Source organism: Shewanella piezotolerans WP3, from assembly GCF_000014885.1.
Classification (GTDB): domain Bacteria; phylum Pseudomonadota; class Gammaproteobacteria; order Enterobacterales; family Shewanellaceae; genus Shewanella; species Shewanella piezotolerans.
In genome coordinates this window covers 403701-519043 of the sequence record NC_011566.1, presented here as the reverse complement: position 1 = coordinate 519043, position 115343 = coordinate 403701, and the positions used below count along the sequence as shown (strand labels likewise).

Here is a 115343-nt window from a genome sequence, read left to right as displayed (position 1 = left end):
TTGAGGTGAACCATGGAATTATTTTGCAACGTTCCTGGCGTGTACGCCATTGGGTTGTTGGTAGCGATGGTATTCACAATGTTCTCAGCCATCAATACCGCGGGTCCCATGTTTGCTGGCGCTGGTTGGTTTATTGGGTTATTAAATCCGTAACCAGTGTAGCGATTAAGCTGTGCCAACTCATCAGTGACCTTCTCAAAACAGTAACTCACAGCACCTGTTACCCCAAAATAACGCTGCCGCGGCGACATCTCACTAAACTGTACTGTTTTATCAAACTCCACATTAGTGGCATTAGTTAAGGCACTATTGGTAACCTCTTTTATGCTAAATAACTTACCTGTGGTGCCATTGGCTGAGGTATAAACATCAGCAGGTCTTAACGGATAGATGAGTAACTGCTGATCTTTCGTTAACGGTGCGCTATTACTCGCTTGCATCACAATAGCTGTATTAGCGGCGGGTAAAGGGCCTACTGGCGCAAGAATATAGGAAGCACTAGAGGCAATAGGCATCATCTCTATGCACTGCCAATCATTACCGCTACTTCGAACACGAATGCTATTGGGCACTGCATTACGAATATCACGAGTCATACGCTCTATCGCAAAGCGGCTCTGGCTCATCACTTGCTCAACCGAAGTTGAGTCGATAAAAATACGACTACCAAAAATGAGAAAACTGCTGACACCTAGCACCAATATGCCAAGGATGATTACCACGGTAACCATTTCAACTAAAGTGAAGCCACGGCTCTTACAAGCCATTTTTCTATTACGACGCAGAGCAAATGTTAATGCCTTAGACATTAATAATTCCTCCTTATTGCGTTATAGGTAATCACTTCACCGGTAGGAGTCGTTACATTAACAGTTACCAGTTTACTATTTAAATCTGGGTGTTGATTATACGTAACCGCTACCGACAGCTGATAGTTGATATAACGACTGGCATAGGTTTCGTTACTATTAAGCATTTCACTGTCAATGGTGAGGCCTATGTAATCATCAACATCGTTAAAGTCATTACGGCCTTCTGTGGCATCAGGACCTAAATCATCCTCAGCAGTACAAACTACCCCAGCAGGCAGACCCAACAGCGGTTTTGCAACTGCACCACAAGCAGGCACACCGCCATTAGCATTAGTGTTTTGATCGTAACGCTTGCCCCAAATCTCGTTCAGTATCGAGTGTGCAAGTTCTGCAGAACGGACTCGATGCAAGGTATCCGCTGCTCTTTCAGCTTGGGGAAATAACATGGTACTGAGCATCACAAAAGCGATACTGATAACCACCATACCTACCACTAGCTCAACTAAGGTAAAACCCTTATGAGATACCTTGCAAGGATTTATCGCACAACTAGCCCGCATGGATATAACCCTCCGACTCAATTGCAATAAACTGAGTTTCATCAGCGTGAACGGTAATGCAGCGGCCACTGCAAAGGCTGCCATTCACTATAGGTACGCCTTGGGCATTAAACTCGACGCTGAAATTGGTGGTTGTGGTATTGGTTAACATAAGCGAGGCGCCACCTTGAAAGGTTTGCGCTGCATCTGTACGCGCTGGCGTACCACTACAAGCACCATTGTAACGAGAAACTTGATACTGACTAGCTGTGACAGCCAAACGATAACAACGGTCTTGGTTATTCATCGCCATAATCTGCACTTTACGCAGTTCAGCAATGAACTCTTCGCGCAGGGTAAAGGCACTATAACTTGAAGTAGTAAAAAGACGCGGAATCACCACCACCGAAAGAATGGCTATAAGAATAATAGTGGTCACAAGCTCAACTAAGGTGAAGCCTGCGCGTCGATGCGCTGTAAGCATTGTCAGTCCTGATTGATGCTGCCAAGCAATGATAGTTGCTACACGGCTCGAATATTAGAGGCGCTAATACCAGAGACACTTATTGAACAGTGTCTAACAGTTTAATAAGTATGGCAAATAAAACGAGTAAGTTGTGGTATTAGATATAAAAAAGGCCTGCTTAGCAGGCCTCTCTATATAGCTCATCTATTTAGCAATGCATTTGCATCAGGAATATCACTAAATGTTGGGCTCGAAGTTCCGTTAACGGCCTCTGAATAAGTTAAAACACAAGTAGTAGGAGCGCCACTCTGTCGGACGGTAATCGTTCCTGGAGTCGCATCTGTAGGAGTAGCTGGAACACCAGCAACCCTTGCAGTAGTTGCATCGACAATCCAATCAGCTCCGGTTGCAGCAAATACAACGTCTAACGCATTTTCCAAGTCATCTTCGGTTGCTTGTAAGTACCCGTAAGAAACATTAGCTGCCGTTCCAGTTCCAATATTAACAGTCGTATCATCTTGACTCTCTACACCAGCTATTGCAGATTTTGAATAGACAAGCGAGTTGCTGCCCTTGGATAGCTGCCTTCATTCCCTGCAAAGTTGATACTCGAGCATCACCTTGCAAATTAATAAATTTAGGTGCTGCGGTTACCGCAAGAATACCCAAAATAATAATAACCACCACTAATTCAATTAGCGTAAAACCATTCTGTTTGTTCATTTATCAATATCCACTGATGATTAAAATTAGCAATCTGTCGCTTCTGGCATATCAGAGTAAGTTGGCAAAGCGCCTTCGGCCGCAGATTGAGTGTAGGTAAAACGACAAGTTGCAGGTGCATCAGCTTGCCAAATAGTGGCTACACCAGTATCGACGAAAATAGTCCAGTCAGCATTATTATCTGTAGTTAGTATATTGCTTGTCGCAGAAGTACCAATATTAAATGTTACATCCATAGCATTTTCAAGCTCAGCTTGAAGACCTTGAAGATATCCGAAGTTTGTAACAGCTGGAGTACCGGTTCCAATATCAACACCATCATCAGCATCTGCAGCCCAATCAGCTGTAGCCAAAGTCTCTTTACCATTAATAGCCGCTTTAGCGAACACCAATGAATTAGCACTTTGGATCGAACCTTTCATGCCTTGAAGCGTAGAAGCTCGCGCGTCACCTTGCAGGTTAATAAACTTAGGCGCGGCGGTAACTGCCAAAATACCAAGAATAATAATCACCACCACTAATTCAATTAGGGTAAAACCATTTTGCTTTTGAATATTCATGTTCATTCCTCAAAATACGAGTTACAGCTGATGGAAGCTCTTAATCTAAACCACGCATCAGCTACAAAAAATTAGTTGATAAAGCTTTGAACCTGACCGTTGCCAGGGTTATACGTAACGCCCTTTGCGCCATTAGTATCTTTATCTGGAGAACCAGTCGGTACACCTGTTGAATCGTCTAGCTGTAAAGATTCAACTAAATGATAAACACAAAGATCGACACCAGAAACATCATTACCGTCCAAATCGATAACAGTACCGCCTTCGCCATCTTCAACACTCACGGTATAGCGCATTCCTCTAGCATCTTGAGTCAGCTGCACATTACGAGGAGCGTTTTGCAATACGTTATTGAACACTTCGCTACAACGTGCAACATTCATGTTTGTCGCATTATTGTTACCAGCCGTTCCTGTAGGAAAACCGAAACTAGTGTCTAACTCAATACGAGCACCGTCGAGTACTACGCTATCATTACGACGTCCATCAACTTCCCACTGTGAACGCACAAAGCTCACTGCAGTCGCCAAACCACCTGACACGCCATCAACACTGGCATCTTCAGCTTCTTCAGTTACATTCAAAAAACGTGGGATTGCTGTTGCTGCCAGCAGACCCAAAATTACAATCACAATCACTAATTCGATAAGGGAGAAACCCTTCTGGTACTGTCTAATCATTTTAAATCCCCGTTTTGTTATATGCTTATTCTATCAGTTTGTTAAAAATAGAAAATAGATAATTTCACTATTCACTATCATCGCGTCAAAAATATGACTCGCCCAGAGCCCGTTTGATAGCTAATACTTCCGCCTGACTCGCCAATATAACGGCACACTCCTGAACTCGAATTGAATCGAGTGACAATTTGTTGCGAATAACCAGCTCCCAACAACTCGTCAATCAATTCTCGACAACCCGCAACACTTGCTTCATTAGGTATAGGCCAGCCGCCCTCAGTCATAGCCACGAAACCGGTTGCCTCAACTTCACCCTCAGGCTCACTGCGCCAGTCCAATTTAAGCGATGAGGGCTTACCTCTAATCAACCATTGCGAGCGAATAACACCTAAGGTATTTAGTAGTCGATTGTGAACAACCTGAATATTTTGTTGGCCTACTTGTTGTATGCTCACAAAATAACCAAACGCTAAATAAGATAATACTAACAATAGTATAATTAACGCAAAAATCTTGCCCAAAAGCGTTAATAGCTCATTATCAGCCTTTTGTTGACTAAGCACCTGTACTACTCGCAGTCTTCATTAGTTGCTGCCCTTTACAACATTGAGCATATCCCACATCGGCAGGTAAATGCCTAATGCAAGTACCAATACAATACAGGCTACGAAGCCAATCAGTATCGGCTCAAGCTTTGCAGTTAAATTCTTAAGGTCATAATCGACTTCACCTTCATAAAAATCTGCCGCGTCATTAAGTAACTGATCTATTTGACCTGTCTCTTCGCCTACCGCGACCATCTGTAGTACCAGCGGCGTGAATAATTGACTGCTATTATGAACCCGCAGCATTGAATCACCCGACTCGATGCCGCGCCTCATAGCGACTATGCTGTCATGCATATAGGCGTTATCAACCGCATCGGCCACTAGGCTAAGCGCTTGGGTCATAGGAACGCCGGCACTGAGCATCATAGAAAAACTGCGGCAATAACGAGATAAGGTCGAGCGCTCAATAATACTGCCGACAGCAGGAATATTCAGCTTCCAGCGATCCCATTGTCGCTCACCCTTTTCCGTACTGTGCCAATATCTAATACCAACAAAGGATGCAACTAGCACCACGATCATTACTGGCCAGTAATTAACGAACACGCTGGACGTGTTAATCAGTAATTTAGTTGCCCACGGCAGGTCAGCGCCAAAGCGTGAGAACATCTCGGCAAACTTAGGGATCACCATAATATTGAGGATCACCATGGCTATCGCGATGGCAATCAGTACAAATATGGGGTAACGCATGGCAGCTTTTATACGTCTGCGCGTCTCTTGTTCGCGCTCGATATAACCTGATAGCTGAATAAAGGCATCTTCTAACTTACCAGTGTTTTCGCCCACGTGGATCATAGATACAAAAAGTGCATCAAATACATCAGGATGCTGGTTCATCGCTGAGGACAATGGCCTACCCGATGTTAGCTGCTCAGAAATATCATTCAAAGCATCTTTCATCCGCTGCGAATGAGTGGTTTCAGAAAGACCTGCAATTGCTCTCAATATCGGAATACCCGAGCGAGTCAGTGAGTACATCTGCCGAGTAAAAATCTGTAACTCATCGAGTGCAACTTTGCCCTTAAACAGTGACTTGAGCGAAAACTGCTTTACCTCTTTGGCAAGCGACAACTCAAGCGGGATCACACCACGGGACATCAGTTGGTCAGCCGCGACGCTTTCTGAGCTAGCATCTAACTGGCCAGTCACCTGCTCTCCTTGTGCGCTGCGTCCACGATACTGATAACTTGGCATTATGCTCCCTCACCTATCACGAGCGTGTCATCACTAACATCTTCAACCAACTTGGCAACCTCTTCAATGGTTGTCATCCCTTGGGCAAGATAGTCTAGGGCAGAGTCTGCTAACGGGGTAAAATTAGGGCTATTATAAGCGGCGTTAGTAAACTCTTGCGGGTTGCCTGAACGCATCGCTTCAATCATCGGCTCGTCGAGCTCTAAGATCTCAAACACCCCGATTCGACCACGGTAACCACTGCCATTACAGCTTTGACAACCTGAGCCAGTCCTAAAGGTCGCGTTAGAGAAATCTAGCTTGCTAACGGTAGACAACCAGACTTTGTCTTGTGCGCTAAGTGTGTAGGGGTTGGCACAGTTTTGACATACCCGACGCACCAAGCGCTGAGCGATAATCACTCTAAGCGCACTGGCGACAAGATAAGCCGCAGCGCCCATATCTAATAGTCTTAATGCACTGGTTACCGCATCATTGGTATGCAGAGTTGACAGTACAAAGTGACCGGTTAATGCACCACGCAGACCAATCTCGACAGTCTCTTGATCTCGCATCTCACCCACCATGATAATATCGGGATCTTGACGCAAGGTAGTTCTCAGTACGTTAGAGAAATCTAGGCCTATTTTGTGATTAACTTGCACCTGATTAATGCGCGGTAGCTGATACTCGACTGGATCTTCTACGGTGATAATTTTTCTGTCAGCAGTGTTTAGCTCACTTAATACGCCATACAAGGTGGTGGTTTTACCACTACCTGTTGGTCCTGTAACCAGCAACATACCATGAGGACGCTTAATCTGCCTTCTGATCCGCGCCAACATCTCGGGTGGCATACCAGTCTCATTCAGCGTTAATAAGCCTGCTGATTGATCCAAAAGACGCATAACGACTGACTCACCATGATAAATTGGCATGGTAGACATACGCACATCAATCTTATGTCCTTTAATCTCCATATGAAAACGACCATCTTGCGGCAAACGTTTTTCAGAGATATCAAGCCCAGCCATCAGTTTCAAACGTAGCACTAATGCTGCAGCAATATTGACCTCAGGCAATACATTTTCGTGCAACTGCCCATCAATACGTTGGCGGATCCTTAAGGCGTTTTCACCAGGTTCGATATGGATATCCGAGGCACGCATCTGCACGGCATCTTCAAATATCGACTGCAATAACTTAACTACGGTTGTTTCGTTATCACTGTCGGCATCAGTTAGGTTGGCAAGGTCAAATAGCTCATCAGCGGCATATTCCTCTTCTAACTTACCCGCTATTTCTGCAATCTCTTCAGTACGGCGATAGAGGTTATCAAAAGCATCAAGCAACTGATTTTCTGTGACAACTGCAATGTTAATTCGCTTCGGAGCTAACAAACCTTCTAAGGTGTCCATCGCTTGTAGATCGGCTGGATCACTCATAGCGACTAGGGCTGACTCACCCTGATCTTCAACCACTAATGCACGATATCGACGTGCCTGTACCTCTGGCAACAATCCAACAACAGCGGGAGAGATAGAGCGCTTGCTGATATCTAAGAAAGGGATATTAAGTTGCTGTGACAAAAACTTCAGCAACTGCTCTTCAGTGATGCAAGAGAGATCGATTAGCGTACGCCCAAGCTTCTTACCCGAGTTTCGCTGTTCACTAAGCGCTTGACTGAGCTGATCGTCAGTAATGATGTGCTCTTGAACGAGCAGATCACCGAGCCGCATTTTTAACTTAGGTTTCACTAGTATGCTCCTAACTGCACCAATCGATTATCGACATAAGCTTGTGCTTGCGATGACAGGTTCCCTTGTGCCAAGGCTTGATTGTAGGCATTTTTAGCCTCGGTATAATTCTTTTGTGCATCAAGTGCATAACCGAGTCCCATCCACCAACGTCCTTGGCTAGGCTCATTTTTAGCAAGCTGCCTAAAACTCTGTTCTGCTACCGGAAAATTCTGCTCTTTTTGAGCCAAATCGCTCTGCTGATGCCACTTTTTAACCGCGAGCGGACTGGTATCAGGGATCTGCGCTAAACTGCTCAATGCCTGCTTATTCTGTCCTGCAGATTGCTGCACTCGAGCAAGCAGTAGTGAATATTCATACTCTTGTGGGAATAACAATTGTCCCTGTTTCAATAACTGAGCAGCCTCAGAGAGCTTATTTTGACCATAATATAGTGCTGCAGCTTGTCTCCTCGCCTGATGAAGTGCAGGGTTATAGGACAAAGCCGCTTTATAGTAAGTTAATGCATCGCCGTGTAAGCCTTGCTGCTGAGCGTCGTTAGCCAAAATCATCTGTTTTTGCGCTAGCTGCCGTGGGGTTAACTTCACCTCTTTAACCGCCATATTGCTGCCGGAGTACCTATCTTGATTTCCCTGTTTGGCAGGCGCAATACTCATTGAGCTAACGGGCTTTTTAGCTATCTGCTTTGTCTCTCTTTGGCTTGGTGTTTTTGCCGCGACAATATCGACTTTGCTATTAAGCACTTCTGCAGGCTGTTCAGCTGGAGCATCTACTTCCTCTACCGCCACTTTAGTTAACTCGATATTTGTAGAGGCAGGCTTACTCTTAGCTTCTTTCGCCACCTCGTTCTTTGGCACTTTTACAGTAAGAGTATCGACAACATCCGCAGGTGGTGCAACGCTAGCATTAGCCATACTGGCGCTATCAATACTCACCTCTTGACTAAGGGCAACATCTTGCTTTGGCTTAATTGGCTGCTGTTCGACATGACTCTTCTGCGCCACGCTATCGCGAATAGCGATTTCATTCGAAGCCGTTTCCATAATGAAATAAACAACTAAACCACCAAGTAACAATGATAATGAACAAGCAAACACCAATGGACGCTTTGACTGTTGCTGCGGCATGACTGCACTTTGTGGCTCAGCCATGCTTTCAATACCGTGAGGCTGTTGTCGTTTGTCTAAGTCTTTGAGCATTTTGTTGATGACACTCATGCAACGCCTCCTTTTAGCCAATAAATAACAGCGGATATCATGCAAATAATTGCGCCTATCGCTAACATCCAAACAAACAAAGAAACCTTGGATACTGTAGCATCTTCAGTATCAGCGATAGCGGCATCAACGTGCTGTTTCGAAATTTTAACCGCACCCTCTCCAAAGCAAACCAGTAATGCTTTATGGCACAGAATATTAATTAACCTTGGGATCCCTCGCGCAGCTTTCGCTAAACGTTTCGAATCCAAAGGGGTAAATAAAGCCTCACCTTCACTTCCCGCAACTTGCAGGCGATGCTGAATGTACGCCGATGATTCCTCTAAAGTGAGCGGGCGCAAACTGTAACTAAAGGTGATCCGCTGCCTTAATTGCCTAAATTTGTTCTGTGCCAATCTTTCATCTAGCTCTGGCTGAGCAAACAGCACCACTTGTAACAGCTTCCGGCTCTCTGTTTCTAAGTTAGTGAATAATCGTAGCGCTTCTAAACTGTCATCGGGCAATGCTTGTGCTTCATCTAACACCAAAATAATGGAATGCCCATGTGCACTGAGCGCCATTAACTGCTGCTGAATCAATCCGGTGAGTTGCTGTTGACCTATTTGAGCGGAATGTTTAAGTCCTAGCTCCATTGCCACCGCCCAGCGAAGCTCATCGGGCGTTAAATATGGATTAGGCAGATAAGCACAATGAAACCGCTCAGGTAGTTCGTTGATAAGCTTTCTACAAATTAACGTTTTACCGGTGCCGACTTCTCCCGTCACCTTGATAAACCCCTCTCCGGTTTGCAACGCTGTTTGCAGCACTTGTAAGGCTTCCACATGCGGTGCTAAACCGAAGAAAAATTCCGTATTCGGCGTCAATGAAAATGGCGTTTCAGTTAACCGAAAGTGCTGCAGATACAAGCCTATTCCTCCTCAGGATACCAACGGTCAAGCAGCTCTTGAGAGCGCTTAAGCTCAGTCTCCCAAGTGTCGGCACCAACAACCACAGGTTTAAGCAAGATAACTAGCTCTGTTTTAACGGTAGAATTGGCTCGGTTAGTAAATGCCTCACCTAAATATGGAATATCGCCCAACAGCGGCACCTTTGACACCAACTCAATATTTTCGCTCTTCATCAAGCCACCAATCACAACAACGTCGCCACTTGCAGCTTTAATCACAGTATCTGATTCGCGAATTTCGCTCTGTGCTAATGGCAGCTCTAAGGTGCTATCTGAGATTTTAATGGTTTTTGTCTGCTCTTTGATATCAATCACTGATGGGTGGATGTGCAACAACACATTACCTTCGGCATCAATTTGCGGGGTTACATCAAGTGCAATACCAGAGAAAAATGGGGTGAGCTCAACCTCAGGCGTAGTCACAGGCGTAGTGCCTGCAACTGTCGTTGAAGAGACATCAGTAACGAAATACTCATCAGTACCGACTTTAATTACGGCTTTTTGGTTATTCGAGGCTGTAACTCGTGGGCTAGACAGTACATCGACGTCACCCTGCGTATCAAGCAAGCTAATCATGGTACTAAAGTCTGAACCTTTAAGCTGGATAGAAGTTACGCCACCTAATACGCTAGTGATTTGGTCACTTAAGCCTGTGGTTGGACTGGTACCAAACGTAATGTCAGTGCTACCAGCATGACCTAATACGCTCTCCCAATGAATTCCTTGCTGATATCCGTCTGAAAGCGTGACTTCTAGTACTTTCGCTTCCAAAATAACTTGGCGCTGTAAATGACTCTCAGCGGTTTTTATGAAGTTACGCACCTGTCTTATCTCATTTGGATAAGCGCGAATAGTCACGAGCCCTGCTTGGGGAGTAACCACCACTTGACGACCACCACCGCTATCACCAACGATTGAGACAAGTGTTTCTTTTAGCTCGCCCCAAAAATCAGATTTAGTCTTAGAACGGATAAAGGTACCGTTAGTTTGCTCACTACTTTCACTGTTTGAACTTGAATCACTGTTAGAGTTGCTATTCGAGTTATTACTGTTACCGTTATTGTTGCTATTATTACTGCCACTTGAGCTATTGTTATTGTCTGAGATGCGTCCAGAATTAACTGACGTTAACGATAGGCCTTGGCGCTCCATATATAAGTAATTGAGAGAGAAGGTTTCAGTACGCATTCCCGCAGGATAGATCCGTAAAATGCGGTTTTCCCGGCTAACTTCGTAACCATAAATATCTTCAACGACTTGCAAAGCTTCGTTAAGTGTTACGCCTTTTAAAGAAAGCGATATTTGTCCAGACACATCGGGATGCACAGCAACACTTAGTGGCGTACCTTGCACTAAACTCGGGAAGAAAACCTTAGCCTCAACATCATGGGCCGACACATCAAATCGACGTTCAGTTCTTTTAGCCGGAGCAAAACCAGCCAGCAAGCTATTTGAAGCTAGCTCTCGTTGCACTTCGTCAGGCAATACCGCTGGAGGCGGTGCTAAGGCGGCACTTTCTGCGGTCGCCAAAGACTCTGCTATCGCCTGTTTTGACTCAACAGGGTTCGGTCGGTCAACAGTCTGACAGGCCACCAGCAGCAAAGTCATTAAAGGGGTTATGTAGTATATTGAGCGCATCTGGTTATTGTCCCTTAATCTCTGTAATCGCTTTAAATATTGTCAATTTACGGCCATCCGCTAACGACACAGTATCCTTGCCAATCTGCACAATTTTAACACCTTGTACTCGTTGGCCCTTCTTATATATTTCATTATTTATCACTGCAAAAGCGCCACTGTGCTTGATGACGACACTATTAAGCGTTAATGTTTTATCAACTTTCACTGTTGCAGAAGTTGTTGAAGTCGACCCAGCGCCAGGCAGCGTTGGGTCACGCAAACTAGCGGCGTTGAGACTAAAGCACATTCCACTCACAACAAGGAAAAGTAACGAGTGACTAATTGGTTTTAGCGACACTAATAAAGTCCTTATTTATGCTTAGGGTATAAAGCTCTAGTGTGATAGCTGCTTTCGGATAAGCATCAACTTTGTAGTCCATGCTACGCCAATAGAGTTTATTCGGCATGTTTTCTACAGCTTCAACAAAACGTAATACTGAAAAATAATCACCGGTAAATTCAAGTTTTATACCGTGACTATATAAATTCATCTTCTTCTCTTCACCCACCTCTAACAATGGCGTAGGTGCAATAGAGGTAAATGCTTTTAATTTAATGCCTTTAACATTGGAAAGAAGCCCTGCAAGCAAAGTCGGCATATGGTCAGCTGGCACCATATCAACCATCTCAAAAGACAACTGTTCATCAATTTGTTTGGTCTGTTGAATGATATTGGCTAACCGCTGGCGATATTCAGTGTCCGGATCGGTGGCTAAACTTTGCTGATAGAGAGCGATCTGCTGCTCTGAGATATTGTTCTCATTCTTAAGCGACGCTATCTGTTGCTTTAATTGGGTATGTTTGGTCAATAAAGATTCTAAAGGTAGATATAAAATCATTCCTACTACAATTAATACCGCAGCAGCGACTAATACTCTTTCACGTTGACTAAGCAGATCAAATTTGGCGGCTAGATCAGTCCAATACTGTTTCATTTTTTAACCTCCGACGTGATGGCTTCCATAGTATCGCTGGTTAATTTAAATGCTAACGGCTGATCTTCACCTAAGCTCATCGTCATCGAGGCAAATGCATGCCCTTTGAGGGTGGTGGTGGTTTTCAATCGTTCAATCCAGTTCGGGACACTTTGTGGATTCGAGGTATACCCTTCAAAAATGTAACGATTTTCTTTTACTTGTATACGGTTAAGCCAAATACTGCGATCTGCCACGCTGGCCAAATCAGTCATTAATGGCGAATAGCCATAACTGGTTAGCTCCTCTTGCTGGCTCAGCTTGCCGATTAACATCTGTTTAAGCTCAAGCTGTTGCGCTTTTAATTCGACTTCAGCAACTAAAGTAGCACTTGGCTTCCTTTTGGCAATTTCATCTTCAAGCTCAACTTTTTGCTCATCCAATAACGCTTTAGCATGTTGTAACTCATTCTTTTCAGACTCAAGACTAGAAACAACTCCGTAAGCAATAGCACTACCTAGCAGTAGCGCTATAACCAGACCAGCTAGCACTTGGTTTAACCGCAAAAAAGATAAGCGTAACTCTGTTGGAAATAATGACTCTGAGTAGAGGTTAACTCTTAATTTCATTATGATTCGCCCCTAGAAAATTCAGCTAACGCCATCTGCGAAAAGACCGCATCGACGGATTCAGCTTGGTAAGGCGTTACGCTTTGATTGAAGTTTTCACTCACTAAAGCTGCAAGTTGGTCACGAGCCCCTATCATTAACAAATCAATAGAGGCCACAGGCGCTTCGCGCAACTGGCTTTCAAAGAAATCCATTGAGCGTTGGATCTCTAGGCTCAAATTATCAGCCAAGCCAAAGGCTAAATCTTCTGCCGCTATGGTATCAAGCTGCAAAAAGCCTCTCACTCTTCGTTGCATATATAGCTCACCATTTTTCACCACGGCAAGCAGAAGTTCTCTACCTGCGCGATGGCTCAACAGCAACCGAGCTTGGCTGTCATTAAACAGATTGGTTATCGCCATCTCTTCAATTGTTACGCCGCATGTTTGAATGCCACTGGCTTTCGCTGCCGTTAGAAGACTGGTTAATTTTGATTTTTCTGCAACGACAACACTGACTTTATTGGTGGTTTGTTTAGATGACTCAAAATAATCAAGATGGATATTGCTGACAGGTTGGCTAACGAGGTCTTTTACCGACCAAAGTAGTGCGGCACTCATCTCTTCTGGTTCAACATTCGGTTTATCGACTTGTATAAGCTGATAAAAATCGACGGATAACACCATTTGAACTTGTGCGGGTCCCAGAGCTTTGACTAGCTGTTCGAAAGCATCTTTCCAGTCAAATTCTTTAAAACTGAAACTAGAATATTGTTCGGGAGAAGTATCGGTACTACTTTGATATGCGTATATTTTGTCAACACAAACATACAACCCTAACTTTATGGTCGGAGCAGATTTCTTCCAAAACTGAAGTTTGCTTAGCAAGCTATCTTCCATTCATCCATGCCTTAAATACTGTCAATTTTTACCGAAAAAAAATTAAATTGTGTCGAATTCTGAGAACGACTTTATTATTAGTTTGTCAGGAGCACTTATTGAGGTTAGAACAATAGTCTTCTTATGTCATTAGTGTAACCACTAATAGCTGAATATTATAGAAAAACATCCATAATACCCGTAAAGCCAAACACCTGTATGAATTATATACAGCTAGACTTCTTCTACAGGCTCACTAAAAAAACTGCCTTGTCCGGCACTCACACCTAAAATCTGCAATGTTTGCCACTCTTCAAAAACTTCAACTCCTTCAGCACAAACTTGAACGTCAGTACGAAACAGACCCGCTATTAAGCTTCGAACAAACAATTGGTTTTCTGCACGTAAGTGTATTTGACTGACAATAGAGCGATGTAATTTAATCAATGATATAGGATAGTGCTGTAAATATTCAGTGCTTACAACTTGCTGCCCAACACGGTCAACACAGACTCCAGCGCCCATCTTGTTGATCATATCCAGGGGGTCAGTTAATACCTCTTGATTGTGCACCAAGATATCCTCATTGACTTCAAAAATAATCCGCGGAGCTAAGTGCCTGTATTCTAATAAAGTAGTTTTCAACCAACGTATAAATGCACGACTAGTCAATGTATCCAAACTTAGGTTAATGCTGTACTTCAGGCTGGTGTCATTTTGTTTAGGCAATAGATCAAACAACACAGTCTCAATAACTTGTCTCTCAATTTGAGGCGTTAAACCACACTTTATTGCCATAGGTAAAAATAGCGTTGCACGGACCAAATTACCTTGGGTATCACGTAGACGACATGAGACCTCTTGGTGATGTGCATTTAGATCACTGTCGACTACGGGTTGAGAAAACAAGAAGACTCTCTTACTTACCAATACGTTTTCTAAAAAGCTGCGCCAACGCACAGAGCCTTTTGATAAGTCACCATCAACGGCGCCTTTGTCGTACATAAACCAGCTACTACCACCCTGAAACTGCGCTGAACGTAATGCCTGCTCAGCCTCTTCAACTAAAGCATCCTTATCATCGCCAACTTCAAAATAAGCTCCGCCTAAATGCAGGAAATCATCTGGAGTATCAATCAGGCTATCAATTCGGCTTAAGCTTGCTTTCAGCAATTTAGCCGCCAGTTGGTCCGCCTCTTTTTGTGAGATTTGTGGCACCACAACGGCAAACTGATTGTTGGAGCGACGTGAGAAGATAGTGTTCGCTTTACTCACTAGGATTTGGTTGATGGTAGCAATAATTTGAGACAGCATTTCATTGAGCTCTTGCTCACCTATGTCTCGACTTAACAGATCTAGATCTTCCATCTCAAATAGATACAAAACACCTGGCGTCATCATACCGCTGCTATTACTTAGCGCATCTAAGCGATTTTTCAGAAACAGACGGTTACCAATACCCGTCTCGGCATCTAAGAAAGTATTCGAGCGAATAAACTGATCGAATCTCGCACGCTCTTTATGCGCTTCATAAAGCTCAAGCAGTAACTGTGTCATAGCACGGTTTATCATCCTAGGCCTACCATGCCCTTTCTCAGCCAGTGCTTTATCACGCTGACCAGTTAAGATCAGATTCGCCCGTTGAGCCAAATCTTCAATGCCGTTGAGTTGCTCTGAAAACCATCTAAAACCAAACCGAACAAACAGCATCACAGCAATACATCCAACCACAAGAATCATCCACTCGTAAGCGCTGACTTCATGCTTATTAAACGGTTGAGGTAACACCAGTTCCATCTTTAAGCCATATTCCAGTTCACTGCTGTATCCCACACCCGCTTGCTGTGCATTATCCTGCTGATATTCAAACAGTGTCACCTTATCTTTGCTAAGCACAAATGACTCAGCCTGATAAGCATGCAATAAGGGCGGTAACCAATTATTAAGTTCCCAGCGCTCTTCAGGCGCGATATTTACCGCAAATTGCTGTTGCAACATGTTTTCAAGTTCAGAGACTTTTTGTTGCTGAAATGCATAGGTCAGCTGGAAAAAACTAAACATAGCAGTGATAAAACAGATAAAGGCGACGCCTGCTAGGGACATAAGCCAAAAGCTAGTGAGTTTCTTGGTAAGAATTCGAGTGAGTATCATTCTGTCCGCTTCCTGCAGGATCTTATAGCAATCTGTATAAGAAGTTGATCTACTCAGAGCGTTTTTGGCACGCTAATTCAAGGCGGATAAATGACATAATGGTTGTTCCCTTATGAGTTTATTCAACGCAGAAGTAGCAAGCCCAAACACTCCTACAGGCGAGTTTTAGCGGTTCTGATGCTGCGTTAATGAACTTGAACGTAGAATAACTATGTTCTTCATTCATTGTCTTACCTCAAAGCAGCTAAACTCTCGCTGAGCGATCAAATCTTTATACTGATTGGTATTATTTTTATATTAACAATTAAACGCTATAGCTAACTATTAGCGATTATTAAACAGCGGCAGATAAAAGGCAAAATAAAACGCTAGAAAATAAAAAAGGGACCGAAGCCCCTTTTTCAATCAAATCAACAATGATGTAATTATGATTCCATGTAACCAACTGGTAGCGTTGTAATATTTGCTACACCAGACTCAATAGCCGCAAGCGCTACTGCTTTAGCCACATTTGGCAATAAACGCGGATCCATTGGCTTAGGAATAACGTAGTCCGCACCAAACTCTAATGAGCTCACATCAGGGTATGCGGCAAGTACTGAAGCAGGAACCGCTTCTTTCGCTAAGCTTGCAATCGCATGCACTGCAGCAATTTTCATCTCATCATTAATTTTTGATGCGCGCACATCTAATGCGCCACGGAAAATGAATGGAAAGCACAATACGTTGTTAACTTGGTTAGGGTAGTCACTACGACCTGTACCCATAATTAAGTCTTTACGAGTCTCATGAGCGATTTCAGGTCTAATTTCTGGATCTGGATTTGAGCAAGCGAAAATGACTGGTTTCTCAGCCATCAAAGCAACATCTTCAGCCCCCAGCACATCAGGGCCAGATAAACCTAAGAACGCATCAGCCCCTTTAATAACATCTTGCAGTGTGCGCTTATCGGTATTATTAGCGAACAGCGCTTTATACTCATTAATGTCTTCGCGACGAGTGTGGATAACGCCTTTTCTATCTAGCATGTAGATATTTTCGCGTTGTGCGCCACATTTAACGATCATCGTCATACAGGCGATAGCGGCAGCGCCAGCCCCCATACAAACAAATACCGCTTCTTCAATCGACTTACCTTGGATCTCTAACGCATTGATCATGCCAGCGGCAGTGACAATTGCAGTGCCATGTTGGTCATCATGAAAGACCGGAACGTTACAACGCTCAATCAACGCTTTTTCTATTTCAAAGCACTCGGGTGCTTTAATATCTTCTAGGTTAATACCGCCGAATGTGTCAGCAATTGCCTCAACAGTATTAATAAATTCTTCTGAAGTTCTATGTTTAACTTCAATATCAGTCGCGTCAATATTGGCAAAATGTTTAAACAATAACGCTTTACCTTCCATCACAGGCTTAGATGCCAGTGGACCTAGATTACCAAGACCAAGAATAGCAGTACCATTAGAGATCACGGCAACGGTATTACCTTTGCCTGTATAACGATATGCATTTTCAGGGTTTGCTGCAATTTCACGAACAGGCTCTGCAACACCGGGGCTGTACGCTAGTGCTAGGTCCATGCTCGTTTCAGCGGGTTTTGTAAGGCAAACTGCTGTTTTACCTGGTACGGGTAATTCATGATAATCGAGGGCTTGTTGACGAAGATCTGCCATTTTTCTAATCCTGAGTGCGACTAATATTATCCAAAGCGAAAGGTCGACAGCAAAACGTTTGTTTAGGTTAAGGTCTTTAAAATGTAAACCTAAATAAAATCGTATACTGATAGCCGCTAAGATACTCGAATATAGAAGCATTTCAAATAAGATCTGCCAAAATTTTAACTTTATCGCTATATATTATTTCAAACTGTCTTTTTCAACGGTTATCTGTGATGGATGGGCACCATTTAGTCGCCACTTACTGTAATAAAAATACACCCAGCTTCGTGACAAAACGGGGGTTTGTAGCAGTTTCAGGAGTAAAATGTTGCCAAACTTACCAATATCTTACTTAGCTACCACCAAAACTAACTTTTCATCGATTACAAGCTCAAAAAACTGAGCTTTTCTTTCATAGCCCGTCACAACACCTCTGACCTCTAACCAATGATGGCTATCCTCCCTTGAAAGAGTTTCTATCGAGCGGACTTTATAGTCTTGATATTGCCATAGGCCGATAGTATTACACCGTGCAACAGTTTTAATATTAGCTAAACAGTGCCAAAGCATGTCATTTTGAAACACCTTTGATTTCGCAAAACCATTAGCAAACAGCAACTCCTGCAGATGTTCTCCTGCCTCAGTGTATACATAGGCAAGTGTACGGCCGAATGGATCAAGTTTGAGTGTTGGCCTAGGCTAGAGGTAACTATGTAGAAACGATTTAGTTTCAAGAGCATATACCCATCCGACCTGAAAATGCAGGATTCAGTGGGGGTTTAATGGGCTTTAATCACAGGTTCATTGCTCCATGCTGAACCTAAGCACCTACATCTGACCTCCAGGGATGGAGGGAATGCCTTGAGCATGTCAGGAACATACTAGGCCATCTAGGCGAGGCATTGATTGCAGCTAATGGTCGCTGCCTTGGTAAAATCAATAACACAGAGTAAAGCCCATGCTTTTATATAAGAAACGCCCATCGAAGAAGGGGTTGTGCAAGCCCACTTCGTTGTTGCGGCAACTTAAAAGGGAATAACCATTTCCACGTTAACGCGCCTAGCATTGAACTAGCACAACACCTCTGAAACAAGCATTTTCAAGTGGTATGGGTATAGGGCTGTGATGATGCGCTAGACTTGAAATCTATTTCAGACCTATCGACGCCAAACGATGCACGACCTTGTAAGGTTAGTGTATCGCCATCATTAACGTAACCGAGTGACACTGATTCGTCGAAGTGCCAAGGAATGCACTGACTCGATTTTAACTGTGGAGCAACAAGAAGCAGTTACAAACTAAAGGCAAGCTTATTTAATCCCATCAAGTGCCTTTATAGTAATACCAATCAGTATAAGAAGTTGATCTACTCAGAGTATCTTTAGCGAAGTCATTTAAGGCGGGCTAATCCAAAGTGAATAATGACACAATGGTTATTCCCTTATGAGTTTATTCATTGCCGAAGTAGGAAGCCAAAAACACTCCTTACAGGCGAGTTTTAGCGGCTTTGATGCTGCGTTAATGAACTTGAATGCATAATAACTATTAGTTCAAACCCCACTATTTACCTACAGCGTTTTGAATTCCCACTGAATGGTCAAACTTTTAATGCAATTGCTATAACGCAGGAGCAGTTACCAAGGAGCATTTAATGACCTTCCCTCAAAGTCGCTAAACTCAGAATAGCAAAAAGGCGCCAATAGGCGCCTTTTTAAAATTCAATGTAGAAGTAAGATTACTTCTTACCAAGTGCACCAAAGCGCTTGTTGAACTTATCGATACGTCCGCCAGTATCCATAACTTTCTGGGTACCAGTGTAGAATGGGTGACATGAACCACAAACGTCTAAATGTAAGTCTTTACCTACAGTAGAGTTAATTTTGATAACGTTACCACAAGTACAAGTTGCAGTGATTTCTGCATAATCAGGATGAATGCCTGCTTTCATTGGAATTACCTCAAGTTTAAGGCCATGTCGCTCTTCCAACCCGAAGTCGGACACCACATGCAGTTAATAGATAGTTTAGGGCGCAGGATGATACAGTAACTGCCCCTGAGATTCAAGCGACCTGTAAATAAAACTCCAAGTCGCCTGCGTCACGCTATTAACTTACGAAAGCTCTTGCATTATAAAGGTTGATCCATCGAATCATAAAGCTCTTTAGCTGCAATCGCATCACCATACTTATCCAATATAGCCTGAGACGGACATTGTAGTTTTGCATCCGCTCTTAAGCCGTTAATGCTATCTTTTCTAAATGCTCTCGGGTTGGCATCAAAAATGGCCAGCATTGCGCCGTACGTACTGACGCCCCACACGTTAGACTGACGTAAACCGATGCGCCATAGTGTTTCACTGCCATTAAAGCCAATAGTACAGTTCTCTTTTATTTTCACTTTAACAGTCGCAGTGCTTGCTGTTCGAGTGCTGATAATCTCTTTACTATCCTTAACTGGCTGCTGAGTTTTAGCTGGCATAGGTTTACTTGCAACCTCCTCAACCGCTTGGCTATTCGCACTCTCACCGCCAAATATGCTGAGCACACTCACTTCTCGCCAGCGGTTTATACGATGCTCTTTCACCACCAGTACCGCTTCACTATCAACCACATCCTCAACACCGCTAATCAGGACCGAGAACTGGTTAAGAGGTTTGGCCACCAGACGTTCTTCACCAACTGATTGGCGCAAAAAGTATTGCACTTTATTAGGGTTTTTATGGCTAGAAACAATATTGATCTTTAGCTTAGGGTAACCGCCCAACTCAAACAGCCTTTGATTGATACTGACATGAGAAACTTCTGCAATAACCGTCGTGCTAAATAGCGCTAACGTCACGAATGCTAATATTATTATTTTTTTCATCATTCCCTTTCCTAGCATTGAATCCACATAATTAGTTAAATCTGACTAGCTCTGACTGACTCCCCTCGGTACACTAACCGCTTATCTCCTATCGAAATAGAGTTTTATGCCTTTGTTTGTTGAGGTCGCACTGCCCGTTCCAATGCGGCAAACCTTTAGCTACCAAGTACCAGACCATATCAACATCGCGCCTCAAAAAGGCATGCGAGTCCAAGTGCCATTTGGTCGTCAGCAATTGATTGGTCTTATCACTGCTGTAACAGATAGCTGTAACTTAACCCCAAAACAAATAAAGCCGCTGATTAGCATTTTAGACGATGCGCCACTGTTACCTGATTCACTCTATAAACTAACGGCTTGGGCTGCAAGATATTACTTCTGTAGCCTTGGGCAAATGTTATCACAAGCGATACCTGTCGCTCTTAGAAAGGGCGCCGAAGCCAAAGCGGCAACTGTAGGCTACTGGAGTTTAACTGATGCTGGCCGTGAGGCTGATGTCAATCAACTTAACCGCGCCCCCGCTCAACGAAAGCTGTTTAATACTCTAATTGAACGAGAGTTAGAGCAACACGAAATAATAACGTTAGAACTGAGTAAAGCAGCGCTAAAGGCGCTCGAAGACAAGGGCTGGATAGTAAAGAAGTCACGCACCGGGACTGTTGATCTAAGCTGGCGAACCGAGCTTGAGATGACTGAGGAGCCACACAGGCTGAATCCAGAGCAAGCCATCGCTGTTGCGACATTGACCCAACAGTCAAATTATCACTGCACCCTACTTGAAGGGGTGACAGGCTCAGGCAAAACTGAGGTTTATTTGGCGCTGCTTGAAACCATCCTTAAGCAGGGAAAGCAAGCACTCGTGCTGGTGCCTGAGATTGGTTTAACCCCACAGACGATTAACCGCTTTAGACGCCGCTTTAATGTCAAAGTCGCCGTCATTCATTCTGGCTTGACCGATAACCAAAGGCTAGATGCATGGCGTCATGCCAAAACAGGCGAAGCAGCCATCATCATAGGTACACGCTCAGCACTATTCACCCCAATGGCGCACCCAGGGGTGATAATTTTAGATGAAGAGCATGACTCAAGCTTTAAGCAGCAGGAGGGCGTGGGTTATCACGCTCGCGATCTGGCCGTTATGCGCGGTCACCTAGAGGATATCCCGGTACTGTTAGGCACAGCAACACCATCACTTGAGACCTTGCAAAATGCGCTTAATGGTCGTTACCAGCATCTGCAATTGGGTAAGCGCGCAGGTAATGCAGAAAAAGTGCGCCAAGGGATTGTCGATATTCGCAATCAGCCACTACGTTCAGGCATGTCCCACGCACTGCTTAATGAGATGCGTATTCATCTCGACGCTGGCAACCAAGTCATATTGTTTCTTAATCGCCGTGGATTTGCTCCAGCGTTAATTTGTCATGAATGCGGCCACCTGCATGAGTGCGATCGTTGTGATGCCTTCTTTACTGTGCATCAAGCTTTGGGAGAGATCCGTTGTCACCACTGTAGCAATCAATACGCTATTCCTAAGCAGTGCCATCAATGTGGTAGCACTATGCTCGCTGGCCAAGGTGTTGGCACTGAGCAACTCGCAAGCTTTCTTGAAAAAGAGTTCCCTAATCACCCTGTAGTTAGAATTGATCGCGACACCACCCGTAATAAAGGTTCATTGGAGAGCCACCTCAACGCGATTCATAAAGGTGAATACAAAATTCTAGTCGGCACCCAAATGCTCGCTAAAGGGCATCATTTTCCAGATGTAACTCTGGTAGGGCTTCTTGATGTTGATGGTGCGCTTTTTAGTGCCGATTTTAGAGCACCTGAGCGTTTTGGTCAGCTTTATACTCAAGTATCAGGTCGTGCTGGCCGTGCAAACAAACCGGGCACAGTATTACTGCAAACCCACCAAAGCGATAACGCTATGCTGCGCGAGTTGATGCATAAAGGCTACGGTGAGTTTTCACGTAATCAGCTCAATGAGCGAAAACAAGCATTACTGCCACCCGCCTGGCACATGATCCTTATCCGCGCCGAAGCCCATCAAGCATCCGATGCTGATGCCCTGCTCAGTCAGATAGGCGCGCTACTGCCACAAAACGATGAGTGTGAAGTGATTGGCCCAATGCCAGCGCCACTTGACAGAAAAGCGGGCAAGTACCGCCGCCAGCTGTTGTTTCAAACTAAGAATCGCAACCAACTGCAACAAGCCTTTGAGCAAGCATTGCCACAAATTGAGCAACTAGCGTTGGCTAAAAAGTGTCGCTGGAGCCTAGATCGTGATCCACAAGATCTACTTTAAATCGAGTTTATTTAAACTAAAGCAGAAAAAGTTCGCTAGAGGATAGTAATTAGGTGCCACAAGCGGCTAAAATAGTCGGTTACTCCTATTATTTTTCACTACTTGTAAGTGCCGATTAAACGCCAATGAAATCACATACTCAATCTTTACTCGCTGAATCGTTAAATGCCCTTAAACAACAAGGTGTTGTTCCTGCTGATTTTGAAGCCCGCATTCAAGTAGACCGAACCAAAGATAAGAGTCACGGTGATTTTGCGACTAACTTGGCAATGATGCTAACCAAAGCTGCTCGCAAGAACCCGCGTGAAATCGCTCAGCTGATCATCGATAACCTGCCTCAATCTAGCCATGTAGAAAAGGTAGAGATTGCAGGCCCAGGTTTCATCAACTTCTTTATCGATGATAACGCACTCGCCAATCAATTAATGGATGCGCTAAATAGTGACCATTTAGGCGTAACTTTACCAGAATCGCAAACTGTGGTAGTTGACTACTCGTCGCCAAACCTAGCTAAAGAGATGCATGTTGGTCATTTACGCTCGACTATTATCGGTGACAGCGTAGTACGTTCGCTTGAGTTTATGGGCCACAATGTTATTCGCCAAAACCATGTGGGTGACTGGGGTACTCAGTTCGGCATGCTACTGGCTTACATGGAAGAGCTACGTGCAGCCAATGGCGAACAAGCACAAATCGAGCTTTCAGATCTAGAAAACTTCTACCGCGCCGCTAAGGTTCGTTTCGACGAATCAGAAGATTTTGCCAACCGCGCCCGTAAGCTTGTGGTTGCATTGCAATCTGGCGATGAATACTGCAACAAACTATGGCGTGAGTTTAACGATATCTCGCTCAGCCATTGCCATGAGATCTATGAGCGTTTAGGGGTAAGTCTAACTCGCCAAGATGTGCGCGGCGAAAGTTCGTACAACGATGACTTAGAGCAGGTAGTTGCTGACTTAGATAGCCAAGGTCTGCTATCGGAAAGCAATGGCGCAAAAGTTGTCTTTCAAGAAGAGTTCAAGAATAAAGAGGGCGAGCCTCTACCTGTTATTATCCAAAAAGCAGATGGCGGCTACCTATATGCCACCAGCGATATGGCAGCAATGCGTTACCGTTCAAACGTATTAAAAGCGGATAGAGCGCTGTATTTTGTCGATCTACGTCAAGCACTGCATTTCCAACAAGTCTTTAAACTGGCTAAAACGGCTAAGTTTGTCCGTGAAGAGATGAGCTTTGAACATATGGGCTTTGGCACCATGAATGGCGAAGACGGTCGTCCATTTAAAACTCGCTCTGGCGGGGTAGTTAAACTTATCGATCTGCTTAAAGAAGCTGATACTCGAGCACTTGAGTTAGTTCGCAGCAAGAATCCTGATATGGATGAGGCTGAGCTTGCTGAGATTGCGCGCGTGGTAGGTATTGCGTCGGTGAAATATGCCGATCTATCTAAAAACCGTACTAGCGATTATATCTTCAGCTTTGAGCAGATGCTCAGCTTTGAAGGTAACACAGCACCATACCTACTTTATGCTTACACCCGTGTTGCTGGTATTTTCAAGCGCGCACAAGATGTTGACTTAAGCGATGCTAAAATCGTGCTTGAGCATGAAAAAGAGAAAGATCTTGGTACCAAGTTAGCCCAGTTTGGTGAAGTGATGAACCGTGTTGTGAATAAAGGACAGCCGCATGCATTATGTGCTTATCTGTTTGAACTCGCGGGTGCATTCTCAAGCTTCTACGAAGCTTGCCCAGTATTGGCTGCTGACACCGAAGCGCAGAAGAAGAGCCGCTTACTACTCGCTCAACTAACAGCTAAAACACTTAAGCAAGGGCTTAACTTGCTAGGACTAGAAACCTTAGAGCGGATGTAATCGTAACACCATGACCAGTCGTGACTACGCAAACCGTAAACCCACGCGCAAAGGCAATGCCAAAAAGCGTGGGTCAAAAGGGAATCCGCCTAAGCGCTTCCCTGTATTAGTATTTATCATTACTCTTTTAGGTCTAGCGGGCTTTGGTTATCTTTTATGGCTGCTGAGCGATACTGACGACACAGTCACTACGCCGGTGGTGGTAGAAAAGCCTAAAAAAGCCGTTATTAAAAAAGATCCAAACGCGCTACCGCCAGCTCCTGAGGAGGAGTGGACCTATCTTGAAGAGCTTGAGAATAAAAAGGTAGAAGTGGATCTGCCCGAAGTATCAGACAAACCTAAGCGTCCTTACCAGATGCAGTGTGGTTCGTTTAGAAAAGAGTCTCAGGCTAATCAACTTAAAGCGATGATCGCCTTCCAAGGATTAGAAGCGCAAGTTCGCAAAGTTAAAGGCACTAGTGGTATTTGGTATAAGGTCGTTCTTGGTCCTTATGACAAGAAACGTGATGCAGAAAGACAACGTCACGTGCTGCAAAACTCTGGTACTAACGGCTGCCAAATTTGGTTCTGGGAAGGTTAACCTCGAAACCTATCCGCTATTCTAAAGCGCTGCTCATGCAGCGCTTTTTTATATCTTTAATAAATGATACCAATTGCATTAAAAGTTTGACCATTCAGCGGGAATTCAAAATGCTGTAGGCAAGTAGTGGGATTTGAGCTAATAGTTATTCTATATCCAAATCCTATAATGAAGCATACAACGTTTTGAAACCCGCACTTCGTGAGCACCTCAGTCTTTCCACTTCTGCTTTGCATTGTCTTAAAAGGGAATGACCATTTCTTTACCAAAGCGCTTTGAAATGAAAAGACTGAGGGGGCTCTGAACTGGTCAAATACTTAATGCAATTGGTATGAGTCTGCAGTAATCATCAGCCCTTAATAAACTACCCATGCCATAGAACACTGTGCTTTTAGTGCGATTGCCAAACCCTACTTCTACTTCACAATAATTCAGGTAAACTGCATTATCTAAACAAAGCAATGACTAAAAGGCTAGTTCATGCGCCACCTCTTACTTACACTAAAATGGGCTTTATTAACAATCATACTAGCCCCGATTGCTTTGTACCTTATCTTATTGCTTATTAATATACGCGACGCGGCGCCTTCTGAGCAGTCGCTGCGTTATCTAGCTCAAATAGCACAAATCGATAGCAGCCTTGCTAAAAGCCACAATGACAATGCTTATATTTTTGCTCTGGGCTTTGACTCCGCTAAAGATAAGTCACCAATAGCTGTTGGACTCCAATCTCTGCATAATCTACAAAATGAAGATGTTTCAAATGTCGATAAAACACAGCAATACGCTCTGCCTAATTTACCACTTGAAAACTGTTTAGCAGAAGATAATTTTGTGGATGCCTGTAGCGCTAATCTCAGGAAAAACACTCATCTTACAACCCTCTTATCTAACAACCGTTGGCGAATCAATCGCTACCAACAGTTACTGAAAATGAGCAGTTGGCATGACAGCCCTTCTTTCACTGCAGATATAAGTGCGATGCCATTTAAAGAGTTGTTGCTGGCACAAAAGCTCTACTTGCTTGATGCTTACCAAAATATCGATAGCACATCAGCACAGTTTATCGCTGATGCCATCGAGCAAGATATGCTTTTTTGGCAAAGGTTATCTTTAAACACCCACATATTGATCAACAAAATGGTCAGTGCTAGTGCAATATCTATCAACATGAAACTGGGTGAAGTCATTTTGGGACAGCAGAGAGTAGAGCAAACTAGCCAAGTGTTGCCAATTAGCTGGACTAAACCATTGACAGCTAATGTATTATCACTAGATAAGGCTAAGTTGGGCGAATGGCGTTATTTCACCAAACTCACCAATACGACTCTAGTCGATGATAGCGCCATAGATACAATGACGAAGGTGGTCACCTCTTTGTTACACCCTTTTATGCATGACCAAGATACCGCTAACCGTTATGCCGCGATTTTAACTAACTCAGGCATACAAACTGACTGCGATACGGGATTATCTATCGACGGTATAACTCGCTATATCTACAACCCGCTTGGAAAATACATCCTCTGTACTGGTATGCCTTCATTTAACGCTCACCAAATGACCCTCGATAAACTAGAGCAACAAAGGGCAGCGCTTATCACTCGGTTAAAGGTGGAGCAGATAAGCAAGACTAACAAAATACCCCCAAGTTAAATCGCCGATGTTATCGATAAATACTTCACGGTCAAAGGCGAGGTTTTTAGCTTGCCATACCACATCAGATAGCTAACCGATTGATATATTCAAAAACAGAACAAGCATAAAAACATTCCTGTACTGGTTTTCATCAACTAGTTTACCAATGAGTTTTCTTCACCACACTGATGAAAGCTTGGCTATTGAAGTTAGTTGGGGTATATAAAATTGAACAACTTCTAAACCCACTTCCTACATCAACTTCGTAACTACCTAATAGAATCTCATTATTATCCTTTCTAAATAAATCCGTGACCGATGAACTTTCTGAATAAAAAACATATGATTCACCTGAATCACAGTTAATTTCAACGCTATATTGCAAGTTTTTATCCTTCACCATATCACCTGAAATATAAATATTATAACTCCCTCTATACTTGTGACTTATTTCAATATTAGCTATCACACCTTTAGTTAACATACCTTTCCAAACAACATTTTTATAATCACTTGGGATATAAGTAACATTTAGCAATGTATATACCATACCGTTTGAGTTGGCCTTAAGATGCCACTCTGAATAATGCTGAAGGGTGATATGACCAAATAGCACAAGGAGTATCATCACTAACACCTTCTTGACTTTCATTACTTATTGTTCCTTGCGTCGTGTACAAGATTAAAATAGAGGTCGAAATCAAAAAGGAACAAATATAAAATTGAGCCCCTCCCACTTTCTTTCCTACTATCTTTTTTTATTATCTACATCAGACCGCTTTTCAATTTTTACCATTCGTTCAAATACCAGAAAAATAATTAGCCATAACCCTAGTCCTAGTATTATTCCTAAACCATCGTGGTATTTAGCTAAATACCATCCGAAGCTTACAGAAAGAACGGTAAAAAGTTTATGAAGTATAATTTTATAATTACTCATGATTTTCACATTTCACTACATATAGATGTTGTTGAAACAGACTCTACAGAACCATTGCCATTATATATCGTATTGACAGTAATATAGCCGTTCCCATCAACTGTTTTATACATTTCTGTAGTTCGGTATTGCCCTAGTGTTACGCCATCGACATAACCTGTTGCCCCAATAAGAGTACCCGTTCCTATACCCAAGGCTTTTGATAATCTTGTTGCAGGAAAAAACCAAGAGCCAACATTAAAAACTATACCGACAGTCGTCATTGCTCGCGCGTTACTGGTGTTAATGTGGTTTACTTCAGTCTGAGTTAATGGTTCTGTCGTAAAAGACTCGACTTGAACTCCTTTCTTTGAGCATGAGCACCTCGCCAAACCCAGAGGGTCAAAGTAACTCAATGGATTGCCTCCCACATAGATATAAGTATTCATCCCTCCCGCCAAACCTATCGGGTCACTCTGCAGATACCTGGCGGTTTTGGCATCGTAATCCCTAAAGCCATTTTGCCAGCTGTCCTTCTCGCTATCATAGTATTAACCCGGTAATCCAAGGTTTAGTCCGCCGACGTGGTCGATAAGCACTTCACGGTCAAAGGCGAGGTTTTTAGCTTGCCATACCACATCAGATAGCTATCAGCTCAAAATATTGAAATAAACAGAACAAGCATAAAAATATGCCTGTCCTATCTTATAACGTGTTTTTATTTAACATCAATACACGGCACTGATTGAAACATAAGCATTATCGAAGTATTCACCCGACTCAGCCCTCTCTAATTTAAATTTAATACGAAAGCTATCACCATCTAAAACTGTATTAATAGGAATAACAAAAAGCACCACGCGTTTTAAAGAGCTTTTAGCCCCCAAACTATCACCAAAGATTCGATAGTGAATAGGAGAGTTTATCTGAGAGCTAATTACAACATCATTTTCACTATTGTAGACCGTGACCTCTCCAGCCAAATTTATATCCTTTAACTCAGTAACAAATTGACCTTCTTTATCAATATTGAAGCCAAATTCATAATAACCAGAACGAGGCACAGAAAATTTTATGTCAATATCACCACCCGGAGCTAAGTGTTGCTCGACCACAGGTGAAAACCTCCCCCTCCCCTCCGTAATTAAATCCAAAACCCTATAAATTTCATGAGGGAAGAATAATACAAAGAAGAGGGTAATCATGGGTATGAAATAAACTTTTTTCATAGTCACTCCAATTTATAATAGTTTTCAAGAACGTTATCGACATAATCTGACAATTATTATCATTTAACCAAAAGGAATAATCTCCGGCTTCAGTCATTGCAACGGCTTTTCTCATTTTTTCATCATCATACCCACCTTGGCATCGACCATAATCCCCCCCCCTATTCTCATTAATAATTAAGCCTCCAGGCCCAAAGCCCACATTCCCACCAACGTCATCCTCAAAAAAGATTTGTTGATGGCCAATTATATTGTTATCCCTATCCGCCCCACTTCCCCTTTCGCCTATCACGAATGGAGTATTATCCAATGCTCTGTAGCACACTTTTGCCAAACCCAGAGGGTCAAAGTAACTCAATGGATTGCCTCCCACATAGATATAAGTATTCATCCCTCCCGCCAAACCTATCGGGTCACTCTGCAGATACCTGGCGGTTTTGGCATCGTAATCCCTAAAGCCATTTTGCCAGCTGTCCTTCTCGCTATCATATTATTGCCCCGGTAATCCAAGGTTTAGACCGCCGACGTGGTCGATAAGCACTTAACGGTCAAAGGCGAGGTTTTTAGCTTGCCATACCACATCAGATAGCTATCCGATTGATATATTCAAAAACAGAACAAACATAAAAATATGCCTGTCCTATCTTATAATCAAGTAGCTTATTATGTTTGTGGAAACGATACACACTGCTGTATGAGCAAGCTGATTTGAGGCGTTGATAAACGTTTGGCAACTTATAAGAGGGTCATGCCGTTGGCTAATATCGAACTTTTACAGTCAGCTCCATTTTCAATTAAAAAGCGTACACTCTCAGCTTCCTTAGCTATCACTGCTACCATTAGGGCATCATATTGACTAGTAGCCATTTTTACATTGATATTAGCGCCCTCAGCCAACAGGATAGTCATTATATCTAAATTGCCACATTCAGCAGCAGCCATCAGCAAACTCATACCCGAAGCGGTTTGATAATTAGCATCATCAAACTGTGCAACTACCTTTGTAGCCATTTCAGGTCTTGTTGCTAACGTAGCGTAATAAGCGTTAAACAGTTCCTCTTTATCACTAAGCTGATTAATGTAGTCCAAATCGTTCAATACGACCGCCAGCTCACCTTTACTTGCGGCAAATATCTTTTGTTGCGGCCCTAAACCATACAAATACTCTTGGGCAACCATAATATCTTGTTCAGACATGAATTGTTTAGAGCTCAAGCAAGACTGCTTAACAATTTCTGTAGCAGCTTTTGCTGGGTATGCACTAGCAAAAAGTAACAATATGCTGATCATATATTTCATAATCATTTACCCCCAATCGAAATTGCAAAATTAGAAAACACAGTTGCATCACTGTCACCGGAAGAAGCATAACTGTTCCAGTCTATATTTTTATTAGCCACTTCACTCCCTGACCTTTATAAAGCTCATAAGCTTAATTAAAACCAACCAAACAATAATTGCAGCAACAATAAAAAATCATTTCCTAAAGTAAACACCTTAAAACCGACCCAAAAACTCGCTATATTAACAAGAGCTGTCAAAATATTAAAATATCTTCTCTTCATATTATTCTTCCCAAAAAAAAATAAAAGCCAGCCATTGTTAATCAACATTAATATGGGTGGCTATGTATTTGTTAATGTATTTTTTATTTAATTAAACATCTATCAAGTAACAAACTTACCTCTTTATTGCCTTGGTTTTTCGCTAAATCGAACACACTTTTACCATTTACCAATGTTGCTCTATGGCAAGCCGCCCCATTAGCTAATAGGTGCCTGACCATTACAGTATTACGATTCATTACAGCTTGGTTTAAAGGGTTAATACCCGAGGTGGCAATTCCTTGATTAATATCAGCACCTAAACTCAATAATTTAGTTACGGCTTGAGTTTGTCCACAATCTGCTGCCACCATAAGCAGTGTTGGCTTTCCTTCCCCCTGCTTGTTGATATCACTATCTTCCAGTAAAGCCAACAAGTCATTAAATAAGGATAAATCACTCGACAAAGTAACCTCTAGTGCTTCAGCTAGTACCTCAAAGCTTCTATGCTTTTTAATATAATCTAAATCTCCTATTGAGACAGCAAGTGTGACTTTACTAGGTATTACCGGAGCACCATCATTATTAGCAAGTTGTTTTTTTACTTCGATAATCTCGCTTCCGGTAAAATTATGCTTTAGGTTTGAACATGAAAAGTGATTACTTTTCGCCAGTGCCATTGGTGTAAAAAAGAGCAAAACCAAGAGTGTTCTCATTTTATTTCTCCTTCAGTTGACTACTGATAAAATTATTCATGATAACTTCAGCTGAATCATTGCCACTATTATAAAGGTTCCAATTAACCTGCAAAACAGGCCAATTAATGACTCTTGCGACATAACTACTTGGTATATGATACTTCCCTTCAGTACTTAAAAAAAAGTTAATATCCCTTAACCCATCATTTATAGCCGCTTCTAATAAAGTAGCTGATGCGCCTCCCAAGTCATAACCATTGCTAATAGCACCAATTACACCAGCTTGCGTTTTGTACGCTTCTATTAGTTGAGCTGCAAGCTTTAAATATTGTTGCTGTTCTGCATCGAAACTATAAAGTTTACAACCTGAAGAAGAACCTTCCTGCCCACCGGGCCGCCCTTGATCACGAGGACCATTTCCTTCAGGCCTTAAACCTGTTTCATCAAACCAGATCAGCGACGAGTTGAGTGCATAACGGTATAAATTGTTACCACCCGCCAAACCTATCGGGTCACTCTGCAGATATCTGGCGGTTTTGGCATCGTAATCCCTAAAGCCATTTTGCCAGCTGTCCTTCTCGCTATCATAGTATTGACCCGGTAGCCCAAGGTTTAGCCCGCCGACGTGGTCGATAAGCACTTCACGGTCAAAGGCGAGGTTTTTAGCTTGCCAGACAACTTCACCGTATTTGTCGGTTACCACTTCTGGTCGGCCCAAGTGATCATTACTGAGGTAATAAACTTCATTGCCAGCATCCGTTAAATTGACAAGCGCCAATAACTGACCATTTTGATAGACGTATTCACGATTGACGCTGCCATTAAGTGCTTCGGCAATTAATCGTCCTTGTTGATCATACAGGTAATGAATACGACTGCCATCGGCTAATTGCTTAGCGCTGGCCTTTGGCGTTATAGCTATAGTGAGTTGTTTGACCGTTTTTACTGTGGCTTAACATTCGGTTAAGGCGGCCATATTGGTAGCTAGCAGCACCTTCAGCCGTTTGCTCGCTGATGATATTACCATTGGCATCATAATCAAACTGCCGTTGCTGCGCACCAGTGATAGCCAACAAGCGGTTTGAATCAAATGCACTGCGGTACCAGTCGCTATCGGTTTGCGTGGTGAGGCTTAAGCGATTGCCAATAGCATCATAGCTAATATCTTGCCAACCATCACTATTGTCGATACTGGTAATTTGACCCAGTGCGTCGTAAGCAAAGGATTGGTTAAAATGTTGTGCGTGGTTAAACCAAGCACTGATATTACCGACTTCATCGTACTGATATTGCAGATGCTGTACATTGCTAGTCACTATCTGGCTAACCTGCCGCTGCTGAGTATACTCAATGCCATGTTTTAAGTGGTTGGCGCTAGTCCATGCTTTTACCGGACCAAATGCAAGGTAGTCAAAGTCCCAGCCAAGTGCTTGGTCGTTATAATTAATATAACTCAAGCGGTTGTTGCGGTTGTACCAGCTTTTAACTCGTTGCCCGCTGGGCATATAACGCTCGGTAATATTGCCATTTAGGTCATACTGCCATTGCTGCACATACTCATTTCCATCTATGCGGCTTCGCAGTTCAAATAGCTGACCAGACGGTTGATAGCTGTAACGGCTATGGTTGTTATCATCTTGTTGTGTTTGGCACAGCTTGCCGATGCCATAGTTACAACTGTCGTATACATAACTGAAAACAGCTTGAAAGTTTTCTGATACCTCACTGAGGCGGTTGAGGGGATCATATTTGTATTGACGCACGATACCGTTAGCAGTTGTTTCACTGATCATTAACCCGGCAAGATACTGGTATTGATTTGTGCCACCATCAGGGCTGACTTGCGCCACTTTTTCGCCAAAGCCATTGTACTGATATTCAGTGACATTGCCTCTCGCATCGGTCACAGTGCTTAATTGCCCCTGGGCGTTATAAGCGAAAGTACTGCTATGGCCCAATGCGTTAGTTTGCGCTATTTTGCGGTTGAATTGATCATAGCTAAAATGGATTTGGTTACCGCTAGCATCAGTGGTGGATAGCAGGTTGCCTTGTACATCGTATTCATTACGGCTATTTAGGCTGCCCGATTCACGACTTTCAACCACTCTGCTTAAGCTGTCGAATACACGCTGTTGCCTGTAATCATCAACTTGCTCAGTGATTTGAGTTGCGTTTAACAGGCAGGCGGCACTGCTTAAGCAGGTCTCAATTTGCCAAGCATGACTCTCGCCTGTAATGCTGCTTTCTAGCGCATTACCTGCCGCGTCCAGTAGCCAGCGTTTAGTTTGCCCCTGCGCATCACTCTCGCTAATTTTTCGATAGGCCGCATCGTACTCATATTGGTAACTGTCACCCTTAGGTCTCGTCGTTTTAATCAGCTGGCCCATGGCATTATACTGATATCGGGTAATGGCAGGCGTTGCGGTTAGCAAACGGCTTTCAAGCATACGACCGCGAGCATCATAGTCAAACTCGGTTGTCACGCCGTTGATATTGACTTTGTAGCCTGGGTTACCCATTTGATCGTAGTCACCATACTGTACCTGATGACCTAATGCGTTAGTTTGGCTAAGGGTGTTACCTTGTAGATCAAACCGAGTCACAGTGATATCGCTAACGTCATCACGTGGGCCATCTATCGTCAGTTTGGCGAGCATACGATTGTCGTGATACGCATAGTCATAGCGCCATTGACGCTGCTCGCCAGTTAGTCTATCGGTTTGCAGCTTTAGCGTTAAATCGCCGTTATTAGCATAGCTAAACTCGGTGATGCTTCCAGCTGTGGTGACTTTTGCAGGCTTGTCTAATGTTGCATGCCACTCAGTTTGCTTACTGATGGTAGAAGCACTGCCAGCGCCAAGCACGCTTTCGGTGATCAATCCACGTTCGTTATAAGCGGTGGTAGTGACGAACCCATTCCAGTCGGTTTGACTGGTTTGGCGGCCGTAATCATCATACTCATAGCCTTGGTTGGCGCTGCTGCAATAATTACCGGCGTGGCCGGTGATTTCAGTCGCCACTTTTTGACCGTTAATTTCAGTAAACTGATAAGTGGTTTGCTTACCTAACGCATTGGTGACTGTGGTTTTTAAATCGCCAAGGTAAGCAAATTCAGTGCGCTCAGCGCCATCGGCATGCTCACTGCTAATCGCTCTGCCTTGCTCATCATACTGCCAGCTAGCATAGTTTTTATCGTTGATATCTATGGCGGTTAATGCACTTGGGTGACGTTGGTCTTCATAAAAGTAGCGCTTGTGATTACCGCCGGGGAAGCTCACTTGGCTCAATAAACCGTTGTGGCTATAGTCATAGGTGTATGCTGCGCCATTGGCGTCTGTTACCTGCGATAAAAGGCCTGAATCATGGTAACTAAATTGAATTGAGCGATGAGTTGTGCTCACCACCTCAGCTAACCTGCCATGCTGATACAGAAGGTTAATCGCTTCATTATCATTACTCATGGCGATCAATTGGCCTTTGGCGTTAAAATTAAACGTTACTTCGCCTTGCTTAAATACCCAGTCACCGCTCTCAGTGGTTAACAAATCCGCCAACTTACCATTACTATCAAGCCAATACTGAGTGCCAGCGACGGGGTAAAAATATTGCTGGCGGCCGTCAGGCGTTGAAATAGTTAAGCCTTGCTTTACACCGATTTCGTTAGCCTGTACTGCCAACTGATAATCGTAGCTGGTGCGCCAAATCTTACCTAAACTCCCTTCATGGCGACTGCGCTGAAAGTAAAGGCGGCCAAAACCGAGTAGGCTATTGGCAACAGTAAAATCGTGTTCAACTTGATATTTGGTGCCAGTGGCAATGAGGACGGGGTTACCCGCACAATTTTGTTCAGTGTTTTCTTGTTTGTCTTCCTTTTCTCTTTCACGCTCAGAAGGCCCTCCTGACCCAGGGCCTGTAGGCCCTTGGTGACCAACACCGGGGTTATCACCACCACCGCAATTGCCCCACAGCTCACCGTGTTCCAGCATACCTTTTGAGGGGCTTTATAACCATTCGCATTGGTATACCCAGTTCGACATGAACCGCCTACACTAGGACACGCTCCATAAGCCTGTGACATAGCTCCAAAAAAGAGCACGCCTAAAAGGCTGCTGTTAAAAATCCATTTCATTCACTAATACTCCGACTTTAAAAATATGCACTGAAACCCAACTTTGGATACTTTATACAATTTAAAGGCGTTCAAAAATAGGTCAAAAGAATGGAGTATTTGCCTTTTTCAGCGCCTTCTATTGGCGCTCTTAGTAAACTGCGACTTACTTAAGAAACGTTATCCCACTTTTCTGTTTGGGTGCTTCATGTTACTAAGGCGTTAATCGCCAGAACGCTGTAATCCTGAATAGTTATATAGTTTGCACTTTTAGCTAGCTGAAGCGTATACATGTTCTGCAATCCAAGCTTCCCCCTTGATATTTATTCATCCATCCCCATATCGGTTATATCGTCAACCAGCAGGCACCTTGTCGCTGGCTAGAGAAGAGGATTTATCGTGACCACTATCGTATCAGTACGCCGTAATAACCAAGTTGTTATCGCCGGTGATGGCCAAGTTTCTCTCGGTAATACCGTGATGAAAGGCAATGCTAGAAAAGTTCGTCGTCTATACCACAATAAGGTATTGGCAGGCTTTGCTGGCGGTACAGCAGATGCATTTACTCTATTCGAGCGTTTCGAAGCCAAACTCGAAATGCATCAAGGTCATTTAATGCGCGCTGCGGTTGAAATGGCGAAAGATTGGCGCTCAGACAAAGTGTTGCGCAAGCTAGAAGCACTATTGGCTGTAGCTGATGGTGAAGCTTCACTAATCATCACCGGTAACGGCGATGTGGTTCAGCCTGAAAATGACTTAATCGCTATCGGTTCTGGCGGCAACTTTGCCCAGTCAGCAGCTACGGCTCTGCTAGAGAACACCGAGCTTAGCGCGCTTGAAATCGCTGAAAAATCACTGACAATTGCAGGTGACATTTGCGTGTTCACCAACCAATTTAAGACCATCGAAGAATTAAAGTACTAAGCGAACTTTCGTTTAGCACTAAACACTGATGCTTAAGCATGAGGAAAGAATATGTCTGAAATGACACCCCGCGAGATTGTGCATGAACTTGATAGCCATATTATTGGGCAGCAAAAAGCCAAACGCTCTGTCGCTATCGCGCTGCGTAACCGCTGGCGCCGTATGCAGCTCGCTGCCGATCTTCGTCAAGAAGTGACTCCAAAAAACATTCTAATGATTGGCCCAACCGGTGTAGGTAAAACTGAAATCGCTCGCCGTTTAGCTCGCCTAGCCAAAGCGCCTTTCATTAAAGTCGAAGCGACAAAATTTACTGAAGTCGGCTATGTGGGTAAAGAAGTTGAACAGATCATTCGCGATCTAACCGATTCAGCGATTAAGCTGACTCGTGAAGAGCAGATGGCTAAATGTAAGTTTAGAGCCGAAGAAGCCGCTGAAGAGCGTATTCTAGATGCGCTACTGCCTAAGCCAAAGGAAGACTGGGACAATGAAAAGCCAAGCGATAACGCAACACGTCAGGTGTTCCGTAAAAAACTACGTGAGGGCCAGTTAGACGACAAAGAGATTGAAATCGACATTGCTGCACCGCAAGCAGGTATCGAGATCATGTCACCTCCAGGCATGGAAGAGATGACTAATCAGCTACAAAGCATGTTCCAGAATATGGGGCCAGGTGCAAGTAAGCGTCGTAAGATGCCGATTAAAGAAGCTCACAAGTTATTAATCGAAGAGGAAGCTGCCAAGCTAGTCAATGCTGACGATCTAAAAGAGCAAGCTATTGAATTAGTTGAGCAGCATGGCATCGTTTTCTTAGACGAAATTGATAAAATTTGTAAGCGCGGCGAATCTTCAGGCCCAGATGTTTCCCGTGAAGGTGTGCAGCGCGATCTACTGCCTCTCGTTGAAGGTTGTACGGTTAACACTAAACACGGCATGGTTAAAACTGACCATATCTTGTTTATCGCATCTGGTGCATTCCAGATGTCTAAACCCTCTGACTTAATTCCTGAGCTACAAGGCCGCTTACCAATTCGCGTTGAACTTGAAGCGTTATCAGCAGATGATTTTAAGCGTATTTTGACAGAACCTCATGCATCACTGACTGAGCAATATGTTGCGCTAATGGGCACTGAGGGCGTTGAGGTTGAGTTTAAAGATTCGGGCATTGACGCAATTGCAGAAGCGGCTTGGCAAGTGAATGAGCGCACTGAAAATATCGGTGCTCGTCGCCTGCATACTGTGATGGAGCGCTTGATGGAAGAGCTTTCTTATGAAGCATCTGACAAATCAGGTTCTGTTACCGTTGTCGATGCTGATTATGTGAAAGCACATTTGGATAACTTGGTTCAAGACGAAGATCTGAGCCGCTTTATTCTATAGTGTTATGACTTGCAAATGCTCAATGAGTGATGGCGGTTAAGGACTTTTAGGTGCTTAACCGCTATTCTGTTTTTAGACCCTATTACTTACTGGCAAACTTATGACCCAAGACAATAGCCCCAATGTTGAATCCTTAAAGTTGAAGCGTAAATCACGCCAGTTAGAGATGCAGTTTGATAATGGTGAAACCTATCAACTTAGCTGCGAAATGCTGAGAGTCTACTCACCATCAGCAGAAGTGCATGGCCACGGTAATCCGGTGCTAGTTACTCACAAAAAGAACGTTAATATCTCCGCTATTGAGCCTGTAGGTAACTACGCAGTTAAAATCACCTTCGATGATGGTCACGATACCGGACTGTTCTCGTGGAAGGTGCTGTATGACTTAGCCACCCATCAAGTAGATCTGTGGGAAAAATACCTCGCTCGCCTGCGCGCTGAAAAAGCCAGTCGTGAGCCGCTTATCGATATGGCGGTTAAATACCATAAGTAGTTATTTGGCTAAGTCACGCTCTACATAGTGACAATTTTACTTCACAAAAAGGCGCCGTTTGGCGCCTTTTTTGTGATCGAACGGCTGATATCGTGTATTAATCAGCCTATGCGGACTTATGTCCTCTACGGATCACAATCTGGCTATTACTATCGGTTGTAATCAAAAAAGAGGATTACTCATGACTGCACATATCGATGGTAAAGCCGGTGATTTTGCCGAGACAATGATCATGCCTGGCGACCCACTGCGCGCTAAATATATTGCCGAAAACTTTCTAGATGACGCGGTAGAAGTAACCAATATCCGCAACATGTTTGGCTATACTGGTTTTTATAAAGGCCAACGTATTTCAGTAATGGGACACGGTATGGGCATCCCCTCTATGGTGTTGTACGCCCACGAATTGGTCACTGATTTTAACGTGAAGCGCATCATTCGAGTTGGCAGCCTTGGGGCTACACAGCAAGATGTCAAAATTAATGATGTTATTCTAGCACAAGCCGCTGGCACGGATTCGCCAACCAATGCTAAGCGCAGCAGCGGTTACCAAATGGCGACATCTGCTACATTTGATCTACTACACAAAGCCTACACAATCGCCGAGCAAAAGCAGATCAATGTCAAAGTCGGTAACGTATTCAGTGGCGACATGTACTACGACCCCGATGAAGATATGATCCCTGCGCTAGAGCGCTTTGGCGTATTGGGTGTTGATATGGAGGTTGCTGGACTATATGGCCTAGCCCACCACCTAGGGTTCGAGTCGTTAGCGATTCTAACGGTATCTGACCACTGCTTAACTGGCGAAGAGACCAGTGCAGAGGCCCGTCAGTTAACCTTTAATCAGATGATTGAGCTGGCATTAGAAACAGCCTGTCAGTAACAGTTTTAAGCCGTATGATACTCCTTGTCATGCGGCTTAACTTTATCACGATGAATATTTGATACAGCAAATTAGATCTAGGAACAGATGATGAAAAATAAAATATCCTTAACATTGCTCAGTTTTTTAGCCAATTTTGTCATGGCAGGCTTTGCAACCCAATTTGGTATGTTAATTGAACCAATTGCAGAGAAGTTTTCTGCCAACGTTAATGAAGTCGCTTCTATCTTCTCGCTACTCAACGGCGGTGCACTAGCGGGCACCATTGCTGCCTTTTTCTTGATTGAAAAAATCGGTGTAAAACGCATAACCCTTATAAGCTATTTCAGTATTGCACTCAGTGCTGCAGCGCTGCATTTCACCAGCTCACTTTCTGTGGTGATGATCGCCATGACCGTTATTGGCCTTTGTGGTGGCGTTGGTCTATGTATCGCTGGCACGATTGTGGTATCTGTTTGGAAAGACAAAATTCAAAGCACCATGCTAGTGGTACAAGACGCTACCTTTAACGTTGCGGGAGTGGTTTTCCCACTTATCACGACCTACGCATTAAGCAATGCGCTTTCTTGGAGCTACAGCTATTTAGCCGTGGGTATTGTAGCACTGGCGACTGCCGCAATTGCACTTGCGACTAACTTCTCACTGGTTGAAAGCCAAACATCAAGCGACACAGGCAAAGATGAGTCTGAGTGGAACCTTGGCATCATTAGCGGTGGCCTAGGCTTGTTTCTGGGTATGCTAGCGCTATACACCTTCCTCACTTGGGCGCCGATGTTCGTCAAAGAGAAATTTAATATTCCCTTCGAAGAAGCGGGAAACATTATTACTCAATACTGGTCAGCGGCACTTATTGGCGCACTCGTATCAACAGTGATTGTATCAAGAGTGAAGATCCAGCACTTTATCACCGGCATGATTTCACTGGCGCTGATTATCACCGCCATGATCGTGACGACTGAGAACTTAGCTTGGATTGGCTACCTAACCTACGGTTACGGTTTTGCCTGTGCCGCACTTTACAACGCCTTTATCGCTTACGGTGTGTCATTTGTTAAAACTGCCAGCAGCCGCAATGTCTCTTACATCCTGATAAGTGGTAGTGCTGGTGCAATGTTCAGCCCAGCGATTAGCTCAATGTTTGAAAGCATCATTGGCCTACAAACAGTAATGTACGCCATCCCTGTTATCTACGGGCTAATTATCGCGATGTTGCTTATCTCTAACAAACAAAAAGCGGCGATGTCGACTCAAGCAGCTTAAGCTCTGATAAAAGATAATCCCCAAGTTTATGCTTGGGGATTATTCTATAAAAGCCTTCAACCCTTCTAGATCGCAAATAACCAAGCCCTCTTTATCACGCTTAATCAACTGTAAGTCTTCCAGTTTTTTAACCGCTCGGCGATATACCCTATCGGTTGTCGCAAAACGCTCAGCCTCTAAGTAGCACTTTGTAAAACCTTCAACTGGCTGATCTTTTAAATACTGATGATAGAGATCGTAAGCGATATTGTAAGCGATGGGGTAAAGCATTCTTCGGGTAAAAATATCAACGGTATCTTGATAATCAATTGCAATTGCACTGGCAAAAAATAGCGCAAACTGCGGTGTTTTCAGTAGGGCTTGCTGTAGTTTCTCACCATTGATAACCGTCAACTCTAATGGCTCTTCAGCAACAATATCCAGCTGGCACAAGTAGTCGGTAAAAAACTCCATCTCACCAAAAAGCTGTGAATCACAGGTCATAGTACCAAGTTGAAAGCTGCGACCGTTTCTGGCGGTGTAGCCCATAGAGATCCGCCCATGGGGCACCAAGTACAAGTCGTTCACCTGCTGCCCCTGCTGCATTAGCTTAAATTGAGCGGGAACAGTTTTTGTTTCGGTAATACACTCGCGCATGATCTGCTCGATGGCATCATGTTCTTGTTGCCATAACGCGTGAAAGCGTCCTTTTTCAAGTGGTTTTAGCTGCATAATATTATCGGTCGAAATAGTCGTTTGGCGAAAGACTTAACCAGTATACTCAAGTCACTTGCCAATATCCCTTTTTAAAGTTACTGCTTAACCACTCTTTTTTTGCCAACCTAATGGTAAATTAACTTGTGACCAAAGTGACTGGCATAAAGCCTCTGGATCACGCCAGTCACCTTTAAGTATCCAGCTCACTAGCGCATCCCCAACCTCAGGATAACTAATAGGTTCTGGCATAGGCGCTTTTAACCACCGGCGTAACGCTTGGGGCTCAAGACTCGACTTCATGCACTCTGCAGCGCCAAGTAGCTCAAGCGCCGCAACATTGGATAACTGTTCAAACTGGCCAAGCAAAGGTTTTATCAGTAACTTCTTCCCTAATGTCAGCGCCTCACTCGCCAGCTCAAAACCAGCATTACCAATCACGCCGCCGCAACTGGCCATCGCGGCTTTAAACCCCTCTCTATCGAAGCCGTGCCACTTTATATGAGCAGGTAAAATTTGTGGACTTCGACCAGCGTGATAAACCAAGAATGTGCACTCTGAAAATGGCCTTAGAAAGTCAACAATCGATTGCGGCGACTCAAAAGGTAGGTATACCAACACTTGGGATGACAAAACCCTATCAATTTTATCTACCTCAACAAAAGGCGGCAAAATAGGAAAACCAAAGTGATGCCAATGGCAGCCCAGTGCAATATCAACCGGAGCAAAGTAGTTCAGCATTGTTTCGTTAAACCAGCTATCACCCGCTTTGGGAACTGCAAAATTTAACGCGGCTTGATGACTTATTCCTATCGATAGTATTCCTTGATTCTTGGCTGCCCAAGCTGACACCGGCTCATAATCATTCAGAACCAAGTCATAAGCGCTTAAATCGAGGTTTTTCACATCCTTAATAAACCCAAGCCATGCATTCATTTTAGCAGTCTGTGCCACATTGACTCGACCATTATGAGTCGCGAATGTCAGCCCAGATTGCACTCGGTATTGACCAAAACATTGCATATCAAAAAACTGCTCTGCAGAGCGGCCTGAAAAGAAAAAGTCGACATCGACGCCCTGTTTTTGCATCGCTTTGGCCATCACTCTAGCGCGGCTTAAGTGGCCATTGCCCGTACCTTGTACTCCATAAAGGATTTTCAATGCTCTCTCCTAAAATAGCTGCTGACTCAATGCTACAGAAAACACACCGAGTGCCGCTCCAGCGATAATGTCTAGTGGGTAGTGAACCCCGAGGATGACCCGCGATAAACCAATACCAATTGCCCATAGGGTTGCCACATAGAACAGTGGTGGATAGAGCAGATAGATACTGCTCGCCATCACAAATGCAGCCGCAGTATGGCCAGATGGCAAACTGAATTTATCCGCTGGTTCAAAACGCGCAACACCGTCAGCTAAAGCATGGCAAGGTCGTTGTCTGCGTATGAGGTTTTTAAGAATAAAGTACAGCGGCAGTTCAACCAAGTAGGCTGCTAGCAGCATGTTAAGCAAAGACTCGCCATTGCTGTCTAACAATAAAAATAGTAGCGCAACATAGAGATAAACCGGACCGTTCCCCGAAGAGGATAACGATAATGCTAATGGCTGTAGGCCATTATCTTGCCCAAGGCGTACAACAAACTGATAGCCGTTTTTGTCTAACCTAGAAATTGAGGCGAACATTACAAGCTCCCAAAACATTGTTTGATAGCAAGCTATGAAATGTCCGTGACGCCTAAGTGACAAAGAGTCTAAAGTTTTATGACATAGAGAAATTATACCGTTCGGTATATACCCATCCCACTTGAATATGCTCGTTTCAGAGGTGTTGTGCTAGTTCAATTTTAGGCGCGTTAACGTAGAAATGGTTATTCCCTTTTAAGTGAGTGCAACAACGAAGTGGGCTGGCACAACCCCTTCTTCGATGGGCGTTTCTTATATAAAAAGCATGGGTTTTACTCTGTGTTATTGATTTTACCAAGGCAGCGACCATTAGCTGCAATCAATGCCTCGCCTACATGGGTGTAGGTGCTTAGGTTCAGCATGGTGCAATGAACCTGTGACTAAAGCCCATTAAACTCCCACTGAATCCTGCAATTTCAGGTCGGATGGGTATAAAGGTTTGGTCGCTCAGTGAGAGTTCAGCGGTTTTGTTGCTCTACATTCAAGCTCATTAACGCAGCATTAGAGCTGCTAAAACTCGCCTGAAAAGAGTATTTTTAGCTTTCTACTTCGGGGTTGGATAAATGCAAAAGGAAACAACTATTAAGGCAATTATACCAATTGCATTAAGTATTTGACCATTTCAGAGCCCCTCAGCCTTTTCAATTCAAAGCGCATTGGTAAAGAAATGGTTATTCCCTTTTAAGCCAATGCAAAGCAGAAGTGGAAAGACTGAAGGGCTCACGTAGTGCGGGTTTCAAAAACGCTGTATGCTTCGCTATGGGATTTGGATATAGAATAACTATTAGCTCAAATTCCACTACTTGCCTACAACGTTTTGAATTCCCGCTGAATGGTCAAACTTTTAATGCAATTGGTATTATTCACCTTGAATTACACTCTGAGTAGAGCAGCTACTTATAACGATTGGTATAAACAGCGGGATTTAACAAAGAGGAGTCAATCTGCTAGCCCAATCATCGAAAGACAATCAGGCTAGTATAATTTTAAACGAGTTTAATCAGCAGCAAGTTCAGCATTGTTACGATTGCGGTAGATCTTTAGTAGGTGGTAGATATTAATACACGCCACGAAAGCGTTCATACCTGCTACAGGCCAAGCCTCAATTGATGCACCGTAAATGACGAACAGTGAACAACCAGTAAAGTTTAAACATCTCAACCAGATGATGTCTTTCATCATAAGTGAAATTGCGACCATCACTGACGCAGCGTAACCAATGATTTCAATAGTATTAATAGCTTCCATAAGGCACCTTTTAGGCCCTCTGCCTTCCTTAAGCTAACTGGGGGATCCGTGCCCCTAAAGCGACTCAAAATTAAGTTAAGTTAATATATCTGCATGCATGCTAACAAAATTGAACCAAATTGGTAATAAAAAAACGTTATATAATGACCTGAGTCATGTTTTTGCTGTTTTAGTAATCTAGCTGTTGAAATATTACCACAACTCACTCAAACGTTGCCTTTATAGACAATTGCGTGATTGATAACACTTTTCTTTTCAAGAATCCCTTATATACTGGTTTAAATTACTTATTTGCTCAGATTGATGAGCTACGCCTATCCAGCAGGAGCGTTCTTATGGAATACAACACCTCAGAACTTTGTGACACTTATATCGATGTCGTTGATGTTGTCGAACCCATGTTCAGTAATTACGGTGGTTGTAACTCTTTTGGTGGCTCTATCAGCACCATCAAATGTTTCGAAGATAATGGCCTGATCATTGATGCTCTTCAAGAAGATGGCGAAGGTAAAGTACTACTGGTTGATGGTGGTGGTTCATTACGTCGTGCTCTGCTCGATTCTTCAATCGCTCAAGTTGCAGTCGATAATAACTGGGAAGGAATCATCATCTACGGCTCTGTTCGCGATGTTGATGCATTAGAAGATTTAGATATTGGCGTGCAAGCTTTAGCATCGATTCCAGTTGGTGCCGATGGCAATGCAGTTGGCGAGCCTGAAATCCCAGTCAACTTTGGCGGTGTGACCTTCTTGCCAGGTGACCATGTTTATGCCGATAACACTGGTATTATTTTGTCTCCAGAGCCGCTTGATATTGACTAGCGATGAGTTGTAAAGAGTGCAGCTCTTTTCAATTCGACCAGTTAAGCCAGCCTAATCCGCTGGCTTTTTTAATGGCTGCAGTTGCCGCAACAAGGCCTATTGATAACGCGGAACCAGCGATTCAGTATACATTTTGGCAAAGAACAACGATTGGTATTACACTACCGTCCATCTCGCTTTAAACCATAAGAATAATAAAATGCAGTATTTATCCCCTTTCACAAGCGCTAAGTTAGCCGACTTACTGAGCCCAAGAGATGGTGAAACTAAACTAGGTCAACGTTTGCGCATTCCAGTCAGTAACGCACTTACTGCGGAGCTAACCCAAGCTAAAACAGCAGGTTGCCGTTTCGCGATCATTGGTATTGGTGAAGACATCGGCCCTCGTGCCAATTTAGGTCGCGGCGGCTCCACCGATGCTTTTGACAGCGCCATACAGCAGTTTATCAACATGCAATCTAACCGTTTCTTAGAGGGCTGTGAGTGTTTACTGTTAGGGCAGATAGAAACCACTGACTTACAACTGCCAGATGGTAGCAACGCTGAGCAACTTCGCCAGAATGTGGAACAGTTAGACAAACGCGTCATCGCAGTATTATCACAAGTTATGCAAGCCGGACTTGAGCCCATTGTGATTGGTGGCGGCCATAACAATGCTTATGGATTACTCATGGCGGCGAAAGCCAGTCATAAACGCCCTATTGCTGCGGTGAACCTTGATCCACATTCAGACTTTAGACCAAGAGAAGGTCGTCATAGTGGTAATGGATTTAGCTACGCTGCTGCGTCTGGTGCCCTAGGGCTTTATCATGTGCTAGGTCTTCACGAACTCAAAAATAGTGAAGCGACTTTAGAGCAACTTAAAGCTTTTGGTGGTGATTGGCACACTTTTCAGCAGATCTGGGTGAGACGAGAACTCGCTTTAGATACCGCACTAAAATCCATCACTAAAGAGCTTAACAACAGCCAGTTACCCGTAGCCATAGAGCTCGATTTAGATGCTATCACCAATATGCCGAGCAGCGCCTCAACAGCAGCAGGAGTGCCGCTGCTCGACGCCTTGTTCTATGTTAGTTATGTCGCAAAACACTGCCCTTGTGCATACCTACATTTAGCAGAAGCAGCACCGAGTTGCCACGTCGCTGGTGTTGAGGCAGGCTACCGCGAAACAGGGCAAAGTATCAGCGAGTTGATCTATAGCTATATCCACGGACGTATTAATGCTCTTTAGCGAGCAATTAAAGTACTTAACCAGCAGATACTCGCTGCAATCGGTATAATAACGATTCAACATTCGTCGTGATTATGGTGTAATGCGCAGTCAATTTTACGATTGCCTGCATCTTTGCATATTTTCGCTAGATCCACTGGCTGATTGATAGATCCATCACATAGTGATAGATGAAAGATTCAGCAATTCGGCTTGATGACTTACAATCGCCATAATTCAACAGTTAACGTATAGGAATAGATAGATGTCAGAGGAAACTCCAAAGAGCACTCACTTCGGTTACAAGACAGTTGAAGCTGAGCAAAAGGCCGATATGGTCGCTGGCGTATTCCATTCTGTTGCCGCTAAATACGACATCATGAATGATGTGATGTCTTTTGGTATCCACCGTATGTGGAAACGTTTCACCATCGAAAGTGCTGGTGCACGTCCAGGTATGAAGGTGCTTGATTTAGCAGGTGGCACAGGCGATCTGACAGCCAAATTTTCTCACATTGTTGGTGAAAAAGGTCAAGTCACCTTAGCGGATATCAATGATTCAATGCTGAAGGTCGGCCGCGAGAAGCTGCGTGATAAAGGTATTGTTGGCAACGTGAACTATGTGCAAGCAAATGCTGAAGCACTGCCATTCCCAGACAACCACTTTGATATCATCACTATCGCGTTTGGTCTTCGTAATGTGACTGACAAAGATGCAGCGATTGCGTCTATGTTGAGAGTGTTAAAGCCTGGTGGAAAATTACTTATCCTTGAGTTCTCTAAGCCGAAGCATGACATAATGCGTAAAGTTTATGATCTATATAGCTTTAAAGTGATGCCAAAAATGGGCGCACTGATAACTCAAGATGCAGATAGTTACGAATACCTTGCTGAATCAATCCGCATGCACCCTGACCAAGAGACTCTTAAGCAGATGATGGTCGATGCTGGATTTGAACAGGTAAACTATACCAACATGACTGACGGTATCGTGGCGTTGCATAAAGGTTACAAATTCTGATTGGACTCACTATGTCTCGAGACATGTCTCTACTCACTTGCGCGGCGATTGAGGTTGGCTTAAATAAGCTAATCGCTCAATCGCCTGAAGACTACAGCTCACTGCGCAGTCTTAACGGCAAGGTACTTTGCATTCAACTGACTCAACTAAGTTGGCCACTTTACCTACTTTTTGCTAAGCAGATCCAAGTCTTTAGTCAATATGAAGGTGATGTAACCACCAAAGTAAATGCTGATATCACGACGCTATATCAACTGACTGAAGGGGCAAACCTCACTGAGCTTATTAAGCAAGACAAGCTCAGCCTTGAAGGTGATCTGAGTTTACTGCAGTCCTTTAGCCACTATATGCAAAGTGTCGAGCTAGACCTAGCAGAACCGCTTTCTCAATATATAGGTGATGCTCCAACCCACTTTGTTAGCCAGGGCTTAAAGCAGGCTAAACATGATATCTGCCAAGTATTCCAAAAGATTCGCTCTCACTTGGGTCAATTAACCACCGAAGAGTATCGACTAGCACCGCATAAGCTCGAATATATTCACTTAAGTGATACTATCGAGGATATCGCACTAGACGTCGATGCTTTGGGCTTACGGATAGAGCAACTACTAAATAGGGCTAAAGCTAAACAATGACAGTTAAAAGTATCAAGCGCGCTTATCAAGTCATCCGCACCACGCTTCACTATGGTCTCGATGATTTAATCCCTTCAAAGGTAACGCCTTGGTATTTTAAGTTGTTAAGAGGCAGCCTATTTTGGCTTAGAAATAAACATAAAGATAAAGTCGGTGGTGAACGCTTAAAGCTTGCTATGCAAGAGCTTGGGCCTGTTTACATTAAGTTTGGCCAAATGCTCTCGACTCGCCGCGATCTGCTTAGCGATGAGTGGGCGGAAGAGCTGGCGATGTTACAAGACAGAGTGCCCCCTTTTGACTCCGCAATTGCTCGCGAATCAATAGAACAAGAACTCAATGCTCCAATCGAAACTTATTTCGATGATTTCGAAGATACTCCACTCGCGTCAGCATCTATCTCACAAGTGCATACAGCAACACTCAAATCCAACGGCGCCAAAGTGGTACTCAAGGTATTACGCCCAGACGTTGAGCAAAAAGTGCATGCTGATATTCAGCTTATGTCGCAAGCAGCCAACTTTCTAGAAAGCTTGCTTGGCGCTAATAACCGTCTCCGCCCTGCTGAAGTCGTTGAAGATTATCGCACTACGATTGAGGGCGAGTTAAACCTTAAACTCGAAGCGCTGAATGCGATAAAGCTGCGCAATAATTTCCTTGATTCTAACGCGCTCTATATTCCATACATGTATGAAGAGCTCTGTTTTACTCGACTCATTGTCATGGAGCGTATCGACGGTGTCCCCGTTTCAGATAAAGCAGCCCTTGAAGCACAAGGCACAAACCTTAAACTCTTGGCTGAACGTGGTGTCGAACTGTTTTTCACCCAAGTATTTCGCGACAATTTTTTCCATGCAGACATGCATCCGGGCAATATTTTTGTCAGCCGCGAGCACCCTAACGATCCTTTCTACATAGGTTTAGATTGCGGTATTATGGGGACGCTCACCGATGAAGATAAACGCTACTTAGCCGAAAACTTCTTAGCCTTCTTTAATCGCGATTATCGCCGTATAGCACAGCTTTATATTGAATCAGGCTGGGTCTCTGCTGATACTGACATCAGTGCCTTTGAGCAAGCGGTTAAAGTTGTTTGCGAGCCAATGTTTAATAAACCATTGGACGAAATCTCCTTCGGACATGTTTTACTAGAGCTATTTAGAACCGCGCGTCGATTCGATATGGTGGTGCAACCTCAATTGGTGCTGCTTGAAAAAACCTTACTTTACATTGAAGGCCTAGGGCGTCAGTTATACCCTCAACTGGATTTATGGCAAACAGCTAAACCCTTCTTAGAAGACTGGATGGCAGAGCAAGTAGGTCCAAAAGCCATGGCAGGGAAAATTAAGCAGCAACTGCCTTACTGGGCTGACCAGCTCCCAGAATTACCGGAACTAATCTACGACAATTTGAAAATGGGCCGTAATTTGGCTAAAACCCATAACAAATTACTCGACCGGTATCTAAAACATCAGCAAAAAGCCCATAAAAGTAACTATCTTTTGATCACATCCGCTATTTTAGTGATCTGTGGCACTATTTTGTTAAATCAAGACGCTACACTATGGGCTTCTTACGGCAGCATCGGCACAGGCCTCATTTTATGGGTGCTCGGATGGCGATCTAGGCCAAAGAATCGCAAATTTTAGCTAGACCTAAATAACCAAAGGTTCATAATAGAACCAGTATCTAAATTAAGAGGATTCGTAAATGGGTGGCATTAGTATTTGGCAACTTCTTATTATTGCATTGATTGTAGTATTATTGTTTGGAACTAAGAAGTTACGCTCACTAGGCGGCGATTTAGGTGGAGCAGTTAAAGGCTTCAAAAACGCCATGTCTTCTGAAGAAGAGAAGAAGGCTCTAGAAGACAGTGCAGCTGAAAAGAAAGCAGAAAGCACTGACACAGCCGAAAAAAAGGCTGAATCTAAGGACAAAGAACAGGCGTAATCGACTATGTTCGACGGTATCGGCTTTATGGAGTTGCTGTTGATTGGAGTCTTGGGGCTAGTTGTACTCGGCCCTGAAAGACTTCCAGTCGCCGTGCGCTCAATCTCAGGCTGGATCCGCGCCATGAAGAAGATGGCTAACTCAGTAAAAGACGAATTAGAGCAAGAGCTTAAAATTGAGCAGTTGCATACTGATTTGAAAAAAGCGGAAAATCAAGGCCTTAAAAACCTTGCCCCTGAGTTACAGGATTCAATCGATCAACTTAAACAAGCAGCGGAATCTGTTAATCGTCCTTATCAAGTAGAAGATGCTCCTTCGGCAAAAGAAACACCCGCCAAAGAGACCGCAACTACCGAGACAACTTCGACAGAGAACGCTAAGTCAGACAAACCTAACGGGTAGTCCATGTCACAACAACAACCGTTAATAAGCCACTTGCTTGAACTGCGTAATAAGCTACTTCGAGCAATTGGTAGTGTTCTCTTGGTGTTTATCTGCTTGGTCTACTGGGCCAATGATATATACCATTATATGGCCATTCCACTCATGCAAGCTCTGCCCGAATCGAGCAGTATGATTGCAACGGATGTTGCCGCACCCTTTTTTGCACCATTTAAACTAACCTTAGTGTTGGCATTTTTTATTGCCATTCCCTATGTACTGTTTCAGATATGGTCATTTGTTGCGCCAGGGCTCTACAAGCATGAAAAGCGATTAGTAGTACCACTACTCGCAAGCAGTACCTTGCTATTTTACCTCGGTATCGCATTTGCCTATTATGTTGTATTTCCAGTGGTGTTTGGCTTCTTTACTAGCGTAGCGCCAGATGGCGTCGAAGTTGCGACCGACATCAGCAGTTATTTAAGTTTCATTTTAAAACTGTTTTTCGCATTTGGTTTGGCCTTTGAAATACCTGTTGCCGTAGTGCTTTTATGCTGGGCTGGTGTGACTACACCTGAAGAGCTGAAAAAGAAACGCCCTTATATTGTGGTAGGCGCATTTATTGTCGGCATGTTATTGACTCCGCCAGATATTATTTCACAAACAATGCTCGCAATTCCGATGCTGGTGTTATTTGAAGGCGGTCTAATAGCTGCACGCTTTTACAGTAAAGGTGAGTCCGAAGAGGACGAAGAAGATACCACTGAAGAGAGTGAAGGCAGTAAGTAGCCAAAAGATATAGATAGAAAGATGTGATAAAAGGTATTGTCATTCATCATAGATGGAGCAATACCTTTTTTGTTTTTAGCGTTAATTCAACGCACCTCAGCAACTTTTACAGCCTTGCAGCCCCTTTCTGAAGTAGCAATCCACTTTTAATACCAATTGTATTAAAAGTTTGACCATTCAGCGGGAATTCAAAACGCTGTAGGCAAGTAGTGGAATTTGAGCTAATAGTTATTCTCGGCTCTGGCATCCTGCTTCGCTCTACCTCCTAAATCCATTTAGTCGTATATCCAAATCCCATAGCGAAGCATACAGCGTTTTGCCAATTTTGTTTAACCTCAGCCGCACTACGTGAGCCCCTCAGTCTTTCCACTTCTGCTTTGCATTGGCTTAAAAGGGAATAACCATTTCTTTACCAATGCGCTTTGGATTGAAAAGGCTGAGGGGTTCTGAATTGGTCAAATACTTAATGCAATTGGTATAACTCTCTACTCAGTCATTTCAAAGTGATTGGTATTACTCATATCGAAACACATTAGAAGCAAGTGCTGAATTGATTACATCTATGACGGAATTGATATAAAATCCTCATCTAGTCTGCTTCTTGGGGCTGTTGATCTTTCGAACTTAGTTTTTGCTCGAATTCAATGCTTTTAGGGCAAGACTTGAGCGATGATGCGTAGCTAGGATCGTAACGCCGCGATAACAACAACCGTGAAAGATCTACTGCCTCTAATAATAAAAGGACATTTTTAATGATTAAGCCCCAGCTTTTACTGATAACAACAGCCTCCATTTTGTTGTCAACCTTTGCACATGCCTCAATTGAATCTCAGCTATCCAAATGCGCGACAGTGCAAGATAAGCTGGATCGTCTTATTTGTTATGATAACCTCGCAAACTCATTGGCAGCTCAAAACACAAACGGCCAAACTCCTGCCGCTGAGACCGTTGTGGTAGCTTCTTCTACAGCGGTTGTAACCACTACAGCCAACACACAAAAGAGTGCTGTCGAAGAGTTTGGTAATTTGAAAAAGAACACTGAAGAGGAAACTGTAGATACTATTTATCTAACTGTAAGCAAGATAAAAAAAGATCCATACGGCGCATTAAAGATTGAGTTTAAAAATGGTCAAGTCTGGAAACAAGCTGATACGCGACACTTTAAATTGAAACCTGAACAAGAGATCTTTATAAAAAAAGCGGCTCTAGGCTCTTTCACTCTAGGAGTGGAAGATCGCAATACTACTATTCGTGTTAAACGTCTTAAGTAATGCCGCAGTTTATGGACATAGCTGTCAATCTAGTTGGCAGCGCCTTAGAGAAAAAAATTCAATGCGTTGTTGACGATGCCAACGAAGTCGGTGTCACGTCGATGATAGTCATAGGCAGTCACACAGAGGAAAGTGCCCAAGCGATAGAGTTGTGCAGCATGCATCCCAAGCAGCTATATAGCACCGCTGGTGTCCACCCACACCACGCCAGTGAATGGACATCACAAAGCAGTCATCAAATTAAGCAACTAAGCTTAGCTCAATGTGTGGTTGCCATTGGCGAATGTGGTTTGGATTATAATCGTGACTTCTCCCCCAGACCAAAACAGAGGCAAGCTTTTGCTGAGCAGCTTGAATTGGCGATAGAGCTGCAACTTCCAGTATTGATGCATGAGCGTGATGCCCATGAAGACTTTCTGGCGATAGTGAAAGAATATCGCCCCCAGTTACCTGCAGCCTTGCTGCATTGTTTTACCGGAAACCGCAACAGTTTAGCTGCTTATTTAGAGCAAGACCTGCATTTAGGTATCACTGGTTGGGTATGCGATGAGCGTCGAGGACAAGAGCTTGCAGAGCTAGTACCACTGATCCCTGACAACCGCATTCTAATTGAAACCGATAGCCCTTATTTACAGCCAAGAAGCATGCGGCCCAAGCCTAAATCAAGTAAAAATGAGCCCAAATACTTACCTTATATCGCTGAGTATGTGGCTAACCTTCGGCAACAACCTTTTGATGATTTTGTACAGCAAACCTATCAGAATAGCCGCTCATTTTTTGGGTTACCCTTTTGATGTCGCTAATGATTCGCACTTTGTCCATGTTGTTCCTAATATTTTCAAGTGTTGTTAATGCTGAAAACGCATTAACAATCGATATTAATACTCCGGATAAGCTTCCGTTAACAGACTGGGTTTACATCACAGCAGCGAGCCAAAGCAGCGATATTGGTCAAGTAAGCCGCTTGTCTTCTACACATTGGGACAAACTTAATCCAGATATCATTCGCGGGCTAGGTGATAAACAGTTTTGGGTGAAATTTAGCTTATATAGCAATGGGGCGTTTACCAGCAACAAAATTATTTCAATCGCTAACTCACATCTAGACCTCATTGAGTTATATCACTTTAACCGGCAACGGCTAGTCAATAAAGTCATCATGGGCGACAGCATTCCTTTCTCTCAGCGTCCCATCATCAGTAATGATTTTTCATATCCTTTTAGTAGTAAGAGTGATGATTTTCATACTTTTTATATAAGAATAAGCACAACAGGCTCCGCGAATCTGCCGATGACACTGTGGTCAGATAACACCTATTATCAAAGTTCAGAACAAAATTCATTACTCTATGGCTTTCAAATAGGTGTACTCATAGCGATTGGTATTTTCAGTTTATTCATCGCCCTTACTTCACATTCATTTAGTTATACCTATTACGCCGGTTATGTACTCTCTTTGACTTTATTTGTGGCGACCTTGCACGGTATCGCCTTTCGTTTTATATGGCCAAATTGGCCTGTGGTTCAAACCTTTATTTTACCAATGCTATTATGTATATCGATGGCATTTGCTTATCTGTTTTCTGAAAAAGTGATGCAGCTTAAATACCATAGCCTTACTATGTTAAGGATCTGCAGAGCGGGGGCAGCAATTTCTGTTTTGCTGTTATTTATAGGTTTATTTCTAGAGTATAACCTTGCGCTAAAAATGGATGTAGCAGCAGTCATGTTCACCTGCGTATTATTAATGTACATCTCCTTGCTGCAGGGGATCCGTGGCCATAAGCTAGCCAAGCTTTTTGCAATTGGCTGGGCGGGAATGATGCTAGGTGTGCTTATATCTGGCTTGATGTATTTGGGCTATGTAGAATTTGAGTTGCAAGCCAAGACCCCTTTTATGCTCGGGCTCAGTTTCGAAATTATATTTATGGCTGCGCTACTTGCTATTCGTTATAACGATGAGCGCCTCGCTAAAATGCAAATCCAAAAAGAAGCCTTACTGCAAGCTGAAAATATAAAGCAGACCCGAGAAGAAGCACTCCGTATAGAGGCTAGAAGTAGTGAGCAGCTTGGGCAGATGGTACAAGAGCGGACATTAGAGTTAGAGATTGCACTAAGAGAACTCAATGAGGCCAATCAAAAGTTAACAGAACAAACCACTATTGACAGTTTAACTGGAGTTAAAAATAGAAATTCGTTCGACAAACGAATTGTCGCAGAGGGACGCATTAGCCGCCGCCAGCAAACACCAATGGCAATACTCATGCTAGATATCGACCACTTCAAATCGATAAATGACACCTATGGCCACCTTGCAGGCGACCAAGCTTTACGAGTCATTGCTGTAGAATTAAAGCAAAAATTAAAACGACCAACCGATCTGGTATCACGTTTTGGCGGTGAAGAGTTTGCTATTATATTACCGAACACGAATCAAGAAGGCGCCTTGCAAGTTGCTGAGTCAATAAGGAAAGCTATTTTTGAGTTACCGATTAGTTGGGGCGGTGTTACCATCCCACTAACGGTTAGTATTGGAGTGAGCGTCGAAATCGTCTCATCTGAACAACATACAACCTTGCTATTGGAACGGGCTGATAAAGCACTTTATCGTGCAAAGAATGAAGGTCGTAATAGGGTCATGCTATACACACCTGAACAGAGTTAACTCCAGAGCCGATAAAGTATTGAGTGCATGTGAGCTCTCAGCTAGATTAAACCTTAAGCAAGATTGACATCACCATAAGTTTGGAGCCGAATGTGAATATTATTACCAGTGCCTACCCACAGCGTAGAATGCGCCGTATGCGTAAACATGAGTTTAGCCGTCGCCTCATGTCTGAAAACCAGCTCACTGTAAATGACTTAATTTACCCAATGTTTGTGCTTGAAGGTAACAATCGTACCGAGCAAGTTGCATCTATGCCTGGTGTTGAACGCCTTTCTATCGATCTCCTTCTTAAAGAAGCTGCCGAGTTAGTCGAGCTTGGGATCCCATTGATTGCTCTCTTCCCTGTTACGCCTTCAGAAAAGAAAACTTTGATGGCAGAAGAGGCATATAATGCAGATGCATTAGCTCAACGTGCTGTTCGCGCACTAAAAGAAGCCTTTCCTGATCTAGGTGTGATGACCGATGTAGCCCTTGACCCATTTACCACTCATGGGCAAGACGGCATCATTGATGAAACGGGTTATATCATGAATGATATCACCACTGAGATCTTGGTTAAGCAAGCACTTAGCCATGCAGAAGCTGGCGCAGATATTGTTGCTCCGTCTGATATGATGGATGGACGTATTGGTGCTATTCGAGAAGCGTTAGAAGCAGCTGGCCATGTGAATACTCAAATAATGGCTTACTCAGCCAAATATTCGTCAAACTACTACGGTCCTTTCCGTGATGCTGTCGGCTCTGCGGGGAACCTTAAAGGTGGCAATAAACATAGCTACCAAATGGACCCTGCAAACAGCGATGAAGCATTGCACGAAGTGGCACTCGATATTCAAGAAGGCGCCGACATGGTAATGGTTAAACCAGGTATGCCATATCTCGATATTGTCCACCGCGTTAAAACTGAGCTTGCAGTCCCCACTTTTGCTTACCAAGTAAGTGGCGAGTACGCAATGCACATGGCCGCAATTCAAAATGGTTGGTTAGCGGAAAAAGCCATTGTGATGGAATCGTTACTTTGCTTTAAACGCGCTGGTGCAGATGGCATCTTAACCTATTTTGCCAAGCGCGCTGCGCAGTGGTTAAAAGAAGACAAATAGCCAAAAGCTGATAGAAAATGCCACTCACAATAAGAGTGGCATTTTTATTTTCTGGCTAAATAAACATTCAAGAATTCTCTAGTTATCATCCTCAACCTCTATTGTGTGAGCCCTGCCACTAAATCAACAATATTGCAGTGATCACTATAACATTACTCCCAGAGCATGCTTCACCCGTTAGTTAAGACATGATTGAATAAAGCAGAATTCATTTCTTCTCGCGAAAGGTATAATCATGCACAATAACGTTAAAGCATTACTTGCCACCACAGTTCTATTTTTTAGCAGCCAAAGTATGGCTAATAGTGGTTGTGCATTCGAAGAAGGCGAGCAAGAAGGCTTTATGGCCACTTGCAGTGAGGAGAAACAAGAAGTGATCTTAACCGGATTAGTTAGCAACGAACAACTGAATGTGCTTGATTGGTTCAGCCAAGAATATAGCGAATACAAAGCTGACCAAGCAACGATTGCACAGCTTAAAACTATCACTGTGCCAACCGAAATCACGGTTATTATTGGCACTTGGTGTCCTGATTGCCATCGTGAAACACCGCGATTCATCCGTATTATGGAGCAGGTTAATAACCCGAATATTACGGTTCAGTTTATTGGTGTTGATAGAGCGAAAGAAGACCCACAAGGTTTGGCTAAGCACTATGAGTTCAGCCGTATTCCAACCATTATCGTTGAGCAAAAAGGTGCTGAGATAGGTCGTATAGTCGAAAGACCTGAAGTGACCTTAGAGAAAGATTTAGCGAATATCCTAAAGCTCTAATCAGTTAATATGCTGTTTTGCATAAAAAAACCGCTCTAATGAGCGGTTTTTTATTTTACTATTACCTAATCTTTAAAAATCGTAACGTACTGACGCTCTCACATAACGAGGCTGCTGGAAGCTATCCGTATATCCATAACGCTCGTTCTTCGCACCACTATCAAACTCATACTGCTCATCAACACCCTTTGCACCGTCAAAGTTGAAGAGGTTGAACACATTAAGTTTAAAGTTAAGCAATCCTGCATCAGCCATATCAAGTGTGTATGAAAGGTTTAAATCGATATTGTAAATCCAGTCTGTACGACCCATGCTACCGCGTGGTGCAGCTTCTCCATCAGCATAAAATGATGAAGCACCATACCAGTCTCGGCCGTAGCAACGTCCTACGATTTCAACAGCTGTGACACAATAGCCTTGATCTTCAGGATGCACACCGAACGCATTGATTGGGCGACCTGATTGTAAGTAAGAGTTGAAACCGACGCTGAAGTCTTCTGTAATATTATAAACACCGTATAACTTAAAGTTATGGCGTCTATCATTTGGCAGGTAACCTTCACCATTATCCATTAACTCAGGGTAATCAAAAGAGGTAGTCCAACCTGGATCGGCCTGCTCATTATCAGAACGAACTAAACCTTCTGTATTACCTTCACTTTTAGACCAAGTGTAAGAGCCGTTTAGCACGAAATCTTCGGTTACATTACCTGAGAAGTTAAGCTCAACCGCTTTATAGGTACGAGTTGCCTCTGGGAAACCCATTTGGTCAGAGTTTACGTTTACCGTTTCTTTAACGCCATCACCATCGACATCATAATAGATCTCAGTGCCAATACCTGGGTTTGTTAAAGTAGGGAACCAGCCACCAACAAAGTAATCTTCAGCGCTTGTCTCACCGTTTCCAGCATGCCAAGTGTTTGCGTCATAGTTCTCTTTAATCCATTGGTTCATACCGTAGTTAAACGATACATCTTCAATAGATTGCTTTAGGTCTCGGTAAACACCACGGATACCAACAGCCCAGTCGTCATTAATTTGCTGCTGATAACCTAATGCAAACTCATCAGAATACATTGAGCCCGCTTTATTATTGAACAATTGGTCAGCATCAGGTACTGAGCCATCAGCAACAATACGACGATCAATTTCATTACCTAAGATCGGTGAACCATCAGCATTGACGCCATTAAGGTGGCTTACAATATGAGAGTCATATGCAGACGAAGCCATTCTTAAATTTGTATTTGGCGAAACAGGTTGGAAGTAACGGCCATATGATGCATAAATCTTGCTTTCACCGTTACCTAGCACATCCCAAGTTGCGCCGAGTCTTGGTGCATATTGACCGTCAAGGTCAACGTATTTATCACCAGAGCCTGTGGTATTACTAAATTCACTGTAGCGAACACCCGCATTGATCGTCACAGTATCCGTGACGGCCCAGGTATCAGAGATATAAAACGCAGTATGAACATTCTCTGTAGCACTTTGCTTGCCCCAAATACGTAGATCTGCATACTCAGTACCTTCAGCTAGACCGTAGGAGTTATCTGCACCTGCAGCATAGTACTCATACCAACCATCGCCATGAGGAGTATAGATATCAGCAATCTCTAATCGTTCATAATCATAACCACCACGTAAGGTATGGTCACCAATAACCCAATCAAGATCAATACGGTAAGTTATACGCTTATCTTCAGTTTCCGATGAACCGTAACCAACCCAATCACCTAAACGTTCATAGCTACCAGAACGATAATCTTCATAAGTAGATTGATCTAATGTACCAGAGTTGTCTTTTGTCGACTGAGTGATCTCGCCATACATCGCTGATAATGTAATATCATCAGTTAGATAACCTGTATATTGCGCATTCCAACCGATACCGCCATAGGTAGACTCAGTTAGACCAATTGCATCACCTCTATTGCCGTCTTCATCACGGCTATATTGTGTGCTTGAGTAATCGCCTTCATTACTAAATGCCATCATCCCTAAGGAATGATCATCGGTAATATACCAATCCAATTTAGTAAACCAACGATTTGTATCCCACTCTTTATCTCTTACTGTTGTTTCACCTGCGCTGGTAGACTCTTCAACATTTGGATTCCATAAAGCATAGAAAAACAGTTTGTCTTCAACAATCGCACCTGAAGCCCACATGTTATACTCAGTTTCTTCCCAGTAGCCATCTTCAACTTCTTCGATGCTGCCATCATTTTTTACACGAAGATCTGGCTCAGCCAATGAATCAGGGGCATATTCGGCTTTTGCACCGAACTTCCACTCATTATCACCGGATTTAGAAACTAAGTTAACAACACCACCGATAAAGCGACCGTATTCAGCTGATACACCACCGGTTTGCACCTCGGTTTGCGCCATCGCTTCCCATGGAAGGTCGATATCACCCATTCCTTTTCTTAAGTCGGTGATGTTCAACCCATTTAAGTAGTAGCCATTTTCAGCAACAGATGAACCGCCAATAGCAACTCCGCCAAAGCCATCATCTCCAGCAACAGAGCCAGGGGTCAACAATGCAATTGCCGTCGAGTCCAGTTCAACGGGTAGCTGATTAAGTTCTTTAATCGAGATAACTTGGGAGGTGGTTGTGCTACTTGTGTCAACTCTGCTAATTCGCGCACCATTTACTGCGATTCGCTCTACGTCAGCATTTTCAGCATCAAGTGCGACGTCGAATGTCAGTGCATTACCTACTGTGATTTCAATGTGTTGTTCTTGTACTTGATAGAAACCATTCTTCATAATGGTCACTGTGTACTTACCAATCGGGAGGCCTTTTAATGAGAAGTTACCGTTAGCTCCAGTAGTCGTCTCTTTTACAATCCCTTTAGATTCATGTTTGATAGTCACTGTAGCATTGCTAGCATCACCACCAACATCTGTTGTTATGTGTCCCTTTATGACACCAAAACCGTCCGCAGCAATTACCGCAGGAGCAGTCATCATTAACACCGAAGTAACTGCTAAAGCTGCCAGTGTTTTCCTCGCAGTCAAACGCTTTAAAGCACTATTTCCGTTCATAGCTAATTTCCCTTTATTCCTATAGTTTTTATGCAAATTCCATTTATTATTTGAATGCCGTTTTAAAACGACTTGGCTTGCTAGGAAGATGCAACAAGACATTAACATCATACGGAAGTCGTATACAATCTACTTTATCCCGCAAGAAGTTAATCAAGAATTATTATCAACATGAATTAATTGCATGATTGACAGCGGGAAAACTCAATAGAAGTAGGAGTTTACAGGGTAAAAAACAGGCAATTGGATATTTAAAAGTTCCACCCCTTATGAGAACAAATGAATATAATATACAAGATTTAGTTATAAAAAGATGAGGAGCCGTTGTTCTGAAGGAGGGGTTGATCCATAAAAAAGACCAGTAGCGATCGCTACTGGTCTCAATAATGACCATCTATGTATTAGGCTAAAGCCCCTAACTAAAATTCATAACGTGCCACGAAAGAGACAAAACGTGCCTCTTGTCTATCGGTTGTTAGCCCATAATCAGGGTTGAAATCACCATTACCTTGCGTACGCTCTTCATTGATATTAGTTGCTGTATCTGAATTAAATACATTATAAACAGTTGCTTTAACACTAAACTGGTTATCAAATATCTCAGCCAAATAGGTTAGCGATAGATCTAAGTTCGTTACCCAAGGAAGATTACCTTGTGAGCCACGTGGAGTTGGGTTGCCATCTTCATCATAGAAACTCTCCGCACCATAATACTTACTCACACACGCATCCCAAGGGTTACCAGCCGCACAACTGTCAATGCCTTCGGGGTGTCTACCAAATGCATTTTGCGGACGTCCTGAACTTAGGCTACCTACAAAACCAAAAATCAAATCTTCGGTAATATTGTATGCACCATTCAGCTTAAATACATGAGTATGATCGTTTGGTAAGTCGCCATAGCTATGGTCCATCAAGTCACCATAATCGTATGAAGTTGTCCAACCGGGATCAGCTTGATTGTTATCAGTTTTAACTAGCCCTTCGGTATTGCCCCAGTTATGGGACAACGTATAGGAGGAGTTAATCCGTAGGTCATCAGTAACATTGCCATCAAGTGTTAGCTCAAGCGCCAAATAATGACGTTGCATTGATTTTAAGGCGAGCTCTTCGGCCGTCAAATTAACATTGTCAACCTGGCCGTCACCATCGAAGTCATAAGACAAGACAGTGTTTGAGCCAGGATTATGTAATACATAGTAACTTCCTTGGCCTACATTATCCTCAATACCCAGCTCTTCGAGTTTTTTGGCCAAAATTGGCGCCATATCAGTATCTTCTGCGCCACGACCTAGGTCGCGCCAAATCACCCGAGCGCCTGCAGACATTGTCTCAAAGACTTCTTGCTGATAACCAAGGGTAAACTCATCGGAAAACATAGGCTTAAGATTTGCTGATGCAATCAATCCAGGCTCAGTGATCCCAACTTGCCTTACACGGGTATCTCTAAACGTGTCACCACGGCTTGGTGAGCCATCGGCGGTAATCACAGGGTAGCCATTTACATCAAGCTCATTAAGCGCGTAGTACTCAAAATCTTCTTTTTGAGAACCGCCCTGTTTGATATTCATATTCACTGAAACGGGCTGAAAGTAGCGACCATAAGTGGCATACACTTTAGCGGTCCCATCACCGTGGATATCATAAATTGCTTGTAAACGTGGTGCAATTTCATTATCAAAATCAACAAATGCACGGCCATCAGATACCGTATTCTTGAAGTTATTAATTCTCACACCAGCATTAATCACTAAATTATCGGTCGCCTGCCATGAGTCATTTACATAATAAGCTAACTGTTCTACTGAAGATTCATTATTAGAGAAAGTCGAGCGACGGCGGCGCTCAATATAGTCAGTTCCATCAGGTGCATGAGAGATTGAATCCTCTCCAGCAGTTTTCACATACCACCAACCTCTAGCCTCACCAAGACCATTCTGATCTTCAAAGTAATCGACTGAAATCTTGCTATAATCAACACCAAAACTGATTGCGTGATCGTCTAAGTCCCAATTAAAATCGATTCGGGCTTGATCACGAGTGTAATGTTGCTCAACGATGGTTGAATCAGTGTGATTACTTAAATCTACTCTACTGCCTGTACGTCGATCTTGAACAAATGGATCTGTCGAGGCGACATGGCTTTCAACATCCTCTTTGACTTGACCAACAACAGCCGCTACAGAAAAGTTATCTGTGATATAACCAGTATAATTCAAGCTGTATAGCGCACCACCGTCTTCACCTGGCACTGTGAGGCCTTTTCGAACGCCAACCTCATTAGTTTCCCAGTCGTAGACTGACTTCTCTCTGTCCCAGGTACGCTTGTTGTTCATGGCCATAAAGCCAATCGAATGATCTTCAGTCATGTACCAGTCAAGCTTAGCAAACCAACGATCTGACTTGCGCTCTTTTTCACTATAAGTCGATTGACTAGCCCAGCTTTCCTCTTCTCGACTTGGCTCATATAGGCCATAGTAAAACAGCTGATCTTCAATAAGGGCACCACTGAGCCAGACTTTTAACTGTTTATAATCATACTCATCATGCTCGTTATTGTTACTATTGTCTGAATCTGGTGAGCCGTCAGCCTGATAGATGCTATCGTGATTTGATCGCAGAGAACTTGGATCCCATCGACCTTCTACACCAAAATTAAACTCATTATCGCCAGATTTAGATACCGCATTAACAATACCGCCAATTGCGCCACCAAAATCAGGGCTAATCGCACCTGTTTTAATTTGAGTTTCAGCGATGGCTTCCCACGGTAGTCGTAATGACCCCAACCCCGTACGGATTTCAGTCACATTTAAGCCATTTAGAAAATAGGCGTTTTCTGCAGAAGATGAACCACCAAAGCTTGAAGCACCTTTAAAATTGGAACCACCAGCGGCTGCAGTACCTGGAGCAAGTAATGCAATATTTTCAAAGCCAGTGTCAACAGGCATTAAATCCAGCTCATCTTGACCAAATGTAATCCCAGATGTTGAAGATGAGGTATCAATACGACGGATCATCGACCCCGTGACTTGAATACGCTCTACATCGCTTGTGCCCTCAGCAATTAGCTGACCATCTAAAATTACCGGTTGACCAACACTGACTCGAACGCCACTTTCTTTATTGGTAGTGAAACCATCTTTAGTTATGCTGACATCGTACATTCCTACTGGAACGTTACGCAAAAAATAGCTCCCATTGCCATCGGTTTCTACCGTATAGGTAAGGCCTTTTGTTTTATGCTTTAGCGTGATAGTCACATTAGATAAGCTACTACCTCCATTTGATACTACATGACCTTTGACGATACTAGTATCAGCCGCCATCGCCGGAGCTGAAAGCATTAAAGCTGAACCAACTGCTATTGCAGCCAGTGTTTTTCTCGCAGTAAACCGCATTGAAGCGTTATTTCCGTTCATACAAAATTTCCCTTTGTTCCTAGAGTTATTGTGCAAATTCCCTTTATTTTTTGATTGTTGCTGAACAACATTTGAGCTCTGGGGAAATGCCACGGCACACTAACATCGAGAATATACTGCATACAATCCATTTAGGTTTGCTCGGTTTTCGTACGAAAAATTAAAAGAGATTGAATTTGAAAACGGTATTACTTTCGGGGAATTCTTTAGATAGGAATAGGATTGAATAGTTTTATGAAAGGCCCAAATCGGGCGAAAAACAACCAAAAGTACATAGCTAAAAATTCTAAAATAGAACTAATTAGTTTATAAAGGCAGATTTCAAAAAATAGTATAAGTCATTAAAAATAGGAACTTTTATGATAAATAACAGTAGACTTGTTATAAATTACGCTTAGCCAATTGATGCAAAACGCCTTCACGTAGAGCGCCACCAGAAAGGTGTAACTTTTCAATCTTAAGCAGTTCAAATAGTGCCAGCAGTATCGCAACACCAGCTGCAAAGGTAGGAGCTCTCTCAGGTTTCAAGCCGACAATATCCTGCATTGAAGCACTATCCTGATTTAGAATTTCTTGTTTGAGCGTGAGCAATACATCCATGCTGATGATCGTTGACTCACTTCGAGCATTAAGCAGTTCAACAACCGATTGCACACTGCCAGAGGCTCCGACAACACTGTGCCATCCAAGATGCCTAAGCTGTCTTTCATAATCCCCTAACGCTGCTTTGACGCTATTTTTTACTTGGTCAAAGTCGAGAGTTTGAAAAGGAAATTGATTAAAGAAGCGATTATTGAAGGTAACACACCCCATCGCTAGGCTGGTTTTAAGTAGAATATTATCGCCGTCACCAATAATAAATTCGGTACTCGCACCACCAATATCAATCACTAAGCGCCGCCCAGAACCTTCAGTGGTGGCAGCCATGCCTTGATAGATAAGTTGTGCTTCTTCAATGCCTGAAATGATTCTAATTGGATGAGGTAATACTGTAAGAGCTTGCTGACAGAAATCATCGGCATTGCTAATTTTTCTTAAGGTAGCAGTTGCAATGATCTCTACATTGTCTGCAGATACGCCCTCTTTAATGAGCATCTCAGAGAACATTGCGAGGCAATCAATACCTCGCGTCATTGCTGACGGGTTCAGCGACCCATCAGCCTCTATCCCTTCAGCCAAACGCACCTTACGCTTGTATTTGGCAACAATTTTAGGATGGTGGCTAACGGTTTTAGCCACCATCATATTAAAACTATTTGAGCCTAACGTAATGGCGGCATAGCTAGGAGAAGTCATTTACCCGGTATCTCTATTACGAATGTCTACGCGTCTTATCGTGACGACGTGGTGCATTACCACGATGGCCGCCTTGTGGACGAGAGCCACTACGATCGCGAGAATTACGGCTGTGACTGCTTGGTTTGCGATGGATACGTTTTGGCGCAGGGATATCATCAAGCAAAGCTTCACTGTCGTATGATGTCACCGGAATTGAGTGTTGAATATAACTCTCAATAGCTGGCAGGTTCAGCGCATACTCTTCGCAAGCAAAGCTAACCGATACCCCTTTTTGACCAGCTCGACCTGTACGACCGATACGGTGTACATAATCTTCGCAGTCATCTGGCAGGTCATAGTTGTATACATGAGACACATCAGCAATGTGTAATCCACGAGCTGCTACGTCCGTTGCCACTAAAACGTCGATGTCGCCACTGGTAAATTGTTCAAGAATACGTAAACGCTTCTTTTGTGGTACATCACCAGTCAGTAAGCCAACTCGGTGTCCATCACCCTCAAGCCATGACCATACTTTTTCACAGCTATGTTTGGTATTTGAGAAAACAATTGCTTTTTCTGGCCAATCTTCTTCGAGCAAAGACAATAGCAACGGCATCTTCTCTTCCATCGATGGATAGAAGATCTCCTCTTTAATGTTCTTAGAGGTTTTCTCATTCGGCGCGATTTCAACTTTTTCAGGCTCGTTCATATGATCATATGCCAACTCTTGCACTTTCATTGAAAGCGTTGCAGAAAACAGCATATTCAAACGTGATTTAGCATCAGGCATGCGTCTAAACAAGAAACGAATGTCTTTAATAAAACCTAAATCAAACATACGATCCGCTTCATCAAGCACTACCGCTTGAATCGCACTCACGTCAATAACACCTTGGCGAACGTAATCGATGATACGACCTGTAGTACCAATCAAGATATCGATGCCTTTATCAAGCACTTTTCGTTGTGCTTCATAACCTTCACCACCATAAACAATGCCGACTTTAAGGCCGGTATGTTTCGCTAATAGGTTGGCATCTTTAGCAATCTGAATGGCAAGCTCACGTGTTGGCGCCATGATAATGGCTCGTGGCTGATTGATTTTACGCTCAGTAGGAGCAGCTTCAGTCAACAGGTGGTTAAATGTCGCGACTAAAAAAGCTAATGTCTTACCTGTTCCCGTTTGTGCTTGTCCGGCGATATCTTTTTTGGCTAATAAAATCGGCAATGATAACGCTTGGATCGGCGTACAAAACTCAAAACCAACTTCGTTAAGTGCTTGTTGAACTTCTTTATGTAACGGGAAGTCGGCAAACTTTTTTGTAGATAAATGTGTTTCGCTCATAGCGCAGGCTTACCTGTAAAAGGTTGCAATAAGAAACGTGATCGTTTGAAATAACGATATTATTTTTATCGCTGAAAATTGGTACACACTCAGAGAAACGTTTTTCACGATATTTGCAGCATCAGTGACGGAATCACTATTCCCTCTATTTTATGGTGATGCGATGAAATTTTAGCGTGTATTTAGCGTTCTCTTAAGGCGAATTAAATACGTTTTTATGCGTTAGTCATCGTTGACTTAGGCTCACTATGCCTATAAATCATCGTCTTGTCTAAAGCGTTTTTCGATACCCGAGAGTAGCGACTTTATTAAATGATTAACTTTTAGCTTGAAAAGCTATTTTACCGACCCAATATACAGGTTAAGCCATTAACAAACCAGCAATGGCAACCAAACTGGAGAACAACATGAGCGACAAGATTGTATACCTAAGCGACGACAGCTTCGAAAACGACGTAATTAACTCTGAACTGCCAGTTCTGGTTGATTTTTGGGCAGAATGGTGTGGTCCTTGTAAAATGATTGCCCCAATCTTAGATGACGTAGCTGAAGAGTATGCAGGTAAGATCACTGTTGCTAAGTTAAACGTTGACCAAAACAACGTATCACCAGCTAAATATGGTGTTCGTGGCATCCCAACTCTACTACTATTTAAAGCTGGTGAGCTTGCAGCGACTAAAGTTGGTGCTCTTTCAAAGACTCAACTTAAAGAGTTTATTGACGGCCAACTGTAATATACCAACCGGTATAAAGATTTGGTCGCTCAGCGAGAGTTTAGTGGTTTTGAGGCAAGGCTTTGAGTGAAGTACATAGTTATTCTACGTTCAAGCTCATTAACGCAGCATCGGAGCCGCTAACACTCGCCTGTAAGGAGTGTTTTTGGCTTCCTACTTCGGTGTTGGATAAAGGCATAAGGGAGCAACCATTATGGCAATTATCCGCCTTGAATTAGTTCGCAAAAAAACACTCTGAGTAGACCCACTACTTATACCGATTGGTATAACACTTTAGTAGCGCTATAAGCCACTAAAGCAAGTTAGAGTGACCCCCGACACAGCTTCAACAAGAAAATGTGTCGGGTTTAACTAAATTTCTAGACGCCCCGCCAAGTTAGTGCTACTTTAATAACCAAAGCGATTCTAACTAACCCACTTCTCGCTATCCGATCGATATTCAAAAAGTTTTAACCTCATTGATCTAAGATGGCATCGTCACGTAAAAAACAAGACCCACCAAGATGAATTTATCAGAATTAAAAGACACATCGATTTCAGATTTAGTACAACTAGCCCAAGACATGAAGCTCGAAAATATGGCCCGTGCTCGTAAACAGGACATTATTTTCTCGATCTTAAAAGCCCACGCCAAAAGCGGTGAAGATATTTTCGGTGGCGGCGTATTAGAGATCCTACAAGACGGTTTTGGTTTCCTACGTAGCTCTGATGGGTCTTACTTAGCGGGTCCAGATGATATTTATGTATCACCAAGCCAAATTCGCCGCTTTAACATGCGTACAGGTGATACTATCTTCGGCAAGATCCGCCCACCTAAAGATGGTGAGCGTTATTTTGCACTATTGAAAGTGACTGAGGTCAACTTCGATCGTCCAGAAAACTCTCGTAATAAAATCCTTTTTGAAAACTTAACCCCACTGCATGCCGAAGAGCGATTACGCATGGAGCGCGGTAATGGTTCTACAGAAGATATTACCTCACGTATTCTGGATTTATGTTCGCCAGTTGGTAAAGGTCAACGTGGTTTGATTGTTGCGCCTCCAAAAGCAGGTAAAACACTATTACTGCAGAACATGGCGCAAAGCATCACTTACAACAATCCAGACGTTGTATTGATGGTACTGCTAATTGACGAACGTCCTGAAGAAGTTACCGAGATGCAGCGCATGGTTAAAGGTGAAGTTATTGCTTCTACTTTTGACGAGCCAGCAAGCCGTCACGTACAAGTTGCTGAGATGGTGATTGAAAAAGCTAAACGTCTTGTTGAGCATAAGAAAGACGTCGTCATTCTGCTCGACTCGATTACTCGTCTAGCACGTGCCTATAACACTGTTATTCCATCATCGGGTAAAGTTCTTACCGGTGGTGTTGACGCTAACGCACTACACCGTCCTAAGCGCTTCTTCGGTGCAGCTCGTAACATCGAACATGGCGGCAGCCTAACCATTATCGCAACAGCGCTTGTTGATACTGGTTCTAAGATGGACGAAGTGATTTACGAAGAGTTTAAAGGTACAGGTAACCAAGAGTTACACCTGTCGCGTAAAGCCGCTGAAAAGCGTGTATTCCCAGCAATTGATTTCAATCGCTCTGGTACTCGCCGTGAAGAGAAGCTAACCACTCCAGATGAACTTCAAAAAATGTGGATCTTGCGTAAAATCTTGAACCCAATGGATGAAGTGACTGGTATGGAATTCCTAATCGACAAATTGGCAATGACCAAGACTAACGATGAGTTCTTCACTGCGATGAAGCGCGCTAAGACTTAAATCTTAAGCGAGTTAATAAACTAAAAAACCGCACTCGATGCGGTTTTTTTGTGCTTGCAACTTTTTAACTCATTCGAGTATCTTGCGCATAGAGACCCTAACAAAGCCAAAGGATTCATCTTGCTCTTCGCGGCTAATCGACCAGCCCTGCTTATGATAAAAACTAAGTGCTTGTTGATTGCCCTTAAAGGTTTCTAGACGCAAATGCTCATAGCCTGCAGCTTGTTGCATTTTCTCAACTTGTGCTAATAAGTAAGCACCCAAGCTCGCTCCTTGCCACTGAGGACTTATCATCAGTATATGGATGAAGCCCTCTTCTGCGGCGCAGTAACCAACGATAACGCTGTCAACTTCAAGCACAATAATATTGGCAAGATGCTCAACAATCTCTTTGTCGCTGCCACCGCCATTGATAAACCAGTCAACGCCCTCATCACCTAGAAATGAACGATAGCACTTATCTATCGTCTCTCTTGCTAAAGCTTGTACTGTGGTTAAGTCAGCCTGTTCAGCTGGCCTAATAACCTTTACAGGAAGCTTTGCAGAAGTGTCTTTTAAACAGCGATCTTTAGTCCTTGCTAGCCAAGCTTTGCAGTGATCTCTAAGCATGTCTCTAAGCAATAAAACTACAGGCGTAACATGCTCACGTCCGGGGCAAACTAGATATAAATCAGCCTCCTCACCAGCGAACTCAGTGAGCATTGGCACAAGTCGCCCTGCATCAATATCATCCGTTAAATCTAACCAAGACTTATAAACAACACCTTGACCTGCTACTGCCCAGCGCCTGGCGACATCAGCATCATTGCAAGTGCGATTAGAAGTTACCCGCACTTTATGTTTCTGGCCATCACGGCTAAAGAACCATTGGTCATGAGTACGCTCGTCCAACATAAAGAATAAACAGTTATGTTGTTGCAACTGTTCTAATGAGGTCACAGCGCCTACTCGCTCAATATACTCAGGTGAAGCGCATAACACACGGCTAGAATTACAAATTTTAAATGCCACCAGCGATGAATCTTTTGGTTTACCCGATCGTAATGCGACATCAATTTTATCGCGATAAAAGTCTGATAAGTTATCGCCGATATGCAGCCGAAGATTAAGTTCAGGATACTCAGAAAGAAAATCATCCAGCCATGAAAGTACCACATTACGGCCCACATCTGATGGCACTGCTAGGCTGATAGAGCCGGATATTTCAGCAAGGCTCGAAGTAATTGCACGCTGCCCCATATCAAGATCAGCAAGCGCACTCCTGCAATGGATCAGGTAACGCTCGCCAGCATCTGTCAATCTAAGGCTGCGAGTACTGCGGATAAATAGTGAGGTACCAAGCTCTTTTTCTAGCCTTTTAAGGCCCGCGCTCGCTACTGCAGTGGAAATATCAAGCTCCACCGCCGCAGCAGTTAAGCTACCGCAATCGGCAACTCTAACAAAAAGAGTTAAATCATTTAGCTGCATTATTCAACATTCCGCTTATAAATATCATCTGATTATAATTAAATTATAGATAATACCAATCTGTATAATCGAGCGCTAAACTTCATCCACAAAAAAGCCTGCTTATGCAGGCCCTTTCTTAAAGCAAAATTAGCCTCAAACTAATGTCACCGCCATCTTACGTCTTAGATAGGCTATCTGCTGCATGTGCGGCAGATCTTTTGGACAGTTGTCTTGACAGCCCAGCAGCGTCATACAGCCAAAGACACCATCTTGATTTCCTATCACATGGTAAAAATCTTCAAGCTCACGGCCATCTCGGCTATCGAGCTCAAAGCGTGCCAACTTCATCATGCCAACCGCACCGACAAAAGTGTCTCGCATCTGCGCCGTCGCACAGGCTGATACACAAACGCCACACTCTACGCAGCGCTCTAACTCATAAAGCTTAGCGGCTTCTGCAGGATCCATAGGAGCTTCTAAACGATGCACGTCAATGTCATCACTGATAGGGTGTAACCAAAGCTTCAAGCGTTCAGCGAGTTCACGCATAAACTTACCTGTGTTCACCGACAGATCGCCAATCAATTCAAACCCTGGCAATGGCATCAACATGATCTCACCTTTAGGGTATTTACTGGTTAAAGTGCGGCAAGCCAAAGTAGGAAAACCATTGATCACCATTGCGCAGCTACCACAAATACCAGCACGGCAAACAAAGTCGAACTGCAGCGAGGTATCTTGCTCCTCACGCAAACGATTCAGCGCAATAAATACCGTCATTCCCGGTGTTTCCTCGAGCTGGTATTTCACCATTTTTGGCTTATCACCCGGCTCTTGAGGGTCATAACGAAAGATATTAAAGGTTAACATACGGCCTTTTGTGGCTTCTTGGCTCATTGGGCCTCTCCTGCAACTTGCTGTTCTAGCATTTCACTCAAACGTTCATTCTTAGGTGTTAATGACTCTGGCACTTCAAACGGCATAAGTGCACTTTGTCGCTCATGGCGATCGGCACCTTCGCCTAGATCGTCCAAAATATCTGTTATCTGCTGTTCGCGCTTCTCTGTATCTGGGTGGGCGATTGCATTATCAATACCGTAACCACGGTATCCCGGCGGCAACTCCATCTTCATCACGTCAAGCTGCTCGTAATCGAGCTGAGGTGACAATGCCTCAGCATCTGGCCAACTCGCTAATGTACGACTCAGCCAGTCTTTATCGTTGCGTTGAGGGAAATCTTCACGGGCATGTGCTCCGCGGCTCTCTGTGCGAGCAGCAGCCCCTGCAGCAACGGTTAATGCGACTTTGAGCATACGTTTAACTCGCAATGCTTCGACAAGCTCAGGGTTAGCATGACGCTTCTTACATTTAAGCCCTAACGCATTGGCGCGTTTCAATAACGCTTGTAACTCACTCACCGCTTTATCTAACTCTGGGCCATTGCGGAAAATACCCACATAATCCATCATGATGCGCTGCATCTGCTGTTTAAGTTCAAACGGATTTTCACTGCCGTCGCCATCGACTAAGGTGTCGATCTCAGTTTGCACTTTCGCGACAAAAGACTCCGCTAAGCCAGTGTCTATCTCTAACGTGTTCTGCTGACAGAAATCAGCGACATACTTACCGATAATCATGCCGCCGACGACGGTTTCAGCCAATGAATTACCACCAAGACGGTTAAAGCCATGCATATCCCAACATGCAGCCTCACCAACACTAAACAAACCTTTAAGCTGCGGGTTTTGCCCAGTAGCATCGGTGCGAATACCTCCCATTGAATAATGTTGAGTCGGCCTCACAGGGATCCAGTCTTTAGCAGGGTCGATGCCTAAGAAATTCTCACAGATCTCTTTAACTTCACGCAGGTTAGCTTCAACATGCTTACGGCCCAGCAGCGTAATATCAAGCCACAAATGCGGTCCGTAAGGACTATCAACGCCCTTGCCTTTGCGCATATGCTCTGTCATTCGGCGTGAAACCACATCCCGTGAAGCGAGCTCTTTCTTTTCAGGCTCATAGTCCGGCATAAAGCGATGACCATCTTTATCACGTAATAAACCGCCATCACCTCGACAACCTTCTGTCGTTAAAATACCAACAGGCACAATAGCTGTAGGATGGAACTGCACCGCTTCCATATTACCCAGTTTGGCAACACCAGTTTCTAGCGCTAAGGCTTGGCCGATGCCTTCACAGATAATCGCATTGGTAGAGACTTCATATAAGCGGCCATAGCCACCGGTAGCAATGGTAGTCGACTTAGCCACATAAGCGCGCAATTCACCTGTGACCAAACAACGCGCAACCACACCATGACAACGCTTACCGTCATGAATCAGCGACAAAGCTTCCATACGCTCATGCACGGGAATATCCATCGAGATAGCTTTGTTATCAACGGCATACAATAAGGAGTGCCCAGTGCCATCTGCGGTATAGCAAGTACGCCATTTCTTGGTGCCACCAAAGTCACGCGCGTTAATTAGACCATGCGCCGCTTCAGCTTCCTCAATGGTGACTTTCTCGGCATTAACCACCACTTGTCGCGGCCCTTTAGTGACTCGAGTCCAAGGTACTCCCCAATTTGCCAGCTCACGTACCGCTTTGGGTGCACAATGGGCGAACATACGTGCCACATCTTGATCGCAGCCCCAGTCCGATCCCTTGACCGTATCTTGGAAATGCACATCTTCATCATCACCCATGCCTTTGACGGTATTGCCCAGACTTGCTTGCATGCCACCTTGCGCTGCTGCCGAGTGCGACCGTTTGGCAGGAATAAGTGACAACACAACAGTATCTAGCCCGCGCTCTTTAGACGCGATAGCGACTCGTAATCCAGCAAGTCCAGCGCCGATCACTAACGAATCGGTATATATCAGTTTCACACGTGCTCCTTAAGCGGGTGCAGAGTTTATCCAGTTACTTGTTTTGCTCAGCCAGATGGCTAAGCGCTGTTAATCAAATCTATCTATTGCACATTTGCGTAGGGCAAAAATGCCAACAGAGACGCTATTCCCACCACAATGAAAATGACGCTAACAATGCTCTTAATCTTTTTCAGCCGACTACGGCTATTGAGATCTCTAACCGCGCCCCACTTTACAGCGACTCGATACACCCCTATCGCCGCATGCAGTTCAACACAAAGCAGTAGCGGCAGATAAAGTAGCCAAACACCTTGCTGCCAAATCCTAGCGGCGCTACCAAATGGCCCTATGGTTTCAGGTGCTGCGCCTATCAACCACAAATGCACTGGCAGCAATAAGAAAATCACTGCGCCGGTCACTGCTTGCCAAACCCATAAACGGGTATCCCCGTGATTGACCAGATTTAGCTGCTGTTTTAACGCTTTTTGCTGACGAAAATTAAGCGGCATCTTATGTACAGCAACCAACACGTGCAGCAAAGCGATAACCGCAATAGCCATGGCCATGATAGTGACGACCCAAGGGTAGCCATGACCGTCAGCCGATAAGAAACTCAGCTCCATGGTTTTGGCGACCCATGTCATCGCTTCCTCACCGAATAAAATCGATGAGACTAGTAACAAGTGAGTCCACAGAAACACTGCTAACACCACTCCACTTGCGCTTTGGCTGATATCAAGCCAGCCGCTTAGCTTTTCGCGATTTTTTATTATTCTCATTCGCTTCCCTATTCATGTTGTTGATTTTCGCATAACGACACTGTTACCAATGTCGCTCACAAATAACTTTCCAACAGTGAGATAGATCAACAAAGAAGTGATTAATCCAGCGACAGCTAATTTATCTGTTAAGGCATTAAAAACCGCTGTTAACTTGGTCGATACGCCTCCACCGGCATGCTCAAATCGCTGCCAATGATTAAGTATGAAATCAAACTAAGAATGCCAATAACGATAAGGTAAATGATCAATCCTTTCGCCAGTTTTCGCAGTGCAGTGCGCTTGGTGGTTAAGCCCCATTTAACTGCGACACGGTACAAACCGACCATGGCGTGGATCACTACCGCTGGCAGCAATAAGGCATACAGCAACCACGCGTTTTGGTGGTAAACACGCTCAGCAGAAAGATGAGGGCCGATTTCAGGGTTAGCGATCATGGTAAAAAGATGTACAGGGACTAGGAAAAACAGCACGAAACCAGTCGCTAGCTGCCAGAACCACGCATGACTATCTTTATGGTTAATCACGGACATATGCCGTCTCAGTGCGCGCCACTGACCTAATTGCGCAGGAAAACGACGTAATGCCACTGCAGCATGAGCCATCACCACCAGCAACATAAATACCGAGAAGACCTTAGTCACAATTGGAAAGCCGTGGCCTGTAGAGCTAAACATTCCGCCCTCAAGAAACTGCACCACGGTATAAAAGGCTTCTTTGCCAAGTAAAATGCTAGATTCGAAATGCAGGTGAGCTAATAAGAAGCAGCCCATCAATACGCCGGTGATGCTTTGTATTTTGTCCGCTTTTGCCGAGGCGGGGTGTCCATTTGCGCTTATGTAGGATGCTAACATGGTGGTTATCTTGTTTATCTTATGCCTAGTCGTGGGATTTACACTCTAGCAAGTTGTTTCTCACAAGGTTGAACCACCATTTTCAATCGTGACTTTGCTCACCCTATTTCAGCTAATCATTAGAGCAAGATCACAAACAAGGGGGTAAAACAAAAACAGTGGTAATACCATTTAACCACCAAGTTTCAGTAACTTGAACATCACTTTCAAACAAAACAAATCATATTAATTTTTTGCACTTACAATAATACTGCTCTTTCGTTTAGCCGTTGAATCGTTAAGTAAAAACATGAATATTGCCTGTAGATCCTGCACCTTCTATTCGTTTGGGTATACAATACGGCGATATATCTAGCAAACGAGAATTCTCATGCCTTGGATCCAACTAAGAATTGATACCGACGGTCCTCATGCAGACGCACTTAGCGATCAGCTGATGGAAGAAGGGTCAATATCTATTACGTTCGAAGACGGTAAAGACACACCTATTTATGAACCAACCTTAGGTGAAACACCACTGTGGAACCACACGGTAATCATCGCTCTATTTGAAGCAGACCATGATTTAGTGCCAGTGGTTGAGCGGCTAAAGTTACTGCCTTATTTAGGCGAGAACTTCAGTCACAAGATTGAGCAGGTCGAAGATAAAGACTGGGAACGCGAATGGATGGATAATTTCCATCCGATTAAGTTTGGCGACAGATTATGGATCTGCCCGAGCTGGCGTGAAATTCCCGACCCTACTGCTGTCAACGTTATTCTTGATCCCGGTTTGGCATTTGGTACTGGAACTCACCCAACCACAGCGCTGTGTTTAGAATGGCTAGATGGACTCGACTACCGTAATAAAGACGTCATCGACTTTGGTTGTGGTTCAGGCATTTTAGCGGTAGCAGCACTCAAACTTGGCGCAGAGAAAGTGACAGGTGTCGATATCGATTACCAAGCGATTGAAGCCTCTAAAGCTAATGCTGAGCGCAATGGTGTTGAAGATCAACTTGCACTATACCTACCTGAAGATCAGCCAGAAGGCTTAATCGCCGATATCTTAGTGGCCAACATTCTTGCAGGACCATTGCGTGAATTGGCACCTTTGATTGCCGAAAAAGTAAAGCCCGGCGGTCAGCTAGCACTTTCAGGACTATTAAAAGAGCAAGCTGACGAGGTTTCAGCCTTTTACAGCCAATGGTTCGAGATGGACGCGCCTGCTCACAAAGACGACTGGAGCCGCTTGACAGGGATACGCAAATAACGGTATTGCGCGGCGCACTCTGCGCCGCGACAGACTTCGCACCTAGCAAAAGTCAAGCAAAAAAGTTGCCCTCAGGTCATTTATTGACCTTTTCACAGGCTTGAAAAAGGCGTACTATAGCGCCCCTTTGACGAGCAAGGTGATTTGATAAATGCAGATTGGACCCTATCGACTGAAAAATCAGCTGATCGTGGCACCAATGGCAGGCGTCACAGACCAGCCCTTTAGAAATCTTTGCATTCGTTATGGCGCAGCCATGGCGGTTTCGGAGATGCTTTCATCAAATCCTGATGTTTGGGATACAGATAAAAGCCGCTTGCGTATGACACATGCAGGTGAAGACGGGATACGTTCGGTTCAAATTGCGGGTTCAGACCCTGAGTTAATGGCGAATGCCGCCGCTGTGAACGTACAGCAAGGCGCTCAGATCATTGATATTAATATGGGCTGTCCGGCAAAGAAAGTGAATAAGAAGCTAGCGGGTTCTGCGCTATTGCAAGATCCACAGCAGGTAGAAGCAATTCTAAAGGCAGTGGTAGCAGCAGTGGATGTGCCAGTTACGCTAAAAATTCGAACGGGTTGGGCCCCAGAGCACAGGAATGGTGTTCATATTGCCCAGATTGCGGAAAATTGTGGTATTGCCTCGTTAGCCGTTCACGGTAGAACACGGCAGTGCATGTATAAAGGCGAAGCCGAGTACGACACGATTAAAGCAATTAAAAAACAGATCTCGATACCTGTTGTCGCTAATGGAGACATTTTAACGCCAGAGAAAGCGCGTTTTGTGCTGGATTATACTGGGGTGGATGCTTTGATGATAGGACGGGGCGCTCAAGGACGGCCTTGGATATTTAGGGAAATCCAACATTATCTGGATACAGGTAATAAGCTAGCGCCCGTTGAAACGGATGAAAAGCGTCAATTGATGCTTGAGCACCTTAAAATGCTTTACGCATTGTATGGCGATTATAAGGGCATTCGTTTCGCAAGAAAGCACGTTGGATGGTACCTAAACCAAGAATCACAACGCGCTTTTCGAGCCGAATTTAATCGGCTAGTAACCGTTGAAGAACAATGTTCCATGGTGGAACACTATTTTGATGAATTTGCAGCAAATTAATAAAGAGCAGAATACGAATGTTTGATCAAACAACTCACACTGAAGTTCACCCACTTACTGTTGGCAAAATTGAAACCGCAAGTGGCGCTATCAAGCCACAATTGTTACGCGATGCGGTCAAGCGTGCAGTAACAAACTTTTTCGCTCAAATGGACGGGCAAGAAGCTGAAGAAGTCTATGAAATGGTGTTAAGCGAAGTTGAAGCACCTCTGCTAGATATCATCATGCAACACACTCGCGGTAACCAGACTCGTGCTGCAAACATGCTAGGTATCAACCGTGGTACTTTGCGTAAGAAATTAAAAAAGTACGGCATGAACTAAGACTCACCTCTTAAGCTGTTGTATTGAAACGGGCTTTCCAGTAATGGGGAGCCCGTTTTTGTTTCCAAAGGGCACACTGCTTTTTCACTCGTCGCTAATTTCACAAAACTGCTAACAGCGTCCACCTACTGACTTATCTCAACTTTTTATTCCTAACACCAGCAGCTCTCTTTGCTACAGATAAGAAAACAAACACTGAACTTCTTATACCAATTGCATTAAGTATTTGAGCAGTTCAGAGCCCCTCAGTCTTTTCAATTCAAAACGCATTGGTAAAGAAATGGTTATTCCCTTTTAAGCCAATGCAAAGCAGAAGTGGAAAGACTGAGGGGCTCACGTAGTGCGGGTTTCAAAACGCTGTATGCTTCGTTATGGGATTTGGATATAGAATAACTATTAGCTCAAATTCCACTACTTGCCTACAGCGTTTTTAATTCCCGCTGAATGGTCAAACTTTTAATGCAATTGGTATTAAGCCCTCCCTCTGTTCGATACCTATTTTGATAAACAAACTCACCAAGTAACTCAGTTAATTTTTGCCGTTAAAAAAACGCCTAACTGTCTATAGCGACTACTATTAAAAATATAATAGGTCACACGGAAGCGCGAATATGCAAGCGAGACAAGTAAACAGTATTGCCGATACCATTGCCATCATTGAGAAACGGGGACTGTCCCATATTAAGGTCGGTCTATTCGATATAGACGGGGTGATGCGCGGCAAATACATGTCTAAGGCTAAGTTTGTCGCCTCTTTAGAAAAAGGCTTTTCCTTCTGCGATGTGGTACTGGGCTGGGATGTAAAAGATCAACTGTACGACAACGCTAAGTATACTGGTTGGCACACAGGTTACCCCGATGCACCAATGAGAATCTTACCCCATACCTGCCGCGATGTTGTTGGTGAAGCGGGCATGCTGCTATTTATCGCTGAATTTGCCGAAGATGCTGAAGCCGTCTGCCCACGGGGAACTTTAAGACGGGTAATAGAGAAAGCGCAAAGCATGGGTTTTAACCCATTTGCAGCATTGGAGTATGAGTTCTTTCTATTTAAAGAGACACCACAATCAATTAGGGAAAAGAACTTCCGTAACCTAGAGACGATCACCCCCGACTGGTTCGGTTATTCGATGATCCGCAACTCGGTGCACTCAGAGCTTTATCAGGATATTTTGTCGATGTCTGAGACCATGGACTTTCCGATTGAAGGGATCCATTCTGAAACGGGTCCGGGGGTCATTGAAGCAGCGATTGCGGTTGATTGTGCCGAATCCGCTGCCGATAAAGGCGCACTGTTTAAAACCTTTATGAAAGTATTGGCACAGAAGCGAGACTTGATGGCGACTTTTATGGCCAAGTGGTCTGCAGATTATCCGGGGCAAAGTGGTCATATTCACCTATCACTACAAAACAAAGATGGTAGCTCTGCATTTTATGACCCTAGCCAGACTCACTGCATGAGTAAAATACAGCGACATTTTTTGGCAGGTCAACAGGCGTTAATGCCAGAATTCCTGTGCATGATTGCCCCCACCATTAATAGTTACTCGCGCATGATCCCCGGCTTTTGGGCACCCACCGATGCCACTTGGGGAGTAGAAAATAGAACGACCGCTCTGCGGGTTATTCCTGGTTCGGCATCATCTCAGCGTGTTGAATATCGCTTAGGCGCTGCCGACGCCAACCCCTACCTTGCACTTGCTGCCGCGCTTGCCAGCGGCCTTTATGGCATAGAGCACCAGTTAGAGCCACAAGCACAAGTGATAGGCAACGCTTATGAACAAACTCATGACGCTTCTCTCGCACTGCCCGCCACACTGTGGGATGCAGCGCAGCGATTCAAGCAATCTACCGCGGCCAAAAGCTGCTTTGGAGAATCCTTTGTCGAGCATTACGCCATTAGTCGCGAATGGGAAGAGCGTGAGTTTAGAAAGCACGTAACAGACTGGGAAATGGCGCGTTATTTCGAGATTATTTAGGCTCACAATTCGACTTTAGATGATGCAGTCATAGCGAGTTGAGATTGAAAGTGCAGCTGAAAGTGAAATTCAAAGCATTGGAGTTGAGTTATTTATGCCATTACCACCAAAAATAGAGACGCAAGACACCGTATCTCCAATAGATGGCAGTGTGTTTGTTAGCCGTCAGCTCGCCAATGAGCATCAAGTATTAGCCAGTGTTGAGCAAGCAGTTACAGCTTATAGTGGTTCCAATAACAGCTGGAAACAAACGCCGCTAGCGCGGCGTAAAGCCTTGTGTCAAAAAGCCATTGAGCAGTTATTGAGTCATAAAGATGATATCGCCAAGGAACTCAGTTGGATGATGGGTCGCCCGATACGTTACTGTAAAGGAGAGCTTAATGGCGTGGCCGAGCGCAGCGACTATATGTTCAGCGTATCTGAGCAAGCCTTAGTGGATATTAATATTGAAGATAAGCCTGGATTTACTCGTTATATAAAACGTGAACCCTTAGGTGTTGTGGTGGTAATCGCGCCATGGAATTATCCTTTTTTGACTGCGATAAATGTCATTATTCCGGCTTTACTGGCGGGAAATTGCGTGATCCTCAAACACTCAGCGCAAACCCCCTTATGTGCTGAGCGCCTATACCAAGCATTTACAGATGCAGGATTACCGGCAGGCGTTTTTCAATATCTGCATATGAGTCACGATAATACCGCTAAGCTTATTGCCAATGAGCAGGTCGATTATGTCGCCTTTACTGGCTCGGTTTATGGTGGCGAAATGGTAGAGAAAGCCGCTAGTGGCCGCTTTATTGGTGTAGGACTAGAACTTGGTGGCAAAGATCCCGCTTATGTACGTGAGGATGCCGATATCGACAACGCTGTTGCCACCTTAGTAGACGGTGCCTTTTTCAATTCAGGCCAATCTTGCTGTGGTATCGAGCGCATCTATGTTCATCAAAGTATTTTTGATGAATTTATCAGTAAGGCAATCGCCTTAGCCAAACAATACCAGCTGGGACGGGCTGACGATCCAACCACCACACTAGGCCCTATGGTACGTACCTCTGCTGCAGATTTTGTTAGGCAACAGATAGCTGATGCGCTTGATAAAGGTGCCATAGCGCATATAGACGAAACGCTATTTCCCATGAGTCAACAAGGCACACCCTACCTTGCCCCTCAAATCCTCACCCAAGTTGATCACACCATGAGCGTCATGACACAAGAATCGTTCGGCCCCGTGGTCGGAATAATGAAAGTCTCAGCAGATGAGCAAGCAATTACCTTGATGAACGACAGTGATTTTGGCTTAACAGCCAGTATATTCACTCAAGATATAAACCAAGGCATTGTATTAGGCGAGCGGTTGCAGACGGGGACTTTTTTTCTCAATCGCTGTGATTACTTAGATCCTGCACTAGCCTGGACTGGGGTAAAGCAATCTGGACGGGGCTGCACCTTATCTCAATTGGGGTTTGAGCATCTAACTCGCCCTAAGTCATTTCATATTAAACATCCTTAACTCAGAACTCGTCAAGGCGGGTTCCAAAAAGGAGTCATCATGGATTTACATGCAAGTTGGAATTTCCCCACGGCCATCACCGTGGGTGCAGGCTGTTTGGTGCAGCTGGGGGAGCGCTGCAAATCCCTCAATATGACCAAGGTGTTGCTGATCACCGATCCCGGTTTAGCCGCTCTGCCTATGATCGAAGAGGCCATTGGATACTGCACAGCCGCAGGGCTTAAATCTGCAGTGTTTGCTGATATTCAAGCCAATCCAACCGGCAACAATGTTCGCGATGGGGTGAAGTTTTTAAACGCTGGCGATTTTGATGGTGTGGTGGCACTCGGTGGTGGTTCAAGTTTAGATACCGCCAAAGCCATTGCCATGATCGCCAAGCAAGCAATCACGCTATGGCAAGCAGAAGATATTGGCAGTAATTGGACCCGTGTCGATGCAAGCTTAATGCTGCCCGTTGTAGCCGTTCCAACCACCGCGGGCACAGGTTCTGAAGTCGGCCGAGCGTCGGTGATCACCGATACCGATGGTCAGCACCCAATTAAACGCATTATCTTTCACCCGAACATGCTGCCCGCCAGTGTTTTACTCGATCCAGCACTCAGCTTAAGTTTGCCAGCTCATATAACTGCAGCAACAGGTTTAGATGCCTTATCCCATAACTTGGAAGCCTATTGCGCCCCTTTTTATCATCCGATGGCAGAGGGCATAGCGATTGAAGGGATACGCTTGGTTAAAGAGTACCTTCCCAGAGCCGTTGCCAATGGTGAAGACGTTGCAGCACGAACCCAGATGCTAGTCGCTTCAAGCATGGGCGCCACCAGCTTTCAACGCGGCTTAGGCGGCATGCATGCCATCGCGCACTCACTTGGCGCCCTGTATAACCAGCATCATGGATTATTAAATGCGATTTTAATGCCCTACGTACTACTCCGAAACCGCAGTGCAATAGAGGAACGTATCATACGCTTATCTAAGTATCTTGAACTTGATGATGCCAGTTTCGATGGTTTTCTAGCTTGGGTGTTAACACTTAGAACGCAGCTAGCTATTCCGCACACCTTAGCTGAAATAGGCATAGAGCTAACTGATGAGGTTTTAATAGGCCAAATGGCAGCTAAAGATGCGGCAGCTGCCGGAAACCCCGTCGCGTTGACCGACGTCGAGTATTCATTACTGTTTAGCGATGCGGTAAACGGTCGACTGCTAAATACCCATCCTACCTGTGGGTGCTGAATTCATTGGAATGAAAATAGATTTTTCGACAAGGAGAGGTGTGATGAAAATAGGCATTTTACAATGCGATGATGTCACGAGCTCACTGCAAGCTAAACATGGTAATTACCCTATGATGTTTATGCGTCTGTTTGAAGACTTTGACGCTGAAATGAGCTTTTCAGTGTACCGGGTTATCGATGGTATTTACCCAAGTTCAATGGATGAATGTGACGCCTACATCACCACGGGGAGCCGTTACAGTGTTTATGATAATGAGGCTTGGGTGCGCCAACTTAAACATTATATTGCCGAACTCTATGCAGCTAAGAGAAAGTTTATTGGGATCTGTTTTGGTCATCAAATGATGGTTAAAGCGTTAGGGGGCAAGGTCATTAAATCTCCAAAAGGTTGGGGGGTTGGCGTGGCAACATCCCAAGTAACTCAGAGCACGCCTTGGATGAATGAAGCTGTAGCAGCAATATCCTTGGTGGTGAGTCATCAAGATCAAGTCAGTGAACTGCCCATTGATAGCCAGATCATTGCCACTAGTGATTTTTGCCCCTTTGCTATGATCCAGATAAACGAACACTTTTTAGGTGTCCAAGGGCACCCAGAATTTAGCAAGCATTACTCAAAAGATCTAATGAATGCACGTCGCGATCGCATCCCTCACCGCAGAGTCGAAGCCGGCATTGAATCACTGTCGCAGCCAGTTGATGACAAACTTGTGACTCGCTGGATTGTGAATTTTTTGCAGCAATACAATGTCTGATTATTTCTATCACGCTACGCGATATTGATTGAGGAAGTATCGGCTGATAGTAAGCTTCGAGTTTTCCCCTAACTATAGCCCAATGACCCCACACACCTTTTTAATTAAACAAAGCAGTTCTAAGCTTAAAACATGGAAGACGACTAATACTAAGTCAGTCACCTCCTGTTACAGGGGTATGGCTACCAATAGAACCTGACGGATCAACTCATTACTAAAGAGGCCACAGAAACCTAGTTACATCTAGATAGATATCGAGTAAACGATAAAACGCAAACACTTGATACTATATATGCAACTAAGCGCCAGTAAGAACAGCCCTGCTTCTCCTTGCCAGCGAAAAAACATCCCCCTAAAGCCGACCGATTTACTAAGAAATTTGAAAGCCAATTTAGAGGGTTCTCAGTCCCTAGCAAAACAGCAGATCCTCTTCTAGAATTAAGTAATGATAATGTCAATTTGTCGAAAGGAAATCATGCTTTCTACACATAGGAAAATGAAAGGGATCGTTGCCCCCTTGGCAGTAGTATCATTGCTTACCCTGTTGGCACTAGCTGGCTTAGCCTTAGACTCTGGAAAAGTATTTTCAGATTATCGCCGAGCCCAAACAGCGGCAGATGCTGCGGCATTGGCTGGAGCATTCGAAAAATTCTACGGCCGTGATGGAGGCATAATTAGTGCTGCTGATGCTGAAGCAGTGGCCAATGGTTTTACTCATGGTGATGACGGCATTAATGTAGCAATTAACAACCCTCCTTTGTCTGGGTTTTATGTCGGTGACCCGTTTTCTGTAGAAGTCATTATCACACAACCTACTCTAACTTTCTTTTCACGCGTTCTTGGTATCAACTCCATACCTTACACTGTCAGAGCTGTTGCCAATGGAAATACCGCGAGTGGTAACAACTGCGTCTATGTTTTGGATGATAACGAGGAAAAAGCTTTTGAAGTAAGCAGTGACTCACTACTAGATGCTCGTTGTGGAATATGGGTAAATTCAGATGACAACGAAGCTAGCTCTGTCGAAAGTGGAGCTTGTGTTAAAGCAGGTACAATTACTGTCGTTGGAGGCTTTAAAAAAAACCAGAATTGTGACTCTGGGGGAGATGCTTATCAGTGCGACAATCCAGGCGATTGCCCACTTAGCGGCAAAGGATTACCAGCCGCTCAATCGCCACTTCCAGCTCCCGACCCTTTCAGTGGATTACCAACTCCCACTGTAGATCGTAGTTCCGGCGCTTGCCCCAATGAAGAGCAATGTGACGCTACCGGTTGTAGCGGTAAGAAAAAAGATTCCAATGGTCCTTATGAGTCCTACACCGTCGACAAAAGTGGCAACTCGACCCTAAACCCAGGAACGTACTGTGGCGGAATATTAGTCAAGAAAGGAAACGTCACATTTAACCCAGGCGTATACATTCTTCGAGGTGGTGGGCTACGAATAGAAGGTAGTGACTCAGAAGCCACTGGCTCAGGTGTTTCATTCTATAACACCTGTTATTTCGATTGTAATTCCAGTGGAAATAAAGATCCGGAAAAAGGTAAAGAGTGGTATTGGACGCTGGACATTAACTCAAGTGCCGAAGTCGATTTTTCAGCCCCTCTTTGTAATGGTGGTAGCAGCGGAACAGCGTGCGAAAATGACTTAGATGGTGTGCTCTTTTTCTCAGATAGAGATGCACCTTCATCGAAAGATCCTGGAGCGTACCCAGTCAACCGAATCGACAGCAGTGTGACCGCCACACTTGCAGGCGCGATATATGTGTGGAACCAACATTTAAAGTTCCACAGTGGCTCATCAGGCAACCCCTCTGATGCCATTTTAGTTTCAAAGTTTTTGGAAATATCGAGTGGTTCAGAAGTGGAAATAACCAACTTCACTGGCGCAGGCGGTTCACCACTAAAACGCGTCACCTTAGTAGAGTAAATATCGTTCATGAATAATCATTATAGATCTCATACAAAACAGAGAGGAGTCGCAGCCATAGAAGCCGTGATTACTTTGCCATTTTTAATCTTAGTGATGCTCTTAGTTATGGATTTTGGTCGAGTAATGTATGTTTCAATTACCACAACCAGCGCAGCGAGAGCCGCAGCAGGATATGCAGCACAAAGCACTAACTTAGTCGTTGATACCTCTGGGATTCAAGCATCTGCTCAGCAGGAAGCGAATGACCTTCTCATAAATAATGCAAACGAACAAGCTGTTGATGTGAGCTCTAAGCGAATTTGTAAATGTCCAGGCAGCATTACAGAAGTCTCTTGCACTAGTAACTTATGCGCAGCTGAGCTCCAGATATTTATTGAAGTTACAGCTAGCCGCGATTTTAGGACGGTGGTTGAATACCCGTTCATTCCGAATGACATTCCAATTAGTCGAACTGCAATTATAAGAGCGCAATAACCATGATGAGTAACCATTTATTTAATCAACAGCGTAATCCAAGTACGCACCAAAGAGGAATAACTGCCGTAGAAGCCGCTATTGTAGCCCCACTCTTTTTTCTACTACTGTTTGTTATTTTAGATGGAGCGAGAATGATCTATGCCTACGGTACAGTAGCACATGCAGCCAGAGAAGGAGTTCGCTACGCTGTAGTGCGAGGGGCTGAAGCAGGAGAGGATCTGAGGCGAGCTGGTGACGCTCCGACGACATCCACTAAAGTAGAAGCATATGTAACTTTAAGAGCAAGACCTTTAAAAGGTATTTCTGTCACCACGACATGGGAACAAAATGGTAATTTACTGGATCTAAGTGCAGGGAAAGTAGTGAAGGTGCTCGTAGAACATGATTTCAGCCCTGTGACCCCTTTTTTGCCTAACCTAACACTATCTAGTACCTCCAGTACTGTTATCTACTTCTAACCCCTTGATTCACTTCAACGTTTACCAGGAACAAAAAACAAGAGAATCATATGAGTGTTGATTCGCCCCAAAAATAGGGACATATTGGCGTTTTGACTACCTTCTACAACCTTTCGTGCTTCTATTGGTGCTATTTAACTAAGGATAATGCCTACAATTACCGAAGAAATTTCTAATAGAAACTGCTCTAGCCACTTTACATTGCATAATCGACCTCTACCATCTATGGTCAATTTTGGTATCATTGGCTTCTAATTCAGAATTTTCACCTTAGATTTATTGAGGCATTGCGATAGCTTGATGTGTGATTTCCGCGATAAATTTTGCATTCCCAATACTCCCCTTCCCTTACTTTTTCGCAATTCCATATAACTACCACACATTACAAAGCGGTGAGGTTGGGCCGCAATCATCATTAAGATATACCTTAAGACCTGTAAAACGTTACCGACTCATTGGGCTAACACTATTGTTTGCCGTCGCACACAGGTAAATGAGAACTAGAATAAAACCAGTTAAACTCTCCCCCTTAGTTTGAATGTGCTCGTAGTACAACGAACCAATTTAATGTCTCCAAACAACTTTTGCACCAGTGAAGTGCCTTGTTTCCTAAATCTAATAAATCTTTTGTCATTAGCGTGAACTGATACCAAGGCCCCCCTAAGCTAGTTCAACACAAAGGCTACAAAGGCACTATTCCACAGAGAAGTAATACTGGATATTGGGAGTAGGGACACCCAAGAAGCAAGGCAGACATGCGTTGCAACAACACATCCACCGAGGTTGCACCAATTTTCTCAATATCCTCTGCGGTAAAAACGGTTATCGGCGCGCTCGAAGTCATCTCTTCGCGAAAGATACGACTGCCAGTTATCGCTATGTGCTCCATCTTCTCAGCTTGCTCAGTGGGCTTAGCCATGGAAGCTGCGAGGGACGGCAGTTCGAGATTTGAATCAGCACTATAAACATGAAAATGGGGCAGAAGGCCCAAAGAAAGTGTCATTGCACTCACCAATGCACAGCGATACATAAACAGTCCTATGACAAATTTGTTTTGATTATGCAGCGATTTATAAATGATTGATGACAGGTAACAATTAAAACCCAGCTAACTGCGACACTGTGTCACACCTTGCTGTGACACAGCATACAAATCAAAGGTTTATGTCGACTTACAGCTGTTCAAAAAAGCATCCAAATATGGATATTCAAGCCGCTCGCAATATATGATTTTACCAAGGGAACGACCATTAATGGCAATCAATGCAAGCACCAGGGAAGGTTCGAATGTCAGTTTAGCAGGAGCAATAACTGACCTTGACTAAAGCCCATTAAATTCCTACTGAATCCAGCATCTTCAGGTAGAACGGGTATATGCAGAGGCCACAACGAAAAAAAGCCCTTGAAGGGCTTTTTATCGAAAAATATCGGCTCGGAGCGCTATAGATTAGGTGAATAATCAAAAGAACCTGATGCTGACTGATCAACAAAGTTGTCGACTGGCTTTTTCTTATTCAATACGCCATTAATCATATTGCTTGGGAAACTTTCAATCCGGGTATTGAATATCGCGACGTTTTGGTTAAACACCCGCAATGCCGCTCCTACATGCTCTTCTTGATTAACAATCTCTGCCATGTTCTTGCTGAACGACTCTGATGCCTTTAATTCAGGGTAGCTTTCAGAAACAAACCTCAAGCTCTGCATCAACTGCTCTGAGACATTGCTCACTTCGCTGCAGCGGCTAGGTTCAATCTCTTTGCCATCAAGCTGCTCGACACTATTTCTTAAGGCAGCAATTTTCTTAAACACATCAGATTCAAACAGCTTGTGTTCATTAAGCACTTTTTCCAATTCAGGCAAAATGCGCATGCGTTGTCTTTCAATAACAATCACATCATCCCAAGATTGCTGTACTGATTTATGCTCAGAAACAATACTATTATATAGCGCGATGATGGTACCAATGACAGACACTATAATGGTACCAGCGATTACTTGTTCAAACATTATCAATTCCTAATTATATATTTTACTATGGACGTTACGGGTATATTGCATAAAGATTTCAAGTGAGGTTTTTTCGAACAATTCTTCTGTGAAGTTATCGAATGTAATATAACCTTCCAAAGGAGGTAAAATATCAAAATCAACCTGTGAAACTAACAGATGACCATCCTTATCCGCTTCAATAGTTAAATTACTATACTGCTGTGATAATGCCTCAATATTCAACATCATCTTCGGCGTTAAAAATTGTGCAACCGCTATTTGAGTTTCGCCTTCACTGTAGAATTTTTTATCAAAAGAAATTAGCGAAGGTTTAAAAGTTTCATAACCAGCAGACTTAACAACACTGCCTGAATTAGAAATTTTGACTCCTTTATGACGATTGCATCCACTCATGACAACACCATAACGCCAGAATGTCTTGTACTCGTAGTAGACTCTTTTATTCTTGCCAAACCCTTCGGTACGTTTAATTTGTTCAGTATGCTCAGAGCGAACAATTGCAAAGGCATTCACCCCTTCAAATTCATCACCTAGCTCAATTCGATAAGCAGCAACATGGTTACTATAATTGCCACGCTGAAAATCGTAAAATGCTGAGCTACTTAATGATTTCACTTGTGCGCCATGGCGTAGCAACAGCACCTTGTTATAAACAGCTTTGGTTTGCCTTTTAATGTAGTTTACAAATTTGTCTTTTTTGGTTTTCTTTAAGTTAGCAACAAGCTTAACTAGCAGATACATTAGTGCAAGAGTTGCCACAGTAACGATAAAACCATTACTGGAACTAGAGCCATATGTATATCTCGAATTCAACAAAGTTAAATACATCCAACCAATGTAACTAGCAAATACTAATACTATTAAGCTATGCAAAACATTTATCGAACGACTACAAAGGAAACTATAAAAAAGGTCTCCTTTTTTTTCTTGGTATTCGTCCACTAGCTCGGTTAATTCATCGACGGACTCAGATTTTTCGACCCTTTCCAGCACCTCATCCATGTAAGCAACGCGGCGATGATATTTATCATCTTTTAACCACTGACTAAATTTATTACCTTCTAACCACTTACTAATTTTATTATCTTTAAATGCCATTCATAAACCTAAAAGTGAGAATTGTTATTCGCCATAAATATAAATAACTTAACGCTCCATATTATATTGAAAAAAATAACCAATTCATTCCCATCCCTATCAATGCTCAGCACAAAAAAAATAAAACTAGTAATTTTACTAGGCGAATAAAAATGACAGTTAATGGCCAAAATTGCATCAAAGCGAATCTACAATGATTAATTTTGCCCCACTATCAGATTTTGCTACATTAACTTTCTCAAACAATTTAGCGAGCCTAATCATGTCAAACGTCATTATCTTTTTACTCTTGTTCGCCTACTCAACAACGGCGACCGCTAAACCAATAGCTGATTTGCCAGAGCCGGTCACGAATAATGCAGTGGCAATAGTCAGCAACGATTCAAAGGATTACCTGCTGAGCTTTATGGGGATGGGGCAAAACAAAGATAATAAGGCGATTCATAACAAAGCATGGTCACTGGAGATAAGCCATCCAGCAGCTCAATGGCAACCGTTACCAGCCGTACCACACATAAATAAAATAAGTGGACGCTTGGCCGCTATAGCTGTTGGCATTAACAGTGATGCTTACCTTTTTGGTGGCTTTACTGTTTCTAGTGATCATCAAGAGCTATCGACTGCCGATAACTACCGCTTCTCAATTAAGGATAAAAGCTATACTCGCATCGCCGATATGCCGGTAGCTGTTGATGACACTACCGCACTGGTTTATCAGAATCGTTATATCTATCTGTTAAGTGGTTGGCATCAACATGGTAACGTCAACTTAGTACAAGTTTACGACACTAAAACCGATAGCTGGGCGCAAGCCAGTCCGCTACCTATTCCAGCAGTATTTGGCCAGGCTGGCGGCATTGTGGGTAATGAATAGGTCATGTGTGACGGCGTAACAGTTCAAGCTCAACTCAATAAATCAAGAACCTTTAGCGCTTCGCCGATATGTGTATATGGCAAAATCAAAACAGATAATCACCTACGTATAGACTGGCAGCTATTACCCCATTACTCACAGCAGGTGGCAGGTAATTTGCCACAACCCGATGCTGTGGCCCATTATCGAATGGCTGCTGTAGGCGATGAGCACAACCAACAAATCATTTTTATTGGCGGCAGCAATAATCCATACAACTATGATGGTATCGGCTATAACGGCCAACCAAGCGGTGCCTCAGACCTGATGCACCGCTTTGATTTAACTTCCCATCAATGGCTACCAGCAGCGATCGTGGCAACCCCATCAATGGATCATCGCGGCCTGATTACCTATAAAAACCAGGCTATTCGTATCGGCGGCATGCTTGAAAAGCAGCAGGTAAGCAAACAAGTTCTAAGCGTACCTCTAAAGTAAGGTTTTGCCCAAGAAACGTGATTACCCGAGCATTTTACTCAACTAATGATTGAGAAAACCAAAAGATGCAAATAATATACTTGTTATATTAATTTGTTGGAGTGCCACCATGTCTCAATCAAAAGAAGTGCTACTTAATACTCGAGTCGGGGAGTTAGTCGCCAATGACTTTCGCAGCGCCCATATTTTCAGTCAATATGGTATCGACTTTTGTTGTGGTGGCGGTATTACCCTAGATCGTGCTATTTCACGTTTTAATGCCGATGAAGAAGCATTACTTAATACGCTTTTAGCACTTGATGGCAACACGATTACAAATGACGGGCTAACGGAGCTAGCATTGCCTGATTTGCTTAACTACATCGAAGCCACCCACCACACCTTTGTCAGAGATAAAGCACCGCTGTTAGTAGAGTACAGCCAGAAGATGGTACGTGCTCACGGTGAAAACCACAGCGAAATAAAACCGTTAGCAGGCTGGATTGCTGCGCTAGTCGATGACTTAATGCCACATTTGATGAAAGAGGAACAGATCCTGTTTCCGGCCATTTTAGGATTGCACAATCAAGTTGAAAGCCAAACTTGCTTTGGTCACATCAGTAACCCAATCAATGCGATGCAGTATGAACATGATGACGCGCTGCAGATTATGGAGAAGATTAGCGAGCTCACTAACGGCTTTCAACCGCCAGAGCATGCTTGCACCACTTGGCGTGTCTGTTATGCCAGCCTTGCAGAATTCGATACGGATTTAAAGCAGCATATCTACATAGAAAATAACGTGCTATTTCCAAAAGCATTAGCATTAACGGCTTAAGTCACTATCGCCAAAATGACTTAAGTTTGACTAACTCTTGGATATTATTAATTTCAATATGAGGCAGCTGTTGAGTTAAAGCAGCCTCTTTTGTTACACCAAAGCCAGGATTGAGCCACACAGCCTGGCAACCCGCTTGCCTTGCCCCAACCACATCGCTCATGGCGCTATCGCCAACATGCAGTATTTGTCTCTGTGGAATATTGAGCCGCTTAGCAGCTTGCACAAACATATCTGCTGCGGGCTTTTGCTTGAAGCCCTGCCCCGGATGTAAAACAAATTCAAGTAGATCACCTAAACCTATACGCTGATAATCAACATTGCCGTTGGTGATGCCTATTAACCGATATTGCTGCTTAAGGTTCGCGAGTAACTCAAGTACCTGCTGAGATACTGAAAAGTGACTTCGATGCATGGCAAAGTGGTCAAACACAGCTGTCGCTCCTAATTTGGCCGTAGTTGCGTCGTAACCTAATTCAACTAAACCACACTCAAGCATTACTTGCCGAGCTAGGCTGGGGTCATGGCGCAGTTGCGGGCGCTGCTTGATTATCGTTAGCTTTAATCGATGCCAATCGGCTATTTGCCACGCTTGAGATTTGGGGTAATGATGATTCAGAAATTGCTGTGATGCCGCCTCTGCTTGACGAATAATAGGTCGGTTGTCGTATAAGGTATCATCTAAATCAAAGCTAATAGTGCTGAAGCTTTGCGGCCTAATAAACAGCTTCATGATTTATTGCCTCGCTTTTTTGCTCTGGGATGTGCACTGTCGTATACCTTAGCTAAATGTTGGAAATCCAAGCTGGTATAGACTTGAGTTGTTGACAAGTTCGCATGGCCTAAAAGCTCTTGAACGGCGCGCAGATCTGCACTTGATTCAAGCATATGCGTAGCAAATGAGTGCCGCAGTTTATGGGGGTGTACCTTTACGCTCAGCGCTTGCTCCTGCCCCCATTTAGCCAGTCTGGCTTGTATACTGCGATGCGCCAAACGTCGGCCTTTGGCGGTGACAAACAATGCATCATCTTCACAGGGAATATCACGTTTAATATCAAGCCACTGGGAGATAGCGGTCAGTGCTAATTTTCCAATCGGTACGATACGCTCTTTGCTGCCTTTGCCCATGACTTTAACTTGCGCTTGGGAGAATTTAATATCTGTGACATTCAACGCTGCAAGCTCTGCCAATCGTAACCCTGAAGAGTAAAACAGCTCCATTATCGCTTTGTCTCGATAACTTAGCGGATCGTTCGCATCGATTTCTAACAGATGGGTCACCGAGTCTACATCCATATTTTTCGGCAACGGCTTAGCTTGTTTAGGCGCACTGAGGTTAAGTGCTGGATTAACGGAGATTTGCTGTTCTCGGAGTAAAAAATCAAAAAACTGTTTAATTGATGACAACGTAAGAGACAGAGACCGTGGACTCAGCCCCTTACGGTGTAATTTAGCAATAATGGCTTGCAGCGACTCATGCTTAAGTTCAAGCCAATCATCATTAGCTGCAAATACCGCTTCTACCCGCTTTAACTCAAACAGATAGTTTCTCACTGTGTAAGCAGAAACCTGCCTTTCAGTTGTTAAGTATCGTTCAAAATCAATAAGCCAAGGTGACGTGCCCGAAGATACATTGTCGACCATAAAGCCTCACTATTAAATTTTGGGCAACTGATGATCCAGTAACTGTTTGAGCTGTGAAAGTAACAGGTGATCCATATCAGGGTGAAAATGCATCGGATCTGAGCTGGCGATAGCAAAGATCACTTGGCCGCACTCTTGCGATAAACGCGATAATGCCACTGAGCCTACTTCAGAGCCAAATAAGCGTTTTGACTCTTCATTGGTTAAGCGACCAAAATAGTAACCAGAATCTAAACGTTTTCTCCAAATCTGCGACAGTTCACTGTCGATATCATGTACCGTGATTAACCGCACATGGCTGAACTGGAATTGCTCTTTTAAACCACTCGATAATACTTGGCGCAACTCACCCATATCATCACATTTTAGCATCTGCATCGACAATGCACTGTTAAACATGTAGATCTGTTCATTACGAGACGCCATAGACAGTAAGGAAGTGATCTCCTCTTCAAGCTGAGACACTCGTTGACGCAGTGATTCTTGCTGACGCTCAACGAGCGAAACTGCACCGCGCTCTGCATGAGGGATCCGCATTGCCAATAATAACTCTGGGTAGCGACTAAAAAAATCAGGGTTATCGAGCAAGTACTCTCTAATCAATATCTCATCAAAAGGAGGTTGCTGTTTCATGCTGCTATCTGTCATTGGGGAATTTGTCCATCATAAACATGCTCGGCAGGTCCGGTCATCCATAGTGGCTTACCTTCACCATCCCAATTGATCATCAGGGTGCCACCAGGTAAATCAACTCGCACGTTTCTTTCTAGTTTACCTTGCAGAATACCCACAACTACCGCCGCACAAGCGCCAGTGCCACAGGCTAATGTTTCAGCCGCGCCGCGCTCATAGACTCGTAGTTTTATATAGCCAGGATTAACCACCTGCATAAAGCCAACATTCACCCCTTTAGGAAAACGTTCATGCTGGGTCAATTCGCTACCAATGGTGTCGACATCTGTATTGGCTACATCGTCGACATCAATCACACAATGTGGATTCCCCATAGATACCGCCCCACAAAGGTAGGTTCCGGTAGATGCCATAAGTAAGTAGGTTTTCTCAACTTTCTTAGCATTGAATGGGATCTTCGACGGCTCAAGCATAGGCACCCCCATGTTGACCGTCACCTTGCCATCTCGCTCTAGCCTTAGCGTTATTTTACCTGATGAAGTACTGACTCGGATTTTATGTTTTTGAGTCAGACCTTTATTACGGACAAAGCGTGCAAAACAGCGCGCGCCATTACCACACTGCTCGACTTCGCTGCCGTCTGCATTAAAAATGCGGTAGTGGAAATCGAGATCCGGATCGTACGGAGGCTCCACCAACAATAATTGATCAAAGCCAATGCCAAAATTTCTATCGGCTAAGCGCTTGATCTGATCGGGAGAGAAGAACACATTCTGTGTGACCCCATCAACAACCATGAAGTCATTGCCCAAACCGTGCATCTTCGTGAATTGAATCAAGATGGACTTCCTTTAAGGTAACAGTAGCGGATAGTACCTACCACGCTACATTCTATTTATTGAGTTTACGGCAGTAACTGCTCACCTTGCCACAGCTGTGCAAGTTTTTCTCTTTCTCTGATCACGTAAGCATTGTCGCCATCAACCATCAATTCCGCTGCTCGTGGACGCGAATTGTAATTCGAAGCCATAGTAAAACCATAGGCGCCCGATGAGCGAATAGCCAAGTAGTCACCTGCAGCTATGTTTAGTTGGCGATCCTTACCTAAAAAGTCACCGGTTTCACAAACGGGGCCGACAACATCATAGTTCAAGGTTTCACCACCACGATCGATCGCGGGGATAATTTTTTGCCATGCGCTGTAAAGCGAAGGTCTAATCAAGTCATTCATCGCACCATCAACTAAAGCAAAACGCTTATCGCTATTTTCTTTAAGGTATAGTACTTGCGTGACAAAGATACCTGCATTGGCGGCAATCGCTCTGCCTGGTTCAAAAATCAGCTTAAGATCTCGACCACCTAAGCGCTCCAATAGCGCGGCAGCATATACGTCAGGTTGCGGTGGTAACTCATCATCATAAGTTACACCTAGCCCACCACCAACATCAAAATGCTTAATTTCAATACCAAGCTCAGCTAATCGATCGATTAAAGCTAGCATTCTGTCCATTGCATCTAAAAACGGTTTTATCTCAGTAAGCTGAGAACCAATATGACAATCTACGCCTTTGATTTCGATGCAAGGTAACTCTTTAGCACGCAGGAAAATAGCTTCAGCTTCTTCCATCGCAATACCAAATTTATTCTCTTTAAGGCCTGTAGAGATGTAAGGGTGAGTGCCAGCATCAACATCTGGATTGATGCGCAACGACACTGGAGCCACTTTATTCATCCGCTGTGCAACAACACTTAATTGTTCCAACTCAGCCGCAGACTCAACATTAAAGCAGTAAATACCTATCTCTAACGCCAGCTCCATTTCAGCTACAGTTTTACCTACGCCAGAAAATACCACTTTAGCGGGATCACCACCGGCTTCGATCACTCTAGCAAGCTCGCCGCCAGAGACAATATCAAAGCCACTCCCCAAACGTGCAAGTACATTTAACACTGCAATATTGGAGTTTGCCTTAACCGCATAACAGATGAGGTGTGGATGATTAGCGACTGCATTATCAAAAGCATACCAATGACGCTCTAATGTCGCTCGAGAATAGATGTAAAGAGGCGTGCCATGTTGCTTAGCTAATTCTGCAACCTGGCATTGTTCGGCGTAGAGTTCTTCTGCTTGATATATAAAATGATCCAACGTCTTTAATCCTTCTTACTTTCTTCGCTTTGCTTCGGCTCTGCGTCAGGCGACTTTGCATCCGTCGCTGCTTGATTAACGTCTTGCGGAGGTGCTCTAAATAGTGCACTTTTTTGCCCACAGCCTAAAAGTACTAGGCTACCAAGCCCAAGCAACAAAAACAGTCTCATTTTTTTCAACATCGATGACCCTTTAGCGCAATAACTTGAACTGAGGTAACATCAGTCAATGTCTTGCTGTGTGGCAAAAAATAGATACCTTGATGGTTGCAGACTAGGCTATTAGCAGTCAACCCTATATCGCATTTATATCCACTGTTTCTAACACTTATTTAGTGCTAAGTAATATGTGTTTTACTAAGGTTTATAGGTAATAAACCATAATTTGGCGAGTTAATCGTAGTCAGCACGCCATTTATCTATATTTCACGACATCATTGACATACCCCCCTGTTGAATCGCAGTCAAAACAAATGCATATAAAACAACCATATAATTAAATTAACGGTGATTTATAATCACAGTAATCAATAACCTTAAAATTATTGTGATTGGTAAACTCAAGCTGGATTGGTAGTATTGACTTCATTAACGCGGCAATCTTAAAAATCTGAGGAATGACTCCCATGGCTATGACAGATTTCGAATTTCATCAACTAGCAGATGAAATGTTTCAAGCAATTGATAGTGCGATAGAGGTACTCATTGACGAGCAAGATGCTGACGTCGATGTGGATGGTTCAGGTAATGTATTGCAGTTAGAGTTCAACGGTAATTCTAAAATTGTAATCAACAAACAAGAGCCGATGCATGAGATTTGGTTAGCGACTCAGTTCGGCGGGTACCACTTCGCTTACATTGACGGAAAATGGTTAGATCAACGTAATGACAATGAGTTTATGCCATTTGTCATTGAGTCTATTTTCAAGCAAAGTGGTCTAAAACTAGATATCAAATAGCTCATTATAAAAAAGAGGAGAACTAACACTCCTCTTTTTCTGTTAATAATTTGACCTAAAACTCTACCTCATAGGCCTCTTTCGAGACACCAAAAGGCAGCGCTACCAATTTACCACTCAAGCGTTCCAGCTTAAAAAATTGAGGCATGTTAAATTGCTCTCGCTCCAATATAGAATCATTAAAAGCATGGTGATGACTGACCTGACTCACTAATCCTTCAATATCAACCTCCTCCTGCACATAATGATTGAGGGCATTGTTTTCATCTAAGATAAACACATCTAAGCCTTCGCTTCTTTGACGCAAGAAATACTGAATAGCCCCTCTCGCGGCGTAATCTTGAATAACCGAAGGGATCTTTGAAAACGGCTCATTGCCAAGCTCTGGCCTTGGTATTTCAACCAGTTTTTTCTTTGATAACTGCTGATAGAATGACTTAGCATCACTGAGGTTTTCAAAATGCATACCTCTGTTATTAAAGAAAATACCATAACGGATCTTACCGACTTTAAGCGGATAGACCAATGTTGATGACTCTTGTGCACCACGACTTAAGCGAACCGTTCTATCAAGTAGATTTTTAACGCTTCGTTCAGTTTGAGATCTGAGCTTACTCGAACAACTAATCACTTCCATAGCAACATCTTGCGAGGCTCTTTTCATCCCAGGAGTGATAAAGGCCAGCGTATCCAATAACGCCTTCTGTCCCTCGAAATGGTGGCAATGCCACTCCCCCCAACTATTTAGACTGATGACATCGATAGAGCCCAGCATATTGCTACTGCTTTTTCCCATGGAAAATACATTGCTGTTTAGATAATCCGCCATTATCTCCTGCCCCACCCATTGCTCAGTAGGGTCACTATTAAAGTTAAGCAGGAACACCAACTTTTTAAAGTGCCAAGGCTGGCAGAGCGCCAACTTTGAAACTTTCATCGAACCAATATCAATTAAACCAACTAAGCGATCTGCCGCCGTTGTTAAAAAAGTCGCTCTGTGCTTACTCTTCTTAACCTCATACCAGCGCGTTCCCTCAACAGAGACTCCATTTAGTGAGGCCCACACCAATAGCTTAGCCTTACTTTTTGAGTGATAAACGGCACTATGCTGTAAAAAATTTCTCGGCTGAGGCGCGCATCGATACAGATAATAGTTTTTATCTTGCTCACTATAGATAATCGACAGGTGCGATTCTGTCAGAGAGCGACTCCAAAGCTGGTTAAGCGTCATGATCTGATGCTCATCTTCGCTAAAATAGGTATGCAGCTTTCGGGTCAGCAGACCCAGTTCGGAAATTCTCAAACTCTCACTCAACCGGTGAGCCGAAGCGAAGTGCAGCAAGGTTTGATAACTACCTAGCATTAGCTCATTGAGTTGTTCATTAAACCACTGCAGTTGTCCGCAATGCCAATGCTCACAATTATCGAGGGTTTCAACTAGGCTGGCTGCCCAGCCCCAATCTTCAACCAACTGGTGGATTTTATAGTAGCGCCAGTCTTTCGCTTGTTCTGGCAGACTGAGTCTTACGCCGCACTTTAGATAAAAACAGCGACGCGTGATCTCTAACCTTCTCGCATCACCTAGCTTCAATAGGTATTTTTCGATTGACTCATACAATAAGTAATAAGCGTCATTGCCTGCTGAAAAATCACCTTCTAAGGTACGCTGCCAAATGCGTTCGCTCACCAATTGAGTACTCGGATACTCACTGGCATATGCTTCTAGCAGTAGTACTTTTAACAATGCTTTATGAGGCTTTTCGACCCCTTTATAGAGCTGCCACAAAGACGCACCAAAATACTCACTAGCCGGCAGTGTTTGCGCATCGCCAAGCGAAAGTAAATAAGATTTGGTTTTGGCTTTAGGCCACCAAGCAATGACTTTGCCTGCAAGCTTAAAATGGCTGCGATAGAACTCTTCTAATAACAACCAATGCTGAGCACTGCCACTGTGCTCATGTCCCATACAATTATATAGATGTGCTTGCTCCTCTTGAGCCATAATGAACTGCTCAGGATGAACCAAATAAATATTCACTTCGAAGTCATACTGGGCAAACCACTCGGTTAATAATGTGGCTTTTTGGGATAATAACTCACACTGATTTTTGCTCATTAATTGACTATGGATAAGCCAAACATCTATATCACTCTGTGAATTCTGCCCGAAGCTGGCAGTACTTCCCATGCTATAAACCCCTTCAATCATAGGGTTAGATTTAGTAGCATTTGGCGGAACATTGAGGTTTAGGGTGTCACAAGCTTCAAAGTCTTCACTGCTTAAATGGAAATCAAATATGCCACATGGGGTAAACGGCCCATTGTAGCCAGGTAGCTTTTCAGAACGATGATGCAATAGAACAGGGATTAGACGAAGCAGGTAGCGTTTAAGGGGCGACAGTAAAGCGCTCGCTCTGGCGTATCGAATACTATCCAATCTTTCAGCTGCACATTCGTGCATATCGAGCTTTTCTACCAAGTTAAGCTAACTCCTTAGTCTATATCGCTATCTCTAATGTATACGGCAAAATGTTTTGCAGCAAGTAAATGTGACTCCGATCACATTTTTCAGTGGTATATACCCGTTCTACTTGAAGGTGCTCGTTTCAGAGGCATTGTGTCAGTTCAATTCTAGGCGCATTAATGTAGAAATGGTTCTTCCCTTTTAAATTAGTGCAACAACGAAGCGGGCTGCCACAAAGCCTTCTGCGATGGGCTTTAATGGACTTTACTCTGTGTTATTGATTTTACCAAGGAAATGACCATTCGTTGCAATCAATGCCGTGATTAAAGTCCATTAAATTCCCACTGAATCCTGCATCTTCAGGTAGAACGGGTATATAATTGGGTATACTTCAAAGAATCAACAGCAGAATGTTACATCTGCAATCGGGCAATGTTAGCATTGGCGCAACTAAGTTCTAAGATGGAATATTCTGCATGTCTCAAAATGTAATCCGTATCGCAACACGTAAGAGCCCTCTTGCCATGTGGCAAGCTGAATTTGTGAAAGCTGAACTGGAAAAAATCCATGAAGGCCTCACCGTTGAATTGCTGCCGATGAGCACTAAAGGTGACATCATCTTAGACACACCGCTTGCTAAAGTTGGTGGTAAAGGCTTATTCGTAAAAGAACTCGAAGTTGCCATGTTAGAAGACAGAGCTGATATCGCCGTTCATTCAATGAAAGACGTACCAGTTGATTTCCCTGAAGGCCTAGGTCTTGAAGTTATTTGTGAACGTGAAGATCCACGTGATGCATTTGTGTCAAACAACTTCTCTAGCATCAATGAACTACCGCAAGGCGCAGTGGTTGGAACTTCAAGCTTACGTCGTCAATGCCAGATCAGAGCGGCTCGTCCAGATCTTCAAATCAAAGATCTTCGCGGTAATGTAGGTACTCGTTTAGCTAAACTTGATGCAGGTAACTATGATGCCATCATTCTTGCAGCAGCAGGTCTGAAGCGCTTAAAGCTTGAAGAGAGAATTACCAGTTTCATATCAGCAGAAGACTCACTGCCAGCAAACGGCCAAGGTGCTGTAGGCATTGAATGTCGTACTGATGATGCTCGTGTAAAAGCACTTCTTGCACCATTGGAGCATTTAGAAACACGTCAACGCGTGATCGCTGAACGTGCAATGAACACCCGTCTAGAGGGTGGATGTCAGGTGCCTATCGGCGCTTATGCTGAAATCGACGGCGATACGTTAAGCCTGCGCGGTTTAGTGGGTAATCCAGATGGAAGCCAAGTCATTGAAGCCGCAACCTCTGGCAATAAGAACGATGCAGAGCAACTTGGTGTAGCACTTGCTGAAGAGCTGCTTTCAAAAGGCGCAAAGACTATTCTTGATGCAGTGTATGCAAAAGCATAAGTTGATTCAATGAAGGTATTACTGACGCGTCCAGAAGGGCGCAATCAGTTAATGGAAGAGGCGTTATCTTTTAGGAACGTCTCTTACCTTACTACGCCTTTATTACAGGTAACACCCACTTCAAATCTCCAATCAACACAAGTCAGCAGCACACTTGCCCATGCTGATATCATCATTTTTATTAGTACCAATGCCGTAAAGTTTGCTTCCGAAGCCATTGCAGCCAGATGGCCAGAATCTGCAAAATACTATGCTGTCGGCCAAGCGACTTATCTAGCCTTACAAGCCCTTGATATTAGTGCTGAGAAAGCGCCTGATAATTGTCAGCAAACAGAAGGCTTACTCAGCTTACCCTCACTTAAAAGTGTCGATGATAAGAATATTGTCATTGTTCGAGGCGTTGGTGGCAGAGAGGATTTAGCAATAGAGCTAACCAAGCGCAACGCAAATTTAGCTTATTGGGAAGTCTATCAAAGAGGATGTCCCGAGTTAGATATGAGTAATATTTGCCAGCAATGGCAATCGTTTGGTATAGACACTATCATCATTACCAGTGGCGAAATACTCGATAACCTCGTCAAAACTGTTCCAAATGAACTATTTGCATGGCTGCAAACTTGTCATATTATAGTCCCTAGCTCCCGAGTATATGATAAAGCTACTGCGTACGGTCTAATCACCGTAACCAATGCAAAAGCAGCCAATACCAATGCTATGCTGACTGCACTATCCTTATAGTTTAGTCACTTAAGCATTAGTAAATACTCGTTTTACTGCAGCATCATCGCTTTCAAGGACTGTTTAATGGAAAACAAGCACACTGACGCCAGCTCCACAGAGCCTACTCCAGAAGAAACTAATGCGTCACAGCCCGTTATTGAGGCTCAGTCTGAACCGCAAAGTAGCGCAGCACAACCAGCGGTGAATGAACCTCCTGCAGCAAATAAAACGACACCATGGGGCGTTATTATTACGCTTTTTTTACTATTGATAATCGCTTTTGCCACAGCTGCTGGCGGATACCATCTATATCAACAGCTTGAAACGCAAAAAGCGCAATCTTTGGCATTAGAGCAGAAGTTACAGGCTGAACTTGTTAAACCCAATCAGCGTATCGCCTTTTTAGAGCAGCAGCAGAATCAATTTAAATCTGCTGTGGATTTAGCGCTATCAACCGCTCAAAGCGAACAAACGCAACTACAAGAAAGAGTCTCGATAATTGCTCAACGCAACCCTAACCATTGGCGCGCAGAGGAAGCGAAATACCTAGTACGCCTTGCAGGGCAAAAATTGTGGTTAGAGAAAGATCCTAGCACTGCAACTAGCCTACTAAAAGCGGCCGACGAACGCATAAAGTCAATGCGCGATCCGTCACTAATGCCACTTAGAAAAGCGCTCGCAAAAGATATTGCCGCTACCGCCTCGATTAAAAATACCGATATTGCCGGAACAGTATTAACCCTTGATACTTTAATTGATGGATTGGAGACCTTGCCATTAAACCGAGCTGAAACTCATTTTTCTGCTGAAGAGTTAAAAGATACCCAGGTGAGTGATTCATTAGATGATTGGCAATCAAACCTTGCCAAATCATGGCAAGCGCTAATTGATGACTTCGTCATTATAAGAAAGCGCACCACTGATGCCGCACCATTACTAGAACCCGATCAACAGTGGTACCTTGTCGAAAATACCCGCAACAAATTACTACAAGCTCAACTCGCACTATATCGCCAAGACCAAGTGAATTACCGCAATTCAGTTAAGCTGGCGAGAAAATGGGTCTATCAGTATTTCGATCTTAAAGATCAACAAGTCACAGATGCTCTAACCACTTTAGATGCATTAGAAACCTTGAAGATTCAAACAACGTCGCTTGAACGATTTGATTCATCTAACTTATTAAATCAATTGGTCACCTACGGTAACTTGATGACAGAGGGGGCACAATAATGGTTCGCGTTCTGGTCTATCTAGGCATTATTTTACTGGGCTTCTTCATCAGTCCATTTCTAGCAGGAAATAAAGGCTACCTTTATCTTGCCGTTGGTGACTATCAAGTAGAGACCAGTATCGTCTTTGCCGTTATTGCACTGGTTATATTTTACAGTCTGCTACAACTGGCTGAGTTTGTTATTGTTTGGGTGTTAAACCTCATTTTAGGAAGTCGACTACTACCTGAAAAGTGGCGTAAAAAGGCAGCAAGAAAGCACACCCTAATGGGGGCTTTAGCGCTTGCAGAAGAAGATTGGGCCGCTGCCGAAAAAGCCATGGTTAAAGGTGCTGATAAGGGTGAAATCCCCGCACTTAATCTGCTCGCGGCTGCGCGAGCAGCACAACATCAAAATAATATTGCCGCACGTGATGAGTATCTGGCAAAAGCAGAGCTTGAACCGTTAGCCACAAAAGCGGTGAGTACTACCCGCACCCGCTATTTGTTGCAACAGGGTGAATTAGCTTTAGCCCGAGAAGAGCTAGATAAGCTCAATCCTACCAGCAAAAGCAAAGCCCCCGTGATAAAGCTCGCTGTTGACCTATATAAAGCGCAGCAAGATTGGCAAGCCCTTAAACTTATTTTACCAATTGCCAGCAAAAAACAGATTATGGCTGACGATATATTTAAAAAGCTTACCTTTGAAACCAATATCGCTTTACTAAAGAATGCCGCAAGTACAAATGAGCAAGAACTAGAGAAATGTTGGCACTGGCTATCACGTAGCGAACGAAAACAAGCTGAGTATATCGCAGAATATGCCATCGGCTTAAATCGCTATAACCAAAAAGAGCAGTCTATAAAGCTGCTGCAAAAGCAGCTTAAAACATCTCCATCAAAAGCCATTTTTGAAGCATTATCTCAAGTGCTCACCCCGTCGGATGTTGAAGCTAAAAAGCAGCTATTAGCGCTCGAAGCTAACTTTGAAGATAACGTAGATTATCAGGTCTGTTTAGCTAAGTTGTATCACCAAAATCATGACTATCACAATGCTAAAATATGGTGGCAAAAAGCTTGTTACCTCCAGGACGATATCAGTAACTTACACGCGCTTGCTGACGTACAAGAGCACCAAGGCGAATTAAACAGAGCACTTCAAACCAGAAGAAATGCCGCTAAGCTGTAACTTATTTTTATATCCATTATGTATATAAAAGCCACTCTATAGTGGCTTTTTGTCTTTAAATAATGACCTCTCAACTCCCGAACAAGCTAGCTGGCTGATAAGACTGATCTTTAAAACCTTATACAATTTTCTAAAAATATATTGTCTCACCTCCTTGACTTTATCCGATTTGACAACATTTGAAGCGCATACGAAATTAGTACTGTTAGTACACTGACTAATAATACTTAAGTACTAACTAACCTTCATTTAGCTCACGGACGAGATTGTCGAGTATTTTATGATGGGTACCTATACTTCAAAGCTGGATGCCACCGTAGTTGAGCTTTCAGGCGTTATTAGCAAACAAAATAGTCAAGGCGAGATGGTGCCACTTCAAGTGGGCGATACCTTACTTAAAAACACCTCATTTACTGTTGCTTCAGATGCGACGTTTAAACTTGAATATAGTGACGGCACCATAGTCACCCAACTAGATTTCCAAGACTCGAGCGAAATCGCGACAGGCGGATTTGAAGCAACTGAAGTAATCAGTGAAACTATCGATCCTGAAATTGCCGCCTTACAAGCACAAATCCTTAGCGGTGAAGATCCAACATTGAACTTGCCAGATACCGCAGCAGGTGAAACTAGCCCAACAGGTAACGAAGGCGGTGGTTTTGTATCTGTAGGCCGTGCAGGTGATGAAACCATTGCTGGGGCAGGACACGATACAGATGGCTTTATTCAGCCACAAACCTCTCGCCAAGACGAACTGCCCAGCTTTCTAGAACAGTTTGCCCAGCCAACAGTTTCAGCTAGTTCGGTGACTCTTTATGAAGAGAACTTGGCGGAAGGCTCTGCCCCTCAAGTTGCTGCACTATCACAAGCTGAAAGTGTTTCCGTTGCAGTACAAGCGGGAATTCAAGCCCTTACTATCAATGGGGTCCAAGTATTCGTCGATGGTAACTTTATTGGACCTGTGACCATCCCGAGTGAATATGGCACACTAGTGATATCAGCATATGACCCCATAAATTCAATTCTTACCTACAGTTACACTCTTAATAGCGCATTAGACCACAGTGAATCTGACATTCTATCTGAGCTATTTGTAGTGCAACTCACCGATAATCAGGGAGAAAGCACCACTGCCGTCGTAACGGCCAATATTGTCGATGACGCTCCAACTGGCCTTGATGATATTAATGCCATTAATGAGGACAATCTTGCAGGAGTGTTCGGAAATGTTTTAGCCAACGATACCTTAGGAGCTGATTTAGCCCAAGTAACCCAAATAACTTCAGTTTCTGGAACGACTGATGTCGGCGCTGAAAGTACAATCGCCGGCGCTTATGGCTCGCTAATCATCGCCGCCGATGGTAGCTACAGTTACATTCTTAATAATCAAACCAGTGAAGTTCAGTCGTTAGCCCTCGGCGAGCAAATAACCGATACATTCGACTACCTGTTAGTGGATGCTGACGGTGATGAAGTGACTTTAACATTGGTAATAACCATTACAGGTGAAAACGATGCGCCCGTTATCACCTCTTCATTTGAAGATGCTCAGGGCACTGTAGTGGAAGCAGGTGTGCTCGTCGGCGGGAACATCGCAACAGCAGGTATTGCCCAGACAGGTGGCACATTAACCGCAACTGACTTAGATGATGGCGCAATTCTTAATTGGAGCCTAGACAGCGCGGCAGAAACACCTTACGGCATGTTCAGCCTTGATGAAGTAACTGGTGACTGGACCTTTACTCTCAGTAATGAACTTGCAGATAGTTTAGCGTTCGGCGATCAAATCACTGAAACATTCAATATTACAGTAACTGATGAATATGGACTCTCTGCAAGTCAGATCGTCACGGTGACTATTGAAGGTACCAACGATATTCCGGTGCTAACAATCAACGATACTGAAGGTGCGGTAACTGAAGATGACGATGAGCCTAGCCTGTCTGACAGCGGCGCGTTAAGTTTCACCGACGTTGATAATGGCGATAACCACACTATCTCCTTTGCCCATGTTGGCAGTGTTATTTGGTCTGGCGGTAATTTAACCCAGGGCCAAATTGATGACTTCATCGCAGGCTTCAGTGCTGACAGCGACAGCTGGGATTATACGGTACTCAACTCCCTCACTCAGTTCCTCAGCGAAGGCGAAACTATCAGCCTCAGCTTTGAGGTCACCGTCACTGATAGCTTTGGTGCCACCGACACCGAGACCGTTAATATCACTATTAATGGTGATAACGATACTCCCGTCATTACGGTTAACGAAGGCGAAGACAGCGGCAGCGTGAAAGAAGCCGGAGTGATTGATGACTTCGACCAAGACCCTGGCAACAATAACACCCCAGCGGTTGCAGTATTGGAAGCTAACGGTACCCTTGTCGGCAGCGATGCCGATGATAATGCCGTTATCACTTGGTCGGGTAACGCCAGCGGTGTGTATGGTGAGTTCACCATCGACAATAATGGTAATTGGACGTATACCCTTAATGACAGCGCCTTGGTGGATGCCCTCGCCTCTGGTGAGTCACACCTTGGAAGTCTTTACCGTGACCTTGACCGATCAATTCGGCGCGTTCACCACCCAAGATGTCACCATCACAGTCAACGGTACCAACGATATTCCGGTGCTAACAATCAACGATACCGAAGGTGCGGTAACTGAAGATGACGATGAGCCTAGCCTGTCTGACAGCGGCGCGTTAAGTTTCACCGACGTTGATAATGGCGATAACCACACTATCTCCTTTGCCCATGTTGGCAGTGTTATTTGGTCTGGCGGTAATTTAACCCAGGGCCAAATTGATGACTTCATCGCGGGCTTCAGTGCTGACAGCGACAGCTGGGATTATACGGTACTCAACTCCCTCACTCAGTTCCTCAGCGAAGGCGAAACTATCAGCCTCAGCTTTGAGGTCACCGTCACTGATAGCTTTGGTGCCACCGACACCGAGACCGTTAATATCACTATTAATGGTGATAACGATACTCCCGTCATTACGGTTAACGAAGGCGAAGACAGCGGCAGCGTGAAAGAAGCCGGAGTGATTGATGACTTCGACCAAGACCCTGGCAACAATAACACCCCAGCGGTTGCAGTATTGGAAGCTAACGGTACCCTTGTCGGCAGCGATGCCGATGATAATGCCGTTATCACTTGGTCGGGTAACGCCAGCGGTGTGTATGGTGAGTTCACCATCGACAATAATGGTAATTGGACGTATACCCTTAATGACAGCGCCTTGGTGGATGCCCTCGCCTCTGGTGAGTCACACCTTGAAGTCTTTACCGTGACCTTGACCGATCAATTCGGCGCGTTCACCACCCAAGATGTCACCATCACAGTCAACGGTACCAACGATATTCCGGTGCTAACAATCAACGATACCGAAGGTGCGGTAACTGAAGATGACGATGAGCCTAGCCTGTCTGACAGCGGCGCGTTAAGTTTCACCGACGTTGATAATGGCGATAACCACACTATCTCCTTTGCCCATGTTGGCAGTGTTATTTGGTCTGGCGGTAATTTAACCCAGGGCCAAATTGATGACTTCATCGCGGGCTTCAGTGCTGACAGCGACAGCTGGGATTATACGGTACTCAACTCCCTCACTCAGTTCCTCAGCGAAGGCGAAACCATCAGCCTCAGCTTTGAGGTCACCGTCACTGATAGCTTTGGTGCCACCGACACCGAGACCGTTAATATCACTATTAATGGTGATAACGATACTCCTGTTATCTCTAACATCACTTCTGTAACCGTTTCCGAAGAGGGGCTTGATAGCGGTATTATAGATAATGTTGGCGTTCCTACGGATACAACTAATCTGAAGGTAAATAGTGGACTGATTACCTTTACTGATGCTGATGCTGATGCTCAAGACAGTAGTATCTTTGATGTAACACTTTCAGGGCCTACTACGGACATGTTCTCAGATGGTCAATTAATCAGTTGGAGCTGGAATAATGCAAGCAAAACACTGACGGGTTCTGTGGGGCAAAATACAATTATGTCTATAGCTTTAGGCACCGTAACCTCTAACCTAACAGGTTTTGAAGTCGGCTATACCGTGACATTATTCGACTCCATTGATCACCCTCTAAATAGCATCGAAGATATCTTAACATTTGCTTTCGGGGTGACAATTAATGACGGCGTTCAAGATGTCAATGCAAACTTTAACGTTACCGTTGAAGATGATGCACCCGTCGATGAAGTTGATGAAAACTTAGTCCACAATATCCCTCACCTAATAGGAGAGAGTGTAATCGCAGACTTATTTGACCCGGGCGCTGATGGCTTTGGCAGTATCAATTTTAATGTCTTGACGAATGGATTGCAGTACAATGGCGTAGCACTTGAGTATACAATGAGCGGCAGCACGTTAACCGCTAGCGCTAATGGAGTGGACGTATTCACACTAACTGCAGTGCTTGATGGAAATGGTCATTACGACTATCAATTTACGTTGCTGCAGCAAATCGATCTTGAAACGATCATTGATTACGACATAGATTCAGCTCCAGCAGGAAATAACACAACCTATTTTGTCGACTCTGATGGCGCTATATACGCTCAAAATGGCCAAGCTAGTAATGTTATCTCCACTATTACTGGTTACACCAACGGCATATCTTCTCAAATAAACTCGAATAGCCACGGTATTGGTGTTGGACCACAAACCTCAATCGCGAATAATGAGTCGATCATAATTGACTATGGCGTAAACGGCACAAATTTACTTGCTATCAACTTAGGCACCAACAATAACGGAAACCATAGTGGCTCAGCTGACATTCAATATATAGTAACTTACTCAGACAACAGTACCAAAATTGTGAATACGACCATCGGCCCAACATTGCTCATTGAAGAGTTAGAGTTCAATGGTTTGTCAATCATGTCGATCGAAATCGTCCATGTAAGCGGAGAAGATTTCCAAATTACAGGCCTAGCATCCAATGGCTTAGTATTTAACGCGCCAATAGATATAGCATTTGGTTACGCTGCAACTGATGGTGATGGTGACGCGGTTGTCTTTGCTGGTGCAAATACAGGGGAGTTTAGTGTCACTTTAACTCCTGACAATTATGTTCCAAACGCCTTAAATAACTTCTACCAAGTCGATTACGAAGGCTTAGTTGCCGGTAATGTAATTACTGATGACACTGGCTCAGGAGTTGATAGCGACTCGAATAATGATCCTCTTTTACTGACACAAGTAAATGGTATCGACTTGAACTTTATTGGTGGTGAAGCAGAAGTAATACTTCAAGGAGGGCTGTTAACGATACAAGAGGACGGCTCATATACTTTCGAGCACGATGGTAATAGCTCTACACCAATTAACTTCAGCTACACCATTAACGATGGCAATGGAGGAACAGACACTGCAAATGTGAGCATTGCCGTTTATGATAGCGAAACCCTTAACCCAGGTGACGACAACTACATAGGCACCGACGGTAACGACACTATTATCAGCGATACCCCAGATATTTTAGCTGGTGCTGATTACAACTTAGCTTTTCTCATTGACTCTTCAGGTAGTATGGGAGACAGCGCAGTCGCAACCGCTAAAGCACAAATCTTATCCGTACTTGCAACGCTAATTACCAATGCAAATCAACCCAGTGCAGGTACCGTCAATGTGCTATTGGTCGACTTTGATCAAACGGCAAAAATATTGATTGCAATTGACCTCAGTTCTAACGACCCCCTTGCCAGTATAACTACCGCATTAGAAGCTATGAGTAGCGGAGGAACCACAAACTATTCAGCAGCATTCACTGCTGCCTATAACTGGTTTAATGACAATTATCCTCAAGGTAATAATCGAACTTTCTTTATTACAGATGGAGAGCCAAATACTGATAATGGCCAACCCGGTGATTACTTTGAAAATGCTCAAAATGCATTTGCCCTATTAAACGCACTATCATACGTGGAAGCAATTGGCCTTGGTGGCAATGTAAATAGCTCAACTCTTCAACAATTTGATACTGAAGCACCAATTATTAATAATGTTGATGTCGACGACCTTGCTGACGCTATTTTGGGATCCAATATACTCCCAGGGAATGACACGATTAATGCCGGAGAAGGAGACGATATCATTTTCGGTGACTTAACCGATTTCTTTGGTAACTCTATGCAAGGCATGGATGCAATAAGGCAATACGTTGCAGATGAATTAAGCGTTAATGTCGCCACAGTTACTGATGCTGAAGTTCATAACTTCATTAGTCAAAATATTGAAGACTTTGATGTATCTCAAATTGATGATGGAGGAGACACACTTAACGGCGCAAATGGTAATGATATTCTATTTGGCCAGGGAGGTATGGACATACTCAACGGTGGGGCTGGCAACGATATTATCATGGGAGGAGATGATAACGACACCATTAGTGGTGGTTCCGGTCGTGATCTCCTTTCTGGAGGTAAAGGAGATGATTCCCTTTATGGTGGTACAATCGCTAGCGCAGATGACAGCGAAAGAGACTTTTTCTGGTGGTCTGAAGATTCTGCCGATAATTCGACAGATACGGTCTACGGCTTCAATCAGCAAATCGATGTATTAGACCTATCCGACCTACTGATTAACGAAGAAAATGGTAATTTGGAAGATTACTTTAGCTCTATTACTATTAGTGGAGGAGATACAACTATAGTACTTGACATAGATGGGGTAGCAGGTGGTGATGGGGTAACAATTGTTTTGGACGGCATAGATCTATCATTAGTCTACGGCAGTAATAATGAATCAGACATTATCGCCGGACTCATTGCCGATGATGCTTTAATCGTCGACCCGAATAGCACCTTTATCCCTCCGTATGAGCAAATAGATCAAGGAAACATCATCCCTTAGAGAAATCAGTCTAAAGTAGTACCCATTTGCGAGTCAGTCCACATAAGGATAGAAGTCACTATATTTAGTGGCTTTTATTTTTGGGCAGAACTAATGACTTAGTAGCAATTAGTTAAGCTTCAAATCATTCACCATAAGTAAGCGTCAAAAAATTGACCATTGTTTTCATCTCCTATAACATCAGTTAATGATAAGTTGCAGAAAATAACGCGTAAGCTACATTTCAATTGAAGATGTGTCGCGGCAAGGAGCAAGACGATGAAGTCAATAATTACAACAAAAGCAGGCCACATTCAGAACGTAACAGGAGCTGTTACCGCAGAAGTTAACGGTAATATCAAAAAGGTAGTAAGTGGTGACTTCATTCCAGCTGGAACTAACTTATCCGTAGACGATAGTAGCTTTGTTGAGCTTCGCCTTGAAGACGGCTCTATCATTTCCTCTAATAGTGAAGCGATTCCTTCAGCAAACACACCCCCTTCAGGAACTGAGCAAGAAGCCCTTAATGAAATCGAAGAGATTCAATCGCTTATTGCGGCTGGGGAAGATCCAACTGAAGGTCCTGATACAGCAGCGGGTAATCAAGCCGGGAACGAAGGTTCTTCAGGGCACGTCTCTGTCGATCGCGGCGGCGCAGAAACAATAGCTAGCTCAGGATTTGACACTACAGGTCAAAATAATGATGCTCAAATAACCAGCCTTACAATCAATAATCAAAGCCAAAGTACTGGTGACGATAACAACTTTTTGGTCGCGCAGTTTACCGACAATTTTGTGAATGGTGTGGCATACACAACCTCATCAGGGATTTCTGGTTTTACAGGGGATATGGGAGCTCCTGGCTCCTTTGCTTACCAACCTGGCGACATAATCACCTTTACCGTAGGTGATGTCACCATAGCGACATTTAGCGCAGATGCAATTCAAGGAACCATCCTCTTTTTACAAGATATTGCTGGAACGTCTTTATCAGATAGTAATCTAAACTATGTAGAGAATATGGCGATATTCCTGCAAGCATTAGACAGTGATCTGTCTGATGGTAACAATGACGGCCTGCTGCAAACAAACAGCAGCTCTTTAAATTTGGATGCAAGCTACGCAACTAATATTAATATCATATTTGCCATACACCAAGCACTCTCAGGCTATATAGATCCAACCACTGGCGAACCACTTAATATTGCAACAGCTGGTAAAGAGATGCTGTCGTTAGTGCTAGCCCAACTAGGCATAGAATTTACTAGAGATAGTGAGCGTTCTGCTGATGAGCAAAACGTATTTGAAAGCTTAGCCATGGCCCATGTTGCTGACACTATTGACGATTTAGCAGGGGACCGCGCACCAGATGCTGCCGACGAAAGACTGGTGGATATTCTTGATGTGCCTGGTGGTCTTGTAACCTACAACTACAACGAACTCGATGGACGTATTACATTTTCAGCAGATGATTTGCTCGCAGGTGCAACAGGGCAACAAGTTATCACTGAAAACCTTGTAGTTAAAAATGTACAGCTAAGCGCAGAATTCCAAGATATTGGTACCCTCGTCGATCTAGGTGATGGTAATTATGCCATCATCCTTAATGACGGTATCAATCAGTATGATCTAGAGGGACTCTCTTTGGATTATCGCGTTGAAGACTGGACCGCCTTTAGAGATATAACCTCACAAACACAAGATCAGTATAAGTCACATTTATCTGCAGATATTCCAGATGTTTTTGAGCATGATGGATTCAATCAATTCACATTAAACAGTGAACTGGTATTTGATGAGGATTCCGCTCTTGAAATCACCTTTACCAGCGAGCTATTAAGCGAACAGTTCGGTATACCCATTGCGGAGTATGCTGATGATTATATTGTTCCAATTCAATATTCAAACGATGGCGGCATAACGTGGCAGTCAATGACGGTGACTTCAATTGATTACAGCGGTAGTATTCCCCGCCCTGTATTCGGTTTTGTTTTAGGTGCTGGCGATTCTAGTGTTTTAATCCGTGTACCAATATTTGATGATGCGCAAATTGAGCCTACCGAATATTTTCGAGCTGTGGTCACTGGTGAGAACGTTTACGATGAAACTTTACAGTTCGCGATCTTCGATAATGATACTCCAGCAAGCGATCTGCCATTAATCAATATTGATTACGCTATTGCCGTAGAAGGAATGGAAAGCGCTGTATTTACGCTAAGCTTGAGTGAAGCTAGTACAGAAACAATTACTGTTAACTATTCAAGTGAAGAGCTTTCTGCACTCTTTGGTGAAGATTTTATTAATGTCTCAGGCACAGTAACATTCTTACCCGGGCAAACAACTGCTTATATTACAGTTCCTATCGTTGACGATCTTATCGTCGAAGGTAGCCCGGAATTTGCACTAATAAACCTGACCGATCCGATCAATGCGACTCTTGCTGACTCTCAAGGCACCTTGCGCATATTTGACAATGACAGCCCTATTAATGCCGATATCGCTATCGATTTAGATCCAATAACAGGCGATAACGTAGTGACAAATGAGGAGGGGCAGCAGTCCATCATTGTTACTGGAACAGTTACTGCAGATGCTGCTATCACTATCGGTATTGTGGTTGTCACCATCAATGGTACCAATTATCAAACGTTAATGAATGCTGATGGCACTTTCTCAATTACTGTATCTGGCTCAGAGCTTATTCTCGACGCTGATACTGTTGTCGACGCTATTGTATATGGGTTTGGAAATAACGGGGAGCGAGCTGAAGATACCACAACCGAGAACTACGACTTAGAAACAGTTCTTCAAAATGATAACCAAACAATAGCCGAAGATACCGTTGCAACTGGTAACGTTCTCGATAACGATAGCGATCTCGATGACCAGCTCACAGTGACAAGCTTTGAAGTCGACGGTCAAACTGTTAATGCAGGAACCACTGTGGAGCTTGATGGTGGCAGTCTCGTTATCAATGAAGACGGCAGTTATACGTTCACACCAAACGAAAATTGGAACGGTAGCGTACCTGTCATCACCTACACCACTAACACCGGTTCTACGGCAACACTCACCATTGAAGTGACACCTGTCGATGATCCAAGCCAGCTAGAAAATGACACTAACACCATAGACGAAGGTGAAATAGCAACTGGTAACGTTCTCGACAACGATAGCGATTTAGATAATGACCTCGCGGTAGTTAGCTTTGAAGTTAATGGACAAACAGTTACTGCAGGCACCACTGTGGAGCTTGATGGTGGCAGCCTCGTTATCAATGAAGACGGCAGTTATACGTTCACACCAAACGAAAATTGGAACGGTAGCGTACCTGTCATCACCTACACCACTAACACCGGTTCTACGGCAACACTCACCATTAAAGTGACACCTGTCGATGATCCAAGTCAGCTAGAAAATGACACTAACACCATAGACGAAGGTGAAATCGCAACTGGTAACGTTCTCGACAACGATAGCGATATAGATAATGACCTCGCGGTAGTTAGCTTTGAAGTTAATGGACAAACAGTTGCTGCAGGTACCACAGTGGAGCTTGATGGTGGCAGCCTCGTTATCAATGAAGACGGCAGTTATACGTTCACACCAAACGAAAATTGGAACGGTAGCGTACCAGCCATTATCTATACAACAAATACCGGTTCGACAGCCACTCTGACAATTGAAGTGACACCTGTGAATGATCTCATAGATGCCGATGATGACAGCTACTCAGTGATAGAGGATGGTAGTGTCACACTCAACCTCTTAGCCAACGACTCTGCCGCCGATGGCGGCCTGACGATTCAGTCTATCAATGGCGTCACCTTAACCGGCGGCGCGCAAACCATTGCTGTCACCAACGGTACCGTGATTATCGCCGCTAATGGCAGCATGACCTTTGAGCCTGCTGATAATTACTACGGCCCAGTCAGCTTTGACTATGTCGCTGTCGACGCCGATGGTGACACTGATAGCGCCACCGTGAACATCACCGTCAACAATCTTGACGAAGGCGTAGATGCCGATGATGACAGCTACTCAGTGATAGAGGATGGTAGTGTTACACTCAACCTCTTAGCCAACGACTCTGCCGCCGATGGCGGCCTGACGATTCAGTCTATCAATGGCGTCACCTTAACCGGCGGCGCGCAAACCATTGCTGTCACCAACGGTACCGTGATTATCGCCGCTAATGGCAGCATGACCTTTGAGCCTGCTGATAATTACTACGGCCCAGTCAGCTTTGACTATGTCGCTGTCGACGCCGATGGTGACACTGATAGCGCCACCGTGAACATCACCGTCAACAATCTTGACGAAGGCGTAGATGCCGATGATGACAGCTACTCAGTGATAGAGGATGGTAGTGTCACACTCAACCTCTTAGCCAACGACTCTGCCGCCGATGGCGGCCTGACGATTCAGTCTATCAATGGCGTCACCTTAACCGGCGGCGCGCAAACCATTGCTGTCACCAACGGTACCGTGATTATCGCCGCTAATGGCAGCATGACCTTTGAGCCTGCTGATAATTACTACGGCCCAGTCAGCTTTGACTATGTCGCTGTCGACGCCGATGGTGACACTGATAGCGCCACCGTGAACATCACCGTCAACAATCTTGACGAAGGCGTAGATGCCGATGATGACAGCTACTCAGTGATAGAGGATGGTAGTGTCACACTCAACCTCTTAGCCAACGACTCTGCCGCCGATGGCGGCCTGACGATTCAGTCTATCAATGGCGTCACCTTAACCGGCGGCGCGCAAACCATTGCTGTCACCAACGGTACCGTGATTATCGCCGCTAATGGCAGCATGACCTTTGAGCCTGCTGATAATTACTACGGCCCAGTCAGCTTTGACTATGTCGCTGTCGACGCCGATGGTGACACTGATAGCGCCACCGTGAACATCACCGTCAACAATCTTGACGAAGGCGTAGATGCCGATGATGACAGCTACTCAGTGATAGAGGATGGTAGTGTCACACTCAACCTCTTAGCCAACGACTCTGCCGCCGATGGCGGCCTGACGATTCAGTCTATCAATGGCGTCACCTTAACCGGCGGCGCGCAAACCATTGCTGTCACCAACGGTACCGTGATTATCGCCGCTAATGGCAGCATGACCTTTGAGCCTGCTGATAATTACTACGGCCCAGTCAGCTTTGACTATGTCGCTGTCGACGCCGATGGTGACACTGATAGCGCCACCGTGAACATCACCGTCAGCAACGTCAATGACACTCCTGACGCTATCGACAACAGTTACGACGTAGATGAAGGTGCTAGCGTGTCAGGCAACCTCATCACTGATAACAGCAGCTCCGGTGTTGATAGTGACTTAGACGGCGACAGCTTAACTATCACCCATATCAATGGCGTACCGGTCACCTTTATTGCTAGCGTGGCCACCGTGGCGATTGATAGCGGCAGCTTGTTGATCAACCAAGATGGCAGCTTCACCTACAGCCATAACGGCGACCAGCCTATCCCAACGAGTTTTAGCTACACGGTTAGTGACGGTAATGGCGGCAGCGATACCGCTGATGTCACTCTGAACGTCAGCGATGTAAATGACCCGCCAGTTGCAACCAACGATTACTTCGGCTCGGGCCTGTATAGCCAATATTTCAGCTACAATGACGCTGCGGATGGCGGTAACCTATCATCTGTTACCCAAGTACGTAATTTCATTAACAGCAACGATGCTGACGCCACATTTATCGCTACGACACTTACTTACGCTTGGGGCAATGGAAATTTAGGCACCGGTACTAGTCTTCAAGATTTTCTTGGCGATGACGCAGCAAGCTTAAGTACCGATCCAAATGATAGTTCCGACGCCATTTTACATATGCAGGGATTCGTCGAACTGGATGCTGGCACCTATGGATTAAAAGTCACAGCAGATGATGGTTACT

92 protein-coding genes and 6 pseudogenes (2 of these 98 cut by a window edge) are annotated in these 115343 nt (G+C 43.9%); 45 read left to right on the top strand and 53 right to left on the bottom strand.

Annotated features, from left to right (window positions below):
* The 21 genes and pseudogenes from SWP_RS02300 to SWP_RS02200 all read right to left on the bottom strand — a co-directional run.
* Positions 1-809, bottom strand: partial view of a PilW family protein gene (locus tag SWP_RS02300; protein WP_020910712.1) — the 5' portion only. The gene continues 70 nt to the left of window position 1, outside the view; 809 of the gene's 879 nt are visible here — the first part of the coding sequence; its start codon is at positions 807-809; the stop codon falls past the left edge of the window.
* The gene (locus SWP_RS02295) at positions 809-1372 is read right to left on the bottom strand and encodes a type IV pilus modification PilV family protein (protein ID WP_020910711.1); all 564 of its coding nucleotides are present in this window, start codon (positions 1370-1372) and stop codon (positions 809-811) included. Before SWP_RS02295 ends, SWP_RS02300 begins: the two co-directional genes overlap by 1 nt.
* Positions 1362-1835: a pilus assembly FimT family protein gene (locus SWP_RS02290; protein WP_020910710.1), complete on the bottom strand. Its 474-nt coding sequence runs from the start codon at positions 1833-1835 to the stop codon at positions 1362-1364. Before SWP_RS02290 ends, SWP_RS02295 begins: the two co-directional genes overlap by 11 nt.
* A 182-nt stretch (positions 1836-2017) precedes the next feature.
* Positions 2018-2540: pseudogene (locus SWP_RS24700) on the bottom strand (type II secretion system protein).
* 26 nt (positions 2541-2566) lie between these two features.
* Positions 2567-3094: a type II secretion system protein gene (locus SWP_RS02280; RefSeq protein WP_044556230.1), complete on the bottom strand. Its 528-nt coding sequence runs from the start codon at positions 3092-3094 to the stop codon at positions 2567-2569.
* A gap of 77 nt (positions 3095-3171) precedes the next feature.
* On the bottom strand, positions 3172-3780 hold the full coding sequence (locus tag SWP_RS02275; RefSeq protein WP_020910706.1) for a type II secretion system protein: 609 nt from the start codon (positions 3778-3780) through the stop codon (positions 3172-3174).
* Between the two features lie 77 nt (positions 3781-3857).
* Entirely contained in the window at positions 3858-4235 is a 378-nt protein-coding gene (locus SWP_RS02270) for a hypothetical protein (RefSeq protein ID WP_228371100.1), read from the bottom strand.
* Between the two features lie 129 nt (positions 4236-4364).
* On the bottom strand, positions 4365-5585 hold the full coding sequence (locus tag SWP_RS02265) for a type II secretion system F family protein (RefSeq protein WP_020910704.1): 1221 nt from the start codon (positions 5583-5585) through the stop codon (positions 4365-4367).
* Positions 5585-7321: a GspE/PulE family protein gene (locus SWP_RS02260; protein ID WP_044555582.1), complete on the bottom strand. Its 1737-nt coding sequence runs from the start codon at positions 7319-7321 to the stop codon at positions 5585-5587. The genes SWP_RS02265 and SWP_RS02260 overlap by 1 nt, the downstream gene beginning before the upstream one ends.
* On the bottom strand, positions 7321-8538 hold the full coding sequence (locus SWP_RS02255) for a tetratricopeptide repeat protein (protein ID WP_020910702.1): 1218 nt from the start codon (positions 8536-8538) through the stop codon (positions 7321-7323). The genes SWP_RS02260 and SWP_RS02255 overlap by 1 nt, the downstream gene beginning before the upstream one ends.
* Positions 8535-9443, bottom strand: a complete 909-nt coding sequence (locus tag SWP_RS02250) for an ExeA family protein (protein WP_020910701.1) — start codon at positions 9441-9443, stop codon at positions 8535-8537. Before SWP_RS02250 ends, SWP_RS02255 begins: the two co-directional genes overlap by 4 nt.
* A gap of 2 nt (positions 9444-9445) precedes the next feature.
* Positions 9446-11122, bottom strand: a complete 1677-nt coding sequence (mshL, locus tag SWP_RS02245) for a pilus (MSHA type) biogenesis protein MshL (protein ID WP_020910700.1) — start codon at positions 11120-11122, stop codon at positions 9446-9448.
* A gap of 4 nt (positions 11123-11126) precedes the next feature.
* Positions 11127-11462 (bottom strand): hypothetical protein, encoded by a 336-nt coding sequence (locus SWP_RS02240; RefSeq protein ID WP_020910699.1) that lies wholly within the window; start codon positions 11460-11462, stop codon positions 11127-11129.
* Positions 11443-12099 (bottom strand): type IV pilus inner membrane component PilO, encoded by a 657-nt coding sequence (locus SWP_RS02235; protein WP_020910698.1) that lies wholly within the window; start codon positions 12097-12099, stop codon positions 11443-11445. Before SWP_RS02235 ends, SWP_RS02240 begins: the two co-directional genes overlap by 20 nt.
* Entirely contained in the window at positions 12096-12707 is a 612-nt protein-coding gene (locus SWP_RS02230) for a PilN domain-containing protein (protein ID WP_020910697.1), read from the bottom strand. Before SWP_RS02230 ends, SWP_RS02235 begins: the two co-directional genes overlap by 4 nt.
* Positions 12707-13585, bottom strand: coding sequence for a type IV pilus biogenesis protein PilM (locus SWP_RS02225; RefSeq protein WP_020910696.1), 879 nt, complete (start codon positions 13583-13585; stop codon positions 12707-12709). Before SWP_RS02225 ends, SWP_RS02230 begins: the two co-directional genes overlap by 1 nt.
* 213 nt (positions 13586-13798) lie before the next feature.
* Entirely contained in the window at positions 13799-15715 is a 1917-nt protein-coding gene (gene csrD, locus SWP_RS02220) for an RNase E specificity factor CsrD (RefSeq protein ID WP_020910695.1), read from the bottom strand.
* Between the two features lie 425 nt (positions 15716-16140).
* A complete protein-coding gene (locus SWP_RS02215) occupies positions 16141-17391 on the bottom strand; it encodes a malic enzyme-like NAD(P)-binding protein (RefSeq protein ID WP_020910693.1) in 1251 nt (416 codons plus the stop codon).
* Positions 17392-17724: 333 nt separating this feature from the next.
* Positions 17725-18045 (bottom strand): annotated as a pseudogene (locus SWP_RS24805) (thermonuclease family protein); the annotation flags it as partial.
* A gap of 1066 nt (positions 18046-19111) precedes the next feature.
* Positions 19112-19324 carry a 50S ribosomal protein L31 gene (rpmE, locus tag SWP_RS02205; protein ID WP_044555581.1) on the bottom strand — a complete coding sequence of 71 codons (213 nt, stop codon included), beginning with the start codon at positions 19322-19324 and terminating at the stop codon, positions 19112-19114.
* A 179-nt stretch (positions 19325-19503) separates the two neighbouring features.
* A complete protein-coding gene (locus tag SWP_RS02200) occupies positions 19504-20244 on the bottom strand; it encodes a FimV/HubP family polar landmark protein (protein WP_020910688.1) in 741 nt (246 codons plus the stop codon).
* 103 nt (positions 20245-20347) lie between these two features.
* On the opposite strand from SWP_RS02200, the gene priA reads away from it, so the two are divergent.
* The 4 genes from priA to SWP_RS02180 all read left to right on the top strand — a co-directional run bounded on the left by priA (position 20348) and on the right by SWP_RS02180 (position 26650).
* A complete protein-coding gene (priA, locus tag SWP_RS02195) occupies positions 20348-22543 on the top strand; it encodes a primosomal protein N' (protein WP_020910687.1) in 2196 nt (731 codons plus the stop codon).
* Positions 22544-22668: 125 nt separating this feature from the next.
* Entirely contained in the window at positions 22669-24414 is a 1746-nt protein-coding gene (gene argS / locus SWP_RS02190) for an arginine--tRNA ligase (RefSeq protein ID WP_020910686.1), read from the top strand.
* Between the two features lie 10 nt (positions 24415-24424).
* Positions 24425-24994, top strand: a complete 570-nt coding sequence (locus SWP_RS02185) for an SPOR domain-containing protein (RefSeq protein ID WP_020910685.1) — start codon at positions 24425-24427, stop codon at positions 24992-24994.
* A gap of 480 nt (positions 24995-25474) precedes the next feature.
* Positions 25475-26650: a hypothetical protein gene (locus tag SWP_RS02180; RefSeq protein WP_020910684.1), complete on the top strand. Its 1176-nt coding sequence runs from the start codon at positions 25475-25477 to the stop codon at positions 26648-26650.
* 142 nt (positions 26651-26792) lie between these two features.
* On the opposite strand, the gene SWP_RS02175 is transcribed toward SWP_RS02180, so the two are convergent.
* From SWP_RS02175 to SWP_RS02135, 8 genes and pseudogenes are all read right to left on the bottom strand, one after another.
* The gene (locus tag SWP_RS02175; RefSeq protein ID WP_044555579.1) at positions 26793-27284 is read right to left on the bottom strand and encodes a hypothetical protein; all 492 of its coding nucleotides are present in this window, start codon (positions 27282-27284) and stop codon (positions 26793-26795) included.
* A gap of 293 nt (positions 27285-27577) precedes the next feature.
* Positions 27578-28090 (bottom strand): annotated as a pseudogene (locus SWP_RS02165) (RHS repeat-associated core domain-containing protein); the annotation flags it as partial.
* Between the two features lie 189 nt (positions 28091-28279).
* Positions 28280-28780, bottom strand: a complete 501-nt coding sequence (locus tag SWP_RS02160) for a hypothetical protein (protein ID WP_143711157.1) — start codon at positions 28778-28780, stop codon at positions 28280-28282.
* A pseudogene (locus SWP_RS24695) lies at positions 28719-29258 on the bottom strand (RHS repeat-associated core domain-containing protein); the annotation flags it as partial. The pseudogene SWP_RS24695 and the gene SWP_RS02160, both read right to left, overlap by 62 nt.
* A gap of 257 nt (positions 29259-29515) precedes the next feature.
* Positions 29516-29977 carry an ankyrin repeat domain-containing protein gene (locus SWP_RS02150; RefSeq protein ID WP_187148532.1) on the bottom strand — a complete coding sequence of 154 codons (462 nt, stop codon included), beginning with the start codon at positions 29975-29977 and terminating at the stop codon, positions 29516-29518.
* A 451-nt stretch (positions 29978-30428) separates the two neighbouring features.
* Positions 30429-31040: an ankyrin repeat domain-containing protein gene (locus SWP_RS02145; RefSeq protein ID WP_020910679.1), complete on the bottom strand. Its 612-nt coding sequence runs from the start codon at positions 31038-31040 to the stop codon at positions 30429-30431.
* Position 31041: 1 nt separating this feature from the next.
* Entirely contained in the window at positions 31042-31800 is a 759-nt protein-coding gene (locus SWP_RS02140; RefSeq protein ID WP_020910678.1) for an RHS repeat domain-containing protein, read from the bottom strand.
* Positions 31801-31915: 115 nt separating this feature from the next.
* On the bottom strand, positions 31916-35008 hold the full coding sequence (locus SWP_RS02135; RefSeq protein ID WP_020910677.1) for a DUF6531 domain-containing protein: 3093 nt from the start codon (positions 35006-35008) through the stop codon (positions 31916-31918).
* A 521-nt stretch (positions 35009-35529) separates the two neighbouring features.
* On the opposite strand from SWP_RS02135, the gene hslV reads away from it, so the two are divergent.
* The 5 genes from hslV to tsgA all read left to right on the top strand — a co-directional run bounded on the left by hslV (position 35530) and on the right by tsgA (position 40070).
* On the top strand, positions 35530-36054 hold the full coding sequence (hslV, locus tag SWP_RS02130; protein ID WP_020910676.1) for an ATP-dependent protease subunit HslV: 525 nt from the start codon (positions 35530-35532) through the stop codon (positions 36052-36054).
* Between the two features lie 51 nt (positions 36055-36105).
* Positions 36106-37431: an ATP-dependent protease ATPase subunit HslU gene (gene hslU, locus SWP_RS02125; RefSeq protein ID WP_020910675.1), complete on the top strand. Its 1326-nt coding sequence runs from the start codon at positions 36106-36108 to the stop codon at positions 37429-37431.
* Between the two features lie 100 nt (positions 37432-37531).
* Positions 37532-37924: a gamma-butyrobetaine hydroxylase family protein gene (locus tag SWP_RS02120; protein WP_020910674.1), complete on the top strand. Its 393-nt coding sequence runs from the start codon at positions 37532-37534 to the stop codon at positions 37922-37924.
* 181 nt (positions 37925-38105) lie between these two features.
* Positions 38106-38810 carry a purine-nucleoside phosphorylase gene (gene deoD, locus SWP_RS02115; RefSeq protein WP_020910673.1) on the top strand — a complete coding sequence of 235 codons (705 nt, stop codon included), beginning with the start codon at positions 38106-38108 and terminating at the stop codon, positions 38808-38810.
* 90 nt (positions 38811-38900) lie between these two features.
* On the top strand, positions 38901-40070 hold the full coding sequence (gene tsgA, locus SWP_RS02110; protein WP_020910672.1) for an MFS transporter TsgA: 1170 nt from the start codon (positions 38901-38903) through the stop codon (positions 40068-40070).
* Between the two features lie 39 nt (positions 40071-40109).
* Here tsgA and SWP_RS02105 read toward each other — a convergent pair whose 3' ends face one another.
* The 4 genes from SWP_RS02105 to SWP_RS02090 form a co-directional block, all read right to left on the bottom strand.
* Positions 40110-40781 (bottom strand): Crp/Fnr family transcriptional regulator, encoded by a 672-nt coding sequence (locus SWP_RS02105; RefSeq protein WP_044555573.1) that lies wholly within the window; start codon positions 40779-40781, stop codon positions 40110-40112.
* 87 nt (positions 40782-40868) lie between these two features.
* Positions 40869-41924: an MJ1255/VC2487 family glycosyltransferase gene (locus tag SWP_RS02100; RefSeq protein WP_044555572.1), complete on the bottom strand. Its 1056-nt coding sequence runs from the start codon at positions 41922-41924 to the stop codon at positions 40869-40871.
* 9 nt (positions 41925-41933) lie between these two features.
* On the bottom strand, positions 41934-42446 hold the full coding sequence (locus SWP_RS02095) for a phosphatase PAP2 family protein (protein ID WP_020910669.1): 513 nt from the start codon (positions 42444-42446) through the stop codon (positions 41934-41936).
* Between the two features lie 996 nt (positions 42447-43442).
* Complete coding sequence (locus SWP_RS02090; RefSeq protein ID WP_020910667.1) at positions 43443-43694, bottom strand: YgjV family protein; 252 nt, start codon at positions 43692-43694, stop codon at positions 43443-43445.
* A gap of 335 nt (positions 43695-44029) precedes the next feature.
* Between SWP_RS02090 and rraA the strand changes: the two genes are divergently transcribed.
* The 13 genes from rraA (at position 44030) to SWP_RS02020 (ending at position 56312) form a co-directional block, all read left to right on the top strand.
* Complete coding sequence (gene rraA / locus SWP_RS02085) at positions 44030-44515, top strand: ribonuclease E activity regulator RraA (RefSeq protein WP_020910666.1); 486 nt, start codon at positions 44030-44032, stop codon at positions 44513-44515.
* 199 nt (positions 44516-44714) lie between these two features.
* Positions 44715-45746: a formimidoylglutamase gene (locus tag SWP_RS02075; protein ID WP_044555569.1), complete on the top strand. Its 1032-nt coding sequence runs from the start codon at positions 44715-44717 to the stop codon at positions 45744-45746.
* A gap of 244 nt (positions 45747-45990) precedes the next feature.
* Positions 45991-46746, top strand: coding sequence for a bifunctional demethylmenaquinone methyltransferase/2-methoxy-6-polyprenyl-1,4-benzoquinol methylase UbiE (gene ubiE, locus SWP_RS02070; RefSeq protein ID WP_020910663.1), 756 nt, complete (start codon positions 45991-45993; stop codon positions 46744-46746).
* 11 nt (positions 46747-46757) lie between these two features.
* Positions 46758-47381, top strand: a complete 624-nt coding sequence (locus SWP_RS02065; RefSeq protein ID WP_020910662.1) for a ubiquinone biosynthesis accessory factor UbiJ — start codon at positions 46758-46760, stop codon at positions 47379-47381.
* A complete protein-coding gene (ubiB, locus tag SWP_RS02060) occupies positions 47378-49027 on the top strand; it encodes a ubiquinone biosynthesis regulatory protein kinase UbiB (protein WP_020910661.1) in 1650 nt (549 codons plus the stop codon). Before SWP_RS02065 ends, ubiB begins: the two co-directional genes overlap by 4 nt.
* Positions 49028-49088: 61 nt before the next feature.
* A complete protein-coding gene (tatA, locus tag SWP_RS02055; RefSeq protein ID WP_020910660.1) occupies positions 49089-49328 on the top strand; it encodes a Sec-independent protein translocase subunit TatA in 240 nt (79 codons plus the stop codon).
* A 6-nt stretch (positions 49329-49334) separates the two neighbouring features.
* Positions 49335-49730 carry a Sec-independent protein translocase protein TatB gene (gene tatB / locus SWP_RS02050; protein ID WP_020910659.1) on the top strand — a complete coding sequence of 132 codons (396 nt, stop codon included), beginning with the start codon at positions 49335-49337 and terminating at the stop codon, positions 49728-49730.
* Positions 49731-49733: 3 nt separating this feature from the next.
* Positions 49734-50498: a twin-arginine translocase subunit TatC gene (gene tatC, locus SWP_RS02045; RefSeq protein ID WP_020910658.1), complete on the top strand. Its 765-nt coding sequence runs from the start codon at positions 49734-49736 to the stop codon at positions 50496-50498.
* Positions 50499-51250: 752 nt separating this feature from the next.
* Entirely contained in the window at positions 51251-51769 is a 519-nt protein-coding gene (locus SWP_RS02040) for a hypothetical protein (RefSeq protein ID WP_020910656.1), read from the top strand.
* Complete coding sequence (locus SWP_RS02035) at positions 51769-52563, top strand: TatD family hydrolase (RefSeq protein WP_020910655.1); 795 nt, start codon at positions 51769-51771, stop codon at positions 52561-52563. Before SWP_RS02040 ends, SWP_RS02035 begins: the two co-directional genes overlap by 1 nt.
* Positions 52563-54434: a sensor domain-containing diguanylate cyclase gene (locus SWP_RS02030; RefSeq protein WP_044555568.1), complete on the top strand. Its 1872-nt coding sequence runs from the start codon at positions 52563-52565 to the stop codon at positions 54432-54434. The genes SWP_RS02035 and SWP_RS02030 overlap by 1 nt, the downstream gene beginning before the upstream one ends.
* A gap of 92 nt (positions 54435-54526) precedes the next feature.
* The gene (gene hemB / locus SWP_RS02025; protein ID WP_044555566.1) at positions 54527-55537 is read left to right on the top strand and encodes a porphobilinogen synthase; all 1011 of its coding nucleotides are present in this window, start codon (positions 54527-54529) and stop codon (positions 55535-55537) included.
* 235 nt (positions 55538-55772) lie between these two features.
* Positions 55773-56312, top strand: coding sequence for a thioredoxin family protein (locus tag SWP_RS02020; RefSeq protein ID WP_044555565.1), 540 nt, complete (start codon positions 55773-55775; stop codon positions 56310-56312).
* Positions 56313-56384: 72 nt separating this feature from the next.
* Here the strand turns inward: SWP_RS02020 and SWP_RS02015 are convergent, their stop codons facing one another.
* The 4 genes from SWP_RS02015 to rhlB all read right to left on the bottom strand — a co-directional run bounded on the left by SWP_RS02015 (position 56385) and on the right by rhlB (position 65414).
* Positions 56385-59366, bottom strand: coding sequence for a TonB-dependent receptor (locus tag SWP_RS02015; RefSeq protein WP_044555564.1), 2982 nt, complete (start codon positions 59364-59366; stop codon positions 56385-56387).
* A 419-nt stretch (positions 59367-59785) separates the two neighbouring features.
* The gene (locus SWP_RS02010) at positions 59786-62788 is read right to left on the bottom strand and encodes a TonB-dependent receptor (RefSeq protein WP_044555563.1); all 3003 of its coding nucleotides are present in this window, start codon (positions 62786-62788) and stop codon (positions 59786-59788) included.
* Between the two features lie 381 nt (positions 62789-63169).
* A complete protein-coding gene (locus SWP_RS02005) occupies positions 63170-64084 on the bottom strand; it encodes a Ppx/GppA phosphatase family protein (RefSeq protein WP_020910649.1) in 915 nt (304 codons plus the stop codon).
* A gap of 16 nt (positions 64085-64100) precedes the next feature.
* Positions 64101-65414: an ATP-dependent RNA helicase RhlB gene (gene rhlB / locus SWP_RS02000; protein WP_020910648.1), complete on the bottom strand. Its 1314-nt coding sequence runs from the start codon at positions 65412-65414 to the stop codon at positions 64101-64103.
* 407 nt (positions 65415-65821) lie between these two features.
* Here rhlB and trxA point away from each other — a divergent pair, with 407 nt between their 5' ends.
* Positions 65822-66148: a thioredoxin TrxA gene (gene trxA / locus SWP_RS01995; RefSeq protein WP_020910647.1), complete on the top strand. Its 327-nt coding sequence runs from the start codon at positions 65822-65824 to the stop codon at positions 66146-66148.
* Between the two features lie 503 nt (positions 66149-66651).
* Complete coding sequence (rho, locus tag SWP_RS01990) at positions 66652-67917, top strand: transcription termination factor Rho (RefSeq protein WP_020910646.1); 1266 nt, start codon at positions 66652-66654, stop codon at positions 67915-67917.
* Between the two features lie 69 nt (positions 67918-67986).
* Here the strand turns inward: rho and SWP_RS24750 are convergent.
* From SWP_RS24750 to SWP_RS01965, 6 genes and pseudogenes are all read right to left on the bottom strand, one after another.
* A pseudogene (locus SWP_RS24750) lies at positions 67987-68295 on the bottom strand (N-acetyltransferase family protein); the annotation flags it as partial.
* Positions 68296-68505: 210 nt separating this feature from the next.
* Positions 68506-69384 (bottom strand): annotated as a pseudogene (locus SWP_RS24340) (LysR family transcriptional regulator); the annotation flags it as partial.
* Positions 69385-69519: 135 nt separating this feature from the next.
* Positions 69520-70263: a fumarate reductase iron-sulfur subunit gene (locus SWP_RS01980; RefSeq protein ID WP_020910644.1), complete on the bottom strand. Its 744-nt coding sequence runs from the start codon at positions 70261-70263 to the stop codon at positions 69520-69522.
* Entirely contained in the window at positions 70260-72257 is a 1998-nt protein-coding gene (locus SWP_RS01975; RefSeq protein ID WP_020910643.1) for a fumarate reductase flavoprotein subunit, read from the bottom strand. Before SWP_RS01975 ends, SWP_RS01980 begins: the two co-directional genes overlap by 4 nt.
* A gap of 83 nt (positions 72258-72340) precedes the next feature.
* The gene (locus SWP_RS01970) at positions 72341-73018 is read right to left on the bottom strand and encodes a fumarate reductase cytochrome b subunit (protein ID WP_020910642.1); all 678 of its coding nucleotides are present in this window, start codon (positions 73016-73018) and stop codon (positions 72341-72343) included.
* A gap of 149 nt (positions 73019-73167) precedes the next feature.
* The gene (locus SWP_RS01965; protein ID WP_020910641.1) at positions 73168-73872 is read right to left on the bottom strand and encodes a fumarate reductase cytochrome b subunit; all 705 of its coding nucleotides are present in this window, start codon (positions 73870-73872) and stop codon (positions 73168-73170) included.
* Positions 73873-74242: 370 nt separating this feature from the next.
* Between SWP_RS01965 and prmA the strand changes: the two genes are divergently transcribed.
* From prmA to SWP_RS23155, 10 genes are all read left to right on the top strand, one after another.
* Entirely contained in the window at positions 74243-75124 is an 882-nt protein-coding gene (gene prmA / locus SWP_RS01960) for a 50S ribosomal protein L11 methyltransferase (protein WP_020910640.1), read from the top strand.
* A 151-nt stretch (positions 75125-75275) separates the two neighbouring features.
* A complete protein-coding gene (gene dusB, locus SWP_RS01955) occupies positions 75276-76244 on the top strand; it encodes a tRNA dihydrouridine synthase DusB (RefSeq protein ID WP_020910639.1) in 969 nt (322 codons plus the stop codon).
* A gap of 17 nt (positions 76245-76261) precedes the next feature.
* Positions 76262-76567: a DNA-binding transcriptional regulator Fis gene (gene fis / locus SWP_RS01950; RefSeq protein WP_012153658.1), complete on the top strand. Its 306-nt coding sequence runs from the start codon at positions 76262-76264 to the stop codon at positions 76565-76567.
* A 611-nt stretch (positions 76568-77178) separates the two neighbouring features.
* On the top strand, positions 77179-78546 hold the full coding sequence (locus SWP_RS01945; RefSeq protein WP_020910638.1) for a glutamine synthetase family protein: 1368 nt from the start codon (positions 77179-77181) through the stop codon (positions 78544-78546).
* Between the two features lie 94 nt (positions 78547-78640).
* Positions 78641-80056, top strand: a complete 1416-nt coding sequence (locus SWP_RS01940; RefSeq protein WP_020910637.1) for an aldehyde dehydrogenase family protein — start codon at positions 78641-78643, stop codon at positions 80054-80056.
* Between the two features lie 39 nt (positions 80057-80095).
* Positions 80096-81289 carry an iron-containing alcohol dehydrogenase gene (locus SWP_RS01935; RefSeq protein ID WP_020910636.1) on the top strand — a complete coding sequence of 398 codons (1194 nt, stop codon included), beginning with the start codon at positions 80096-80098 and terminating at the stop codon, positions 81287-81289.
* Positions 81290-81332: 43 nt separating this feature from the next.
* Entirely contained in the window at positions 81333-82043 is a 711-nt protein-coding gene (locus SWP_RS01930; RefSeq protein ID WP_020910635.1) for a glutamine amidotransferase-related protein, read from the top strand.
* A 475-nt stretch (positions 82044-82518) separates the two neighbouring features.
* Complete coding sequence (locus SWP_RS01925) at positions 82519-83970, top strand: pilus assembly protein TadG-related protein (protein ID WP_187148531.1); 1452 nt, start codon at positions 82519-82521, stop codon at positions 83968-83970.
* Between the two features lie 9 nt (positions 83971-83979).
* Positions 83980-84447: a TadE family protein gene (locus tag SWP_RS01920; RefSeq protein WP_020910633.1), complete on the top strand. Its 468-nt coding sequence runs from the start codon at positions 83980-83982 to the stop codon at positions 84445-84447.
* A gap of 2 nt (positions 84448-84449) precedes the next feature.
* A complete protein-coding gene (locus SWP_RS23155; protein WP_020910632.1) occupies positions 84450-84908 on the top strand; it encodes a TadE/TadG family type IV pilus assembly protein in 459 nt (152 codons plus the stop codon).
* Between the two features lie 682 nt (positions 84909-85590).
* Here the strand turns inward: SWP_RS23155 and SWP_RS01910 are convergent.
* From SWP_RS01910 to SWP_RS01900, 3 genes are all read right to left on the bottom strand, one after another.
* Positions 85591-85938, bottom strand: coding sequence for a TonB-dependent receptor (locus SWP_RS01910; RefSeq protein WP_020910631.1), 348 nt, complete (start codon positions 85936-85938; stop codon positions 85591-85593).
* A 410-nt stretch (positions 85939-86348) separates the two neighbouring features.
* Positions 86349-86918, bottom strand: a complete 570-nt coding sequence (locus tag SWP_RS01905) for a LemA family protein (protein WP_020910630.1) — start codon at positions 86916-86918, stop codon at positions 86349-86351.
* Between the two features lie 9 nt (positions 86919-86927).
* Positions 86928-88019: a hypothetical protein gene (locus SWP_RS01900; RefSeq protein WP_020910629.1), complete on the bottom strand. Its 1092-nt coding sequence runs from the start codon at positions 88017-88019 to the stop codon at positions 86928-86930.
* 193 nt (positions 88020-88212) lie between these two features.
* Here SWP_RS01900 and SWP_RS24335 point away from each other — a divergent pair, with 193 nt between their 5' ends.
* From SWP_RS24335 to ric, 3 genes are all read left to right on the top strand, one after another.
* Positions 88213-88893, top strand: coding sequence for a Kelch repeat-containing protein (locus tag SWP_RS24335; RefSeq protein ID WP_228371099.1), 681 nt, complete (start codon positions 88213-88215; stop codon positions 88891-88893).
* Between the two features lie 3 nt (positions 88894-88896).
* Complete coding sequence (locus tag SWP_RS24330; RefSeq protein ID WP_020910627.1) at positions 88897-89370, top strand: hypothetical protein; 474 nt, start codon at positions 88897-88899, stop codon at positions 89368-89370.
* 109 nt (positions 89371-89479) lie between these two features.
* On the top strand, positions 89480-90187 hold the full coding sequence (ric, locus tag SWP_RS01890) for an iron-sulfur cluster repair di-iron protein (RefSeq protein ID WP_020910626.1): 708 nt from the start codon (positions 89480-89482) through the stop codon (positions 90185-90187).
* A gap of 4 nt (positions 90188-90191) precedes the next feature.
* Here ric and SWP_RS01885 read toward each other — a convergent pair whose 3' ends face one another.
* The 6 genes from SWP_RS01885 to SWP_RS24060 all read right to left on the bottom strand — a co-directional run bounded on the left by SWP_RS01885 (position 90192) and on the right by SWP_RS24060 (position 94795).
* Positions 90192-90920: an HAD-IA family hydrolase gene (locus tag SWP_RS01885; protein WP_020910625.1), complete on the bottom strand. Its 729-nt coding sequence runs from the start codon at positions 90918-90920 to the stop codon at positions 90192-90194.
* Positions 90917-91831, bottom strand: a complete 915-nt coding sequence (gene xerC, locus SWP_RS01880) for a tyrosine recombinase XerC (protein ID WP_020910624.1) — start codon at positions 91829-91831, stop codon at positions 90917-90919. The genes SWP_RS01885 and xerC overlap by 4 nt, the downstream gene beginning before the upstream one ends.
* 12 nt (positions 91832-91843) lie before the next feature.
* A complete protein-coding gene (locus SWP_RS01875; RefSeq protein WP_044555560.1) occupies positions 91844-92479 on the bottom strand; it encodes a DUF484 family protein in 636 nt (211 codons plus the stop codon).
* Positions 92476-93303, bottom strand: a complete 828-nt coding sequence (gene dapF, locus SWP_RS01870) for a diaminopimelate epimerase (protein ID WP_044555559.1) — start codon at positions 93301-93303, stop codon at positions 92476-92478. The genes SWP_RS01875 and dapF overlap by 4 nt, the downstream gene beginning before the upstream one ends.
* A 65-nt stretch (positions 93304-93368) precedes the next feature.
* On the bottom strand, positions 93369-94613 hold the full coding sequence (gene lysA, locus SWP_RS01865; RefSeq protein WP_020910621.1) for a diaminopimelate decarboxylase: 1245 nt from the start codon (positions 94611-94613) through the stop codon (positions 93369-93371).
* Between the two features lie 5 nt (positions 94614-94618).
* Complete coding sequence (locus SWP_RS24060) at positions 94619-94795, bottom strand: hypothetical protein (RefSeq protein WP_020910620.1); 177 nt, start codon at positions 94793-94795, stop codon at positions 94619-94621.
* Positions 94796-95238: 443 nt separating this feature from the next.
* Between SWP_RS24060 and cyaY the strand changes: the two genes are divergently transcribed.
* Complete coding sequence (gene cyaY, locus SWP_RS01860) at positions 95239-95571, top strand: iron donor protein CyaY (RefSeq protein ID WP_044555558.1); 333 nt, start codon at positions 95239-95241, stop codon at positions 95569-95571.
* A 55-nt stretch (positions 95572-95626) separates the two neighbouring features.
* Here cyaY and SWP_RS01855 read toward each other — a convergent pair whose 3' ends face one another.
* Complete coding sequence (locus tag SWP_RS01855; RefSeq protein WP_020910617.1) at positions 95627-98032, bottom strand: class I adenylate cyclase; 2406 nt, start codon at positions 98030-98032, stop codon at positions 95627-95629.
* Between the two features lie 479 nt (positions 98033-98511).
* Here SWP_RS01855 and hemC point away from each other — a divergent pair, with 479 nt between their 5' ends.
* The 7 genes from hemC to SWP_RS01820 all read left to right on the top strand — a co-directional run.
* A complete protein-coding gene (hemC, locus tag SWP_RS01850; protein ID WP_044555557.1) occupies positions 98512-99444 on the top strand; it encodes a hydroxymethylbilane synthase in 933 nt (310 codons plus the stop codon).
* Positions 99445-99453: 9 nt separating this feature from the next.
* The gene (locus SWP_RS01845) at positions 99454-100182 is read left to right on the top strand and encodes a uroporphyrinogen-III synthase (protein ID WP_020910615.1); all 729 of its coding nucleotides are present in this window, start codon (positions 99454-99456) and stop codon (positions 100180-100182) included.
* A 66-nt stretch (positions 100183-100248) separates the two neighbouring features.
* Positions 100249-101397 carry a uroporphyrinogen-III C-methyltransferase gene (locus tag SWP_RS01840; protein WP_020910614.1) on the top strand — a complete coding sequence of 383 codons (1149 nt, stop codon included), beginning with the start codon at positions 100249-100251 and terminating at the stop codon, positions 101395-101397.
* Positions 101397-102563: a heme biosynthesis HemY N-terminal domain-containing protein gene (locus SWP_RS01835; RefSeq protein ID WP_020910613.1), complete on the top strand. Its 1167-nt coding sequence runs from the start codon at positions 101397-101399 to the stop codon at positions 102561-102563. Before SWP_RS01840 ends, SWP_RS01835 begins: the two co-directional genes overlap by 1 nt.
* A gap of 280 nt (positions 102564-102843) precedes the next feature.
* Entirely contained in the window at positions 102844-105225 is a 2382-nt protein-coding gene (locus SWP_RS23285) for a retention module-containing protein (protein ID WP_020910612.1), read from the top strand.
* Positions 105110-109435 (top strand): beta strand repeat-containing protein, encoded by a 4326-nt coding sequence (locus tag SWP_RS24595; RefSeq protein ID WP_044555556.1) that lies wholly within the window; start codon positions 105110-105112, stop codon positions 109433-109435. The genes SWP_RS23285 and SWP_RS24595 overlap by 116 nt, the downstream gene beginning before the upstream one ends.
* A 258-nt stretch (positions 109436-109693) precedes the next feature.
* On the top strand, positions 109694-115343 hold the 5' portion of the coding sequence (locus SWP_RS01820; protein WP_020910610.1) for a retention module-containing protein. Its footprint extends 1940 nt past the window's final position; the window shows 5650 of its 7590 coding nt (coding positions 1-5650); the start codon lies at positions 109694-109696; its stop codon lies off the right edge, out of view.

Bases quoted from the DNA above. Each gene is read 5' to 3' on its own strand.
- SWP_RS02295 (WP_020910711.1), bottom strand. From the start codon at position 1,372: ATGCGGGCTAGTTGTGCGATAAATCCTTGCAAGGTATCTCATAAGGGT.
- SWP_RS02290 (WP_020910710.1), bottom strand. From the start codon at position 1,835: ATGCTTACAGCGCATCGACGCGCAGGCTTCACCTTAGTTGAGCTTGTG.
- SWP_RS02275 (WP_020910706.1), bottom strand. From the start codon at position 3,780: ATGATTAGACAGTACCAGAAGGGTTTCTCCCTTATCGAATTAGTGATT.
- SWP_RS02265 (WP_020910704.1), bottom strand. From the start codon at position 5,585: ATGCCAAGTTATCAGTATCGTGGACGCAGCGCACAAGGAGAGCAGGTG.
- SWP_RS02255 (WP_020910702.1), bottom strand. From the start codon at position 8,538: ATGAGTGTCATCAACAAAATGCTCAAAGACTTAGACAAACGACAACAG.
- mshL (WP_020910700.1), bottom strand. From the start codon at position 11,122: ATGCGCTCAATATACTACATAACCCCTTTAATGACTTTGCTGCTGGTG.
- SWP_RS02235 (WP_020910698.1), bottom strand. From the start codon at position 12,099: ATGAAACAGTATTGGACTGATCTAGCCGCCAAATTTGATCTGCTTAGT.
- SWP_RS02230 (WP_020910697.1), bottom strand. From the start codon at position 12,707: ATGAAATTAAGAGTTAACCTCTACTCAGAGTCATTATTTCCAACAGAG.
- SWP_RS02225 (WP_020910696.1), bottom strand. From the start codon at position 13,585: ATGGAAGATAGCTTGCTAAGCAAACTTCAGTTTTGGAAGAAATCTGCT.
- csrD (WP_020910695.1), bottom strand. From the start codon at position 15,715: ATGATACTCACTCGAATTCTTACCAAGAAACTCACTAGCTTTTGGCTT.
- SWP_RS02215 (WP_020910693.1), bottom strand. From the start codon at position 17,391: ATGGCAGATCTTCGTCAACAAGCCCTCGATTATCATGAATTACCCGTA.
- rpmE (WP_044555581.1), bottom strand. From the start codon at position 19,324: ATGAAAGCAGGCATTCATCCTGATTATGCAGAAATCACTGCAACTTGT.
- SWP_RS02200 (WP_020910688.1), bottom strand. From the start codon at position 20,244: ATGATGAAAAAAATAATAATATTAGCATTCGTGACGTTAGCGCTATTT.
- priA (WP_020910687.1), top strand. From the start codon at position 20,348: ATGCCTTTGTTTGTTGAGGTCGCACTGCCCGTTCCAATGCGGCAAACC.
- argS (WP_020910686.1), top strand. From the start codon at position 22,669: ATGAAATCACATACTCAATCTTTACTCGCTGAATCGTTAAATGCCCTT.
- SWP_RS02185 (WP_020910685.1), top strand. From the start codon at position 24,425: ATGACCAGTCGTGACTACGCAAACCGTAAACCCACGCGCAAAGGCAAT.
- SWP_RS02180 (WP_020910684.1), top strand. From the start codon at position 25,475: ATGCGCCACCTCTTACTTACACTAAAATGGGCTTTATTAACAATCATA.
- SWP_RS02175 (WP_044555579.1), bottom strand. From the start codon at position 27,284: ATGAAAGTCAAGAAGGTGTTAGTGATGATACTCCTTGTGCTATTTGGT.
- SWP_RS02160 (WP_143711157.1), bottom strand. From the start codon at position 28,780: ATGAAAAAAGTTTATTTCATACCCATGATTACCCTCTTCTTTGTATTA.
- SWP_RS02150 (WP_187148532.1), bottom strand. From the start codon at position 29,977: ATGTCTGAACAAGATATTATGGTTGCCCAAGAGTATTTGTATGGTTTA.
- SWP_RS02145 (WP_020910679.1), bottom strand. From the start codon at position 31,040: ATGAGAACACTCTTGGTTTTGCTCTTTTTTACACCAATGGCACTGGCG.
- SWP_RS02135 (WP_020910677.1), bottom strand. From the start codon at position 35,008: ATGCTGGAACACGGTGAGCTGTGGGGCAATTGCGGTGGTGGTGATAAC.
- hslU (WP_020910675.1), top strand. From the start codon at position 36,106: ATGTCTGAAATGACACCCCGCGAGATTGTGCATGAACTTGATAGCCAT.
- SWP_RS02120 (WP_020910674.1), top strand. From the start codon at position 37,532: ATGACCCAAGACAATAGCCCCAATGTTGAATCCTTAAAGTTGAAGCGT.
- deoD (WP_020910673.1), top strand. From the start codon at position 38,106: ATGACTGCACATATCGATGGTAAAGCCGGTGATTTTGCCGAGACAATG.
- tsgA (WP_020910672.1), top strand. From the start codon at position 38,901: ATGAAAAATAAAATATCCTTAACATTGCTCAGTTTTTTAGCCAATTTT.
- SWP_RS02105 (WP_044555573.1), bottom strand. From the start codon at position 40,781: ATGCAGCTAAAACCACTTGAAAAAGGACGCTTTCACGCGTTATGGCAA.
- SWP_RS02095 (WP_020910669.1), bottom strand. From the start codon at position 42,446: ATGTTCGCCTCAATTTCTAGGTTAGACAAAAACGGCTATCAGTTTGTT.
- SWP_RS02090 (WP_020910667.1), bottom strand. From the start codon at position 43,694: ATGGAAGCTATTAATACTATTGAAATCATTGGTTACGCTGCGTCAGTG.
- rraA (WP_020910666.1), top strand. From the start codon at position 44,030: ATGGAATACAACACCTCAGAACTTTGTGACACTTATATCGATGTCGTT.
- SWP_RS02075 (WP_044555569.1), top strand. From the start codon at position 44,715: ATGCAGTATTTATCCCCTTTCACAAGCGCTAAGTTAGCCGACTTACTG.
- ubiE (WP_020910663.1), top strand. From the start codon at position 45,991: ATGTCAGAGGAAACTCCAAAGAGCACTCACTTCGGTTACAAGACAGTT.
- SWP_RS02065 (WP_020910662.1), top strand. From the start codon at position 46,758: ATGTCTCGAGACATGTCTCTACTCACTTGCGCGGCGATTGAGGTTGGC.
- ubiB (WP_020910661.1), top strand. From the start codon at position 47,378: ATGACAGTTAAAAGTATCAAGCGCGCTTATCAAGTCATCCGCACCACG.
- tatA (WP_020910660.1), top strand. From the start codon at position 49,089: ATGGGTGGCATTAGTATTTGGCAACTTCTTATTATTGCATTGATTGTA.
- tatB (WP_020910659.1), top strand. From the start codon at position 49,335: ATGTTCGACGGTATCGGCTTTATGGAGTTGCTGTTGATTGGAGTCTTG.
- tatC (WP_020910658.1), top strand. From the start codon at position 49,734: ATGTCACAACAACAACCGTTAATAAGCCACTTGCTTGAACTGCGTAAT.
- SWP_RS02040 (WP_020910656.1), top strand. From the start codon at position 51,251: ATGATTAAGCCCCAGCTTTTACTGATAACAACAGCCTCCATTTTGTTG.
- SWP_RS02035 (WP_020910655.1), top strand. From the start codon at position 51,769: ATGCCGCAGTTTATGGACATAGCTGTCAATCTAGTTGGCAGCGCCTTA.
- SWP_RS02030 (WP_044555568.1), top strand. From the start codon at position 52,563: ATGTCGCTAATGATTCGCACTTTGTCCATGTTGTTCCTAATATTTTCA.
- SWP_RS02020 (WP_044555565.1), top strand. From the start codon at position 55,773: ATGCACAATAACGTTAAAGCATTACTTGCCACCACAGTTCTATTTTTT.
- SWP_RS02015 (WP_044555564.1), bottom strand. From the start codon at position 59,366: ATGAACGGAAATAGTGCTTTAAAGCGTTTGACTGCGAGGAAAACACTG.
- SWP_RS02010 (WP_044555563.1), bottom strand. From the start codon at position 62,788: ATGAACGGAAATAACGCTTCAATGCGGTTTACTGCGAGAAAAACACTG.
- SWP_RS02005 (WP_020910649.1), bottom strand. From the start codon at position 64,084: ATGACTTCTCCTAGCTATGCCGCCATTACGTTAGGCTCAAATAGTTTT.
- rhlB (WP_020910648.1), bottom strand. From the start codon at position 65,414: ATGAGCGAAACACATTTATCTACAAAAAAGTTTGCCGACTTCCCGTTA.
- trxA (WP_020910647.1), top strand. From the start codon at position 65,822: ATGAGCGACAAGATTGTATACCTAAGCGACGACAGCTTCGAAAACGAC.
- rho (WP_020910646.1), top strand. From the start codon at position 66,652: ATGAATTTATCAGAATTAAAAGACACATCGATTTCAGATTTAGTACAA.
- SWP_RS01980 (WP_020910644.1), bottom strand. From the start codon at position 70,263: ATGAGCCAAGAAGCCACAAAAGGCCGTATGTTAACCTTTAATATCTTT.
- SWP_RS01970 (WP_020910642.1), bottom strand. From the start codon at position 73,018: ATGAGAATAATAAAAAATCGCGAAAAGCTAAGCGGCTGGCTTGATATC.
- SWP_RS01965 (WP_020910641.1), bottom strand. From the start codon at position 73,872: ATGTTAGCATCCTACATAAGCGCAAATGGACACCCCGCCTCGGCAAAA.
- prmA (WP_020910640.1), top strand. From the start codon at position 74,243: ATGCCTTGGATCCAACTAAGAATTGATACCGACGGTCCTCATGCAGAC.
- dusB (WP_020910639.1), top strand. From the start codon at position 75,276: ATGCAGATTGGACCCTATCGACTGAAAAATCAGCTGATCGTGGCACCA.
- fis (WP_012153658.1), top strand. From the start codon at position 76,262: ATGTTTGATCAAACAACTCACACTGAAGTTCACCCACTTACTGTTGGC.
- SWP_RS01945 (WP_020910638.1), top strand. From the start codon at position 77,179: ATGCAAGCGAGACAAGTAAACAGTATTGCCGATACCATTGCCATCATT.
- SWP_RS01940 (WP_020910637.1), top strand. From the start codon at position 78,641: ATGCCATTACCACCAAAAATAGAGACGCAAGACACCGTATCTCCAATA.
- SWP_RS01935 (WP_020910636.1), top strand. From the start codon at position 80,096: ATGGATTTACATGCAAGTTGGAATTTCCCCACGGCCATCACCGTGGGT.
- SWP_RS01930 (WP_020910635.1), top strand. From the start codon at position 81,333: ATGAAAATAGGCATTTTACAATGCGATGATGTCACGAGCTCACTGCAA.
- SWP_RS01925 (WP_187148531.1), top strand. From the start codon at position 82,519: ATGCTTTCTACACATAGGAAAATGAAAGGGATCGTTGCCCCCTTGGCA.
- SWP_RS01920 (WP_020910633.1), top strand. From the start codon at position 83,980: ATGAATAATCATTATAGATCTCATACAAAACAGAGAGGAGTCGCAGCC.
- SWP_RS23155 (WP_020910632.1), top strand. From the start codon at position 84,450: ATGATGAGTAACCATTTATTTAATCAACAGCGTAATCCAAGTACGCAC.
- SWP_RS01910 (WP_020910631.1), bottom strand. From the start codon at position 85,938: ATGTATCGCTGTGCATTGGTGAGTGCAATGACACTTTCTTTGGGCCTT.
- SWP_RS01905 (WP_020910630.1), bottom strand. From the start codon at position 86,918: ATGTTTGAACAAGTAATCGCTGGTACCATTATAGTGTCTGTCATTGGT.
- SWP_RS01900 (WP_020910629.1), bottom strand. From the start codon at position 88,019: ATGGCATTTAAAGATAATAAAATTAGTAAGTGGTTAGAAGGTAATAAA.
- SWP_RS24335 (WP_228371099.1), top strand. From the start codon at position 88,213: ATGATTAATTTTGCCCCACTATCAGATTTTGCTACATTAACTTTCTCA.
- SWP_RS24330 (WP_020910627.1), top strand. From the start codon at position 88,897: ATGTGTGACGGCGTAACAGTTCAAGCTCAACTCAATAAATCAAGAACC.
- ric (WP_020910626.1), top strand. From the start codon at position 89,480: ATGTCTCAATCAAAAGAAGTGCTACTTAATACTCGAGTCGGGGAGTTA.
- SWP_RS01885 (WP_020910625.1), bottom strand. From the start codon at position 90,920: ATGAAGCTGTTTATTAGGCCGCAAAGCTTCAGCACTATTAGCTTTGAT.
- xerC (WP_020910624.1), bottom strand. From the start codon at position 91,831: ATGGTCGACAATGTATCTTCGGGCACGTCACCTTGGCTTATTGATTTT.
- SWP_RS01875 (WP_044555560.1), bottom strand. From the start codon at position 92,479: ATGACAGATAGCAGCATGAAACAGCAACCTCCTTTTGATGAGATATTG.
- SWP_RS24060 (WP_020910620.1), bottom strand. From the start codon at position 94,795: ATGTTGAAAAAAATGAGACTGTTTTTGTTGCTTGGGCTTGGTAGCCTA.
- cyaY (WP_044555558.1), top strand. From the start codon at position 95,239: ATGGCTATGACAGATTTCGAATTTCATCAACTAGCAGATGAAATGTTT.
- SWP_RS01855 (WP_020910617.1), bottom strand. From the start codon at position 98,032: ATGCACGAATGTGCAGCTGAAAGATTGGATAGTATTCGATACGCCAGA.
- hemC (WP_044555557.1), top strand. From the start codon at position 98,512: ATGTCTCAAAATGTAATCCGTATCGCAACACGTAAGAGCCCTCTTGCC.
- SWP_RS01845 (WP_020910615.1), top strand. From the start codon at position 99,454: ATGAAGGTATTACTGACGCGTCCAGAAGGGCGCAATCAGTTAATGGAA.
- SWP_RS01840 (WP_020910614.1), top strand. From the start codon at position 100,249: ATGGAAAACAAGCACACTGACGCCAGCTCCACAGAGCCTACTCCAGAA.
- SWP_RS01835 (WP_020910613.1), top strand. From the start codon at position 101,397: ATGGTTCGCGTTCTGGTCTATCTAGGCATTATTTTACTGGGCTTCTTC.
- SWP_RS23285 (WP_020910612.1), top strand. From the start codon at position 102,844: ATGATGGGTACCTATACTTCAAAGCTGGATGCCACCGTAGTTGAGCTT.